The organism is Bifidobacterium sp. JNUCC 75 (assembly GCF_054819865.1).
On sequence record NZ_JBTHIF010000001.1, the window covers coordinates 1,612,346 to 1,727,688 of the forward strand.

The following is a 115,343-nucleotide window of genomic DNA, read 5'->3' on the forward strand; positions in this document are numbered from 1 at the left end:
GCAGGCGGTGGCAGCGGCCCGAGCCGGTTATGTGACCACCATCGGCATCGCAGCATCCCGTCCCTCCACCGCCTTCGGCTATATCCACCAAGGCCCCTCCCTGGCCGATCGCATTCCCGGGGCTCCGGATGCCCACCTGGTCAGCGAATTCGTAGAGAAGCCGGATGCCTCTACGGCCCAGGCCTACCTGTCAACAGGGGAGTACCGATGGAATGCCGGCATGTTCGTCATGCAAGCGCAGGTGCTCCTGGACTGCCTGCGTCGTTACAAGCCGGAGCTCCACGCCGCAGTTATGGCCATTGCCCGGGTCTGGGACCAGGGCGAGCAGGCGCGCAAACAGGCTATGGAGGAGCACTGGCCGGGCATCGAGAAGATCGCCTTCGACTATGCCGTAGCCGAGCCATTATCGGCGGCCGGCGGCGTGGCTGTTGTTCCAGGGGGCTTCGATTGGGACGACATTGGCGACTTCAATTCAGTGGCGGGTCTGCTTCCGTCGTCCAACAGGCGCAACATCAAGATTCTGGGTGATGCCGACCGGGTCATGTACTTGGATTCAGCCGGAGACATGGTCGTGCCCGGCTCCGAACGCACGGTCGCTCTTCTGGGCGTGGATGACATGATCGTCGTCGACACTCCCGACGCTCTCCTGGTGGCCCCTCGGGCCCGCAGCCAGGAGGTCAAGGACATGGTGGCTAAGCTGGCCCAGTACGGCTGTGACGACATACTCTGAGAGCGATCCGGTCCAGCTCAGAAGGTTGGCCGATTTTGTTGTCTTCTGTCTGCTTTTGTGAGTAGTTTGGGATACAGAACCGGGTGCTCGGCAGACCGGGCATCACCTCATGAAAGGACCCGAACAACCATGGCCATCAATCCTCCAGTGGACGCTACCAGCACCAAGGCCTGGGCGGCCTTGCACCAGCACTTCGACGACATGCAGCGCCAGGGGATCGATCTGCGCGCATGGTTCGCCAAGGACCCGCAGCGCACCGAAAAGCTCAGCTTCGAGCTGGGCGATCTCTATATCGATCTGTCCAAGAACCTGATTCAGCCCGAGACCCTTTCCCTGCTGGCCCAGCTGGGCCGCGAGGTCGGCCTTGAGGAGCGGATCGAGGCCATGTTCAACGGCGAGCACATCAACAACACCGAGGACAGGGCCGTTCTGCACACAGCCCTGCGCCGTCCCGAGGAGGACCGTGGCCGACTGATCGTGGACGGGCAGGATGTGGTGGGCGATGTCCGCGACACCCTCAATCGCATCTATGCCTTTGCCGACCAGGTCCGCTCGGGCAGCTGGACTGGTCTGACCGGCAAGCGGATCACCACCGTGGTCAACATCGGCATCGGCGGCTCCGATCTGGGCCCGGTCATGGCCTACGAGGCTCTGAAGCCCTATGCCGATGCCGGCATCAGCGCCCGCTACATCTCCAACATCGATCCCAACGACCTGGCCGAGAAGACATGCGATCTGGATCCGGAAACCACGCTCTTCATCATCGTCTCCAAGACTTTCACCACCCTGGAGACCCTGACCAACGCCCGCCAGGCCCGCACCTGGCTCCTGAAGAGCCTTGGGGAACGTGGCCTGCTGTCCAAGGACGGCCAGGACCTCTCGGCCGAGGCCATCCGTCGGCACTTCATCGCCGTCTCGACGGCCCTGGACAAGGTGCGCGACTTCGGCATCGATCCGGACAACGTCTTCGGCTTCTGGAACTGGGTCGGCGGCCGGTACTCGGTGGATTCCGCAGTGGGCACCTCCCTGGCCATCACCATCGGCCCCGAGCGCTTCGAGGAGTTCCTCAAGGGGTTCAACACCGTTGACCGCTACTTCCGCGCCACCCCTCTGGATAGGAACGTAGTGGCCCTGATGGGTCTGCTCAACGTATGGTATGTCAACTTCTTCGGAGCACACTCGCACGCCGTTCTGCCCTATGACCAGTATCTGCACCGCTTCCCGGCCTATCTGCAGCAGCTGACCATGGAATCCAACGGCAAGTCCGTGCGCTGGGACGGCACACCGGTGACCAGCCTGACCGGAGAGATCTTCTGGGGGGAGCCCGGCACCAACGGCCAGCATGCCTTCTACCAGCTGATTCACCAGGGCACCCGTCTGATTCCTGCCGATTTCATCGCCTTCGCCAACACCCCCAACCCGGCCAAGGACGGCGACCAGGACGTGCACGAGCTCTTCCTGGCCAACTTCCTGGCCCAGACCAAGGCATTGGCCTTCGGCAAGACTGCTGATGAGGTCCGCGCCGAGGGCACTCCCGAGGCCATCGTCCCGGCCAGGGTCTTCACCGGCAACAGGCCCACCACCTCCATTTTCGGCGATGCGCTGACCCCGGCAGCCCTGGGCGAGCTGATTGCCCTCTACGAGCACATCACACTGACCGAGGGCACCGTCTGGGGCATTGATTCCTTCGACCAGTGGGGAGTTGAGCTGGGCAAGAAGCTGGCCCGCGAGATCACTCCGGCCATCTCCCGGGACGACCAGGCGCTGGCCGAGCAGGATCAGTCCACCAGGTCTCTGATCGCCTTCTACAGGGCCCATCGCCGCTGATACCCGGCCGGGCCCTTGCAGGTCCGGCTCGTGGTATATTATTGGACAGTTGTTTGCCGGAAGGGCAGCTGCCGCATGGGCTCCCTTCCTTTCAGGTCCAGCCGGATGTTCCGGCGGATCGGCACCCCCGACGGCAGACCGTCGGGTTCCGTTCAGGATCGCTTCCTTGTGGATTGCGGTCCATGACATGGGTCGACGTGCGGCGGCCATGGAGGAACAGCATGAACGCGATTCAGGAATTTGACGCCAGCCATATGAAGCCTGCGGAGCAGATCCCCGACTTCCGTCCCGGCGATACCGTCGAGGTCAACGTCAACATCACCGAGGGCAACAACTCCCGTATCCAGGCTTTCACGGGCGTGGTGATCGCCCGTCAGGGCTCCGGTGTGCGCGAGACCATTCTGGTGCGCAAGGTCAGCTTCGGCGTGGGCGTCGAGCGTCGCTTCCCTCTGCACTCCCCGCAGATTGACTCCATCAAGGTGCTGCGCCACGGCCGTGTCCGCCGTGCCAAGCTTTACTACCTGCGTGGGCTGCACGGCAAGGCCGCCCGTATTGTCGAGCGGCGCGACAACAAGGCTGAGTCCGACAAGTAGGATTTTGCCGGGGCGATTCAGCCCAGACCTTGGCCGTAAACACCCGGGATGCAGTTCTCCCGGGTTTTTTCATGCTTGGGTGTGTACGCTATGAGGCATGCGGGACCTATTCTGTTAGTTAGTGTGTGGTTTTCTGCGGATGACAAGGAGTGAATATGGCCTTTCGGGATGAGGAAACGACCCCGTCAGGACTCTGGTACCCGGACGGTAGGCAGGCCACATCAGCCCCGGTGCCACCCCGTCATGCCCACGGCCACCCTGGTGGACGCGGCTCTGCCAGGGGCAGCCACCCACGTCTTGGCGAGCGTGGCTTTCTGCCCGAGTTCTTGTTCGAGCTGGTTGTCCTGCTGGTAGTGGTCTCCATCCTGCGCATATTTTTGATCTGCAACTACATCATCCCTTCCGGCTCCATGGAGAACACCTTGGGCATCGGGGACAGAATCCTGACCACTCATCGGCTGACCAGATCCATGGTGGCCCCCCGCCGTGGGGATGTGGTGGTTTTTACTGACCCTGCTGACTGGCTCGGTGATGAATCCTCGCCCAGCTTCCGTGGCAATCACCTGGTCAAACGCCTGATTGGCATGCCCGGCGACACGGTGGCCTGCAAGGGTCATGGCGCCCCGGTCACCGTCAACGGCGTAGCCCTGGACGAGAGCTCCTACCTGCGCCCGGGAGTAGAGCCAAGTTCCTTCCCCTTCAAAATCAAGGTCGACCCTGGGCATGTCTTCGTCATGGGCGACAATCGCTCCAACTCCGCAGATTCCCGCCTGCACAAGGACGACGGCCACAATGGCCTGGTTCCCATAGACAACATCAAAGGCACTGCATTGCTGACCTATTACCCGGTGGGCAGCTGGAAGTTGCTGAATAACCAGCACAAGGTTTTTGACGCTGTGCCTGACCCGACGCAGGACTGAACCGGTTGTGAGGCGGATTCTGCCAACCCTGGCCACCGAGGCTGCCTTGGCTGACCAGGGAGCTGAGTATGTGCTGGGCCTGGACGAGGTCGGCCGGGGAGCCTTGGCGGGTCCGGCCATGGTCGGCGTGGTGGCGGTCAGGTCCGCTGACCTGCCCTATTTGAAGGTCCCTGACGGGGTGGCGGATTCCAAGATGCTGACCCCTGCGCGTCGGCTGGCCATGTACCGTGATCTGGAGGACTGGGCTGCCGGCTGGGCGGTGGGGGCCTGCTCCAACCATGAGATCGACCAGTGGGGCATCGTTCACGCCCTAGGCATCGCCGCCCTGCGTGCGCTGGCCGAATTGGAGCATGGGATGGACCTGGGGCCTGACTGCCGCCTGGCTGCCATCCTTGACGGCCCCCATGACTACATCACCCCGGCCGCCGACAGCTTTGACGCCCCCGACATCCCGGTTCTGCCCAAGGTGTCCACCCAGGTCAAGGGGGACGCCCACTGTGCCAGTGTGGCCTGCGCAGCGGTCATAGCCAAGGTCACCCGTGACCAGCTCATGGTTCGGCTGGCCGCCTCCGATCCCGCCTTGGCACCCTACCAGTGGGAGCACAACAAGGGCTATGGGTCGCCAGCACACCTGGAGGCCATTCGGCGTCTGGGGCCCAGCCGTCTGCATCGGGTCAGCTGGCATTTGCCTTCATCCGGTCCCGGCAGGGGCTAATATCGGAACGGTCGAAACGGCTATCGGAAGAAGGTCACATGCCCGCAGGCAGCGGCGGCAGGTCACGGTCCAAGCGCCCCTCCATGTTCGAGGTTGCCCGGCTGGCCGGTGTCTCCCACCAGACTGTGTCCAGGGTCATCAACAATTCCAAGGACGTCTCGCCGGCAACCAGGGTCAAGGTGCAGCAGGCCATCAGAAAGCTGGGCTACCGACCCAGCAACTCTGCGCGGGCACTGGCATCCAGCCGCAGCCGAACCATCGGACTGGTGGCTGGCGGTGTCAGTCTCTTTGGACCTGTCTCATCGATCACAGCCATTGAGACCGTGGCCCGTTCCCATGGCCTGTTCATGTCGGTCATGATGGTGGACGAGTCAACCTGCACGCTTGCCGGATTCCAGGAGCTCTGCGGCACCTTCCTGGAGCAGAATGTGGATGCCTTCATCTTTCTGACGCCCACCGACACCATGTTCCAGGCTGCCTGCCAGGTAGAGGTCAGCCAGCCCCGGGTCATCGTCACCTCCACGCACGGCATCACCAGCGTCGAAGAAGCCCTGAGCCACCGGCGGGGCGACGGCCGGATAGCTCTGACCGGAATCGACCAGTGGGGCGCTGTGCAGCGTCTGGCCCGGCTGCTGGTCTCCCGGGGCCATCGGCGAGTGCTGTATATGGCCGGCCCCTCTCAGTGGCGGGATGCCGCCACTCGGCTGGCCTCCTGGAAGGTGGCCTGCGCCCGCTGCCGCATACGAACGGCCGTGGTCCACGCCCGCAGCTGGGAGGCAGGGGAGTCCTACACGCTGATGAACCATCTGATCGATCAGCGTGGCATGAGCGGCAACTCCATGCCCTCAGCCGTGGTTACCGCCAACGACAACCAGGCCGTGGGCGTGGCCCGGTCCCTGCAGGAGCATGGCATTCGTATTCCCAGTGACATCAGTCTGGTGGGCTTTGACGACGTTCCCACGGTAGACAACATGTTTCCGCCGCTGGCCACGGTCCGCCCCCGCTTTGAGGATCTGGGGGTGGCCACCATGCGGCAGGTCCTGGCCCTGCTTCACCAGGGGCAGCCGGTGGACTTCCCGGTCACCCATCATGGGGTGGGGCTGATCCAGGCGGATGTGATTCAGCGTCGGTCCCTGGGCTACGCCGTCAAGCGCCTCTGACTACTGTCGGCCCGCATCCGGCGGGCTTGCCTGATGCTCTGGTCTCAGATACAATGGTAACCAGACTATGTGAGCGTTAACATATCAGGCAAAGGAGCGGACATGGTTCTTGGCGAACAAGGCGTCATCGTTAGCGAATTACAGGAGGGCGCGACCAGTCTGGGCATCGAATTCGGCTCCACCCGCATCAAGGCTGTGCTGATCGACCATGACTACCGGACGCTGGCCACAGGGGACGTCGAGTGGGAGAACCGGCTGGAGGACGGCCTCTGGACCTACTCCATGGACCAGATCCATCAGGGTCTGCAGGCGGCCTATGCGGCCATGGCCGAGGATGTCCGCCGCCAGTACGGGGTGACGATGACCAAGATAGGCGCCATGGGAATTTCGGCCATGATGCACGGCTACCTGGCCTTCGACAAGGATGGTCGGCTGCTGGTGCCCTTCCGCACCTGGCGCAACACCAACACCCGCCAGGCCCACGAGGAGCTTTCGCAGGCCTTCAAGATCAACATCCCTGAGCGCTGGTCCATTGCCCACCTTTACCAGGCCATTTTGAACGGCGAAGAGCATGTGCCCAAGGTGGCCTATATCACCACCTTGGCCGGCTACATGCACTGGAGGCTCTCCGGCCGCAAGGTCATCGGCATCGGCGATGCCTCGGGCATGTTTCCCATCGACTCTTCCCGCAAGGAGTTCGACCAGGGCCTGCTGGACATCTTCTCCCGACTGCCCCAGGTCCAGGCCCAGCCCTGGGACATCCACGACCTGCTGCCTGAGCCATTGACCGCCGGCAGCGATGCGGGCGCGTTGACCGCAGAAGGGGCCGCCCTACTTGATCCCAGTGGTCAGCTGCAGCCCGGCGTACCCATGGCCCCGCCCGAGGGCGACGCGGGAACCGGCATGGTGGCGACCAACGCGGTTCGTCCCCGCACCGGCAACGTGTCTGCGGGCACATCCATCTTCGCCATGGTGGTCCTGGAACATCCCCTGCGTGATTTCCATCCAGAGGTGGATCCGGTCACCACACCAGCTGGGGATCCAGCCGGCATGAGCCATGCCAACAACTTCACCTCGGACCTGAACGCCTGGGTGGGGCTGTTCGGGGAATTCGCCAAGGCCGCCGGTCTGGATCTCAAGGGGGATGCGCTCTACGCCACCCTGTTCAACCAGGCCCTTCTGGGAGACAAGGATGCCGGCGGGCTGATCAACTACTGCTTCTATTCCGGGGAGTTCCTGGCTGGCCTGGAGGAGGGACGGCCCGTCTTTGCCCGCGGCCCCGAGGGACGGATGACCCTGGCCAACTTCATGCGCGCCCAGCTCTTCTCGGCCTTCTCGCCGGTCACCATCGGCATGGATGTGATGACCCGCCAGGAGCATGTCCAGGTGGACACCATGGTCGGGCACGGCGGCATCTTCGCCACCCCCAAGGTGGCCCAGCGGATCCTGGCCGCCGCCTTCAACGCCCCCATCAAGGTCATGTCCACCGCTGTGGAGGGGGGCGCCTGGGGCATGGCCGTTCTGGCCGACTACCTGGGTCATGCCGACCAGACCCTGGCCGACTACCTGGATGCCAATGTCTTTGCAGGAGTCCAGTCCACAACAGAGCAGCCGGACCCGGCTGATGTGAAGGGCTTCAGAGCCTTCTTCGACCGCTTCACCAAGGGCCTGCCCATCGAGCAGGCGGCCGTGAAGACCATCCCCCTGCAGGGATGAGGCCGGGAGCTGAAAACGTCAAGCGGCCGGATCAGCGTGATCGGGCCGGGAAAAGGAGTTGCTGATGGTGTCCTTGGCTGATTATTCGCCCGAGGTGCGCGACGAGGTGAAACTGGTGCGCGAGCAGGTGGCCACCCTGCATGCGCAGCTGACCAGGTGGAATCTGGTGGTCTGGACGGCGGGCAACGTCTCGCAGCGGCTGCGCTCTGCCGATTTGATGGTCATCAAACCCTCGGGGGTGCGCTATGAGCACCTGACCCCGGGCTCCATGGTGGTCACCGATCTGGATGGCAATGTGGTTGATGGCGCTGAGGCCCCCTCCTCGGACACGCTATCCCACGCTTATATCTACCGACATATGCCCGAGGTCTATGGCGTGGTCCACACCCATTCCACCTATGCCACCGCCTGGGCGGCCACCGGCAGGGACATTCCCTGCGTGCTGACCATGATGGGTGACGAGTTCGGCGGTCCCGTGCCGGTCGGTCCCTTTGAGCTGATCGGCTCCGAGGCCATCGGCAAGGGCGTGGTCGACACCCTCAAGGATCATCCGGGCTGCCCGGCTGTGCTCATGCGCAACCATGGGCCCTTCACCGTGGGAGCCGATGCCGAGGCTGCTGTCAAGGCGGCGGCCATGACCGAAGAGGTGGCCCACACGGTCTGGGCGGCTGAGCAGATCGGCACGCCCAAGCCCATCGATCCGGCCGACATAGCCAAGCTCAACGACCGGTACCAGCACGTCTACGGCCAGCACTGAGCCGGAAAACACAAGCAAAGGAGCAAGTATGAGCATGAAAAATCCCTTCGAGGGCAAGGAGCTTTGGTTCGCCGTTGGTTCGCAGGACCTCTATGGTGAGGAGACCCTGCGTCAAGTGGGCGTCCAGGCGGCGGACATCGCCAAGTCCCTCAACGACTCTGGGCGGATCCCGGTCAAGCTGGTTCTGAAGCCCACTCTGAAGGACTCGGATTCCATCCTGAACTTCATGGTCGATGCCTCGTCGAACCCGGCCTGCATCGGCGTGGTGGCCTGGATGCACACCTTCAGCCCGGCCAAGATGTGGATCAGAGGTCTGGAGAAGCTGCGCAAGCCGCTCCTGCAGCTGAACACCCAGCATCATGTGGAGATCCCCTGGGACACCATTGATATGGACTTCATGAATCTGAACCAATCGGCCCACGGCGACCGTGAGTTCGGCTACATTCTGACCAGGCTGGGAATCCCGCGCAAGATTGTGGTCGGCCACTACACCGATCCCGAGGTTGCCGACAAGATCGGCGTCTGGGCTCGCGCCTGCGCCGGCTGGGACGCCGCCAACAACATGAAGGTCTGCCGCTGGGGCGACAACATGCGTGACGTCGCCGTCACTGAGGGCGACAAGACCGAGGCCGAGCGGGTCTTCGGCGTCTCCGTCAACACCTGGCCGGTCAACGAGCTGGTGGACCATGTCAACGCCGTCACCGACGACCAGGTCAAGGATCTGATCGAGGACTACAAGCGCAGCTATGATGTGGCTCCCGAACTCCTGGACTCCCGGTACGACTCCCTGGTGGTGGCCGCCCGCGAAGAGCTCGGCATGCGTGCCATGATGGAAGAGGTGGGTGCCACCGCTGCCGTGGACAACTTCCAGGATCTGGGAGGCCTGCGTCAGCTTCCCGGCGTGGGGGCCCAGCGGCTGATGGCCGACGGGTACGGATTCTCGGCAGAGGGCGACTGGAAGACCTCGGTTCTGATCCGGATCGGCAACGTCATGGGCTACGGGCTCAAGGGTGGCTGCTCGCTCATGGAGGACTACTCATACAACTTCGTGCCCGGCCATGAGGAGATCATGGGCGCCCACATGCTGGAGGTCTCGCCCACGCTGTTGACCGAGGGACGGCCCCGCCTGGAGATCCATCCCCTGTCTATCGGCGACAGGGAGGATCCCGTGCGCCTGGTCTTCACGGCTACGCCTTGCACCGATGCTGTGGTCGTCTCCCTGGCGGATGTGCGCGAACGCTTCCGCCTGGTCATGAATGTGGTGGATGTGGTCGAGCCCGGCGGGTCCCTGGCCAAGCTGCCTGTGGCACGTGCGCTCTGGAAGCCCCGGCCCTCGCTCAAGGTCTCGGCTGAGTGCTGGCTGCGTGCCGGCGCAGCCCACCATACCTGCATGACCACCACCGTGGGCCGTGAGGCCTGGGAGGACTTCGCGCGCATGGCTGGTGTGGAACTCGCCATCATCGACGAGAACACTGAACCTCGGCGTTTCGAGGCCGACCTGCGTGCAGCCGAGCTCTACCATCGGTTGGATAACCGGCACTGAGCGCCTGTTCCAGGAAGATAGCAAGGCCCCGCCACTGCACATGTGGCGGGGCCTTTACATATTCGGCTTGTCGGTTTGCGTTGTCACAATTTTGTCGGTACAGTGATGATTAGGCAATGGGAACAGTGGCATGTCCCAAAGTTGACATAAAGCCCACCCCCCTGAGTCGGGGAAGTGATCGGTTGGGGAGGCGAAGATGTGCCTGGCCATCCTGTGCCTATTAATACAGAAGGGAAAGCGTGCATGCACATGCAACGAGATAATGAAGGGATAAGGCTCCCTAAGCTTTTAGGCTTGGCGGTCGCCGGAGCGACGCTCCTGGCGGGCATGGTCGTTCTGCCAGCCACCCAAGCTTCAGCTGCTGACGACCAATATGGATTCAGCACAGATGATAACTTCAGACCTGGCGTTTTGGATGACAGCGTCCAGCCAACTCTGACAGTTACCAAGTACTTCTCACTGGTTGATGGGTACGCTTCAACTGGATCTGCTAATGATGCCAATAATTTTAAGGACGACAAAGATCTAGTCCCGGCTAAGGGTATTAGGTTCCGCGTCTATGAGGTTGTGCCAAAAGGCGAAAATAAGCAGATGGGCGATATAGTTGCCTCTGACGAGGAGTCTTGGACGCAAAAACCTGACACCCCGTTATACGTCGCAGATACAGACGGACAAGGTGTCATCAACCAGTGGTACAAGGGGGATAATACCGGAGTTCCTACGACGACCAAGTTGCAGTTCCCCAAAGGTGCTGGCCACTACTTCGTTATGAAGGAAGACCAGGCGGGTTCACCTGCTTTCACTGAAGGCCCGAATAAGCTCGACATGACTAAGTATACTGTTTCAACAAACGCTTTCTTTAGCTTGCCCTACGCAACCACTGGAAGTGATGCTAACAGCACTACTGGATACATCTATAACCTCCACCTCTTCCCCAAGAACAGGCACAACACGGCTTTCGCCAAGACAGTTCAAGGAGTCACAGACTCGACGACTGGTAAGGCGAAGTCCACTCGTTATGCGAAAGCAGGAGATAAGATCTCGTACAAGCTGTCGCAGACGATTTACAATGAGCCTAATAAAGACAATCGGGGCACGCCGGATGGAAAGCTCGATACGCACGAGTTGAAGGGCGCGAATGGCGATCTTCGTATCGTCGATCGTATGTCCAGCTCATTGAGCGCCAATAACGATTTCACTGTGAAGGTGAATTACAAAAATAATACTAAGAATAATACGCCTGGTTCAATAGACTTGACAAAGGATACGGATTATACTCTCTCCACTCCTACCGCGAATCCAGAAAGAATCCTGAAGACCGAAGATTCCCCGAATATGTTCCCGGACAATCCAGATAACGTCAGCTACTACCAGTTTGACTTCTTTGGCGGGTCTGCAACGAGCGGTATCATTCCTCAGCTGCAGAAAGTTCCGGCAACGGTTATGCAGCTTGATATCACCTACACTGCCACCGTTACTGGCAAGGGTGATTCGACCGGTACTGATGGTGTAGCAAACGATGCGTCTTCTGACTTTACAGAGAACACAACTTCAGACGGCAAAGCTACTGACCCGATTCATGAGCACACGAACGTCGTCAATGCGGTTCTTGTTTTTGGTTCAATTAAGAGCGAAAAGGACGGTTATGCCGCCCTTCCGGATACTCAGTATCGCCTGGTGGACGCCACTGATCAGGACAAGTACCTGGCAACTGATGGACAGTTCTATAGCGCGGGAGCTGATTTGCCAACAGGTGTCACGCTTTTTGAGGCTACGGCTAATAAGAAAGGTCTGGTAGTCTTTGCCGGTCTGCCTATCTTTGGTTCTGATACAACTACGCAGAACAAGGCTGCTACCGACACCGTCAAGGAAGGCATCAATTGGCGGGTAGTTGAGACTAAGACTCCTAAAGATTGGCGCAGTCCTGGTTTCCCGTTCAAGCAGGTTTCTTATGATAATCACAAAAATGAGACAGTAGACGATATTGTACAGAAGTATGGTCCTCACGCCACGATTGAACCTGACTATTCTCAGTTGAGCTTTGGAAACTTTGATGCACCAGCTTCAAAGGTCACTCAGAAGATTCAGTTCAACAATTCTGACATTCAAAAGTACCTGATGCATTATGCAACGGATTCTTCTGATTCGCCTCTGGCACTGCCTCTGACTGGTGGTCGCGGCATCCTGCTTCTGCTGGTTGTTGGCGCCCTGCTCATGGGTGGGGCTCTGTACGCTCGTAGTCGGCGCAACAACGCCGCCCGGGCCTGATGATGCGGTCACATTAGAAGTTATGTGAGGTGACCTGATGGCGGACGGTTCCTCCGAGAATCGTCCGCCATTTTCATACGGACCGTCGGATTCTAGATGGTTCGTACATGTCGGGGCCGTTGGTCAGGTTTTTTAGGCCAGCGGATCTGACGCAACCACGTCGTCGAAAGGCGGCCTTGGAAGGGAAGGTTTATGAAGGGAATTGCCTTGCCGAAATGCCTCACCCGCCGGGTCCTGCCCTGTCTGATTGTGGTCTTGGCCTGTTTAGGTCTGACTGCTTTCGATATGACGCCGGCGGCAGAGGCGGCGACGGTCAACCCGACACTGACGGTGCAACTCAAGAGAGGACATTCGGGTCAAGGCGGTCAGAACGACATCCTGCCGAGTGCTCCTGTATCGGCTGGAGCAGGGTATGTCTTTCGCGCCCTTAGGCTGGATGCCAGTACTCTGAAAAGCCGGGTGCAGGCACTTGACCATAACCCTGGGGCTGATAAGGCTCAAGCGGCTATCAGTAGCGAGGTGGCAGCCAACCCAGATGCTTTCAAGGATAAGAAACAACCAGCCGAATACTACGGTGTTTCTGATCAAGACGGCACCATCACCAACGCATCAGAAGCAAAATCTCAGGGAGTCTGGCTCACTGGAGCCCATCTTGATCTAGAAGCGTCCACACTGACAGGAGGAAGCCCAGCTGTTTTTGACGGGGACTACTTCAATGCCTCATATTGGCTGGTTACTTTAGTAGCGCCACCAAAGAGCGAAAAAGTGAAGGTAGATCCTGTAGTTGTGCAGTTGCCGCTCTACCGGGAGCAAGGTGAAGTCCATCCGCTTTACGAGGTAACCATTAGTCCTAAGCTCGTTGACGTGCCTCAGAATGCGTTTCCGAATGGAGATCAAAGTGGGAATGGAGCCAAGACTGTTCCTGTCGTAAGATCAGGTCCACGAAAGCTGGCCGCTACTGGCGTATCTATGGTAGCGCCTGGTATTCTGCTCCTGGTTTTGGCCGCGATGGGCCTTTACTTGGCAGTCGTCGCGCGCTCCTGGAACAAGGATCAGCGCTAGGTATTCTCACAGACATGTCGGTTTGATGTCATCACAGGATATCAGCGGCATCTGTGAGGGTGTATAAAAGACCGGCAGCATCATACAGGTGCCGCCGGTCTTTGTATGTCAAAAGCTATATATAGCTATTAACCGGAATATGCGAAATGCAGCATGAGGAAGGCTGTAGATGGATCATAATATTGACTCGGTTACTATGAGCCCAGCTCATGCCCCCGGCAACAGTGATGTTGCTTATGTGTCCATTCCTGCTGATCAAGCGGATATGCCGCCTACCTTTGCTCCTAGTTCTGAACTGCCGCCTTCCTATCCGCCCTTGAAAGCTCCCAAGGATCGCGGTGCTTCAGACCCGAATGGTTCAGATGCAATAGCAGATCCGGTGCTCGTTTCGGGCCAAGCTAAATCATTGGCCCCGATAATCGTCGTTTCAGGAAATAATCGCAAAGCAGTAGATGAGCAAGTCAATGCTGGGCAGATTGCCGTAACAGCATCCAAACAGGCCAAGAAGGATCGAAGGACAGCCAAGTCCGGCCGAGGATTCGGGCTCCTGGAGACTTTGGCCTTTCTGATTGGTCTGGGAATCTTCCTCTACCCGCTGTTGGCCGCCTATGTGAACTACTCCGAGGATGCCACTGCGGTGGATAACTACGATCAGATCGTGGATGCCCTCTCGCCAGCACAGCGCAGAGCCATGTGGCGCGATGCCAAGAAGTATGACGAGGAGTTGGGCAAGCCCACGCTGAGGGACCCCTTCAAGTACAAGGAAGTCAAGGAGCCACTGGGTCGTTACTACAAAACCCTCAATGTAGACGGCAAGGGCATGATGGCCTATGTGGAGATTCCCAAGATCAACGTCAAGCTGCCTGTGCGGCACGGCACCAGCGACCAGGTGCTTAAGGACGGCACAGGGCACATTGCTACAACCCATGTGCCTACCGACAACCGAACCATCCACTCCGTCATCACCGGGCACACGGGCGAAGTCGGCTACATGCTTTTCGATAACCTGACCCAGTTGCGCAAGGGAGACGTCTTCCAGATACGAGTGCTCAAACGGCATTTGAGCTATAAGGTAGACCAGATAAAAGTCATTTCGCCTACCGATGTCAGCGCACTGCAGCCAGTCCAGAATTCCAACTATGTGACCCTTCTGACCTGCTACCCCTATGGCGTCAACTCGCATCGTCTGATTGTGCGAGGGCACTATATCGGCGATGACGTGCCTCCTACCCAACCTGAGGGTGCGCCCATTTACATGGTCTGGGTGTTCCTGGCTCTGTTTGCAGCCTGCCTGGTGGGCTGGTACCTGCTCTCACGCAGCCGGCGCAACTGCCGTCACGACCTGGAGCAGATGGAACATCTGGAATCTCGGGCGGCAGGACCTGGGACCATGGGCGAGCCGCTGGCCACAATCATGGTCAGCCATGAGCAGGAGACCCGATCCGAAGCCACCCGCCGTCGCCGGTTGATTAAAACACGGCGAATCTGCAGCGTTCTCATGTGGTTGCTGGCTGTGCTCGGCCTCTTCTTCGCCTGGGGTTCGGTCGGGATGATGATGAGAATCGGCTTCCTGCCCGTATTCGACCTTGGCTACCACTGGTTCGATACCCATCTGATCTACTTCTTCGGTATCACCAAATTCTAGGCCTGTGCATGTGCGGACAGGTTTGACCACAGGGTCTGTTCTGTTGTAACCGGGCTTTTGCCCGGCTCTAGAATGGATCGAGCATGGCCCGGTAGACTGCTGGGCCGCGTCTGGGAAGGTTTGGACCATGACAGCAGTTCCTGACATCTTATTGTCTGACGGCAATCGCATTCCGCAGGTAGGCCTGGGCGTGCTCAGAATCGACGATGATCAAACCGCTGGAGTAGTGCAATCTGCCTTGGAACTGGGGTATCGTCACATCGATACGGCAGCGGGCTACCGCAACGAAGGAGGCGTGGGCCGTGGCCTCAAGGCCTTCGGTTGCCAGAGTGGTCCTGAGCGTGCCAACCTGTGGCTGACCACCAAGTTGCGTGACTCCGAACAGGGCTATGACAGCGCTCTGCAGGCCTTCGACCGCCAGCTGGCCCTGCTGGGCACTGACTATGTCGATATGTACATGATCCACTGGCCAACACCGTTCGATTGGCGGGCTGATCAGGTTTGGCGCGCTTTCCATCGGTTGCGCGATGAAGGGCGGGTGCGGACCCTGGGGGTCTGCAACTTCCTCCCAGAGCATCTGGAACGGTTGCATCGAGAGACCGGGGAGTACCCAGCGGTGGATCAGATTGAGCTGCACCCCAGCTGGCAGCAGCGCACAGTGACGGCCTTCTGCAAGGAGCACGGCATCGCCGTCCAGGCCTACTCGCCATTGGCGCGCGGCGCAGACCTGACAGCAGGAGGCGGAAGGCTGGAGAAAATCGCACAGGCCCACGGGGTCACGCCGGCTCAGGTGGTACTGCGCTGGCATATCGAAAACAGGACCATCATCATTCCCAAGTCTGTCCACCGGGAAAGACAGGCGGAGAACCTGGATCTGTTCGGCTTCAGCCTGACCTCGGAAGAGCACGCCGCCATCGATGCCATGGACTCCCCGGTGCGTGCAGGACACGACCCGATGACCTACGCCTACGCCTGACCGCTATTATGGATGATTCATGCATGCAGTCTAGATAGGAGGTATCGGCGGTAGATGACCGGTCCGAGACGCAGAAGATATCGGTATCGAGGCCGCAGCCGGTATGGTTCGGCATGGAGGAATCCCGCCCCGGCCCGCTTCCGTCGCGAATCGCTCACGGAACGGGTGCTGATCCTTCTGATAGTGGCTGTGGTCCTGGGCATCACCATCGGCCTGATATTGCCAAGGGTCAATGGCGGGGTCGGACGGCTGACCGGCCGATATACGGCAACCGGCGATGCGGCCCAGACCCTGCAGGGCCTGATAGTGGACGATCACGCCCGCCCAGGCCGCCAGTATCGGCGTGAGGCCTTCGGCTTCAAGGAGACCGATGAGGACGGCAACGGCTGCAATGTGCGCGAGGATGTGCTGACCCGCGACCTGACTGACCTGCGTACCACTACTCCCGGCGGGTGCAAGGTGGCCAGCGGTCGTCTACAGGATCCCTATACCGGGCGGACCATCGAATTTGTCAGAGGCCCGAAGACCAGTTCGGCCGTGCAGATTGACCACGTGGTCGCCCTGGAGAATGCCTGGCGGTCAGGAGCCAGCAAGTGGGACACGGCCCGTCGCTACCGTTTTGGCAACGATCCCTACAATCTGCTTGCCGTGGACGGCCCGGCCAACCAGGCCAAGGGGAGTGCCTCGGCCGACTACTGGTTGCCCGAGAACAAGGGGTACCAGTGCTCCTATGTGGCCCGTCAGATAGCGGTCAAGGACAAGTATTCACTGAGCGTCACCAGCTCGGAAAAGCAGGCCATGCTGGCCGTTCTGCATACCTGCCCAGGCCAGCCTCTCCCGCCGGACCGCTGAGCGCTGGCCTGTGGAAGGCTGACTGACAACTGGCATTTTCAATTGACGCCTCGTATCATTGCCAGCCTGCCTATCTTGCAGCTTGCGATGAATCCACCCAGATCCAGCAGGTGCCGGAGGAAGATTCTCCGGTGATCAGTCCTGGGTTTTGGAGTCGGCGGTGGAGGCAGTGACGGCGGGAGCGTCGGTGTGAATGATGTGCATGTGGCGCAGGAGCATGCGGGTCATCTGACGGCCGGAGCCGGCACCGTTTCCACGTACGCCGAAGTAGACCAGCAGGACCATGCCCAGGCAGATCAGTGCTGAAATGCGCAGGGCCCACTGCACGCCGAAGATGTTGGCTGCGATCTGGGTGGAGTGGCCGCCGCCCAGAGCGTTGTGGCGCAGGGTGGTGATGGTCTCCATGAGGATGACCAGGATGGGGGCTCCGACAGCGCCGGCGATCTGGCGGGCCGTGTTGGTGACGGCCGAACCCGCAGAAACATCCTTGGGAGCCAGGTTGTTCAGGGACCAGGTGGTCAAGGGCATCAGGGTGAAGCCCATGCCGATCTGACGGATGAACTGGCAGATGGAGACCAGGCCGATCCAGGTATTGGCGCTGATCATGCTCATGGCGATGGTGCCCAGCAGCAGGACCGAGCAACCGGTCATAGCCACGGGTCGTGCACCCCAACGGTCCAGCAGCCGGCCGCCGAAGAACTGGGCGATAGCGGTGCCGATGGCCCCTGGAAGCATGACCAGACCGCTCATGGTGGCTGAAAAGCCGCGATCCGTCTGGATATACATGGGCAGGATGACGGTGACCGAGCTGAAGGCGAAGAAGGACATGGATGCGATGATGGTGCCCACGGTGAAGTTCTTGATCCGCAGCACATGCAGATCCAGCAGGGGCTTGTCGTGGTGGAGCTGGCGAAGCACGAACCAGATGATCCCGATCAGGCCGACCAGCATGAAGGGCCAGGTCATGAGGGAAGTGATGGGGAAGTTCTCGATGTTGGTGAAGCCGAACATAAGGCCACCGAATCCGAAGATGGACAGGGCCACCGAGAAGAAGTCCGCCTTGACGCTGGTATCGCGCTGGCCGAAGTTGCGCAGGCCGAAGATGGACAGGAGCAGAGCCACAGCTCCGCAGATGCTCAGCGTCAGGAAGATGGAACGCCAGCCGTTGGCGTCGGTCTGCCAGCCGCCCAAGGTGGGGCCGATGGCCGGGGCCACGCTCATGGCCAGGCCCACGGTGCCCATGGCCATGCCACGCTTGGCCAGCGGGTAGATGGAGAAGACAGTGATCTGCAGAACGGGCCACATGGTTCCCGTGCCTATGGCCTCAAGAATGCGGCCCAGCAGGACCAGGGCGAAGGTCTGCGACTGCCAGCTCAACAGCGACCCCAGGGTGAAGACGGCCATGGAGGTGATGACGATCTGCCTGGTGGATAAGCGTTTGGTCAGAAAACCGGTCAACGGCACCATGACTCCCATGACCAGCTGGAACACCGAGGTCAGCCACTGGCCGGTGGTCAGGGTGATGTGGAACTCGTCCACAATGGTGGGCAGGGCCGAAGCCAGCTGCAGCTGGGTGAAGTTGCCCAGGAAGGTGATGACGGTCAGGATGGCCAGCGAAAGGAAGGCCTCATGGGTGAGCCTCCCGTTGACGAAGGCTCCGTCCTTGCTGAGGGTCCGCCCTTGCTTGGCGAGCTCCTGCTTCCTCATGCACCACCACTTCCTTTGGGTTAGTCCTCACTGCGCATACCGCTCCCCGCGGTGCCGTCCTAGAAAGCAAATCAGGGCATACCGATACCGGTGACACTAAGAAAAGAACAAGAGAGCTAAGCGTCTGACAATGACCTTATAATATACCCGGCTGTGGATTGTGATTGGGTTTTTCCACACGGCTGACGCGGATGTGGCGACCTTGTCCGGCGGTCAGCGTTTCCAGTATGCTGTGTGAGGCGAGCTTCGGTAATGTGAATGCGGAAGGGTCCAACACGGGCTGATGAGGACGGACGTTCGAAATGCAACGGCGGTCAAGGTAGGTAGCATGCACGCACATGATCATGGTCGTGGCAGATTCCCGGCCCTCCTCATGTCCTTGGCAATGATGATTTCCCTAGCGGCCTGCGGCGACAATGTCCCCGTCGATGGCGGTGAAACAGGCAACAATGCAGATCAGGCCCTCTTCCAGGGCGAGTTTGCCGGATCTGGCGCATCCTCCCAGCAGAGCGCTGACGAGGCCTGGATAGCCGGCTTCCGCAAGCAGCATCCGGGGGCGCGCATTTCTTACGATCCGGCCGGTTCCGGTGCTGGGGTCAACGCCTTCCTGTCGGGTTCGACCATCTGGGCCGGCACCGATGCGCCGCTGACCAGCAATCAGCTTGAGCGCTCGCGTAAGGTCTGCGGTTCCGGTACGGCCTTTGACCTGCCCGTTTACGCCACCCCGATTGCTGTGGCCTACAATCTGCCTGATTTGTGGCCCAAGGGTTCAGATGGCCATCTGCGGATGGACCCGGCTCTGATTGCCATGATCTTCTCCGGAAAGGTCACCAACTGGCGTGATCCGCGCATCGCAGCGCTCAATCCGGAGGCCAATTTGCCCGACTTGGACATCACCGTGATTCATCGTTCGGACAAGTCGGGCACCACGAAAAGCTTCCTGTCCTACCTGCACGACACGGCCGGGTCCGCCTGGCCTTATCCAGCGGGCGAGAATTGGCCCAACGACCTGGGGCAGGGCGCCAAGGGCACTGCCGGAGTGGTCATGACTATGAACCAGGCACAGGGTACCTTTGGCTATGCTGACGCGGCCCAGACCACCGGTTTAGGCACCGTGGCCGTCCAGGTGGGGAAGACCTGGCAGCCGCCTACAGCCAAGACCGTGGCCAACCTGCTGGATGCGGCCCAGCGGGATCCTCAGGCCAGTCAGCCTGGCAGGGTGGTCCTGACCGTGAACCACCGCACCACCCAGGAGCACACCTATCCGATCGTCCTGGTCTCCTACGACGTGGTATGCACCGCCTATCGAGATGATCGGGACGGATCCAAGGCCCGGTTCGCCAAGGCCTGGCTGACCTATCTACTGAGCGAGCAGGGTCAGCGCATGGCCGCGGCCAATGCGGGCAGCGCCGAGCTGGGGCAGGGGCTGCGCGCCCAGGCCATGGCCTCGGTAGAGACCATCGGGGGGAAGTCATGAGCGACAAGCCGGACGAGACCGCAACCCTGAACAAGGCCAAGCGGGTGGATCGGATCTTCAAGGCCTGCGCTACAGGGGCGGGCGTCCTGATCCTACTGGCCCTGGCTGCGGTCACCCTCTTTCTGATTCTGCGCGCTTTTCCGGCCTTCACCGGAGACCCTGATTCCCGCAACCAGGCCATACTCTCCCTGAGCGGTGGACGGGCGAGCAGCTTCCTGGGCTATGTGGGCCCGCTGGTTTTCGGCACCATTCTGATTGCCGGCCTGGCCTTGCTCTTGGCTTTCCCTGTCTCCCTGGGCATTGCTCTCTTCATCGGCTACTACGCCCCCAACCGCCTGTCCACGCTGCTCAGCACGGTGATCGACCTGCTGGCCGCTGTCCCCTCGGTGATTTACGGGCTCTGGGGGGCTCTGGTCCTGGTTCCCAATATCACTGGTTTCTGGCGTTGGCTGTCTGCCCATTTGGGATGGATTCCGATCTTTTCCGGACCAGTTGCAGCCCCGGCCCGGTCCGTGGCCACGGTGGCCCTGGTGTTGGCGGTCATGATCCTGCCCATCATCACCTCGGTCACCCGTGACATCCTGATCCAGGCCCCTCGACTGCAGCAGGAGGCCGCCTTGGCCCTGGGCGCCACCAAGTGGGAGATGATCCGGCTTGCGGTCCTGCCCTTCGGCCGTTCGGGCATCATTTCAGCATCCATGCTAGGGCTGGGCCGCGCCCTGGGCGAGACCATGGCGGTGCTGATGATCCTCTCGCCAGGCTTCAGCTACTCTCTGCGGCTGCTGCAGGCTTCGAAAAGCCAGACCATCGCCGCCAATATCGCCGCTCAGTTCCCCGAGGCGGACTCCCAAGGCGTGGCCCTCCTGGTGGCCACCGGTCTGGTCCTCTTCATCATCACCTTCATCGTCAACTATCTTGCGCGCAGGATCACAGCAAAGGCGGGTGCATGATGGCAAGCCGAACTGATCGCGGGCCGGTCATTGATTTTGACCGCTTCAGACCAACCAGGTCCTCCATCCGGGCGCGCAAGCGCAAGGACCGGCTGATGACCGTCCTGATCGGGCTCTCCTTCCTGGTCGCCCTGATCCCGCTGGTTTCGGTGCTCTGGGTCAGCCTGTCCAGGGGGGTGCGACGGCTGACGCCTGACTTCCTCACCCACAACATGAGCGGGGTGGTAGGGGGCAACCCCACGCCGACCGGAGGCTATGGCGGCATCCTGCATGCGGTAATCGGCACCCTGGAGATCACCTTCGGATCCATGGTCATCTCCATTCCGGTGGGTGTCATGTGCGCGGTTTATCTGGTCGAATACGCCCATGGAGGTCGCCTGGCCAAGGCCATCGGTCTCATGGTGGATGTGATGAGCGGAATTCCTTCCATCGTGGCTGGTCTCTTCGCCTTCTCCATGTTCGCCCTTGTAGTTGGGCCAGGCACCGTAAACGGGCTGGCCGGTTCGGTGGCCCTCTCCCTGCTCATGCTGCCCACGGTGGTCAAGACCTCCGAGGATATGCTGGCTGTGGTGCCCAACGACCTACGAGAGGCGGCCTATGCCCTGGGGGTGACCAAGCAGCGGACCATCACCAGCATTGTTCTGCGCACAGCCCTGCCTGGCATCGTTTCGGGGACCATCCTGGCTGTGGCACGGGTCATCGGGGAGACGGCGCCTCTGCTGATAGCCTCGGGTTTCATCGCCACTACCAACCCCAACCTCTTCTCCGGGAGGATGACCACCCTGCCGGTCTTCGTCTACAACGAGTATTCCCAGGGACTGGCCGTCTGCGGGCCGGGCGCTGACCCGGGATGCCTGACCGACATCCACATGCAGCGGGCCTGGGCTGCGGCCCTGGTTCTGATTCTTATCGTCCTGCTGCTCAACCTGCTGGGGCGGCTGGTCTCTCGCATCTTTGCTGTTGGGCGGACCCGTTGAGCGCCGCCATGAGAGAAACGGAGGCCGGAACATGGGCCAACGCATAGACATCAACCATCTGAACGTCTACTACGGCGATTTCCTGGCCGTCCAGGACGTGAACATGCGCATCCAGGCCAACAAGGTCACCGCCTTCATCGGTCCCTCCGGCTGCGGCAAGTCCACGGTCCTGCGCACCCTGGACCGCATGCACGAGATCACCCCGGGGGCGCATGTGAGCGGGCAGGTGCTGCTGGAAGGTCGCGACCTCTATGGGCCGGATGTGGATCCGGTCGAGGTGCGGAGGGACGTGGGCATGGTCTTTCAGAGGGCCAATCCCTTCCCGACCATGTCCATCCGGGAGAACGTCCTGGCCGGCATACGGCTCAACAAGAAGCACATCGCCAAATCCGACGCGGACGATCTGGTGGAGTGGGCCCTGCGCGGTGCCAATCTTTGGAACGAGGTCAAGGATCGTCTGGACAAGCCGGGCATCGGGCTTTCAGGCGGTCAGCAGCAGAGGCTCTGCATTGCCCGTGCCGTGGCCGTGCACCCCCAGGTCCTGCTCATGGACGAACCCTGCTCGGCCCTGGATCCCATCTCCACCCTGGCTGTGGAGGATCTGATCAACGAGCTCAAAAGGGACTACACCATCGTCATCGTCACCCATAACATGCAGCAGGCTGCCAGGGTCTCGGACTATACAGCCTTCTTCAACCTCAAAGCCGTGGGTCAGCCCGGCCACCTGGTGGAGATGGATGACACCACCACCATCTTCTCCAATCCGCACGAGCAGGACACCGAGCGCTACATCTCCGGCCGCTTCGGCTGAGACAGAACCGGTCCGCGCGCCCGCCCGTCAGGTATCATGGTCCCGGCATCCACGGAAGGAGCGAGGGCATGGGAGTATTGCTGGAACCGGCCACCCTCTTGGGCATCATCCTGGTGGGTTACCTGTTCAAGCGTTTTGGCCTCTTTCGTCCGCTGGACTACCGGGTGCTGCAGACCATTGTGTTCGATCTGGTCCTGCCCGGGGCCATCATCTACTCCTTCGCCACCAACCCCCACAATCCCAGCCTGCTTCTGGTCTCGGCCTTTGCCTTCGTTGCCTCGCTGATTCCGCCCCTGGCCATCTTTCTGACCAGCAGGCATCGTCATACGGCCCAGCGGGCTTTTCTTATGCTCAACGGGTCGGGTTTCAACATCGGATGCTTCTGCTTCCCCATGCTTCAGTCGCTGCTTGGCACGGCGGCCCTGGTGCCCGCCGCCATGTTCGACATCGGCAACTCGGTCATGGTCTCTGCAGGGACCAACGTCATGACCCAGGGGCTTCTGCATATTCGACCGGGCCAGTCCCTGGATCCCGATGCAGGGGAGCCGGTCAAGCTGGATGACCCTGATGCCCGCAAACTTCATCGCAAGGCCGCAGCCATCTCTATAGCCAAGGGCTTTCTGAGCTCGCCCTCCTTCGACACCTACATGGTCATGGTGGTCTTCATGCTGACCGGGATCTCGCTGCCAGACTGGTCAGCCCAGATCACCCGTCCATTCTCGGCGGCCAACGCATTCTGCTCCATGCTTATGGTGGGCATGCTCATGGACTTGCCCGGCGGACGGGATGATGTCAAGTCCGTATTGCAGATTCTGGCCTGGCGACTGCCCTTCGGCATCCTGTTCGCGACGGCCGCATGGTATCTGCTGCCCTTCGAACCGTTGATCCGTCAGGCAGTGGCTTTGTGCTGCCTGGCTCCGACAGCGGTTTTCGCCACCATGTTCACTGACAAGGTTCTTGGCAACGCCCGACTGGCAGGATTCACCCTGGCTCTGACTGCGGTGATCGGTGCGGTGCTCATGGTCTTGGCGCATCTGCTGATGGGCGCCCTCTGAGGATTCAGTCCTTCTTGTTGGTTTTCTTATCGTTCTCGCCCTGGTCGCGGCGCTCCTGCTCCTGACGCAGGGTGCGGCCCTCGCGGGTGCGCTGCTTGTTGACCGTGGCTGCTGCGATCCGTTCGGCAGCGCGCTCATCCTGTCCACGATCGACTTCGCTGTCGTGCACATGCTGATACTGCTTCTGATCGTCCTGGTCCCAATGATTGTTCCTGGCCATATACCCCTCCTCAAAAGCGGCGTGCCCATCAAGTATCCCCATGTGGAACGGCTTCAGGGCCATGCCTGTATGCCGATTATAGGTGGGCGGAAAGTTCAGCGGCGGTATTGGAGCTCAATAGAGGGAACTTGTAACAGAAAAAGCCGAGTGCTCGTGATATTCTTCTCTTGTCTCATCGCCAAATAAGACAATAAGGAATCGAATATGCATAAGCTATTTCGGCTTTCGGATAATAATACCACAGTCTCTACGGAAGTGGTAGCAGGCATCACCACCTTCTTCGCCATGGCCTATATCATCGTGGTGAATCCCTCGGTGCTCTCCACGGCAGGCATGCCCTGGGGTGCCGTCTTTCTCGCCACCCTGATCGCTGCCATCATCGGCACCTTGATCATGGGTCTGGTGGCCAATGTGCCCTACGGTGTGGCGCCAGGTGTCGGGCTGGACGCCTTCTTCACCTTCACCGTGGTCAAGGGGCTGGGCTTCACCTGGCAGCAGACCATGTGCATGGTCTTCCTGTGCGGCCTGATCAACATCCTGGTCACGGCCACCAAGCTGCGCAAGATGATCATCCAGGCCATTCCGCCCCTGCTACAGCACGCCATCGGCGGCGGCATCGGCGTCTTCATCGCCTATGTGGGTCTGCTCAATGTGGGCATCATCAAGTTCACACCCGACAAGACCTCGGCAGCAGGTGCCAACCCTGGACTGACCACCTTCAACACACCAGGAGTCATCCTCTTCGTCATTGGCTTGTTGCTGACCGTCTTCCTCCTGATCTTCAAGTTCAAGGGTCATTTGGGCTTCATCAACAAAGGTGCCTTTGTCATCGCCATCATCGCGGTCACGCTGCTGGGCATTCCCATGGGGGTCACCAACATGGCCAAGTCGGTCGATCTGGGCCAGGCCTGGTCACAGCTGCCGCAGACCTTCCTGGCCATTTTCAGTCCGGAGGGCTTCCCTGCTCTCTTCTCTGACCCGGCCAAGTTGCCAGTGGTTCTGGTGACCATCTTCGCCTTCTCCCTGTCGGACACCTTCGACACCATCGGTACCTTTGTGGGCACCGGCCGGCGCTCAGGCATCTTCTCCGCCGAAGACGAGCAGGCTCTGGAAACCGGTCGTGGTTTCAGCTCCAAGATGGACAAGGCCCTGTTCGCCGATGCCACCGCAACCTCCATCGGCGCCCTCTTCGGCACCTCCAACACCACTACCTATGTGGAGTCTGCAGCGGGCATTGCAGCTGGTGGCCGAACCGGACTGACCTCGGTGGTCATCGCCGCCTGCTTTGCGCTCAGTGCCGTCTTCGCCCCCTTGATTTCGGCTGTGCCATCGGCGGCCACCGCACCCGTCCTGGTCATTGTGGGTTGCATGATGATGAGCTCCTTCGCTGAGATCGAGTGGGGCGAGCTGTCTGAGGCCATTCCGGCCTTCTTCACGGCCATCTTCATGGGCTTCGCCTACTCCATCTCCTATGGCGTGGCTGCCGGTTTCATCACCTACTGCCTGACCATGGTCTGCAAGCGCAAGGGCAAGGAGGTCCACCCCATCATCTGGGCGGTCTCGGCCCTCTTCATCCTGGACTTCGTTCTCCAGGCCGTGCTCTAGAACAGAAATTCAGCCTATCGTATCTGTCCCGATTGTGTAGGTTGTGATCTTAGCGATCTGCAGACTGGGAAGGCTGATAGGGAAAGCTAGACATGAGACCGCAGTGAAGCTCCGCCACGTGTGTAGTGGCGGAGCTTCACTTGTTCATGCTCTGATGAGAAGTGATTTTCCAAGAAGGTGTCCCTGAATCTGCTTCTGTGGGTCAGCTCTCGTTTCGATCGACCATCTTTGCTTAGTGTTTCAACGTGCTGTCGACTGGCCATCAGACCGGTGGCTGCATGTGGCGATTCCGACATGAAAGATCAAGCGACGATGCTTAAGTGAATTATGAGTGCAATAGTCTCGTCGCTGGGTTCTAGAGCCTATCATGCTTCCATGAGATGTCTACAGTCGTGAGGTCCATGAAGTCGTTGTCTTGCTAGTAGAGAGACAGCTGGTTCCAATGGGTCATCGGGCATCGTGGAAAGATGAAATGCTTCGTTTAATTGGGGAGAGACACTGGGTCAGGGGAGCAAACCGTCGATGTACCATACGCTGATCCTTGGTCCTTGTCGACCATCCTCTTGGTCTTAGATTCAGTAAATCTGGAGAAGATGATCAAAACGGCCTGATTATTTTGGATCATTATTGGTTCGTGTAAAAAATCCCCGGCAGACTGGTGGAAGTCTGCCGGGGATTCTTGGTTTAGGCCGTGTGAAAATGGATCAGTACCAGTTGGATGCCTGGGATTGAGCCCAAGCACCACAGGGAGTCCCATAACGGCCCTGGATATAGCCCAGGCCCCAAACAATCTGGGTATGAGCATCAGTCTGCCAGTTGGGACCGGCCGAGGCCATCTTGCTGCCGGGCAATGCCTGAGGAATGCCATAAGCGCCTGATGGGTTGGATGCGTTGGTTCGCCAGCCGGACTCCTTATTCCACAGCTGCACCAGGCAGGTGAACTGGTCTTCTCCCCAGCCGCGGGAGGTGACCAGACCGTGGGCGATGCTTTGGGCTTCGCCCACAGGGACTGTAGTGGTGGTCGAGCCGGCCTGCGCAGGTGTGCCGCCGCCGGTGCCCACCAGGACCACCTTGTCGACGGGGACCGTCTTGACGAAGGAGGCGAAGATGTTGCTGGTCAGATGCTTGCTGCCGGCTGCGGTGACCAGGCTGGTGGTCTCCATGACGCCGTTCTGTCCCTCTGTCTTGACCTTGGTGGTCCCCGCAGGTAGGGAGTCGGTCTTCTCTTCAATGGTGTTGAAGGGAATGGGCGACTCGTCCGTTTTGACCTGGGCGCCGGCCCGGTCGATGCGGATGACTGTCTTCTCATTGACGGGAGTGGTCAGAGATGGATTGATCTGGTCTCCAGGCTGCAGAGTGATGTCCCCGGCCTCCAGCACGGATTTGACATCGGTGAAGCCAGTGCCCAGGACCACCTTGTTCTTCCCGTTGATCTGCACACTCACATAGGAGGTGTTCGCGTTAGCGCCGCCCGCACCGTTGCGGATGGCCTGCCTGGTGCTGCTGCGGGACACCGTGTTTACATCTTGAGTGGCTGAATAGGATGTCACGCCTGACTTGGCCGAGTTTTCAGTGGATGTGTAGAAGTCGCGCGAGACGAAGCCTGCGCCAACGACCATGCCGAGAACAGTGACACCGGCAGCCAACCGCAGCCACTGACGCTTGGTCAGAGCCTTGACCGCACTCATCCGTCCTCTACGGTGGTTCGCCATTACTCTCCTCTGTTGGACCGACAGATCCTCAGTGATCAGTCGACTTAACGCTTCCTATCGACCTCATGCTTCCGGTAAGACCGAAAGGGTCACTGGACAAACACATCACTACTTTAGTGCAAATCGGCCGTGGAGCCAACTCGACCGACTCAGGCCTGTGCCGGGGTTGACAGATCGGCCTTGCGTGCCTGGTCGATCAGGTCGTCCAGATCCGAAGACCTGAGCGCACCGGCCTGCTTGAAGATAATCTGGCCCTGCTTGGTGATCATCAGCGTGGGCACCGCTTGGATGTCGGCAGCTGCAGCCAGATCCTGGTTCTGGTCGATGTCCACCTTACCGAAGACGATGTCGGAGTTGGCCTGCGAAGCCTTCTCGAAGATGGGGCCGAAGGCCTTGCAGGGTCCGCACCAGGTGGCCCAGAAGTCAATCAGCACCAGGTCGTTGTCCTTGATGGTTTGTTCGAAGTTTTCCGAAGTAATAGTCGTGGTGGCCATGATAACGCTCCTTGAAGTCGTTTGACTGTCGCGCGGGAAGCTCCCGTGCTTAGCAACCGCTTTCAATCATCAGCATTCCATCAAGGCTGGAGAAAGCGCACGAATATGCTCTGGGTGGAGATGTCCGCCGGGGTCCCGCGGGCGGTCAAGCCTGGTGCGGATAATGGAGCCATGCCAGTGCTGAACGACGAGATTCCCGATGATGACGACTTCGATGCCGATCGCGACCGTGGCGCCTTCTCACACATCACCCCAGAGGACTTCAACCGGGGTTTTTCGGGCTCGAATCCCCCCGGATGGCTGGATCGTGACGCCATCGACCGTGCTCGGCGCTGCCTGCCCATGCCCTATGTGGAGGTAGTTCCGGTTCGCGTGGATGACATGAGTGCAGTCACCCAGGTGGGTACGCTTCTGCGCGTGGATGATCAGGGCAACATCGAGCGCACCCTGATTACCGGACGGATCCTCTATCACGAGACCATCAGGGAGGCTCTGGCCAGAAACATTGCCAAGGATCTGGGCCAGTTGGCCCTCCCCATGCTGCCTGCCAGCCCCCAGCCCTTCACCGTGGCTGAGTTTTTCCCCACGCCAGGGGTTTCGGAGTACTACGATCCGCGCCAGCATGCCATCGCGCTGTGCTATCTGGTGCCGGTGGCCGGGGACTGCAAGCCCCAGGACGAGACCCTGGATGTGGAGTGGATCGATCCCAAAGGGGACATGCTGGAGTCCTTCATGAGCCAGATGCCCGGCGGGCATGGCAAGGTGCTGATGAGCGCCCTGACCTGGGCCGGTGCACTGTGAATCGCGAATCCTTGGAGGCGGGCATGACCATTGCCAATACCGTATATCGTCATGGGAAGGGGCTGCCGCTGGTCCTGGTCCATGCTTTCCCTGTGGACCACCGCATGTGGGATCGGTGCGCGGCCTCGCTGATTGCGCAGGCAGATCGTGCGGGTATGACCCCCTTCCCTGTCTATGCGCCAGATATGCCAGGAGCAGGCGATTGCCCTCTGCCTGGGCCGGCTTCCTGTGGTCCGGAAGATTCTGATGGCGCCCTTCCTGGTGCATTGGATGCCATGGCTCAAGCCTTTGTGGACATGATTGCCGCCACGGGAGCGCAGAAGGCCATCTGGGTCGGACTTTCCATGGGAGGCTACCTGGTCGAGGCCGTAGCTAGGCTTTATCCGCGGATGGTGGCCGGGCTGGCCTTATGTGACACCACCATGATGGCTGACCGTCCGGCCTCCCGTGCCAACCGGCTGTGGATCGCCCGAACCTGTGAGGTGGAGGGGACGCTTGATCCGGTCATGCATTTCGCCAGGCCCCAGGAAGGCGATTCCACGGTCAAGTGTTCGCCCGCCTTCGTGCAGACCATGACCGAATGGATACAGTCCCAGGATCCCTGGGGCATCGCCTGGCGGGAGCGGATGGCTGCAGGCCGTCCGGATCAGAGCGATCTGGCCGGCCGCATCAGAGTGCCCGTGGCCCTGGTCAGCGGCCGCTGCGATCCCTCCAGCCCCCCAAGGTCCATGGAGCCGTTGGCTCAGACCATGCGTCAGGCTGGAACCGATGTCACTTTCACTGCCATCGAAGACTGCGGCCACTTCAGCGCCGTCGAGCATCCGGATCAGGTGGCCGCCGCCCTGCTGGACCTGGTTCGTCGCGCGGGGAGGCAGTCATGAGCGATTCCGGGACGGTCTTCTCCCCGCTGGCACTTACTGGACCCCTGTCCTTCCTGCCCTTGGCTCAGGGGGATGTGGATTATGACACGGCGTCTCGGCAGCAGCCCGGGCTGCTTGACCACCTGCTGGACCAGGACGGCACTGGGGTCATCCTGGTGCGGGGCGATAGGGTGGCTGTGCCCAGGGGCAAGGGGGTTCTGGCCGGCCGAACTGGGGCCAGCATCCGTCTGGCCACCCTGCCCGCTGCATATTTGCGAGGTCCTTTGGCGGGCTCGACGGACCGGTTCGAGCTGCCCTGCTACTACCTGGGGAAGGCCGGCCAGCAGGCCTGGCTGGCCCTGGATCTGAATCTTGTCTGTGCACATCGGGCTGTCCAGGCCCCTCTTCGTGATCTGGCTCAGGCTGCGGATCAGCGCTTTGACTGGCTTGCCCTGCGTGAGTATGCCCCACATGGCCGTCCGCGCCAGGTGGGCCTGGCAACCTGTGCGGTCGCTCTGTCCATATGGCATGAACGCCAGGCCTTCTGCCCTCAATGTGGTGCACCGGTCCATCCTTGCCAGGCCGGATGGGCTCAGATTTGCCAAGGGAATGCATCAGGGGACAAACACACGCTCTTTCCCCGCATTGAGCCTGCAGTGATCATGGCCGTTGTGGACGGTCGCGATCGGCTTCTGCTCCAGCACAACCGGAAGTGGGCTCCTGGCTTTCGCTCGGTCACTGCAGGATTCGTCGAGGCTGGGGAGAATCTGGAGCATGCAGTCCGACGGGAGACCATGGAAGAGGTGGGCCTGAACCTGGGCGAGATGCGGTATCTGGGCTCCCAGCCCTGGCCCTTCCCCTCATCGCTGATGGTGGCTTTCAGAGCCAGATCCCTGAATACGAATATCCGAGTGGACGGTGAGGAGACCGATGAGGCCAACTGGTTCACACGGGAGGAATTCGGGGCTGCTCTGGCCTCGGGCCGGTTGCGCATACCCCAGGCGGCCAGTGTGGCCAGGTACATGATTGAGCAGTGGTACGGCAGCGAGCTCTGATTCATTGGGGTAGTGTTGCACCACCGGACCTGGTCTTGCCGTAAGATATTTCAAGGACTGTAAGCAGCGAAAGGTGTGTTATGGCTATGGAGGAGCAAGAAGAGTCCCGTATCTCTGATGTCGACCAGGCTGAAACAGTGACCATGCCGCCGACGATGGGCAACGGGCCTGATCCTGTGGACCTCTTTGCCGACGAGGAAGCAGAGCGGGCCTTCGGCGCAGGTGTCAGCCATAAGGCTCCTTCGAGCGGTCATCGGGGACGAACCATCCTGGCTCTGTTGCTTTTGGCTGTGCTGATTCTGGTGGGTTGCTGGTTTGGCGTCCGTGCCTTCTTCCGCGATCGGGTGGCCCCTGGCGTCACCCTGGGAGGGCAGGTCATGATGGGCCGGACCAAGGACCAGGTCAAGCAGATCGTCGATCGACAGGTACGTGACTCCCAGGTGGAGATCAAGGGTGAAGGCACATCCGCCCAGGCAGGGCTGAAGGACCTGGGCGTAAGCGTGGATTCGGATGCCACGGTCACCAAGGTCATGAATGCCAAGGGCTCCGCAGGCCTCTCCCGGCTGAACCCTTTCCACAGCGAGGCTGTGCCGCTGGTGGCCGAGCGGGATCAGCTGACCATGGACAAGTATCTGACTGAACATTTCATCCCCCGCCAGGACCGCTCCGCTCCCTCAACCATCGTTTTCGATCAAGGTGCGCACGCCTTCCGGGCCCAGGAGGGTCGTAGAGGTAAGGCGCCTGAGTTGGGCCGCGTGCAGGATGCCGTCTCCTCCTTGATAGACAAGCCCGGCAGGCGTCTGGCCGTAGGGATGGTCTACAAGGACGTGGCCATGCCCATCAGTCTGGACACTGCCAATAAGGTGGCCTCTCAAGCCAACCAACGACTGGCCAAGGATCTGGTCATCAAGGGTGCCGATAATGACCTTATGACGGTCCCGGCTGCCACCGTGGCCACCTGGGTCAAGCCAGTTACCGATCTGGACAAGGGGACCATGGAGCTGGGCTTCGATCGGCAGGCCATCAACCAGTATCTGGACCAGGAGCTGGCCCGGCAACTGAACAGGGATATGGTCACCGCCGTCAATGTCAAGAACACCAAGGGCGATGTGGTGGCCGAGACCACCAAGGGAGTGGACGGTGTACGGGTCAAGGACGTGTCCGCCACTGCAGACTTGGTTGTCAAGGCATTGGAACAGGGCGATACAAACCCGGTACAGGCGAGCGCCGAGATCACACCCCACAAGGAGCAGACCCGTGTGGCCCGCTACGACGTGCCGGACGGCGACATGTGGATTCAGGTCAACCTCAGTGACCAGACCGCCACCGCCTACCACGGCACCACCCAGGTCAAGACCTTCCCCATATGCTCAGGCAAACCCGCTGACGGGAGATGGTCCGACACCGGCACCTTCTTCATTTATCTGCGCTATCCGGTTCAGACCATGCGCGGGGATGGCTACGTCTTGCCCAATATCACATGGGTCTCCTACTACAACGGCGATGAGGGCTTCCACACGGCCAATTGGAACTCTACCGGCATCGCCAAGGGCGACCCTGCCCTATACGGATCCCACGGCTGCATCAACATGTATGAGCAGGACGCCAAGTGGGTCTTTGACAACGCTCCGATCGGGACCATGGTCAAGGTGGTGGGACAGGCTCCGTCGGGTTCGGCCCGCTAGGAGCACTTGCTGCGGCAGACGGCCGAGTAGGCTGGAACCATGAGTGATGAACACAGTGATGGGACTTCCCGTTTGGATGTGCCCGAACACCTGCGGTATTCCCAGGATCATGTCTGGATCGACCCCAGCCAATCCCCGGCGCCCATGGGCGTGACCGAGTATGCGGCGGACCAGCTGGGAGACCTGGTTTTTCTGGACTTGCCCGAAACCGGCACACACGTCGATGCCGGCGATGAGGTCATTGAGTTGGAGTCCTCCAAGGCTGTTGAGCCGGTGGTCTGTCCAGTGGCGGGTACTATCGCCTACGTCAACAGGGCGGCCTCGGACGATCCGGAGGTCATCAACTCCGACCCCTATGGGGAAGGCTGGATAGCCAAGATCGACCTGGAGGACGATGAGCCCGACTTGATGAGCGCCGAGGAGTACGGTCAGCTGCTGAAGAGCCTGAACTGACGGTTTAGCTATGACCAGGCGATCCGGCCGCAATGGAGGGCCCTTGCGGGTCCGATCGGTCAGCACCACCTTCGATTCAGCCGCGCCCGGGGAGGACATCGAGAGCAGACCAGCTCCGGTGCGTCTGTTGCGTCGCCTGATTACTGGAGCCTTCGACCTCTGGGTGGGGTTGTCCATCAATATGACCGGGCGCCTGGGCTGGTCGGCCGACGTCCAACCCTATGTGGGCTACGGTACCGAGTCATACTCCCGGCTGATATGCCGTACCATTCTGACCGACGGCCGCAGACGCGCAGATCCCGCCATTCGAGGTATCCGCGGCCTGCTGACCGTACCCGCGCCCAGGACCAGGGTCAGGCTGGCCATTGACAGCACGGCCATCGGAAGGGTCCAGGTGGGCGATTCCTCGGTCTACGATGCCGTGGATCCAAGCCGCAGCCTGAGTGCGGATGCCGTCTTCTCCGACCGATCGGGCTACCTGGATCTGGTGGCCGAGCATCGGCTGACCCCGGGTGTGCACCGGGTCTCCTACCAGGTGCGGGGCCGCCGGCCCGTCGACGCGCCTTTATACATCGTGCCCGGTCAGACTCCTGTCGGCGTCATATCCGACGTGGACGACACCATCATGATCAGCCAGGTGCCCAATCATTGGAAGGCTGCCTGGAACCTGCTCCTGTCAGACCCGCACCGCCGGTCCTCGGTGCCGGGCATGGCCGTGCTTTACAACCGCATCCGCGATCTGGACCCCCGGATGCCTTTCTTCTACCTGTCGGCCTCGCCCTGGAATGTGGAGGGATCCATACGCGCTTTCATCCGCGACCACGGCTTTCCGGCTGGCCCCTTGCTGCTGCGGGATCTGGATCCCAGGCCCAAGACCTTCGTACCCTCCATCGTGCAGCACAAGATGGAGTTCATCCGCCAGCTCATGGCCGACTTTCCCAAGATGCGCTTCGTGCTCATGGGCGACGACGGGCAGAGCGACCCCTCCACTTTCGCCCAGGTGGTACGGCAATATCCGGGCCGCGTCCTGGCCATTGGCATCCGTCAGCTGAGTCCTCAGGAGACCGGGCTGGGAACCTTGATCAAACGCACTGCCACCCAGCCGATGCCAGTGACGGAGGTGCCGGTCTTTTACGGGACCACAGGCGCCAATTTGATGCGAACCCTGCTGCCCTATCTGCGTCGTTGTGCCCGAATATAATCGCCCCATGAGTTTTTCGGCCGTCAATCCCGTTCCTCCACGTGCACAACGCCGTCCCTCTGATCGATGCTTCCATGGGGATCACTTCGAAGATCCTTACGAGTGGATGCGCAACCGTGAGGATCCGGCCACCAAGGCTTACGTGCGTGATCAGAACCGATACTGCCAGGAACGGCTTGCCGGTCAGGAGGGTTTGCGGGCCACCCTGCTCAAGGAGTTCACCGACCGGGTACAGCAGACCGACATGTCGGTGCCCACCCGGATGCACGGCTACTGGTACTTTTCCCGCACGCTCAAGGGCCAGGAGTATGGGGTGCAGTGCCGCCTGCCGGTGCGCGACCATGATGATTGGGATCCTCCTGCTGTCCAGGCTGATGCAGCGCCCGGGTCCATGCCGGGCGAGGAGGTCATCTTCGATGCCAATGCCGAGGCCAAGGGGCATGACTTTTTCTCCTTGGGGTGCCTGGACCTGAGCGCCGACGGCCGGTGGATGCTCTATGGACTGGACACCAAAGGCAATGAGCGCTACGACCTGTGCATCCGGGATTTGGCCGAGAACCGAGACCTGCCTGATCGGATTGACCAGGTCTCCTCGGGGGCAGTGCTGACCCCCGACGGCCGCTGGGTCTTCTACACCGGCCTGGACAAGGCCTGGCGTCCGGACACGGTCTGGAGGCATAAGGTGGGCACCTCGGCCGATCAGGATGTCATGGTCTACCAGGAGGACGATGAGCGCTTCTGGGTGGGGCTGGGCCTGAGCTACGACGAATCCGCCATGCTGATTGCCACCGGGTCCAAGACCACCAGTGAGGTGCTCATGCTGGACCTGAAGGATCCGCAGGGTGAGTTTGTGCCCTTGATCCCCCGCAAGGAGGGGGTCGAGTACGACATCAGCCTGGCCCGGTTCGAAAATGCCGGTCCGGCGGGGGAGGACCTGCCGGTGGCTGTGGTTTACCACAACGTGGACAACCCCAACTTCGAGGTGGATCTGATCGATCTGCGCAGCCACCGTCCGCCCTTCCGTCTGGGAGAAGGGGTGCGGCTGGCACAGGGCAGCCCCTATGGCTGCGAGCGCTCCGGAGACCTGGCCTCCCTGCCGCCCGAGAAACCCTATCGGGACCCGGGCAATCCGGCCATCCTCCAGGGCGCTCGCGGGCTGGGCATCGAGGGGTTGGGCATCCACCGCAGCTTCGTGGTCCTGACCTACCGGGCCGACAGCCTGCCCCACATGGCCGTCATCGCCAAGGATCAGGCGTTGGAGGATTTGCGGGCGGGTCGGCCCTGGCGCTTCCGTGAGGTCCTGCCCGACCGGGCCAAGAACGGCATTGACCGTCTCTACAGCATCGGCCCCACGGACAACCCCTCCTACCAGGCTCCCGGGCTGCGCTACATCCGGGGCAGCTATGGAACCCCAGCCGAGTTGCGGGAGTTGGATCCAGTCCGGAGTGTGGATCGGCTGCTCAAGCGGGCTCGGGTTCTAGGCGACTTTAAACCCGAGCGCTACGCCGAGCGTCGAATTCTGGTCCGCGTCAGGGATGGGGCCCTAGTGCCGGTCTCGCTGGTCTGGCGGCGGGGCATGCATCCGGCGCTGGACGCCAGCGGGAGGACCGGGCCCGATGACACGGTCATCCAGGCTCCCGACCATCTCGAGCGCCGTCCTTGGCCGGACCAGGATCCGGACAGGTCTGCCCCCATGTTCATCACCGGGTATGGGGCTTACGAAATCAGCCAGGACCCGGGCTTTTCCACCGGTCGGCTCAGCCTGCTGGACCGGGGAGTGCTCTACGCCGTCCCACATGTGCGCGGCGGCGGGGAGATGGGCCGCGCCTGGTACGAGCAGGGCCGCCGACTACACAAGGTCAATACCTTCCTGGACTTCATCGACGTCACTGCCGCTCTGCAGGCTCAGGGTTGGGCGGATCCCCGTCATACCGTGGCCAACGGCGGGTCGGCCGGCGGGCTGTTGATGGGGGCCGTGGCCAATATGGCCCCTCAGCTCTATGCCGGCATCGAGGCGGATGTGCCTTTTGTGGATGCGCTGACCAGCATCCTGGATCCGAACCTGCCGCTGACCGTGACCGAATGGGACGAGTGGGGAGACCCCCTGCATGATCAGCAGGTCTACCGGTATATGCGTTCCTACTCGCCTTACGAGAACGTTCCTGATGCTGATAGTAGACGCCGGCTCTTCGGCGGCGACCACTTTCCCGCCATCCTGGTGACCACATCCATGAACGACACTCGCGTGCTCTACGTGGAGCCGCTCAAGTGGGTGGCCAGGCTGCAGGAACAGCAGGTGGGGGCCGATGCCCTGATCAGAATAGAGGTCCAGGCAGGCCACGGGGGCATTAGCGGACGTTACCGGCAATGGGAGGAGCTGGCCTTCGAGAATGCCTGGTGCCTGTCCATCATGGTCCCCGAAAGCCGCTGATCCTGGTCTGTCCGGGATTCGGTCGGGGTCATGAAAGGGCCTTGGCTGGCTCGTTATGCTCGGGGTATGACAAATAGCAAGCAGAAAACATATCACATTGCGGTCATTGCCGGTGACGGCATCGGCAAGGAGATCGTACCCCAGGCACAAGCCGTCCTGGAAAAGGTGACCCGGGGCAAGGCTGATATCCGTTATGAGGATTTCGACCTGGGCGCTGAGCGTTACCTGCGTGATGGAGCCGTTCTGCCCGACGAGGATCTGGACAGGCTCAAGCAGCAGGATGCCATCCTCTTGGGGGCCATCGGCGACCCGCGGATCAAGGCCGGCATCCTGGAGCGTGGACTGCTGCTTAAAATGCGTTTCGAACTGGATCAATACGTCAATCTGAGGCCTTCCAAGCTCTACAAGGGCGTGGTGTCGCCCCTGGCCAATCCGGGAGACATCGATTTCGTAGTCGTGCGCGAGGGCACCGAGGGGCTTTACGCCGGGGCCGGCGGTTCCATTCGCCGGGGCACCCCCCAGGAGGTGGCCACCGAGGTCTCCATCAATACGGCTTACGGAGCGGAACGGGTCATCCGCTATGCCTTCCAACTGGCCATGAAGCGTCGCCGCCGCCTGACCCTGGTCCACAAGAAGAATGTGCTGACCAACGCAGGAGACATGTGGCAGCGGCTGGTGGATCAAGTGGGCCAGGAGTATCCCGACGTGGAGCGTGAGTACCTGCACATCGACGCCTCCACCATATTCATGGTGACCGAGCCCAGCCGCTTTGACGTGATCGTGACCGACAACCTCTTCGGAGACATCCTCACCGACGAGGCGGGAGCTGTGGTGGGGGGTGTGGGTTACTCGGCCTCCGGCTGCATCAACGCCTCAGGCACCTACCCATCAATGTTCGAGCCCATCCATGGGTCCGCCCCTGACATCGCCGGTAAGGGGATTGCCAACCCCACGGCGGCCATTCTCTCGGCGGGTATGCTCCTGGATCATCTGGGCTTTGAGAGCGAGGCGGCCAGCATTGAGCGTGCTGTGGAGGACGATATCGAGCGGTCCGGCTCCACCCAGCGGAGTACGGAGCAGATTGGCAAGGATATTCTGGCCCGGCTGTAATCGGGCCGGATGGCGGCTAGACTGGAGGGCATGACTATGGATGATGCCCCTCAGCCGGGCGACCGGCAGTCCAACGATACGCCGACAGGAAATCCTGGTTTCGGCACCTCCCCATCCCCGCAGGTACCGCCTGAGCATCGGGATCCTGTCGGCGGGGATACCCCTGCCGGTGCAGCGCAGCCGGACCATTCTGGCCCAGGTGCAGCTGACGGTCAGCGGCAGACTGCGGGCTATCCAGCTGGCCATGACGTTGGCGGCGGGAACCAGAATCCGTATCAGGCCGGTCAATATCCCACTAGCCAGTATCCTCATGGCGGGTATCCGACAGGGCAGAGGTACGATGCCGGATACCCGTTTGCCCCTCAGAATGGCGGCCAAAATCCTGGGGCCTATCAGACGGGGCCCAACCGGCCTAATCAGTATCCGACCGCCGGTTATCCAACAGGTCAGCAATATCCTGCTGGGCAGTATTCAGATGGCCGTTATCCTGACGGACAGTATCCTGGCGCTCAGAATCCACAAAGGCCCTATCAGCCGGGACCGGGCTATCCCGGCCAGTATCCGGCTGGTCAATACCCCCAGGGCGGGTATCCGGGCAATCAATACCCGATGGGCCAGTATCCCGGCAATCAGTATCCCGGCGGGCAGTATCCTCCCCAGACTTCCATGCCCTGGCCCTACCCGGTCATGCCCCAGGGCGGGTATCCGGGGGCAATGCCCAACGGCAGGGGAGCTTACCCGATATCGCCCACCCCGCACAGCAAGCTGGCAGCCGGGTTACTCAGCATCTTTCTGGGATGCTTCGGCGTGGGCAACTTCTACCTGGGCAGGACCGGCCGGGGTGTGGCTCAGCTCATGCTCACCCTGATCGGCTTCCCCTTCTTCTTCATCGGGCCGACCATCGCCATGATTTGGGGGCTTATCGAAGGCATCCTGATTCTGACATCCTCGGCCGGCTCCTTCTGGCATCGTGACGCTCGCGGATGGGAGCTGAAGGATTGAATCCGGCCTGTCTGCGCGGCGTCGGCAAGCAGATGGGCGGCAAACTGGCGGCCGTAACCCTGACCCTGGGCCAGGGATCCGACTCGCGTCCGGTCATTTCATCATGCAGGATTGACGGCGACTTCTTCGCTGAACCAGCCCCGTCAGCCTCTCAGGAATCCGGAGGGGTTCATGGGCCGGTATCCCGGCTGGAATCCGCAATCTGTGACCTCCCGTTGCCTTTGGACCCTGGTCTGGCTCTGGAAAGGCTGGACAGGGTCATGGCAGAAGGGGAAGGTCAACGGGTAGTCGGTGTGTCTCCATGGAGCCTGGTGACCGCTCTGGAGCGCGCTCTGCCTGATGGGTTGGTTATCCAAAGACAGGGGAAGTCCGACCAGCTGCCGTCCGTCTCGGACCAGACCGCTTCCAGGCGGTCTCAGCCGGACGAGGCCGAATGCCGCCGCCGTTGGTCTGGCCTAAAACTGGACCTGATCAGGGACAGTCCACGTCAGCCGGTCATGCAGATGGCCATGGATCAGGCTCTTAATGATGCCGTGGCTCAGGGCCAGCTGCCACCCACCCTGCGCATCTGGAACTGGTCGGCACCGGCGGTGATCCTGGGGCGCTTCCAGTCCCTGAGCAGAGAGGTCCACGTCGAGCGGGCGCGCAGTCTGGGCTTTACCCTGGTCCGCCGCTGCACCGGCGGTGGCACCATGGTCATTCAGCCCGACCGGGCCATTACCTATTCCCTCTATCTGCCCTTGGACTTCGTCAAAGGAACCGACCTGATCGACTCCTATCGGATCTGCGACTATTGGCTGGTCCGTGGCCTGCGCATGCAAGGGATTCAGGCCGGATGGCAGGGCATGAATGACATCGCCTCCCCGCGGGGCAAGATGGGGGGCGCCGCTCAGAGAAGGCTGCCAGCAGGCTCCTACGGACCGGGCGGGTTGCTCCACCACACCACGCTTTCTTATTCGGTGGACGCCGATCTGATGGCCCAGGTGCTCAACGTGGACCCGGAGAAGTTCCATGACAAGGCTGTAACCTCGGTCAGAAGCCGGGTGGATCCCATCGACAGGCAGACCAGCCTGTCCCGTCAATCCCTGATCGATATTCTTCTGGATACCCTGCCCTCCCTGGTGGAGGATCTGCGCATCTCTAAGCCTGCGCCCAAGGTCGAGCAGCGGGCCCGCACTTTGGCCCGGCAGCGCTACGGCCGTGAGGAGTGGACCGCCCAGATCGCCTGACCAGGCAAGGGGGTTGATGTGTGTGGGTATAATCGTGCTCAGTCGCGTCGAACCCGGCGTGAGGTCATCAACCATACGCGAGTCGGTGCAGACCCGCCAGACATGGCAAAAAGGAGTGCGGAGTATGGCGGTTCACAAGCCCAATGAGATTCCCGATGACGGGAACGCCCTCAGGCAGACCGCCCTATTCAAACAAGTGCCCAGGCTGGACGCCGACCAGCTTTTGGGTACCATGCACGAGTCCACATACGCCAAGGGGTCCACGGTCTTTCGACAGGGTGACACCGACCACCGCATGTATCTGCTGGAGGAGGGCCGGGTCAAGCTGGTCCGCCAGTCGCCCGACCGTCGCATCCAGCTGCTCAGCATCCACGGGCGCGGGGAGATCCTGGGCGAAATTCCCGTCTTTGACCCTTCCGGCGGGCCGCGTACGGCCTCAGCCGTGGTCATGGTCAACAAGACCAAGGTGGCAGCACTGGACCACGATACCCTCTTCGACTGGCTCAACCAGCATCCCAAGGTGGCTGTGGACATGCTTCAGGTGCTGGCCCACCGTCTGCGGACCGACAACGAGCGCATTTCCGACCTGGTCTTTCTGGACGTGCCGGCCCGCCTGGCCAAGACCCTGCTGGATCTGGCCACACGCTTTGGTGAGCCCTTCGAGCAGGGGCTGATGGTCCCCTACGATCTGACTCAGGAGGAGCTGGCCCAGCTGGTCGGCGCCTCACGGGAGACCGTCAATAAGGCCCTGATGGACTTCTCCAACCGGGGATGGATCTCTCGCAAGGGCCGTACCATCATCATCTTCCAGCCTGGACCGCTGATTCGACGCTCGCGCATGTAAACGCCACTGTTCGGTAGAGCCGACGGCCTAGGATGGAGACCATGCCCGAACAAAAGAAATCCATGTCGGTCAGGCGCTTCTTCACGCTGCTGCTGGCTTACCTCATCTTCTGCATCGCAGGTGGCGTGGTCGTCTCTGGTTTCCTGTCTCCCGCTGTCTTCGGCATCAACGCCGCCTCCAGGAATCTGATGCCTGCACTGAAGACGGACAACATCGACTTCAACGTGAACGATCTGCCTCAGCAGTCTCGCCTCTACGCCTCCGACGGGCATACGGTCATCGCCACCTTCTATGCGCAAAACAGGATTGTGGTGCCCATCAAGGACGTTTCCGGCTACATGCAGAAGGCTGTGGTAGCTCGCGAGGACCGTCGTTTCTTCGAGCATGCCGGCGTGGACACCCAGGGCGTGCTCAGGGCCTTCATCCAGACCTACATCAAGCAGGGCGACACCCAGGGCGGCTCCTCCCTGACCCAGCAGTACGTCAAGAACGTGCTCATGAGCCAGGCTGCGGAGAACAACGACCCCATCGCCGAGTACCATGCCCAGGAGGAGACCATAGCCCGCAAGATGCGGGAGATGCTGATTGCGGTGCAGATGGAGAAGAAGTACTCCAAGGCCGAGATTCTTCAAGGGTATTTGAACATCGCTCAGTTCGGCACCAACGTCTACGGGGTTGAGTCGGCGGCCAGGCGCTACTTCAGCAAATCGGCCAAGGACCTGGATCCGGGCGAGGCCGCGACCATCGCCGCCGTGACCAAGAATCCCGCCCGCTTCGATCCCACCGTCAACGTCAAGGCATCTCAGGAGCAGCGGGACATCGTCCTGGATCTGATGCGCCAGGAGAACTACATCACCCAGCGCCAGTATGACGAGTACAAGGCCAAGCCGCTGGATCAGATGCTGCATGTGCAGTCCGCGGACGCCGGCTGCCAGGCGGCTGGGGACGCGGCTTTCTTCTGCGACTACGTGACCAAGCAAATCCTCAACTCCAAGGAGTTTGGCAAGAGCCAGGAGGAGCGCAACAAGCTCCTCAAGGAGGGCGGTCTGGACATCTACACCACAATGGACGTCAACGCCAACGCTGCAGCCATGAAGGCGGCCCGGGACACTATCCCCGTGGATGATCCGACCGGCTTTGAGGTCACGATGGCGGCCATTCGCCCGGGCACCGGCGAGGTCCTGGGCTTCGGCATCAACCGCATTTACGATGCCACCCAGAACTCCGGCGGCGGCACCCGCACGGCCATCAACTATGCAGTGGACCAGCAGGACGGCGGCGGCTGGGGTTTCCCCGTGGGCTCCTCCTGGAAGCCCATCAACATGGTGGCCTGGATGAAGGCCGGCAAGTCCATCAACCAGCCCCTGCGCACATCCACCAGCTACCCAGAGACCACATTCGCCTGCACTGAGGCTGACGGCACCCCTTACGGGTTCGGCACCGGCAGCTGGCATGTGGAAAATGCAAGCGGCGGCACCACCTCGCCGGAGACCCCCCTGCAGGCCCTAATCCGCTCGCACAACACCACCCAGGCCTCCATGGCCCAGCAGATCGGCCTGTGCAGCATAGCGGATACAGCCAAGGACATGGGCTACCACAATTCGCCCAAGGACCAGATGGATATCCACTCAGCCAACAGCTTCCAGCCGCCTATGGTGATCGGAGCGGTCCAGGCTTCCCCCCTGACCATGGCCAATGTCTTCGCCACCATTGCCGCCAAGGGCGTGGCCTGCAGCCCCATCGCCATGACCAAGGTGGTCGACAAGAACAATCGGTCCATCAAGGTGCCCAAGGCCAATTGTCATCAGGCCATCGACCCGGGCATCGCCGAGACCACCGCTTATGCCATCAACCAGGGTGTGGTCCAGCCCGGAGGCGTGGCGTCCGTGGCCCAGCTGGACGGGGGCCGCAAGACCTTTGCCAAGACGGGCACCCATGAGGACAAGTACATGCTGACCGGCGGATTCGTACCCCAGGTGGCTGCCTTCGTCACTGTGGGCAATGCGGAGGGCCAGGTCTCCTTCAACAACAAGACCATCAACGGACGGTTCTTCCACATCTGGGACGGCGTATCCATCGCCGCCCCGGCCTGGAAGGACTTCATGAACACCTACCTGGCCGCAGCCAATATTCAGCCGGACAACTCCTATGGCAATCCCGATCCCCGCTTCACCGGCGGGGTCCAGCAGTCTCAGCCATCCCAGCAGCTCCAGCAACGGTCCACGGGCAGACAGTGACAGACCTGTCGTCACGGCCAAGGGGAACAACAAGGGAACCAGAGGAGCCAGTCCGGAGCGATCACAGACGGTGGATTCGCCAGAGGACCAGGGCCTGTGCCTACAATAGTGACCATTAGGGATTCGTCAACGGGCGGACCACGAGGGGTGCGGCCGCCCGCCGGGAGAGGCAGGAACTGATGGTCCAGGAATATTCGGAGCTGGATGACAAGGCCCCTCGGGCCGACGGCCGGGTCAAGGAAGATCAGGCAATGCCAGGACCAGTGAGCGGCTCTGGCAGGCTGGATGTGTCCAAACCGATCCGGCCCTTTGAGTCGGGTGTCGCCGACGGCAGGAAGAAGTCTGGCAAGGCGATCAAATCCTTCAAGAAGGGCAAGAAGGATAAGAGAGACAAAAAGGCTGGGAAATCAAAGTCAGGCAGAAGGCGGGAGAGGGCCCTGCCCGCGCTCTTCCAGCCCATGGAACTGCGAGATCAGCATATCCGCAACAGGATCTGGATGCCGCCCATGGACACCTATTCGGTCCTGCGACACGACGGAGTTCCTACCAACTTCCATTATCAGCACTATGTGTCTCGGGCCCTTGGTGGCTTCGGAGTCGTCATCGGGGAGGCCACGGCCGTAGATCCCCAGGGGCGGATCTCGCCCTGCGATGTAGGGCTGTGGAACGACGAGCAGACCAGGGCCTGGCAGGGCATCGTCCGGGATGTCAAGGCCGCTGGAGCGGTTCCTGTCGTCCAGCTCAACCACTCGGGGCGCAAGGGCTCCTCCGGGTGCTCTTCCATGGGCTATATCAATGCCACCGTGCCCGTGGCCGAGGGCGGCTGGCAACCTGTGGGTCCCAGCACCATCGCCTTTGGGAAGATGGCGGTCCCTGTTCAGCTCTCGCGGGCTCAGATAGCCTCCATTGTGGCTGATTTTCGCTCTGCTGCGGTAAGAGCCGTTCAGGCTGGCTTCCTGGGAGTGGAGCTGCATGCCGCCCACGGCTACCTGCTCTCCCAATTCCTCGACCCCCTGATCAACCGACGCAACGATGAATACGGGGGCGACCTGTCCGGCAGGATGCGCCTGCTGATCCAGGTGACCGATGCCGTGCGCGAGGTCATTCCCTCGGGTATGCCCCTGCTGGTGCGCATGTCCGCCACTGACTGGGCCACTGGCGGATGGGGCCTGGACGAGACCATCCGTACTGCCAAGGTGCTCAAGCTACACGGGGTGGATCTGATTGACGTTTCCACCGGGGGTCTGGTGCCAGGCGTGGAGATTCCGGCCGCCCCCAACTACCAGGTGCCTTTCTCCTATCAGGTGCGCAGCCAAGTGCTGATTCCCACCACGGCGGTGGGGCTGATCACCAAGCCCAAGCAAGCCGACCGGATTGTACGCAAGGGCTTGGCTGATGCGGTCGAGATTGGTCGAGCCAGCCTGCGTGACCCCTACTGGCCGCTCAGGGCCGCCTATAAACTGGGACTGTCCGCTCAGCAGACCCCTTACCCTGAGCCTTACCGGCGCGGGGCCTACGGCATCGCACGCTGAGAGCAGCCATGGACGCTGTTCGCGGCGGAGCAGGGACCATTGTGGTCATGCCCACCTATCAGGAGGCTGACAACATCGGGGTGACCCTTCCTCAGCTGCTGGCCTGCTGTCCTGAGGTTGATGTCCTGGTCGTAGACGACAACTCGCCGGACGGCACCGGCGGCATGGCCGAGGATATGGCCAGTCGCAATCCTCGCGTGCATGTCATCCATCGGAATGCCCGTCGTGGGTTGGGTCCAGCTTACGTACAGGGGTTCCGCTGGTCGCTGGAGCACAGCTATGACCTGATCTGCGAGATGGACATGGACGGCTCCCATCGGCCCCAGGATCTGGCCAGGATGCTGGCGGTGGCCCGAGGCCATGCACATCCGGGCCTGGTCATCGGCTCGCGCCGGGTGCGCGGAGGCCGCACTCAACATTGGCCCTGGTATCGGGATCTGATCTCGCGTGTGGGATCCTGGTATGCACGCATCGCCCTGGGGTCCTCCGTACGGGACATGACTGCCGGCCTGAGGGTCTATCGAGCGGACGTGCTGAGGCGGATCGATCTGGGAAGGGTTCGATCCAGCGGCTACGTCTTCCAGGTGGATATGCTGCGTCGAGTCCAGGCCATGGGCGTTAGCGTTGTCGAAGTGCCTATAGTCTTCGTGGAGCGGGTTCGCGGCAGCTCGAAGATGGATACGGGGATTGTTCTGGAGGCCATGGCCCAGGTAACCCTGTGGGGACTTGAGCGGTTGACCCGTCGAAACTGACATTGGGTTACATTCGTGTTCGCTTTCTTAAGCGACCCTGCAGGCATTTTTTGGAGATTTGAAGGATCAATTACGCCTTGATGAATAGATTCCTGCAAGAGCTTTGGCTGGCTTCAGGTGTATGGAAGAATGGTACCAGCGTCGAAGAAATGTCGTTTTTTCGCCCCTGCTTGGTAATGGCGACCGCAGTCCGATTACCAGCTTGCCAATTTGGGCGAATGTGTGCGATAATGTTCGAATGATATCGTCACAACGCCAACACCTGATATTGAACCGGTTGCGTACTCGTGGCGCAGTCCGTATTACCGCCCTCTCCAAGGAGCTGGGCGTCTCAGCCATGACCATTCGCCGGGACATTGCCGACCTGGCAGACAAGGGCCTGCTCAAAAGGGTCCACGGAGGGGCCGTCACCACCAGCTCGCTTCTGGCTGAGCCGCTCTTCTCGGTCAAGTCACAGATGGACATGGGTCTCAAGGACACCATCGCCCGTCGTGCCATCGACTATGTCTCACCGGGCGACGTCATCGCCATCGGGGGCGGGACCACGGCCTATGTCTTCGCCCAGCACCTCCTGGAAAGCCGCCAGTGCGCTGGGGTGACCCTGCTGACCAATTCCATTCCCGTGGCCGAGCTGGTCCAGGCCATGGAGAGCAAGGACGTGGAGGTCATCGTCACCGGCGGCGTCATCACCCGGTCCAACTCTCTGGTAGGCCCCATTGCGGACAAGGTCATCGCCTCCTTGCGGGTCAACACGGTCTTTTTGGGCACCCACTCGGTCTCCATTCCTCGTGGCTTCCTTATGCCCAATTCTCTGGAGGCGGCTACGGATATGGCCTTGATGGACATCGCCGACCGGACCATCATCCTGACCGACCACACCAAGTGGAGCTGCACATCCCTGTCCCTGTTCGCCTCCTTCGACCAGGTGGACACCGTCATCACCGACGACCAGCTGGACCAGGAGTCGGCCGAGGCCACGCGGTCCCTGGTCAAGCGGCTGGTTCTGGTGCCGGTCAACCCCGAGGAGGGACAGGCTCAAGACGGGTCCTCCGACGGGTCCGGGCCTGAAGCCGGGGAAGCGGACCATGCCGGATGAGCGGGCAGCCACCCAGGGATGCGTCGGTTGCCATATCGGGTTGCCTTGGATTGTCAATCATCACGGACGATGAAGGAGCAGCATGAAGTCAGAGCAGTATGTCCCCCAGCGGTATGTTCCCGGCGACTATGCCAGGGAGCACATCCGCATCACCCCCACCAGGCTGGCCGACGGGCGTCGGTTTTTCTACTTGGATGATGATCCTGAGTATGTCTCCGGCAGCAAGACGAGACGCCTGGATGACCCTCGTCCCCTGACAGACCGGTTCGCTCCCCATCAGGATCAGGAGGGCAGGATGGTGCCCTTCCAACCGCCGCAGATGCGCCGGGATCCTCTGACCGGAGACTGGATCCCTATGGCTACAGCCCGTATGAACCGGCCCATCACCGCCGGTCCCCAGGCCACCGCCAAGGGCAACCCCCTGGCCGCCAGAAAGCCTGGAGACCCCTACCAGGATGGGGAGATTCCCGATGTGGACTACAACGTGGCGATCTTCGAGAACCGCTTCCCCTCCATGATGCAGGTGCCCAATACGCAGGCGGCCGACCAGTCCTCCCTGGTGGACGGCAACCCCCTATGGCCGGTGCGCGAGGCAAACGGACGCTGCGAGGTGGTCTGCTTTGATCCCGACGAGCACGCGCTGCCTGCCGATCTGCCGGTCTCCCGTCTGCGGACGGTGGTGGAGGCCTGGGCCTTCCGGACTGCAGAGATTTCAGCCATGGAGGGCATCGAACAGATTTTCCCCTTCGAGAACCATGGGCAGGAGATCGGTGTCTCCCTTGCCCACCCCCATGGACAGATCTACTGCTATCCCTTCATCGCCCCCCGGCTGGAGCAGGAGTTGAGGCAGTGCGCCGACTACCGTGAACGCACCGGCGGCAACCTCCTGGCAGACATCCTCAAGGCTGAGCTGGATTCCGGTCGACGTGTCGTCTTCCGCAACGCCACCTGGGTGGCCTATGTACCCGCCGCTGCCCGCTGGCCCCTGGAAGTCCACATGGCCCCTGTGCGCGACGGGATCCTGAGCCTGGATCAGCTGAACGACCAGGAGCGCTGGGATCTGGCCGTCATGTATTCCACGCTGCTCAAGCGGGGCAACGCCTTCTTTGACAAGGGCGACGGCAAGGGGATGGACCTGCCCTACATCGCCGCCTGGCATCAGGCCCCGCTGCACGATTCGCGGCGGGAGGACTACCGGCTCAACCTGCAGTTCTTCTCCTTCCGTCGTGCCGTGGACAAAATCAAGTATCTTGCCGGGTCTGAGTCGGGCATGGCCGCCTGGGTTTCAGACACCACCCCCGAGCGGATTGCCGACCGTTTCCGCCAGCTGGGGCCCTTGGATCTGGAGAAGGGAGAGAATCAATGACGACCACAGTCGAATTCATACAGCCCTGGACCCAGGGTGCTGACGGCCAAGGAGCCACCAAGGCCCGGGAGCTCTTCCAAAAGGTCTATGGCTTGGATCCCCAGGGCGTCTGGAGCGCCCCCGGGCGGGTTAATCTCATTGGCGAGCACACGGATTACAACGCCGGTCTCTGCCTGCCCATCGCCCTGCCCAATCGTACCTATGTGGCCGCAAGCCCCAGGACGGACAGCCGGATCCGTCTGGTCTCCAGCATGGATCCGGAGAATCCGGTCCAGGCTGACTTGGATGGTCTTCAGGCCCGGGGAGTGAGCGGCTGGGCAGCCTATCCGGTCGGCGTGGCCTGGGCCCTGCAGCGGGATGGCTTTCCTCAGGTTCGAGGGTTCGACCTGGCCCTGGCCTCCTGCGTGCCAGTCGGGTCCGGGTTGAGCTCTTCCGCGGCCATGACCTGTGCCGTGGCCCTGGCCCTGGATGACCTGTTCGGCTTGGGGCTGGGCGGTGACGAGGCTGGCCGGGTCAAGCTGATTCAGGCCGCCATCACGGCTGAGAACGATATGGCCGGAGCATCCACCGGCGGCATGGATCAGAGCGCCGCCATGCGGTGTCGATCCGGCTGCGCCCTGCGGCTGGACTGTCGGCCGGAGCTGGATGCCATGAGCAACGTGCGCCAGGTTCCCTTCGATCTGCAGTCTGCGGGCCTGGAGCTGTTGGTCGTCGACACCAGGGCCCAGCACCAGCTCAACGATGGCCAATACGATCAGCGGCGGGCCACCTGTGAGCAGGCTGCGCATCTACTGGGAGTGGCCAACCTGCGCCAGGTGGCAGACCAGGTCAATGGGGCCGCAGATCCCCCGTCCGCCCTGGCTGCCCTGCTGGAGCAGCTGCCCGATGAGATCATGCGTCGGCGGGTCCGTCATGTCATCAGCGAGATAGGGCGGGTGGACCGCTTCGTCGAGGCCTTCGGCAGGGGCGATTACGTCTTGGCCGGCCGCCTGTTCAACGCATCCCATGACTCCTTGAGGGACGACTACGAGGTCACCTGCCCGGAGTTGGATGAGGCTGTGGATGCGGCACGTCAGGGCGGGGCCTACGGAGCTCGCATGACCGGCGGCGGGTTCGGGGGATCCATCATCGCCCTTGCTGACGCCGGCAAGGGTTCCGATCTTGCGTGTGACATTGCGGAACGATTCGCCTCCAAGGGATTCAAAGCCCCCAGAGCCCTGATTGCCCTGCCCTCCTCGGCGGCCGCGCGCGAATCCTGAATCCAGACTGTAGACCTCTACGACCCTGCTTCTCCCGGCGCTCCTCTAAGCTGGGGGAGCGGGGTCCCGGTTTTCAGGGGTCTAGTCAAGGGCGAGGTGGATGAGGAGGACGGCCATGGACAAGGCGATCATCACGGTGGTGGGCAAGGATGCCATTGGCATCATCGGCAAGGTCTGCACAGACCTCTCCCAGCAGGGTGTCAATGTGCTGGACATTTCGCAGACCATTCTGGACGGCTTCTTCACCATGATGATGATTGTGGACTGCACCGCCTGCAGGGATGATTTCGATGCACTGAGCCAGCGGATGGAATCTTTGGGCGAGGACATCGGGGTCTCCATACGCTGCCAGCGCGAGGAGATCTTTACCAGGATGCACCGGGTCTGAGGAGGCAGCCATGATCACACGTGACGAGGTCCTGGAGACCAACGACATGATTGACCGGGAGCGCCTGGACGTGCGCACCATCACTATGGGCATCAGCCTGTTGGACTGCGCCAGCCAGGATGTGGACATGCTCTGTCGGAACATTCATCGCAGGATCGTCTCCCTGGCTGGCGACCTGGTGTCCACTGGGGACTCCATCGCCCGCGAATACGGCATTCCCATCGTCAACAAGCGCATCACCGTCACCCCCATCTCTCTGGTGGCCGCCGGAGCCTGCCACACCGTGGAGGATTATGTAACCGTGGCCAAGGCCCTGGATCGCTCGGCCCAGGAGGTCGGGGTCAACTTGATTGGTGGTTACTCGGCCCTGGTCGGCAAGGGCATGACCCCGGCCGAGCGGCTCTTGATCAAGTCCCTGCCCAGGGCGCTGAGCCAGACGGAACGGGTCTGCGCCAGCGTCAACGTGGGCTCCACCAGGACGGGCATCGATATGGATGCCGTAGCCCTTATGGGCCGGGTCGTCAAGGCCACCGCCGAGAGCACCGCCGACTCGGACAGCTCGGGCTGCACCAAGCTGGTGGTCTTCTGCAACGCCCCGGACGACAACCCCTTCATGGCCGGCGGTTTCCACGGGGTCAGCCAGGGGTCGGCCGTCATCAACGTGGGGGTTTCCGGGCCCGGCGTGGTCAAGACCGCCCTGGAATCAGCCAAGGGAGCGGACTTCGGACAGCTCTGCGAGACCATCAAGCGCACGGCTTTCAAGATCACCCGGGTGGGGCAGCTGGTGGCCCAGGAGGCCAGCCGTCGCCTGGACGTGCCTTTCGGGATCATCGATCTGTCCCTGGCGCCCACCCCTGAGGTGGGGGACTCGGTGGGCGAAGTCCTGCAGACCATGGGCCTGGAGCAGGTGGGCGCCCCAGGTACCACTGCGGCCCTGGCCATCCTCAACGATCAGGTCAAGAAGGGCGGCATCATGGCTTCCAGTTCGGTGGGCGGGCTGTCCGGGGCCTTCATTCCCGTGTCCGAGGATGCCGCCATGATCCAGGCTGCGCAAGAGGGGAGCCTGACCCTGGAGAAGCTTGAGGCCATGACCTGCGTCTGCTCGGTGGGGCTGGACATGATCCCCATCCCCGGGGACACCTCTGCGGAGTCCATTGCCGGCCTTATCGCCGACGAGGCGGCCATCGGCATGATCAACCAGAAGACCACCGCAGTCAGGGTCATTCCTGTCATCGGCAAGAAGGTGGGTGAGTGGGCCGAGTTCGGCGGGCTCATGGGCGGCGGCCCGGTCGTGCCCGTCAATACCCGCTCCTGCGCAGACTTCGTCAATCGGGGCGGACACATCCCGGCGCCCATCCACAGTTTCAAGAACTGAGCGTGCACGCATGATTCAGCGGTCGCCGGGTTCGGGTCCGAACAGGAGGATGTCGTCGGGCCGGTAGTTGACCTCGATGTAGAGCTTGCCGGCCTGGTCGACGCCGGCTTGGTTGCACAGGCGGCCCAAGACTTAGCTGATGAGTTTCGCCATAAGTGTTTCAACCAGCCCAGATCCCTGTCCGACGTGGCATCCTCCAGAGCCCGGTCAGAGGTCTGAAAGTGGCTTTGTCCACCTCGGCCGTGCTGGCCATCGCCGATTTTAGCGAAGGAGACAGCACGGCCGAGGTTTTCCTATGCACGAAGGGGCTCACGGAGCCGTGAACCATGGAACCGCAGATGGGATTTATTCAGTGTCCCAGTTTTCCCAGAGGCGTCCGTCGAAGTCCAGACGGCCCAGCTTGTTCGATGCCCAGTTCCCTTTGGACTTGAGGATTGTGACCCCTCCCACGGTGTAATCCTTTATCAGGAGGCCTTCATGGTCCCTTACCTGGTTTCCTATGGTGACTGGCCTGCCTGATGGGTCTGTGAAGGCTGTGAAGTTGTTCATATGACCTTCAGGGCTCATCTTATTCCATGATTCCACATGCAGCCCGTCGATTGTGACCCGCTTCATCCCTTCCAGAGCGTAAATCCGGATGACGCAGTTGACCATGCCTTCCACGTTCGTGTTGACGAAACTGACATCCGTCATTTCCTGCGTGGTGTCAGCCGTAGCTGTCGAATCCACGTCAATGATGGAAGGAGAAGAGTTGAAAATACAATGGTTCTTGGTCCACCGCCACCACATCCTGTTGTGGATGACATCGGTATTGCTCACCTGGATTCTGCTTATCGTCCGGGGTCCCCACCCCCACTGGAAGACCGGTCCGTTCTCCACCTTCCAGATGACATTGTTGTCGACGCTGACATCGGAGTGATAGAGCTTGATAACATCATCATTGGAATGGAGGAAGGAGTTGCGCAGACTGCTGCCCTTATAGAGTTCGAGCCCGTCCGTTTGCCAATACCAACCGCCGACCTGCTGGTAGTTGTTCACCTCCATCTGGAAATCCCCGTCTTCATTGCCATACATGACGAAACTGTGGTATGGGGGTGTCGCCACGGTGATTCCCCGCATGAGCAGGGTCTGTTTGGGGCCGGATTGGGGCGATTGGAACTGAAGCATCTTCACGCAGCTGCTCCAACAGTTCCCCTTGCCTGCAGCAAGGTGCTTGTAACCATCCGTGGTGTCGGCCTCGTAGACGTATTGCTCACCGGACAGTACCCCGTAACCGGTGATTCTGAAGTCAGTATCACCGGTTGACAGGAATTTGAAAGCCCCTTTGACATAGGCTCCGGGGGCCAGGTATATCCATCGGACGTTTGCAAGTTCGCTGCGGTATTGGCCGCCCATGTAATAAGTGCCCGGCGCGAAGTAAAGGGTGTCCACATGATCGGGCAGGCTCTCAAGCTCCTCTCTGGTCAGTTTGCCTGGCTTGGGTAAGTAGACGTTCTCGGCTTCCTTGTCCGGAACCAGGCCGTCTTCCCTGCTTGTGTCCATCTTGGGTTGGGCGAAGACCATCATGGCGTTGCGGGGTTCGGTCTCCACGCGGCTGGCCCCGCCGGCCGGGCTCATGGTCAGGTGGCCGGATCCTGCCGTGTTGTCGTTGTAGACGGTCACCTGCTGGGGCTGGAATTCCACCGAGAACCGGTAACCGGTCCGGGCGTAAGGAACAGTGATCCGTACCGTATGATCGTCCACCAGCTTTTTGTCGAAGCCCAAGCCTGTTGGTCGGATGGTCACCTGGTCGGCAGAATTGATGGTCTGGCCAGTGTCCAGACTTACCTCGATCAAGGCATCGGCTGCATACTCGAAGGTTGACCAGGACATGCTCATGTCGTTGTTGGCGGCGAACTCGGCACCGTCTTCCTCTGTGTAGCCGATTTTGGAGTTGCCTGATCGAGGCAGGCTGAGGTAAGTGAAGGAATCGAACTTATTTGCGGGGGTTTTTGCCGGGGCCACCTTCATGGAGTAGAAGGGGGACTGGCGGACGGCCTGGTCCTTGACGGGGGCGTCCGCCTGCTTTTCGGCATTATCCTGCCACCAGGTGTGGAGGGTTTCCGTATCAGCCGTCTTGGCACCTCGCGAAAAGGGGAGGCGAATGGAACCTGCGGCCGGCCCACTCGGAATCAAGGCCGCTCCTACAATGGCCAGGGCGGCCACTATAGCACCTATCGTCACTGCCAAGAGGATCCATCTATGTCCAGGTCTGTCCTCGTGATCCATCTTCTTATCCTCTTTTCCGTTCTCGGGTTCTTTCTCCATTCTGTTTATTTGTTTATTTGTTGTTGTTGAGGTTGACTCCGATGGTGTCCATGTTCTTTTGGAAGGAGTTGTAGACGTCCTGTTGGATCTTGATGTTCTCGTCCAGTTTGTTCTTCTTCAGGTTGGCCACGTAGGCGTCCCATTCGTCCTCCACGCCGCCCTTGGTGACCCATTGGGCGAACTTGCTCATGGCCCCCTGGGTGATCCCGGTGTTGTTGGCGTTCATCGTGTTGGTCTGCTCCTCCGTCATGGGCATGTTGGAGTAGAGGATGTCCTTGTTGAAGTCCACGTCCGCATAGTCCCCGTCGTAGACGGCGTCCACGCCCTTGACCTCGGTGTGGAAGGCGGGCAGGTCCAGTTTCATCTCGTCGCTGATCCAGCCAGGGGCGCCGTCAGCCAGGGACTGGAAGAACTGCCAATCGGAGAGCTGGTGGTCTGCGGGAGGGTCGAGGATCTTGTAGTCGTTGACGGCGTTCTTCTTGACTGCCGTGCCGAAGGCGCCGTAGCGGGCCTGGATGGAGATGTCGGGCGAGTAGAAGGCGTCGACCAGTTTCAGGGCCGCCTCCTTGTTCTTGACCTTGCCGGAGACCACGATGCGGTCGGCCTGGTAGGCCAGGTCGTCCCCGTTGTAGGACCACACCGGCTTCTCCGCCTGGTCGGCCCTGGCCTTCAGGGAGGGCAGGGTGATGTACTGGTCGGCCAGCTGGGGGCCGAAGATATCGGAAGGGGTCCACATCCAAGTGAACCCGACCTTGGCCGTGGTTCCCTCGCCCTTGCAGGTGCCGGTGTACTTGGACCAGTCATGGGTGAAGGCCTCGGCCGAGATGACCCCGTCGGCCCAGAGCCTATGGAGGTAGGAGATGAGCTCCTTGTAACGGACGTCGGTCAGGTAGTTTTTCACCGTGCCGCCCTGCACATACATGCCCAGGCTCCCGTTGGGGACAACGATCCCCAGGCTGGCCAGGAGGACGTTGGGCTGGAAGAGGCCGAACCCGCCGGTCCCCGGCGAATTGAACTCCATGGGAATCTCGTCGGCCTTCCCGTTGCCGTTGGGGTCGCCGGTCTTGAACGCCTTGAGGACGGTCTCGAGCTCATCCCAGGTGGTCGGCACCTTCAACCCCAGCTTGTCAAGCCACTGCTTGTTGATGAACATGTGGTTGCTGGTGCGTGCGGTGGTCGGCCGATCCACGGTTGGGGCGCCCAGAATCTTGCCCGAGGCCGTCGTCGAGATCACCCGCGCATAGGGCTCCGTCTTGAAGGTCTTGGACAGGTTGGGCATCTTCCCCAGCTCGGGCTTGAGATCAAGGAAGAGACTGCCATACTCGCCCATGTCCCCCGATCCGAAACCGCTGATGGTCACGTCGGCCACCTCGCCCGCGGCCAGGGAGGCCTTCTTCTGCTGGTCCCACGAGGAACCAGCCACGTCCTGCCAGTCGATCTTGCACCCGCAGGCCTTCTCCAGATCCTTGGTCCACCCCATCTTCGACATCTTCTCGGCCCGCGCGTCCTTGACGACCTGCACCGTGACGATCGGCCTGCCGTCTTCGGCGGTGGAAGCCCCGCCGCTCCCACAGCCCGCCAAGGCCATGACCGAAACACAAGCCAGGGCCGTCACCTTCAACATAACCCCATGACGCCTCATCGCTCTCATCCTCCTATTGAATGCCAGGACCCCATAGTCCCGGCTCACCAGCTGTAATCAGCAAAGCAATCTCACAGTAACAAAAAGGAAATTAGAGCGCAAATATTCAGTGTCTATTCAAATCTCTTGCAGCATCAGTTGGGATGGGGCTGACCCTGCCAGTGGATTCACGGACAACCAGCTCCGGTTCGAACATGAGCACATCCCGCCGTCTGGAAAGCTTGCGGTTGTCCATCATAGCCAGGACCCCGTTGACCATGGACTGGCAGATTTTGTCGACCGGCTGGTGGACCGAAGTCAGGGAGGGGGATATGTCACTCATGAAGGGGGAGTCGTCGTAACCGGCGACAGAGACATCGCCGGGGACGGACAGATTCATGCTCCGTGCGGCCCGTATGGCACCCAGGGCCAACTGATCACTTGCACAGGCGATGGCAGTGACGCCCTGTTCCAGAAGGGTCCGGGCAGCCATCCTGCCGGAGTCCACCCCATAGGTGGTCCAGGCTGTAGGGGCCTGGTCGGGGCTGAAACCTTTCTCCTTGAACAATCGTTGGGCCGCCTGGTGCTTGAGGATGGAGGGGTAGTGGTTCCTGTCGCCGAGTAGGAGTCCGATCCGATTGTGCCCCAGATCGATCAGGTGATGAAGGACCATAGTGATGGCCGCCTCATCGTCGGTCCCGACGAAGAGGCCGTCCATGTTACGCGGGGTGCTGTTGAGGAATGCGCAAGGGATATTCCGGTCGGTAAGACTTCGGTAAATGGACAGGTTGGTGTCTTTGGTGTCATAGCTTCCAGCCAGGAAGATCGCAGCGCTCAAGGGTTGACCTTGCAACATGGTCAAAAAGCCGGCCTCCGATGTTCCTGACGGCGTGTAAACGCAGACGATGGGCAGAAGTTGGTGTTGGGCCAGGAGGGTGACCAGGGTGGTGATGAACTTGGGAAAAATCGGGTTGGACAAATCTGGCGCGATAATGGCAACCAGGCGGGTGCCGCTGCGCTGCAGGCGCTCCTTGGACATTCCCATGGAGGATAGGGTGTTCAGAACGGTGTTCCTTGTGTCGTCCGATACCCCCGGTTTGTTATTGATGACACGAGAGATTGTGGCCTGGCTCACTCCGGCCTTCTCGGCTATGTCGGCAAGTCGTGTATTCATTGTCTTCCCCGCGAAACGATAGTTTTGTTATTTCCAATCATTACATAAATGGTAGATAGTTATTCAGACTAAGACGAATAATAGATGCAAATTTGCGCAACGAATACACATCTGTTACTGTGAGATTGCTTTGCTGATTACAGCTGGTGAGCCGGGACTATGGGGTCCTGGCATTCAATAGGAGGATGAGAGCGATGAGGCGTCATGGGGTTATGTTGAAGGTGACGGCCCTGGCTTGTGTTTCGGTCATGGCCTTGGCGGGCTGTGGGAGCGGCGGGGCTTCCACCGCCGAAGACGGCAGGCCGATCGTCACGGTGCAGGTCGTCAAGGACGCGCGGGCCGAGAAGATGTCGAAGATGGGGTGGACCAAGGATCTGGAGAAGGCCTGCGGGTGCAAGATCGACTGGCAGGACGTGGCTGGTTCCTCGTGGGACCAGCAGAAGAAGGCCTCCCTGGCCGCGGGCGAGGTGGCCGACGTGACCATCAGCGGTTTCGGATCGGGGGACATGGGCGAGTATGGCAGTCTCTTCCTTGATCTCAAGCCCGAGCTGGGGAAGATGCCCAACCTGTCCAAGACCTTCAAGACGGAGCCCTATGCGCGGGTGATCTCGACGACGGCCTCGGGCAAGATTCTGGGCGCCCCAACCGTGGATCGGCCGACCACCGCACGCACCAGCAACCACATGTTCATCAACAAGCAGTGGCTTGACAAGCTGGGGTTGAAGGTGCCGACCACCTGGGATGAGCTCGAGACCGTCCTCAAGGCGTTCAAGACCGGCGACCCCAACGGCAACGGGAAGGCCGACGAGATTCCCATGGAGTTCAATTCGCCGGGGACCGGCGGGTTCGGCCTCTTCCAGCCCAACGTCCTCCTGGCCAGCCTGGGGATCGTTGTCCCCAACGGGAGCCTGGGCATGTATGTGCAGGGCGGCACGGTGAAAAACTACCTGACCGACGTCCGTTACAAGGAGCTCATCTCCTACCTCCATAGGCTCTGGGCCGACGGGGTCATCTCGGCCGAGGCCTTCACCCATGACTGGTCCAAGTACACCGGCACCTGCAAGGGCGAGGGAACCACGGCCAAGGTCGGGTTCACTTGGATGTGGACCCCTTCCGATATCTTCGGCCCCCAGCTGGCCGACCAGTACATCACCCTGCCCTCCCTGAAGGCCAGGGCCGACCAGGCGGAGAAGCCGGTGTGGTCCTACAACGGGGACGACCTGGCCTACCAGGCCGACCGCATCGTGGTCTCCGGCAAGGTCAAGAACAAGGAGGCGGCCCTGAAACTGGTCGACGCCTTCTACTCGCCCGACATCTCCATCCAGGCCCGCTACGGCGCCTTCGGCACGGCAGTCAAGAAGAACGCCGTCAACGACTACAAGATCCTCGACCCTCCCGCAGACCACCAGCTCTCCGATTGGCAGTTCTTCCAGTCCCTGGCTGACGGCGCCCCTGGCTGGATCAGCGACGAGATGAAACTGGACCTGCCCGCCTTCCACACCGAGGTCAAGGGCGTGGACGCCGTCTACGACGGGGACTATGCGGACGTGGACTTCAACAAGGACATCCTCTACTCCAACATGCCCATGACGGAGGAGCAGACCAACACGATGAACGCCAACAACACCGGGATCACCCAGGGGGCCATGAGCAAGTTCGCCCAATGGGTCACCAAGGGCGGCGTGGAGGACGAATGGGACGCCTACGTGGCCAACCTGAAGAAGAACAAACTGGACGAGAACATCAAGATCCAACAGGACGTCTACAACTCCTTCCAAAAGAACATGGACACCATCGGAGTCAACCTCAACAACAACAAATAAACAAATAAACAGAATATTCCGAGCAAACACCTTCCAGAGAAGAAACGAAGCGTAAGACCATGACATCCAGACAGCGTCCAAAGGTGCCTGACGACATCCAGACCAATGGGGCCACCCCCAACCCTTGGTGGGCCAATGCGGTGGTGTATCAGATTTACCCCCGCTCCTTCCAAGACACCAATGGGGATGGGTATGGTGACATCCCTGGTATTGCCAGGCACCTGGACTATCTGGCCGAGCTTGGGGTGGATGCGATTTGGTTGAGTCCGGTCTACCAGTCGCCTCAGGATGACAACGGATATGACATCTCGGACTACCGACGGATCGATCCCATGTTCGGCAGTTTGGAAGACATGGATGAACTGATTGCTCAGGCCCACAATAAGGGGATCAGGGTGATCATGGACCTGGTGGTTAACCACACCTCGGATGAGCACGCGTGGTTCCAAGCCTCCCGCAACCGTGATCCGGCCTACGCAGATTGGTACTGGTGGCGACCGGCTCGCCCCGGCCACGAACCGGGTACGCCAGGTGCCGAGCCCAACAAGTGGGGTGGGAGTTTCGGGGGTTCCGCCTGGCAGTATGACCCTGTGCGGGGGGAATATTACCTGCACATCTTCTCACGTAAGCAGCCAGACCTCAACTGGGAGAATCCGGCCGTTCGCAAGGCGGTATACCAGATGATGAACTGGTGGATGGATCGCGGGATAGACGGCTTCCGCATGGATGTAATCACGTTGATTTCCAAGCTGGTGGATGCCCAAGGCCACCTGCCCGGGGAATGCGGAGGTTCAATCCCTGATAACCCTCCGGGGGAGGAAGGCTATTCCAGTCCATGGCCCTTCTGCATGGACGGTCCCCGCTTGGACGAGTTTCTCAAGGAGATGCGTCAGGCTGTCTTCAATGGCCGTCAGGGCTACCTGACTGTGGGGGAGGGCCAGGGGATCACAGCAGCCCGCAGTGGACAGATAACTGACCCCGCCAGCGGCGAATTGGATATGCTCTTTCTCTTCGACCATATGGAGGTTGACCAGGCAGGTGCCAAGTGGAACCAGACCCCCCTTCACCTGTGCGACCTGAAGAAGGCCATGTTCCGCCAGCAGGAGTCTGTCAGCAAGAAGGGGTGGGCGAGCCTCTATTTCAACAACCATGATCAGCCCCGCATCGTCTCCCGGTGGGGAGATACCTCCACCGACGAACTAAGGGTTCGATCGGCCAAGGCTCTGGCCCTGCTACTTCACATGCATCGAGGGACTCCCTATATCTACCAGGGCGAGGAATTGGGCATGACCAATGCCGGATTCACTCGTCTGGACCAGTATCGGGACTTGGAATCCATCAATGCCTTCCATCAGAGGGTCGAAGAAGCCCACGTCCAGGATGCGGATTCGATGATGAGCTCCCTGGCCAAGGCAGGGCGGGATAATGCCAGGACCCCTATGCAATGGGATGGAGGCCGCTATGCCGGTTTCATGACTCCTGAGGCTGCTGTCGAGCCTTGGATCGCCGTCAACCCCAACAAATCACGGATCAATGCCGCTAGTGAGGTCGATGATCCTGATTCGGTCTTTTCCTTTTACAAGAGGTTGATTGACCTTCGCCACCGGAACCCTGTCATCTCGGCCGGTTCCTTCCAGCCGGTCGATGTTGAGGACGAGTACGTATATGCCTTCGTCAGAGTTCTGGGCGATCGCCGTCTACTGACCGTAGTCAATGTCTCCTCTCAACAAGCCACCTTGCCGGCACAGACGACTGGCCTTCTGAACGGAAATCTGAACGCTTCGCGTCTGGTCATATCGAACCTGGATGGAGCCGATCTCATGGTGGAACTGGCCCGAGGAATTCTGCCGCCTTGGGCGGCCTTCGCCATCGGTTTGTGAACGTCCGCTCCGGCTTTGCCGGGCGGACGGAATGAAAACAGTAACAAGGGTGCGGCAGTGCACCACGGAGGATCAGAGAATGGAGAGGAATGCCATGAGTGTCAACCAAAAGGGGGGTGGCGTGACTGGTCAGGCGGAGGAGGTTGCCCGGGCCGGTGTAACCCCTGAGAAGATAAAAGGCCAGAGTCTGGCAGAAAGCAAAGGCAAAGTCGACGTGATCGACAACCTGGAGGCACGCAGGCATGCCCCCCTTCCCATGCGGGTCGCCGACCATTTCCGGCGCTACTGGGAGATTTGGGTGTTCGTGCTGCCCTCCATATGTTTCGTGGCCCTTTTTTCATACGTACCTATGTATGGAATCCAGCTGGCCTTCCGCGAGTATGACATCACCAAAGGATTGACCGGTGGTAAGTGGGTAGGTTTCAAATACTTTCGACAGTTCTTCAACGACCCCATGTTTGTCGAAATCATCACCAATACCGTCCGCATCAGCCTGTGGACCTTGGTCATGGGTTTCATCGCACCAATCATCCTGGCCCTTTTGATCAACCAAATCGGCAGTTCAAAAATCAAGGGTTTCGTGCAGACGGTCACCTATATGCCCCACTTCATCTCGACCGTTGTCATGGTTGCCATGATCCAGATTTTTCTTTCTCCTGGCACCGGCCTTCTGGGTCGCTTCTTTGGCCGCACCAGCCTCATGGGGGTGCCGGGGGCGTTCACTCCCATCTACTGGATCAGTGAGGTCTGGCAGCACACTGGGTGGAACTGCATCATCTACTTGGCCGCATTGAGCTCAGTGGACCTTAGCCTGTATGAGGCCGCCAAAATCGACGGCGCCGGTCGTCTCCAGCTGATCCGCTACGTGGACATCCCAACTATCATGCCCACGGTTGGCGTCCTCCTCATCCTTCAGATGGGATCGGTCCTGGGCGTTGGTTTCGAGAAGGTCTGGCTGATGCAGAACACGTTGAATGTGACTGCTTCCGAAGTCATATCGACCTATACCTACCGAATAGGCATTCTGGACAACCAGTTCTCCTATTCGACAGCTATCGGCCTCTTCAATTCGGTGGTCAACTTCGTCTTCCTGGTGGCGGCCAACGCCTTCGCCAAGAGGGTCAGCGACACGAGCATCTTCTGAATAAGGGAGGAAGAGACATGTCATCTACACGGCAAAACGTAGACGGTTCCGCCGCCCTCATGGCGACTAAGAGGGGAAGATCTGACGTTCCCTTCAACAAACACAGGGGTCAGAGCAAGACCGCAGGGGATTGGGTGGTCGACATCATCATCGCTTTGATTCTGATCGTTATTGTGTGTGTGGTAATCTACCCGCTTTGGTTCATTATCATTGCTTCTTTTTCTGATCCAACGGCGGTGGCCCAAGGCAAGGTCAACATCCTCCCACAGGGGTTCAGCTTGGGTGGCTACGCCAAGATTCTGGCCGATGACCGGATCTGGATCGGTTACAAGAACACCATCATATACACCTTCCTAGGTACGGCGGTCAACCTGATTGTGACCATACCGGCGGCCTTCGGACTCTCCCGCAGAGAGTTCAGACCTAGGAGGATCATCATGTTCCTCTTCGCGTTCACCATGTTCTTCAGTGGGGGCTTGATCCCCTCCTACCTCCTGATGAAACAACTGGGTCTGTTGAACAGCATGTGGATTTTCATCCTGCCGGGAGCATTTGGGGTTTATAACATGATCATCGCACGATCCTTCTTCGAAAGTTCCATACCTGAGGAGTTGCGTGATTCGGCCCGCGTGGATGGGGTTTCCTACTTCGGCTTCTTCTTTAAAATCGTTCTGCCCCTGAGCTCGGCCATCATTGCGGTGATAGGCCTCTATTGCTTCGTGGGCCACTGGAATGACTACTTCACTGGCTTGATTTACATCCGTAACCAAGAGAAACAACCCTTGCAGAACATCCTTCAGATGATTCTTCTGGCCAACCAGGTGACCCCAGGCTCGGGTAGCAGCATGTCTGCGGTCCAATCGCAGAACTTCGCCGACCAGATCAAGTTCGGAATCATCATCGTATCTACCTTGCCCCTCCTCGTTATCTATCCCTTCCTGCAGAAGTATTTCAACAAGGGTGTAATGATCGGGGCCATAAAGGGCTGAGTATGACCCCTCCCACCAGCCAACCACGGAAAGATCCGATTCAAGCACGAAAGCCGACAGAAAGCCATGAAGATAATCAACCCCCGCAGTCAGATGCCTACCCAGGCCCGTCCTCTCATGGGGCCTGAGACCGTCATTCAGGGAGACCGGTTCAGAATCGCTTTCCTTACTGATTCCATGGTCAGACTGGAGTGGTCAGATTGCGGCGTTTTTGAGGATCACTGCACTCAGATGGCCCTTGACCGGGCCTTTGAAGACCCAGCAGCCCTCCACCTGGACAAACGGTGTGAGGGGGATCGGCTGGTAGTCGAGACACCATACATAATCCTGGCCTACGACGGAGGGCCCTTCAGCCGTGAGGGATTGCAAATCAAAGTCAAGGGAATGGACGGCTACTGCAGTACCTGGCACTATGGGGACGACCAACATGCCAATCTGGGCGGGACAGCCCGGACCCTGGATGGGGCGGACGGCTCCACCAAGCTGGATATCGGCGTCAACTCAACGGACGGATGGGCCCTCATCGATGACTCGTCCTCCAACTTGATTATGGCCCCGGACGACCCTGATCTTCCCGAAACGCTCAAGGGGGCTGATCGGGTGCTCATCCTGCCTCGAAAGCACCAAGAAAGCGATCTTTACTTTTTCGGTTATGGTCACCGCTATCGCGAGGCTGTTCGTGACTTCTACCGCTTGACCGGCCCCACGCCGCTGCTGCCCCGTTTTGCTTTCGGCAACTGGTGGAGCCGCTACCATCGGTATACAGCAGACGAGTACCTGGCCTTGATGGACAGATTCGAACAGGAGGGTCTGCCCTTCACCACCGCCGTCGTCGATATGGATTGGCACCTGACCCGGGTGGATTCCAAATATGGCACGGGCTGGACCGGATACACATGGAACAGGGACCTCTTCCCGGACCCGGCCGCCTTCTTGGAGGGGCTGCACAGCAGGGGGATGAAGGTCACCCTCAACGTCCATCCCCGAGACGGAATCCGTCCCTTCGAAGAGCCCTATCGCCAGGTATGCGCTGACATGGACAGGGATCCGACCGGGAATAAAGCCGTGGAATTCGACTTGACCGACCCCAAGTTCGTCGAGGCCTATTTCCATATGCATCATGACTTGGAGGAGCAGGGGGTGGACTTCTGGTGGATCGATTGGCAACAGGGAAGCGTCTCCAAACTAGCCGGCCTTGATCCTCTCTGGCTACTGAACTTCCTCCACTATGCCGACAGCGGGCGGTCGGGGCGCTGGCCTATGACTTTCTCCCGTTATGCCGGTCCGGGTTCCCACCGCTACCCTATAGGGTTCTCGGGGGATACGGTGGTGAGCTGGGACTCTCTGCGTTTCCAACCCTATTTCACGGCTACAGCCTCCAATATCGGCTATGGGTGGTGGTCGCATGACATCGGCGGCCACATGCTCGGTTACCGGGATGAGGAACTGGAGGCCCGTTGGTATCAGTTGGGCACGTTCAGCCCGATCAACCGTCTGCACTCCTCGTCCTCGCTTTTCAACGGGAAGGAGCCCTGGAACTTCCACCAACCGGCAAGGGGAGTCATGGAGGATTTCCTTAGGCTGCGCCAGGCACTCCAGCCTTACCTATATACGATGAACTGGCGCAACGCCGCATTGGGCAAAGAACTGATAGAGCCCATGTATTGGGGGGATCCGGAGACTGCGGAGGCCTATCAGGTCCCGAACGAGTACCGCTTCGGGACCAGCCTGATTGTGGCGCCGGTCACCGACCCCATGGACCGTGACCTGATGAGGGCTCCTGCCGAGGTCTGGCTCCCGGAAGGCCAGTGGTTCGACTTCTTCACAGGTCGTCTTTATTTGGTGAATGGAGCCGATGGTGTACGCTTCAGGGCTTGGCGTCCCCTGGAATCCATGCCCGTCTTCGCTCCGGCAGGGGCCCTTGTTCCCCTCCTGGCGGACAATCGGTCCAATCGGACGCAGAACCCCGATTCCTTGCGGCTATTGGTCTTTCCTGGCGCTGATGGATCATTCACCATGCGTGAGGATGACGGACATTACCTTCAGGGAGGGGATTTGAGCGCCATGAAAACCGCCGATACCACAATCAGTCTGGATTGGGACAAGCCCTGCCTGCGCATTTGTGCCGTACGTGGCGAATCCGGCCTGGTGCCCGCCAGCAGGCGATGGCAGGTGGTCCTCCGCGGCGTGCTGCCGGCACGTGTCCAGGTGGACGGGGTCGACTGTCGTGCCGACTACGATCCGGATACCTTGAGTTTGGTTGTTACCCTGCCCGAGCGTCCCGTTGGGCAGGATCAGGTTCTGACCTTTCCTGAAGGTTTGGATCTGGCGGATAACCCTGTCCGAAAGGACGTTTTCGACATCTGTCAGTCTGCCCAAATCGCAAACTCCCTGAAAGACAGGGTTTATGACCTTGTCTGTTCAAGCGGGGTAGGGGCCCTGAGATCCTTGGAAACCTTGGAGTATACCAGGTCGAACGGAGACAGACAGGTCCTGTCGGGTGAATTCCTGTCGGCTCTTCAAGAGGTACTTCTGAGGGCTGTCTGCTGAGATTCCGGTTGCCCTTCATGCAGTACCTGACTAGCCGAGCGGATGCGCGGTATCCGTCGCGGAATGTCCTCAAGACGGGACCCCCACATCGAAGGAGCCTCATGGACAAGGCAATCATCACCATTGTGATCAGGGACAGGGTGGGCATCATCGCCGCTGTCTCCACATTATCTATTAGGCCACAAAGTGAACGTGTTGAAAGTGAATGTGTTGGATGTAGCTCAAACCATTATCGATGGTTTCTTCAGCATGATGTAGATCGTGGGCTGCTCGGATTTCGACATCCCTTCGACGACTTGTTGGACGGGTTGGAGACCTTGGGTGAGGTCATAGGGGGGTGAATTCGGCGTTCTGATGGACTGTGGTCCGGTCATCTGGATGATTAGGAAATCCTGCGCAGACTTCGTCAATTAGGACGGGCACATCCCGGCGCCCATCCACAGTTTCAAGAACTGAGCGCGCTCGCATGGTTCAGCGGCCGCCTTGGAATCCCAGTTGCCGCCAGGCCTCGTAGATGGCGATGGAGGCGCAGTTGGTCAGGTTCAGGCTGCGCAGGCTGGGCCGCATGGGCAGCCTGACCTGTTCGGCTACGTGAGGGCCAGCCATGATGTCCATGGGGTCGGGGATGTCGCCGGGCTCGGGTCCGAACAGGAGGATGTCGTCGGGCCGGTAGCTGATCTCGGTGTAGAGCTTGTCGGCGTGGGCGGTGAAGGCGATGATCCGGCTGTGGGGCATGGAGCGGACCAGGTCGTCGAAGTCCGGGTGGAGGACCACGTGGGCCATGTCATGGTAGTCCAGGCCGGCCCGGCGCAACTTGGTGTCTTTGAGGTTGAAGCCCAGGGGTTCTATCAGGTGCAGGATGGTGCCGGTCACGGCGCACAGGCGGATGGCGGAGCCGGTGTTGCCGGGGATCCGCGGCGAGTAGTAGCACAGGTGGGGGGTGGAGGTCTTCACCCGGCTGGCCTGATCGGCTTTCATCATGGCGTCCACTACGGAGATGGGGTTGCCGTGGGCGTCGGTGACCAGCTCATCCGGACCATAATTCGATTTGCGGTATCCGTACTCGTACATGCTGTCGACGGCCTTCGACGGGTCGTCGGACCGCTCCTGCTCCTGCCTGTTCATGAGGCCAACCTACCGTCGCCAAACGACAGGTAAGGCAGCGCCGGTCGGCACCGTCGGGCAGAATACGGCGGTTGAATGAGGCGGAACCGGATGGCGAAGGGCGGTGTGACCATGGAGGGTGCGGATACGGTCTTGGCGGAGATTGAGCCAATCCGCTTGCGGCTGTTCGATTGGTGGAGCCGGTACGCCCGCGATCTGCCTTGGCGCTTTGGGCGAACTACGCCCTGGGGGGTACTGGTCTCCGAGGTCATGAGCCAGCAGACCCAGATGAGCCGGGTGGTGCCCTACTGGACGGCCTGGATGAAGGTATGGCCGGATGCGGCATCCCTGGCTGTCGCTCCCAAGGCCGAGGTCATTACGGCCTGGGGCCGACTGGGCTACCCGCGCCGAGCCCTGCGCCTGCAGGAATGCGCACAGCAGGTGGCCGGCCAGTATGCAGACCGGCTGCCCCGGGATTACGACCAGCTGGTGGCCCTGCCCGGCATCGGCGACTATACGGCCAGCGCTGTCATGAGCTTTGCCTACGGCGAGAGGATCGCCGTCATCGACACCAATATCCGCAGGGTGCTCTCCAGGGTCTTTCTGGGGCGTGAATCCACTGGAGGCGCTGCCAGCCGAGAGGAACGCCAGCTGGCCGGGCAGGTCCTGCCCGAGGATGAAGGGCCGGAGAGTGTTAGCGCCGATGCCGGAGGGCCGGAGGATGTCGGTGCCGAGGACAGCGGTGCCCAGAAAGATAGTGACCGTCTGGGACTGGCTGATCCGAAGGTCAGGTCGGCTGCCTGGCGTGAGCCGCCATCGGCCCGATGGAACCAGGCTGTCATGGAGCTGGGCGCCACAGTCTGCATCGCTCGCAAGCCGGCCTGCGACATCTGCCCTCTGGCCGGTTACTGCCGCTTTCTCAAGGCTGGACTACCTGGTTTGGGCGCAGGCAGGACAAGGCCCCGTCAGCGCTTCGCCGGTACCGACCGGCAGGTCCGCGGTGCCATCCTCCAGGCACTGCGGCAGGCTTCCGGCGCACCCGTCTCCAGACAGGATCTGAAACAGCTGTGCGACGACGAAATCCGACTTGATCGGTGCATCGCATCCCTGGACGAGGACGGCCTTCTTGAGATTGGCCAGGACGGCCGCCTAAGCTTGCCGCAGTGAAGGCCGTCCTAACGATTAGACTGGAGAAGTATGGCCAAGCGACGCATGAGCGAAAAGAAACGGCGGATGTACCGTCGCCGGAGGATTGCGGCCGCCCTGCTGGCGATGCTCTTCCTGCTGGTCTGTGCTGGCCTGGTCTGGGGCGTGGGGGCAGGAATCAGAGCCATGCGCGGAGGCGATGGGGGCCAGGGTGCCTCGACCAGCGCCCAGCAGTCCGCAAAGACCAAATCCAAAGACAAGGACAAACAGGGCAAAGATCAGAAGAAGGATGCTGGCAAGAAGCATTCCTCAGGAGCTCCTGACTGCAACAAGGGGGATCTGGCGCTGGAGCTGGCTGCGCCCGATCCCAGCACTGAAGTCGGCGGTTCCATCGACTTCACGGCGACCATTCGTCACAAGGGGACAGGCTCATGCTTGGTTGACGGCTCCGACGGCGGCCGTGTGCTGGTCATCACCAGCGGTCAGGATACCGTTTGGCGCTCCGATGCCTGCCCGGTGGGGGCTCGTACCCTGCTTATGGCCACTGGCGACAAGGATGTGCAAACCATCACCTGGCATGCCGACAGGAGCCAGGAGAGCTGCCAGCCCGACGAGAAGCTGCCCCTGGTCGACGCCGGTTCCTACAAGGCCAAGTTGGTGCTCAAGGCCGATTCCAACGTGGTCTCCCAGCCGGTGCCGGTCATGGTCCAATAGCAGCTTTTTCAAGACGACACGCCGATTGCGTCCATGGTTCTTGTCTGCTATAGTCTTGTCTTTGCATGAGGTATGTCATATAGCGGGCATGCATCATCGAGGAGGTGCCCGCGAATAGGCATATGGCGGCCATTCGGCATCTCCCTGGGGTAACAGGAATGATCGAGTACGGCGAGCGATAAGGAACGTCCATTTTGGCTGCCAATAAAGCTGTAAGTAGTACCACCGCCACGCAGGCACGCGCTGACGAACATGACATCAAACTGCACAAGGCCACCGATCGTGTCAATTTCGGATCCATCCGCGAACCCATCGAGGTACCTTACCTCCTGGGCGTGCAGACCGATAGCTTCGACTGGCTGGTCGGCAACGACCGCTGGAAGAAGCGGGTCGAAGAGGATCGGGTCAACGGGACACATACCGTGGCTCCCGTCTCCGGCCTGGATGAGGTCTTCCAGGAGATCTCTCCCATCGAGAACTTCGCACAGACCATGAGTCTGACCTTCTCGGATCCCTACTTCGAGGAGCCTCGGCACACGGTCCAGGAGTGCAAGGAGAAGGACTACACCTACTCCGCCCCCCTGTATGTGAACGCCGAATTCGAGAACGGGGACACCGGCGAGATCAAGTCGCAGACCGTCTTCATGGGCGACTTCCCGCTGCAGACCCCCCACGGCACCTTCATCATCGGAGGTTCGGAGCGTGTCATCGTCTCCCAGCTGGTGCGCTCTCCCGGCGTCTACTTCGATCGCACCCAGGACCGCAACTCCGACAAGGAGGTCTTCGGGGCCAAGATCATCCCCAGCCGTGGCGCCTGGCTGGAGTTCGAAATCGACAAGCGCGATGTGCTGGGCGTGCGCGTGGACCGCAAGCGCAAGCAGTCCGCCATCGTCTTCCTCATGGCCATCGGCATGACCAAGCCGCAGATTCGCAAGGCCTTCAAGGGCTACCCGCTGGTGCTGGACGCCTTGGAGAAGGAGACCATCGAGACCCAGGACGAGGCCCTGACCGACCTGTACAGGAAGATCCGGCCTGCGGACACCGCCTCGCCCGAGGCAGGCCGCAACCTGCTGGATTCCTTCTACTTCAACACCAAGCGCTATGACCTGGCCCGGGTCGGCCGCTACAAGATCAACCGCAAGCTGGGTCTCGAGGCCGACTTCAACGACCGCAGCCTGCATCCCGAGGACATCATCGCCACTCTGAAGTACCTGGTCACCCTGCATGCAGGCGGGCAGACCTTCCCCGGCCGCCGCGACGGCAAGGACATCGAGCTGCGGGTGGACGTGGACGACATCGACCACTTCGGCAACCGCCGCATCCGCCAGGTGGGCGAGCTGATCCAGAACCAGCTGCGCACCGGCCTGAGCCGTATGGAGCGCGTGGTCCGCGAGAGGATGACAACCCAGGATGCCGAGGCCATCACCCCGCAGTCCCTGATCAACATCCGTCCGGTCAACGCCACCATCAAGGAGTTCTTCGGAACCTCCCAGCTGAGCCAGTTCATGGATCAGAACAACCCGCTTGCCGGCGTGACCAACAAGCGTCGTCTCTCGGCCCTGGGTCCCGGCGGTCTGTCCCGCGACCGCGCCTCCATGGAGGTGCGCGATGTGCACCCCTCCCACTACGGACGCATGTGCCCCATCGAGTCCCCTGAAGGCCCCAACATCGGCCTGATCGGCTCCCTGGCAACCTTCGCCCGGGTCAACCCCTTCGGTTTCATCGAGACACCCTACCGCAAGGTCATTGATGGCCAGGTGACCGACGACGTGGTCTACATGACCGCTGACCAGGAGTCCGAGCACACCATCGCCCAGGCCAACCAGGAGATCGACGAGACCGGACACTTCGTCGAGGACGAGGCCCTGGTGCGTGACGCTGAGGCCGAGGCCAAGGATGTGCCCGTCTCCCAGGTGGATCTGATGGATGTCTCCCCCCGGCAGATGGTTTCGGTGGGCGCTTCACTGATTCCGTTCCTGGAGCATGACGAAGGCCACCGAGCGCTGATGGGCACCAACATGCAGCGTCAGGCCGTCCCCCTGGTCAAGTCCGAGCGTCCCCTGGTGGGCACCGGCTCCGAGTGGCGTTCCGCCATCGACTCAGGCGATGTCATCCTGGCCGAGAAGCCGGGCGTGGTCACCTACGTATCCGCCGACATCATCCGCGTCATGAATGACGACGGCACCCAGTCCTCCTACAAGCTGGCCAAGTTCCAGCGGTCCAACCAGACCACCTGCTACAACCAGGTCCCCCTGATCAAGGACGGGGAGCGGGTCGAGGCCGGCACGGTCCTGGCTGACGGCCCCGCCACCGAGAAGGGCGAGATGGCCCTGGGCAAGAACGTCCTGGTGGCCTTCATGCCTTGGAACGGCTACAACTACGAGGACGCCGTCATCATCTCCCAGCGGCTGGTACAGGACGACACCCTGAGCTCCATCCACATCGAGGAGTACGAGACCGACGCCCGCGAGACCAAGCTGGGCGCCGAGGAGATCACCCGTGACCTGCCCAACGTGGGCGAGGATGCGGTGGCCAACCTGGACGAGCGCGGCATCATCCGCATCGGTGCCGAGGTCGAGGCCGGGGACATCCTGGTCGGCAAGGTCACCCCCAAGGGCGAGACCGAGCTGACCCCCGAGGAACGGCTCCTGCGGGCCATCTTCGGTGAGAAGAGCCGCGAGGTGCGCGACACCAGCCTGCGGGTGCCCCACGGCGAGACCGGCACTGTTATCGAGGTCAAGGAGGTCACCCGCGAGGATGCCGAGGAGGACGGCGACGAGCTGCCCAACGGCGTCAACCGGATGATCCGGGTCTACATCGCCCAGCACCGCAAGATCACCCAGGGCGACAAGCTCTCCGGCCGTCACGGCAACAAGGGCGTCATCTCGAGGATCCTGCCCGAGGAGGATATGCCCTTCATGGCCGATGGCACCCCCATCGACATCATGCTCAACCCGCTGGGCGTGCCCTCCCGTATGAACCTGGGCCAGGTCCTGGAGCTCCACCTGGGATGGATCGCCCACTCCGGCTGGGACATCAGCCTGGATCCCGACCTGGAGGCGGAGTGGAAGAAGCACATCCCGGCAGGTGCCGAGAAGGCCGAACCCGGCACTGCTGTGGCCACCCCGGTCTTCGACGGCGTGCGTGAGGATGCCCTGAACGGTCTGCTCAAGACCACCCTGCCCAATCGTGACGGCGAGCGCCTGGTGGGCGACGACGGCAAGGCCGTGCTCTACGACGGCCGCACCGGCGAGCCCTTCACCAAGCCCATCTCCGTGGGCTACATGTACATGCTCAAGCTCCACCACCTGGTGGATGACAAGATCCACGCCCGGTCCACCGGCCCCTACTCGATGATCACCCAGCAGCCCCTGGGCGGCAAGGCCCAGTTCGGCGGCCAGCGCTTCGGCGAGATGGAGGTCTGGGCCCTGGAGGCCTACGGCGCCGCCTACACCCTGCACGAGATGATGACCACCAAGTCCGACGACGTGGATGGTCGCGTCCGGGCCTACGGAGCCATTGTGCGCGGGGAGAACCTGCCGGCGGCCGGTATCCCCGAATCCTTCAAGGTGCTGCTCAAGGAGATGCAGTCGCTCTCCTTGAACGTGGAGGTGCTCAACGCGGAAGGCAACGTGATCGAGATGAAGGACGAGGACGACGACCCCAGCGCCGCCTCCGACGACCTGGGCTTCAACATCGGCGCCCGTCCGGACGCCGCCGCCAAGGCCGACCAGTCCGCTCCCGAACCGGAGTACCGCTGAACCACCAATCACAGGGATGCCCGCCTGAAGGGCATCCCGCCAAGAGGCAAACTTCAGAGCAGTTACAAGATCAAAGACAGGACACAGAGTGCTGGACGTCAATGCATTTGACAAACTGAGAATCGGACTGGCCACGGCCGACGACATCCGCGGCTGGAGCTATGGCGAGGTCAAGAAGCCAGAAACGATCAATTACCGTACCTTGAAGCCCGAGAAGGACGGCCTGTTCGGCGAGCAGATCTTTGGACCCACCCGCGACTGGGAGTGCGCCTGCGGCAAGTACAAGCGCGTGCGCTTCAAGGGGATCGTCTGCGAGCGCTGCGGCGTGGAGGTCACCCGTTCCCGCGTCCGCCGCGAGCGTATGGGCCATATCGAGCTGGCCGCCCCCGTCACCCACATCTGGTTCTTCAAGGGCGTGCCCTCCCGGCTGGGATACCTGCTGGACATCGCGCCCAAGGACCTGGAGAAGGTCATCTACTTCGCGGCCTACATGGTCACCAAGGTGGATGAGGAGCAGCGTCACAAGGACCTGCCCGACCTGCAGGACGAGTTCGACAATGAAATCTCCCAGCTGGAGAAGAAGCGCGACCTTGAGATCGACAAGCGCGCCAAGAAGCTGGAGGAGGACCTGGCTGAGCTGGAGAAGACCGACGAGGTCAAAAGTTCAATGAAGGCCCGTCTGCGCAACGGAGCCGAGCGGGACATGACCGCCATCCGCAAGCGCTATGACGACCAGATTCAGCGGATCACCGCCGTCTTCGACCGCTTCAAGACCCTGAAGCCCGGCGATATGGAGGGCGACGTTGATCTGTGGCGGGAGATGCAGGACCGCTACGGTGACTACTTCGAGGGCTGCATGGGCGCCGAGGCCATCAAGAAGCGTCTGCAGGACTTCGATCTGGAGGGTGCCGCCAAGGAGCTCCGTCACGAGATCGACACTGGCTCCGGCCAGCGCAAGGCCCGTGCCCTCAAGCGGCTCAAGGTGGTCTCCGCCTTCCTGAACACCGGCAACAAGCCCGAGGCCATGGTTTTGGATGTCGTCCCGGTCATCCCGCCCGACCTGCGCCCCATGGTGCAGCTGGACGGCGGCCGCTTCGCCACCTCCGACCTGAACGACCTCTACCGGCGCGTCATCAACCGCAACAACAGGCTCAAGCGCCTGATCGAGCTGGGCGCCCCCGAGATCATGCTCAACAATGAGAAGCGCATGCTCCAGGAGGCAGTGGACTCCCTCTTCGACAACGGCCGCCGTGGCCGTCCCGTCACCGGAGCCTCCAACCGCCCCCTGAAGTCCCTAGCAGACATGCTCAAGGGCAAGCAGGGCCGCTTCCGCCAGAACCTGCTGGGCAAGCGTGTGGACTACTCCGGCCGTTCCGTGATTGTGGTCGGGCCCTCCCTGCGCATGCACCAGTGCGGCCTGCCCAAGCCCATGGCCCTGGAGCTCTTCAAGCCCTTCGTCATCAAGCGGCTGGTGGACCTCAACTACGCGCAGAACATGAAGAGCGCCAAGCGTCTGGTGGACCGCGGCGACCCCGAGGTCTGGGGCGTGCTGGAGGAGGTCATCTCCGAGCACCCCGTCCTGCTCAACCGTGCACCTACGCTGCACCGTCTGGGCATCCAGGCCTTCGAGCCCATCCTGGTCGAAGGCAAGGCCATCCACCTGCCCCCGCTGGCCTGCGCGGCCTTCAACGCCGACTTCGACGGCGACCAGATGGCAGTCCACCTGCCCCTGTCGGCGGAGGCCCAGGCTGAGGCCCGTTCGCTCATGCTGGCCTCCGACAACATCCTCAAGCCCGCTGACGGCCATACGGTCACCATGCCCTCCCAGGATATGATTCTGGGTCTGTATTACCTGACCACCGTGGTTGACGGCGCCAAGGGCCAGGGCCGGATCTTCTCCAGCCTGGCCGAGGCCCGGATGGCCCTGGACCTGGGCGAGATCGACATGCAGGCCAAGATCCTGCTGCGGGTGCCCGCCGACTTCGTCATGCCCAAGGACTGGAAGCCCGGCGACCTCAAGGTCATCGACCCCGAGCCCGGCAGCCCTGACGTGGTCAAGGAGGAGGTCTTCAAGGACGGCTCCAGGCTCTTCGCCACCAACTACGGGCGGGTCCTGTTCAACCGGACGTTGCCTGTGGACTACCCCTTCATCAACGAGCAGGTGCCCAAGGGCAAGCTGTCCGGCATCGTGGACGACATCGCCACTCGGTACTCGACCGCACAGGTTGCGGCGACCCTTGATGCCCTGAAGGATCTGGGCTTCACCCGGGCCCAGTGGTCCGGCGTGACCATGGCCTTCTCTGACATCGTGGTGCCGCCCGAGCGCGGCGAGATCGTCAACGAGTACCAGGGGCAGGCCGCCAAGGTCAACTCCCAGTACGACATGGGTCTGCTGACTGACGAGGAGCGCCGTCAGGAGCTGATCAACCTGTGGACCGAGTGCACCGACAAGGTGGCTGATGCCATGCAGGAGCACTTCACTCCGGACAACAACGTGAACATCATGGTCCAGTCCGGGGCGCGAGGCAACTGGATGCAGATCCGCCAGATCGCCGGTATGCGAGGCCTGGTGGCCAACCCCAAGGGCGAGATCATTCCTCGACCGGTCAAGTCCAACTACCACGACGGCTTGTCAGTGCTGGAGTACTTCATCTCCCAGCACGGCGCCCGCAAGGGTCTGGCCGACACCGCACTGCGTACCGCCGAGTCGGGCTACCTGACCCGTCGTCTGGTCGACGTCTCCCAGGACGTGATCGTGCGCGAGGAGGACTGCGGCACCATGCGCGGTCTGACCATGAAGGTGGCCGAGCGCGACGAGCAGGGCAAGCTGGTCCTGGTCAAGGCCGCCGACGGCGGACCCTACTCCAGGCTCCTGGCCGCTGACGTCATTGACCCCAAGGACGGCAAGACCGTGCTCTACAAGCGCGGCGACGCCCTGTCCATGGACGTCCTACGCGACATGGTCGCCCACGGTGTGGAGGAGGTCAAGGCCCGCTCGGTCCTGACCTGCGAGTCCACCCGCGGGGTGTGCGCCAAGTGCTACGGCTGGTCCCTGGCCACCAACAAGCTGGTGGATGTGGGCGAGGCCGTGGGTATTGTGGCTGCCCAGTCCATCGGCGAGCCCGGCACCCAGCTGACGCTGCGTTCCTTCCACTCCGGCGGTGTGGCTTCGGCCTCCGACATCACCCAGGGTCTTCCCCGTGTCACCGAGCTCTTCGAGGCCCGTACCCCCAAGGGCGAGGCTCCCATCGCGGAGTTCCCCGGAACCGTCAAGGTGGAGGACACCGACCGCGGCCGTCAGGTGACCCTGACCCCGGACGACACCTCTGTGGAGGCACTGACCTACCCGGTCACCCGCCGTGCGCCCATGATGGTCAAGGACGGACAGCATGTCGAGGCTGGCACCCAGCTGATCGAGGGCTCCGTGGATCCCAAGAAGATCCTGCGCATCCTCGGCCCGCGCGCCGCCCAGGTGAACATCGTCAACGAGGTGCACACGGTCTACCGCTCCCAGGGCGTGGACATCCACGACAAGCACATCGAGGTCATCGTCCACCAGATGCTCCGCCGCGTGACGGTCATCGATTCGGGGGACACCGACCTGCTGCCCGGCGAGCTGGTCGACCAGGCCAAGTTCAAGGCCGCCAACATGAAGGCCGTCAAGGCCGGAGGCAAGCCGGCCGCGGGACGCCCCGAACTCATGGGCATCACCAAGGCCTCCCTGGCCACTGACTCCTGGCTGTCGGCCGCCTCCTTCCAGGAGACGACCCGCGTGCTTACCGAGGCCGCCCTGAACCAGAAGGTCGACGACCTGAAGGGCCTCAAGGAGAACGTGATCATCGGCAAGCTGATCCCGGCCGGCACCGGCCTGGCCAGGTACCGCAACGCCACCGTGGAGCCCGACAAGGCCATCCGCGACACCATCTACCCCAACTTCGGCCTGGGTGGCGGCGACGTGGACCTGAGCGACGCCGACCTGAACGATGTGGACTTCTCCAACATCGACTTCGGGGACCTGAAGCTGGGCGACGACTTCAACCCTGACGACTTCCTCAACGACCAGGGCGGCCAGAGCCATCTGGACACCCCCAACGTGCAGGATCCGTCAGCTGAGTCCGGCGATCAGACGGCTGCCACAGGCACGGGATCCTCGGACGCCGCCGATGGCAGTGACTCGGATCAGAAGCCATCCCAGCAGCCTGGTTCGGCCACCTTCTCCTCTTCGGAGGATCAGCACTCCAACCAGTGAGTGCCTGCACGGCCAGTAGCCGCAGATCCGCTTGGGCCGGATGATCCGGCCTCGCGGATTCGGCTGCAGGATATGCGATAAAGGATGAGGGCCCGCGCGATCATAGCGATCGCACGGGCCCTTATTTTGCTTTTCTTGCGGTCAAGATTGCAGGCAGACAGTGACGACGATGGCTGTAGATGACGGCTATTTGGCGACTAAATCTCAGCAGGAAGGAAATGTCATGGTGGGTCCCAGTCATGTAGGCAGGTCGGCGTAGCCGGGTTTTGATGCCTAGTAGGAGCAGGATCGGGAGGGCGGGTAGCCAGACCGGTATGGTCCAGAGTGTCGTTTTGGTTATCAGGGGTCCGTGCTGCTTCCAGAAGGAGGGTGGAGACTGCGGGGTTGCTTCCTGCCCGCCGACGCTGGTTCTGCCTTGGGTGGTGTGGTCGTCGTGGGGAGGGTCGGCCAGCGGGGGTGGTGGCTGGCGGACCAGGGTGCGTGGGTCGGGTGGTGTGGGGTCCAGGGATTTGTCCGGGGTCTTGGTCTCTGGTGGTGTGGGGTAGAAGGGGATCCATCCGAGTCCTTTCAGATTGACCTCCACCCAGGCCTGTGCATCACGTCCCGTCAAGTCGATTCGAGTGCTCCCGTCCGCTGACGCCGGACGGCAGGCTGGACCCGTCCGCCTCCTCTGTGGTCACAGAGGAGGTCGAGGCCTTGAAGCGTCAGGTCTATAATCAAGATAAAGGCGGTATCGGGTGGAAGACGTCGGTGTCTGAGAGCCTTGGTTATTTGAAGCCTTTCTCGCCGTTAGCCGGTTCTTTGGGTTCCGTGCTTGCGCAGGTGTAGGGCGAAGGGTGAGTGGTGGTGATGTCTGTGTCGACCGGTGGGCGCGTTGGTGCCGGCGGGGTGTCGGATGGCGTTGATGATCGGGTTGATGCGTTTGTCCTGTCGTCGATCATGTCGCGTGTGGTGGGGAGCATCCCGCATGCGCGGCCTGGTGCCCGTGAGTTCTCTCTGGGCGGGGTCCTGTGGAAGACGGTGCTGTACGGAATGACCTATTTAGCCGGGTTCGCCTGCGGCTGGTTCCTCCTGTTTGACCAGGACCAGGATTGGATCCGCATGCGGATAGGTCAAGCTGTTTTGCTTGCTGTGCTTTCTGGATTTGCTGTTCTGATCCTGTTGGGGCGGTATGAGGATGGGAAGGGGCGCCCGGGGCCCTGGTTTGTGATGTTGTCGCTTCCGTGCGCTCCAGGGTTCGGCATCATATTGGGTTCTGGCGCCCGCTATTCCGGTGGCGTGATCCGGTGGATTCTGGTGTCGGTGGCTGTGTTGGTGGCTGTTGGGGTGTTGGTATTTCCGGTGGTGATGCGGCTGGTGCGCAACGGGTTCGTGTGGTGGGCGGCGATGGTGGTGTTGTGTGTGGTGCCGTCCTGGATGCTGGGCAAGGTGACGGGGTCGGCTGGCGCGTCCTTGTTCTGGTGCTGCGTGGTGGGCATCGTCGGCGCCTTGTGGTTCGTGCTGGACATGTGGGCGATCGAGAAATGCGCGAGCACGCATCGTGATGCGGCTTTCGAGTGGTTGGCGGCCTGGGCACTGGTGTTCGATCTGATCCTGCTGATCGCTTCCCTCCTGGGAACCTCCAATGATGACGACGATGCCGGCCGGTGACGCCGGACGGTGGGTTGCGCCATGGGTGTGCTTGCGTTGATGTCGATATTGGATGTTCCGTCCCGACAATCCGTCGGGATGGGTTTATGAAGAAAGTGAAGGTGAGGATTATGGCCAGTGCCTTGTTATCGAAGAGGCCGCCTCGTGTGGATGTGATGAAGGGGTACGAGCCCATGTACGATGCGACCATGCAGGAGTGCATGCAACGGCCCTTTTACCTGTATGCGAGAGGGAAGGGACGTTCCTGCCGCAAGGAGATATGGGTTTTTGCCGCGTTCGTCTGGGTCTTGGACACCTTCCTGACCCGCTTGTTCTCTTCGGGTCTCTTGGCCGTCATACCGGGGCTGTTCTCCCTGGCGGTGCTGGTGCCTATGTATGCCCTGACGGTGCGGCGTCTGCATGATCTGGCCCTGTCGGGGTGGTTGGCGCTCGTCCCTTATGTGCTGGAGGTGGTGGGCGTGGGTCTGATTGTCGGTCCGATGGTGTCGGATACCTTGGAAGGACTGGATCCGTCCGCCCCTTCGCCCCTGGGGGTCATCATCCTCCTTCTGGCTGTAGTAGTCCGGCTGGCCATCATGTGCGTTCCCTCGCGTCATCGTCATCCAGTTGTCGATAACGGAAGCCTCAGTGTGAGTCGGACTGGTACGGCACAGTATCCAGGGAACCCGAACGGACAGTGACCCCTCTGCTGTAACAGGAAAGGGTGAACCTCGACGATGCGGGATGGAAAGAGACCTGCATGAACGGCACTGATACAAGACCGGAATCGACGTTCTGGTGGGCCAAGTGGCGGATTCGAGGCTTTGAGCAGGAGAGTGGTGTGTGATGGCTGATGGTGTTTCTGGTTCCTTGCGGCTTCCTGTCGGGAGGTCCTGGCTGCAGAGTGCGTCTTCGGTCATGTCGCGGGTGGCGGGATGCGCGCGTCATGCGGCTGTGGGGGAGCGTGCCTTTTCTCGTGCCGGCGTGGTGCGCAAGCTGGCGGTGTACGGGGCGGCTTTCCTGGCGGGGTTTGTACCGGGCTGGGCCTTCCTGTATGGGGATGAGCAGTGGATGCGCGACCGTTTTATACAGTTCTGCTTGGCGGGTCTGTTCTCGGTTTTTGCGATGTGGTGGTTTTTAAGCCGGTTCGAGAGCCGTGGGGGGCGTCCGGGGTTCTGGTGCCTGGCTTTGACGATGCCGACGATGCCCTGCTGGGGGGTGATGTTCGGCGCGATGACCGGCGAGCGTCCGGGGGTGATGCGCTGGGTGTTCGTGTCGGTGGCTGTGCTGGTGGTGGCCGGGGTGACCTGGCTGCGGTTCGTGTCGGATCGGGTGCGTGGCCGTGTGGCGGCCTGGGCTGCTTCGGCTGCGTCGTGCGTGCTGCCGTCGTGGATGCTGTGCCTGCTGTCCGGGGGTTCCCCCCTGTCGTGCCTGCCCTGGTGCGTGGCCGTGGGCGCAACCGGAGCCTTGTGGTTTCTGCAGGACCTGTGGGCAATCGACTATTGCGCGGGCGACGACCGTGACGCCTCCTTCGAGTGGCTGGCGGCTTGGGCGCTGATCTTCGACCTGATGACCCTGGTGGCCGCCCTGGCACGCGGCAGCACCGCCGTGCAGGATCAATGAGGGCGTTACTGGTAAGACGTACCTGTCGCGCATCTGGTCTGCTTGGCCGCAGTCGGGTTGGATGTCGGCTGTTTCGTTTGCTACTGCATGGCGGCAAGTGGAGTCCTGTAGTATTAAAAATCGTCCAGGTCTTTACTGGGCTTCAGGCCTTACGTAAACGATATCTACAGCCGTAATGCAATCCACGCTGGTTGCCGACAATGAAGTTGGTTGCGGCGGAATCTGTTCTGGCTGGCCGCTCGAGTTGCATGGAAGGAAGGGGACCATGGCTGTTGCCTTGTTTGAAAATAGACCGCCTCGTGTGGCAGAGATGAAGGGTTTCGAACCCATGTATGACGCTACATTTCGAGAATGTCTGCAGCGGCCGTTCTACCTGTTTGCCCGGGGGCGGGGGAGATCGTGCCGCAAGGAGATATGGGTGTTCTTCATCGTTCTATCAATTGTAGAGCAGGGCCTGAGTAAGGTATGCGGCGGGGGAACCTGGGCTCTCATCCCCCTGGTCTTTGACCTGATCATGGTGGTGCCAGAGTATGCTCTGGAGGTGCGGCGTCTGCATGATTTATTGCTGCCGGGATGGCTGACTTTGATTCCGTACGGTCTTATGGCTATAGCCACGATTGGTCTGGTGAAATCTCGAATGTTGACCATAGGTGGCGGTCCTTTGCTCTTGGCTGTCATCCCGCTGCTCGTGGCGATAGTGATTCAGCTGGTCATCATGTGCACGCCTTCCCGTCATCGCCGTCTGTCCTTTGACAACGGGGCAATTGACAACGGAGTAATCGACAACGGAGTAATAGGGGCGGGAGTGAACCAGTCGGGTACGATCCGACCTTGACTGACTAGCCTGCACGGGTGGATTTATATAAGGAGACTGGGATGACTGATACTGCTGCGGATGTGGGAGGACAGGGAACCGCTGGGATGAGTGTGGATGAGCAATTATTGCAAGGCCTTCCAATTCCTATTACCCGCATAATACGACTGCTCGCTCAGCGGGGGATACCCTCGTACGTCAATGCCAGCGGCGGTCCTGTACTGGTGCCGCTGGTCGATTGCGGCATTACCTTTGTAATGAGCAAAAGTCTGGATTCCATTGGTTTCACAAGTCTGTGGAGCCGGGGATTCAGCTCCGCCAGGTATCGGGATGCGGTGAATGTCTGTACTGAATGGAACCGATCAGTTGGATATCTCAAGGCCTATGCCACCGAACCTTCCTTAGAGCAGAACCAGGCCGTCAGGATAGCGGGAGTCGGGCAGATTATGTGCGACGAGCGGGATGAGGTACTGGGACAACGTCTCGATGATTCCATCTATCTGATACAGAATCTTTATGCTTGGGTAAATGATCAGTGCCCGGATCCCATACGCATACCGAATGCGCCATACGGAAGAGGGGCATGAACAAATGGAACAGCCGATGAAATCCGTGGTTGACGGGAAGAGAATACAGCAGTGGCTGGATGCCCAAGGATACCGTGTCGAATATCATGAGCAGGCCTGGATCGGTTTATGGGGGAATATCGCGCTCGATTTTAGTGTCCGTGGCGAGCATGATAAGTATCTGGTGGTTCATGGGACTGAGCAGGGCAGTCATCCGAATGGCCAGCATGATTTGCTTGAGGATGTCTGCAATGCCTGGAACCGGTACTATGAGGGGCCGGGTGCCTATTTGCAGAGTTCCGAAAAAGGCCTGGTCTTCCACACCTTGTTCGTGGTGAATTGCCAGGGCGGGATGGATGATGACCAGTTCGATCGCCTGCTGAAGTATGCCATGGCGGGTTCGGACGGTTTCCTTCGCTTTGCCCAAGAGCAGCTGTCGAAGATAAGGATTGCCTAGGACGAAGTGCAGGGTCAGGCGTGACTGTGCTTCCGGAGCATGCACGCTGGTGGTAAACCCCAACTGGTGCGAAATGCCCGGCATGGCCGCTGACCGGTATGCCGGGGTCTTGCAGGCCATAGGGGATGCAGTGCTGGTGCGCGCAGAGGAGCGCGCGGTTCTACAGAGGTGCTCTGGCAACAGGATTATCTGTACTTTGCCGGTGATGACACGGTTCCACGAATGATACAGATCCCCGCTTTTCAGACTCAGCAAGGTCGATAAGGCGCTTTTGGACATCCGGAGTGGTCTCGGTCGGTTGAGGCGTTCGCGCAAACAAGCTACCATGCCATGCTGGTATCGATCCTCTCAGCGGGCAGGTCCCGGACCCTGCCGGGCTGATGGCGCCAGCGCTGCGTCTTCTGGTTCCGGAACCCGATGGCAACGACTCAGCCCAGCAGCCACCGCAGCAGTCCGGCGATGCCACCTCCTCCTCGAAGAATCAGCATTCCAATCAGTGAGCGTCTGAGCGTCTGAATAGCTGAGCAACTGGTAGTCGTGGATTCGGCTGCAGGATATGTGATAAAGGATGAGGGCCTTTACGATCCCGGCGACCGTAAAGGCCCTTGTTTTGTTTTCCTCTGCGGTCCAGGTTATCGGAGGACAGTGGCAAACAACGACTGTCCGGCGACCGTGTCTACACCTGTTGTCCATGGGCGCAGTTGGTTGGCCATAACTTTGCGTGTAAGCCCTGCATCAGTGGGTTGGTAGGGTCTTGATTCTTGAAGCTCGATCGTAGAACACGCTCTCTTCCATGCGATATCACTGTCTTGGCAGGAGGGAGATGTCATGGCGGGTCCAGTCATGTAGGGCGGGTCAGCGCATGTGTCTGGGGGAAAGCAGGGTGCGCCAGCGTCGGGTTCGTGGCAAGGACGCCAGGATGGCGGATTGAAGCTTGTCCACCAGCTGCCAGCAGTCTTCGGCTTCCTGTTCATCGGAGGGGTGCCGATCGAAAGAGGCCTGATCGGCCATGCTGCGCAGTCGATCCAGATCCCCGCGCAGTCCGGCCGACGAGGACCCTGGGGGGTCGGTCAGAAGGGTCTGGGCAATCAGAGCCGCTTGCTCGCTACGGGTGCCGTCCAGGGACAGGCCGGTCTGCCTGCCCAGGTTGCCGATCTGTCGCCAGCCGGCACGGATGCGTTTCTTCGGGTCGCCCGTCGACCGTGCCCGTCTGCGTAGCCGGGTTTTGATGCCTAGTAGGAGCAGGATCGGGAGGGCGGGTAGCCAGACCGGCATGGTCCAGAGCGTCGTTTTGGCTATCAGGGGTCCGTACTGCTTCCAGAAGGAGGGTGGAGACTGCGGGGATGCTTCCTGTCCGCCGACGGTGGTCCTGCCTTGGGTGGTGTGGTCGTCGTGGGGAGGGTCGGCCAGCGGGGGTGGTGGCTGGCGGACCAGGGTGCGTGGGTCGGGTGGTGTGGGGTCCAGGGATTTGTCCGGGGTCTTGGTCTCTGGTGGTGTGGGGTGGAAGGGGATCCATCCGAGTCCTTTCAGATTGACCTCCACCCAGGCCTGGGCATCACGTCCCGTCAAGTCAATTCGGGTGCTCCCGTCCGCCTGGGTCCTGGTCCGTGCTCGGCTGATGGAACCGTCATGGTTCTTGGGCAGAAATCCCAAGACCACCCGGGATGGCAGACCCATCTGCCTGGCCAGGAGTGCCATTGCTGAGGCATATTGCTCGCTGTCGCCCACCATGGCCTGGCCCTGCAGGAGCTGGTTGATTCGATAATCGCCATGGCCGGAGGGCGAGGGATAGTCGCCGGCCAGACCATGGGAGAACCATCCCTCCTTGTGCAGCCGTTCCTCGATGGCCAGTGCCCTGGCACCGCCGCGCACCTGCATGGAGGTCATGGAGGCAGCCGCTTTGGGCAGGCTTTCAGGGGCATCCGACAGGGGAGGCACCTGCGCATCTCCCGGATCGCTGTCGGCTATGCGACGGGTTGCGGGTCGGTTTTGGGCCACGCCGTGCACCGTATAGCTGGCTCCTGCCTGCAGGGTCTGATCGGTCAGCGCAGTGTCCGTAGCCTTGTTGAAGTAGAAGTCTTTCCGTTGCAGGTCCTGGTCCGGATCGATGCCGTCGACCTGTCCGGCAGAGGGTAGCCAGGCGTGGTCGAATCCTTCTCGAATTAGAAAGGTTGCGGTAAAGGGCTGTCCAGTTTGTTCGCCGTCCTTGGTCTTCTCCTGCTGCCTTTCTGTGCGGATCTGGGTGCCGATGCGCCGGTAGTCGGCGGCTCCTGCGCCTGAGGAGTCGGACAGATTCCAGACCTTGCCGTCATAGCGGTCCATGACTGCCATCCGGACCGGCGTGCCGGCGGGCAGGTTGCGTACCGTGACCAGGGTATCGTCGCGGTGTCGCTTGATATAGGCACGGTAGTCGCTCAAGGGGCTGGTGAACTGGTAGGGGTCCATGGGCGGCTGATAATGGTCGCGGGTGACCTGCCGGGTCGGAGCAGGCAAGATTCCAGCGGAGAAAATCATTCCGGCTGCTAGGGCCAGGGTCAGGAGAGTGGATGCGAGTCCTTGTAGACGCAGCAGACCCAGTCCACTTGCGCTCCAAATCAGCAGAAGCAACCAGAGGATGCCGCCCGTCAATGCCGGATAGAGGCCTCTGCTGGTGCCTAGGGCTGCTGACACAATCATGGTGGCCAGGATGGGCAGAGTGGCTGCCAGGACGGCCGCTGGGTGTGCCGGCCGTCCCAGATTGCGGCCCAGGCCATGGCGGGCCAGCAGCACCGCCAGATAGCAGGTCCAGAGCATCAGCGTCCACAGGGCCATCAATCCGCCGGCTTCCTGGCCAAGGGGCGGGTCGATGGCTGCCAGGGTCTTGAAAGCACCGAAGGTAGCGGACCACCCTTGTGTCAGGGTTGCCCAGGTGGGCAGGACGTGGGCCAGTGTTGTGCCGTTCAGAGCGAAGATGGGGCCCAGTAGGAACTGGCCCGCAATCAGCAGCAGAGGTTGGAGGAGGGCTGTGGCAATACTGCGGTGGGGGAGCATGGCGATCAGTAGTCCGGTCAGACAAGCTGCGGCTCCCACTGTCAGCCAGAAGGACAGGCTGCCGTAGACCGGCAACAGCTGCAGCCCGGCCAGCAGATCGAGCGGAGCCAGTGCGGCGACCAGAATGATAGGGGAGCGGCGCCAGGTGGGGTCGACTGTGGATCGCAGACCAGCACGATCGATCAGACGAATCGGCTCCCTCTGGGCTTGGTCCATCCATGATGCAGATGATGTGCTCATGGCTGGTTCTCCAAGAGGATGGGGAGGTCCCGAATACTACCCAAAACGGCGTTGACCAGGCCCGGTTGTGCCTGCAGGCTTGGTTGAGCATCCAGGTCAGCAGCCAGCAGCATGACCGGGGAGGCGCTCTGAGTTGATTCATCCATCAGCGCTGAGGGCTGGCGGTCGCCTAGCGAACCGGTTACCAGAATGGTCAGACTGATCTGTTTGGAAGCATCAGTCTGGTCAAGTAAGTCATAGCCGCCTTGGCGGGGGTGGATGGCACTGCAGGCGTCCAGAAAGCTACGGGGGTCCTCTGTGGGCAGGGTGGTTCCATGGGCATCGGAATCTTCAGGTTCCGGGGCCAGCGCTTGCAACCGACGGCCATCAAGCAGGCATTGGCAGCCCAAGGAGGCATAGATTTCAACTGCCAGCTCGAACTCATCCGCGTTCCGGTAGGAGGCAGCCTGGCCGTCCAGGATCAGTTCGGTCCTGGTACGCAGGGTGGGCTCATACTGGCGGACCATCAGGGTGCCGGCACGGGCAGTGGACAGCCAGTGGACCCGCTTCATGTCATCGCCCGGAGCATAGGGGCGCAGGGCATGGAATTCCAGGTCGTCGTCGACAATGCCGGGACCAGGATCGCCCTCCAGGTCGCGTTCCAGTCCGGCTTCAAGGGGTGGCAAGGCAACCGTGCGGGGATGGATATAGAGTTTTCGGGCGCCTGCCAGGATTCGACGACGGCGGATGAGTCCCAGCGGATCCCCGGCCTCCATGGTCACCGGGCCCAGGTCAATCACGCCACGGGACCTGGCTTCCAGCTTCAAGCGAATCTGGTGATTCTGGCCGGGAGCCAGGGCAGGCAAAGGCGCCATGACGGCTGCCTGGCCTAGAGTCAGACCGATTCGGCCGCGGCGGGTGGAGCGGTTGCCCGGGTTGGTCAGAACCAGGACCAGCTCGGCCTGGCCACCCACCTCCAGATGTCCTTGGTTCAGACTCGTTTCAGCGCTGCAGGACAGATTGCCCAGGCTCATCAGTAGCCCCAGCAGCAGCATGCCTACGCCCAGCAGAACACCCGCAAGCAGTTCACGCCAGCCAGTCGGGACGAAGGCCAGAGCACAAACGAGCGCGGCCAAGGCCATAGCCCAGCCCAGGGCAGTGACCGACTGCCAAAGGTCAGCGGTCTGGGCTCGTATGCCTTGTCTGGATTCGGCTGAGGATGCCGGTCTTGCATCCGGGGCAGGTCGTCGGGCGAAGGCGGTCATGGCTCACTGCTCTCCTGTGGGGACGGGGACCTTGGCCAGGGCTTCGGCCAGCGCCTGGTGTTCATCCATGTCCGACAGCTTGCTCTGGGCCGTCAGGATCAGTCGGTGGGCCAGGATGGGATCGACCAGTTGTTTGACATCGTCAGGGATCACGTAGTCGCGGCCCTCGGCACAGGCCCGGATTCTGGCGCAACGGACCAGGGCCAATCCGCCTCTGATGGATGAGCCGACCCGGATGGCGGGACTGTGCCGTGTGGCTTCGATGATGTGGATGACATACTCCATGATGGACGGATCACAGAAGACCTTGGAGGCACAGGCGGCCATGGCCCCCACCTGGGCGGCATCGACCACCGGTTCGACCAGGCCGGCCCGGTCGCGGATGTCGGCCTCTTCAAGGATGCGCATGCTGGCATCGTGCCCCGGTGCCCCTAGAGAGGTGCGGATTAGAAAGCGATCCATCTGCGCCTCGGGCAGGGCATAGGTGCCCAGCTGCTCGATGGGATTCTGGGTGGCTATAACCATGAATGGCAGGGGGAGACGGTAGGTGCGGCCATCTACAGTTACCCGGCCCTCCTCCATGACCTCCAGCAGGGCCGACTGGGTTTTGGGGGATGCTCTGTTGATTTCATCGGCCAGAACCAGGGATGCGAAGACTGGACCGGGCCGGAAGGAGAATCGTCCTTGGGACTGGTCATAGAAGGTCACGCCCAGCAGATCGGAGGGTAGCAGGTCGGGGGTGAACTGGATCCGCTTGCAGTCCACGGCGATGGAGGCAGCCAGAGCGCGTGACAGCTGGGTTTTGCCGGTGCCCGGATTGTCTTCCAGGAGCACATGGCCCCCTGCAATCAGGGCGGTAACACACAGGGTGATGGTTTCCTCCTTGCCCAGCACCGCCTGGCCGACGTTGTCGACGATTGAGCGGAAGAGGCTGGCGAAGGTAGATACATCCACGGCGGCCCGGCTGCTGCTTCCGGCCTGTTTTGATCGTCTCTGCTGCTTGGTCTCTGCTGCCTGATCCCCTGATTCGACGGCAGAGTACTGGTCCTGCCCGGTCTTTTCCTCATCCCCAGGTTCGTTAGTCCCGACTTCGTAAGTGGGGTCCGAGGTCCGCTCCAGCCGGGGGTGACGGGACTGATTGGTGAGGTTGACGATGTCAGGCGCAGTATCTGATGAGGACCGGGCGAACCGGTCATGGACCATCTGGCGGCCGCGGACGGTCACGTCTTCCACCATGGTGCTGTCCGATGGGACGGATTCCGCCCCGGACTCCTGGTTCGTTCCTTGCTTGGCAGCCACGGGGATGCGGCCGGGCAGGGTCTGGTCATCACTCGCCGCCGAAGCGGATTCTTTCTGGCTCAGACCTGCCATGAGGGCCTGGCGCTGTCGCTTCAGTACATCCAATCGGTCGGCAGGGGTCTGGCGGCCTTCGCTGTTCGTCTTATGCGCGGACTTGGGGTTGTTCCTTCTGGTCGCGTCATCCGGGATGGTGCCGTCCTGCTGGAGGGGTTCCTGCGCGTTTCGTTCATCCATGGTCGTTCATCCTTTTCTGCTGAGAGGACCCCTGACGAGCGAGAGTCTTATCGCGCGGTTTGTCGGCCTCTTTGGGCAGGGTCAAATTCTTGGTGGCGGCGGGCGAATGGCCTTCGGAACCTACCCCTTGGATGCGAGCGACCGCCCAGAAGTTCAGGGTGGTGCCCGGCTTGGCAGATTGCGCGGGCAGGGTGATGACTTCACTCACTTCCGGCTGATTGCAGGGCAGGGTCCAGGAGGCCTTGTCAGGGTCAAGGCCATCGATGCCCACCTGGATGTCTGCGCAAGGTCGACCGTGTTCGACCCCGGGGGCCAGGACCAGCTTGGCTCGACTGTTTCTCAGATACTCAATGGCTAGAAACGCGGGAGGGTCCGGATGCGACCAGGTAGAGCCCGAGGCTGAGACCTCGGGCCCTGAGCCGGTCATATCAATTGGGGTCACGCTCACTGTGCAGATGCCTCCTGCTTCGTCATGGCCTACGTCGAAGACCGCCTTGGTGGAGGTGGGCGCGCGCCATCGTGGCGAACCGCAGCCGGAACCTTCGCCGTGGACCATATATCCCTGGATGGGCGAGCCGTGATTCTCCGGCGGGCGCCAGGTGACGGTCAAGGTTTCCTTGCTGCCGCCATCCACGGTCAGTGCCTGCACGCCTCCGGGAAGCGCGTCAGGTCTGGCTGCGGCCGGCGAGGAGGCGGGGGACCATCCTACCTGGTTGTGGGCTTGGACGGTGAAGGAATAGTCATGACCGTTGGCCAGCCCGTCGATTCGGCAGGTGGCAGCAGTGCCGCAGGAGTGTTGCCCCGAGCCTGCCGATGAGGTGTAGGAGACCCGGTACTCGTCCACCGGGCTGCCGTTGGCTGCGCCTGGCTCCCAGGCCAGGAGAACTGTTCCGTCGCCTGCTTGAGCGGCGCCCGACAGCATTCTGGGGGCCTGCGGGCGGTCGATGATGCCCACGGTGATGGTGGCGCTGACCCGGCGTCCCGGATCCTGGCTGCCATCCTCTACCGTGGCCATAATGGTGTTGGTAGAGGCGCCGATGTCGCGATCGGCTTTGATGGTGATCTTTCCGTCGCCCAGGTTGGTGGCTGTCAGACGTGAGGTGTCATCGCTGACCAGACCGACCAGGCGCAGCGGAGTGTCGGGGAAGGGGTTGAGGGCACCGTCGAACAGGTTCAGCTCCAGGCTCTGTCCAGCCTTGAGCCCCACCTGGCGCGAGGGGACCGAAGCCAGAGGTCGGGTGGTGGCGATGATGCGGAAGGCCAGGACCGTATGCACATCGCCGGATCGACTGGTGATGGCCACCGGCAGGCTGGCCTTGGTGCCCGGTGTTGCGGTCTTGTCGGCGGCCACTTTCAGCTGGCCCCGAGGACTCAGCTTGGCATGAATCGGCCCCTGAGGGTCCCCAGAGGAGAAGGTGCTGTCGGCCGGATCGCTTCCCTGGGGCCAGCGGGTCATGGCGGGCAGGGAGATGGCCTGCGCCGGTTCCCCAGCCACCAGATCGATGACCGGTGCAGTAAGGATCGGCGGTGATGCTTTGCCGCCTACCACGGTGATGGGCAGGGTGAGCACCGACTCGTTGACGATGGCCCGGCCGCTTGGATCCCCGTCACGGACGGCAAAGGTCAGTGAGGCAGGACCGGCATAATCCTTGGCTGCGGTGAACCTCAGGGTGTGTTCGTCCACATAGGGATCGGATCCGTCGGACTTGGTGGCCGAGACAGACTGCCGCGAGGCGATCTGCGCGGTCTTGCCTGCACCCACTCTGACCTGGTCGGCGATGTCGATGGTGATGCTCTGCCCAGTCTGCACTTTGAGGGCTGGAGCCCGGGGTCTTAGCACCGGTGGGAACACCCCATAGGCGGGGACCTTCACAAAGGCCATAGAAGTGATCTTGTACCGGGTGTTTGTCACGGTGTAGGGCACGGCTCTGGCCTGGTCGGTCAGGTCGATGACCAACGTGGTAGAGCCGGCTTCGCCTACGATCCTGGCATGGGCACGGGCGCTGGGATGTATCCCAAGGTGCAGGTCATCGAGGGTGCCGGATGGATTGCTGATGGAGTCGGCCAGATTAACTTCCACGCTGCGCTTGTCCACCGTGTCCTCCGGAGCCACCTGGTAATCCTGCGCTATGGGCGGCTGTATAGGGGCTTGGGGATCCGAGACCACGGTCAGGGTGGCCTGGTCACTCAGTCCTGCTCGGTTGTGTGTCCGGTAGACCAGATAGGAGGTGCCTGGCTGCGAAGGGGCAGTCAGCTGGATCATGCCGTCCTCTACGCTGGCCCGGTCCAAGCCCTGGAGCTCCAGGTGGGGGTCCAGGCTCAGGGGATCGTCATCCCCGGCGATGTCGTTGAGCAGGACCGGCACATCGGCAACGGTTCCAGGCCGTAGCCTGACCCTGTCGTCCCGGGCGAAGACCCCGGCCACTGACGAGTCGGTGAAGACGCCGATGCGGACGCGCGCCTGGGCGCGCTGCCCAACCCAGTCTTCCACAGCGTAGGTGAACTCGTCGGTGCCGTGCGAATCAGGATAGGCCTCGTAAATCAGGTAGTCGGCTCCGGCTTTGACAATCCTGCCCAGCTTTGGCGCCTGGTTGCCCAAGCCTGACAAGGTGTCACAGTCTCCATCGGGGTCGATACCGGTCAGCGGGACGGGAATGCGTACCTTGGTCCCGGCAGCCACCTGGGCCCGTAGATCCTTGGGGGTGGGTGCGGGCTTGCTGGCGGGGTCGGGGGCATGGACCCTGAAGGTAATGGTGCCAGAGGCCGTATTGCCCAGATCGTCCCTGACCGTATAGGTTGCCGGGAAGTCCCCGGTGCGCTCGCTGGCCTGATACCTGACCGTATCCCCGGACACGAAGGCCAGGCCCGTAAAAGTCTGCTGATCCGTAGTCAGCTGCTGGTCCAAGGTGACGCTGGTCCCGTCAGCATGGGCGACCTTGTCCATGACTGAAACCGTGACCAGGCCCGATGAACGGACCCCAACCGTCAGATTCGGAGCCTTGGGTGCCGAGGCTGCCCTGCTCAAGGAAGGGGGCTGAAGGACGATGGTCCCCTTGGCGCTGCCTTCGGCGTTGGTGACCGTATAGGCAATACTCAGCGGACGTGTGGGGATTTTCCTGGCGGATAGGTAGACCCGTCGGTGGTCCACGATGCCGACCTTGATGCCGGAGTTCGGATCCACGCGTACATCCGTCAGGGCCAGCACGCCGCCCATGGGATCCAGATCATTGTCCAGCGGATCAACGATTGCGGTCTGGTCGGCCTCCAGCAGGGCCACGTCGTTGACGGGTACCGGCGGTGCGGATCGGCCATGATCGTGTTCCACCTCCAGCCTGACCAGACCTTGGGTCTCCTGGTCACCCTGGGTCACCCGGTAGGGCACATAATAGGTGCCCGGGTTAGCTGCGGTGGCGTTGAAGGAAAAGCTCTCAGCGTTGACCTCCACCCGGATTCCATCGGGCTTGTCGACCTGGACCAGGCGGAGGGGCTGAACGGCATTGGCATGTACACTCCTGCTGAGGTCAACGGTGACCTCTCGGCCGGGAGTGGCCTGGCGAATGACCGGATCGACCAGTGGGGCCAGGGTGTTGGCGGGCCTGACGGTGAAGTATATGAGTCCCTGACCGCTCATGACTCCGTCCGAGACAGTGACTTTGACCGCCACTCGTCCGGAGGTGGCCGACCCAGCACTCATGGTCAGCTGTCCGTCAGCCCTGGTGGACAAGGATATCCGATCGGAGTTGACCGATTCGGCGCCGACCAAGGTCAGCGGGTCCCCGTCTGGATCTTCGAAGCCGACCAGGGCGTTGACGGTGGTCGTGGCGCCCCGCTCCACCTCGTACTCAGGCGGGGTATCGTTCTGGACCGGCGCCTGGTTGCCTCGGTCCATCTTGGCCGGGGCGATGTTGAGGTCGATGCCAGCCGAGGAGACCTGGCCGCGTCCGTCGGTGATCGAGTAATTGATTCGGGTCCGGCCGGCAGGTGCGTCGCTGGCATCCACCTGCAGGTAGCGGCCGTTCATGACCGGAGTCAGACGCAGATTCCCCTGCGAGCTGCGGGCATCCTCGATTCGCAGAACCGAGCAGTCAGTCTGGCGATCGTTGCGCAAGGGATCCAGCAGAGTCCTGGATCCGGCCCGAATGCCCAGACTGTCGTCCTCGGCCTGGATGGGTTGGGATCCTGATCGACAGGTGGCTGCGAATCGCTGGCGGTTGTCGGCCGAGTCCTGACGCTGATCGTTGCTGTCCGTGTGTTTGACCTCCATGGTCTGCCACTGTGGCCGGATCACCTTGGTAGATGATTTGGGATTCCAGACATCGCCAGTCAGCACGTCGTTGAGGATGACCCTCCGGTGGTTGGCCCGGAAGACCAGGTCCGAGGTGGGGCTGATGGCCTCCAGGGTGCTGGGACTCGGCAGCGGTTGGACCTTGGGCGCGGCTGACCCTGTTGCGCATAGTCGCAGGAAATTACGCCCTGAAGAGGCCCAGGCCGTCCAAAGGCATCCACCCGAGGAGACCGGCTGGGCTGGTTGGCCGCTGCCGCCGGTACGTACGGTCTCGATCTGATTGCGTGGGTGATCCAGTTGAACCAGGTGGACGCTTTCCTGATCGGTCAGGCCTACCCAAGGTCCCTGGCGGTCCATATCCACTGGAGTGGACTGAAGCTGCAGGTCTCCCCGGTGCGGTATCCGGGTGGTTCCCTGGGGCCAGTAAAGCCGATTGCCCGCCAGAAGGACGGGTCTTCCGCCAATGACGCTGAATGCAGTGGCCCGGACGGGAGCGTGGTCCGTCAGGGAGTCCAGTTCACGGTGGGCCCGGGAGTCCGGTCCGTCGATCCTTAGCACAACCCCGTCCGAGGGCCGGTAGGCGTAAACAGCTCCGGAGGCATCCACGGTGACGGCGGCCCCAGAGCCCAGGGTCAGCACAGGGTCTCGGCGCTGCGGATCCAAATCCCCAGGCGAAGTGGCCTGACCCACCCAGACCTTGCCGGTCCGAGCCTGGAAGAGGACCAGTGTGGGCCCGTTGATCATCCGCTGGACCTTGGCATCCGACCGGGTAGTGTCCCCCAGGGTGGCGGTGGAGGCCGCTATGGGAGCCATGCCTCCCTCATGGCCTAGGATGACCGCGTATCCGCTCTGGGCTAGGTCGAAGTGGTCGGTGCCCGTCGACAGGGCCACGTCTGCTTCTCCTATGTCGGGCTTGAACCTGGCGACCTTGCGCTCGTTCTGGGAGGTGATCCAGATGCTGCCGTCGTCCACCTGAACGGCACGGCGGTCCACCCCATGCATGAACAAGGCGCCCAGGATGAGCAGGACCAGCGCCGTCAGTGTGACGGCCAGGATGGCGGCAGGGCTCTTGGCGCGGACGGCCAGAGCATGCCGCAGATGCAGCCCGGCCCGGCGCATCCGCAGGAATCGTCCCTGCAAGTCCATAATCCCCTGGGTTCCTTTCCTGTCCTGCCGCATAGGCCAGGATGCCTGACCTATGTTTTTGCCCTTTAACTTGTCCCGGACCGCCGTCATTGCTTTCTCTGACGACTGATTTTAACCGGTTTGCAGGGTCTTGGCGCTCTGTGAAAGTCGGGGTGGTCAAGTGTGCAAATTCATCCACAGCGGGTTCACTGAACAGCGCAGATGATGGTCGGTTCCTGGGACATGCTCCGATCGGCTCGAACCAGGGCGACGCTGATGCAGGTCTGGCTTCCCTGTGGGTTGTCGATGCGGGCGGTCGGCTGTCGGGTTTGCACGCTGCGTCCACGCTCTCCGGTGCCATCCTGGTTCAGGGGATGCCAAACATAGCTGTCTGCCGGTTTGGGGTCGGGATTGGTCCAAGTGAACACGGCCGTTGTGCCCTGATAGCGGCCCTGACCCTGGGTGGGCGAGGGGACCGGTCCCTCCTGCAGATTCTGGGGGTCGCTCAAATCCGTCGGGTCCGGGGACTGTACCTGTGGGGATTGTGTCTGGGAGGAACCTGTAGTTTGCTGTGAATCTCGTCTGAAACCGTTCGGCAGGCCGACAACCAGGGCGCAGGCCAGGACTAAAGCTAGGACGGCAGCGAGAATCAGTGTCATCAGGATTACACGGCGGCGGCCGCCGAAAAACCGCTTGGCCTGGCTGCCTTCATGGTTAGCGGACGCCTCCCTGCCTGGGCGCAGACGCGGTTGGGAACCAGCCTCTGCCTCGGTCCAAGAGTGGCCGGAGTCCCCGGTTTCTCTTCGGCCTGCAATGGCTCCGGTCTGGGCGTGCGAGCGTGTATCCGTCGTGGGGTAGGGGTCGATTCCCTCGCCGATGAAGGGTGTCGCATGGCCGTAGAGCTGCTGCTGGACCTCCTGAAGGGCGCGACCGAATTCCAGTGCTGAGTAGTAGCGATCGTCCCGGTCATGGGCCATGGCCTTCTCCAGGACGGTGGCCAGCATCGGGGAGGCCTCGCCCATATGCAGAACCGGGGTTTCCGCTGTAAGGATCAGCTGCGTCAGGTGATTCTCATCCCGGGCCCGGTAGGCGTACTCGTAGGGGGAGCGGCCGGCCAGCATGCCGAAGAGCGAGGCACCCAGGGAGTAGATGTCGCTGGCCTCGGATCCTCCCGAGCGGCTTGCCAGAACCTCTGGGGCCGCCCAAGGTACGGAAAGTCCGCCGGCCCGTTCGCTTCCATAGATGCCTGAGGAGATGCCGAAGTCGGCCAGGACGGGCAGGCCCTGGTCGGTGATCAGGAAGTTGCTGGGTTTGACGTCCCGGTGCAGGATTCCCCGTTCATGAGCGCAGTAGAGGGCCGAGGCCATGCGCACTCCCAGGTCCAGCACGCCTTCCTGATCCATGCCCCCCTTGAGCATGATGGTCTTGCAGCTGCCGCCCGGAGCGTATTCGAGCACCAGGCAATCCCGTCCGTCATCGCTGATCAAGGCCTGGTGGATGCTCAGTATGCAGGGGTGGGTGGAGAGCTTGGCCAGGGCCTTGGCCTCCCGCAGAAAGAGCAGATGGGTCTGCTGGTCCACGCTGCCTTGGAGGGCTACCTTGACTGCCACAGGTCGGTTGAGCCCCTCCTGCTCATACAGGTAGACGGCAGCGGTGCCTCCAAGATCCAGGGGGCGAAGGGGCCGCAATCCGGGCAGCGCCGGAGCCTGGTCCATGGCTGGAACCGCACCCGGGCGCTGGGTCTGGGAACCATTCTGCTGCAAGGGCCATCACCTCCTAGGACTGCTATCCACGATAACAGCACGCCGTTCCTGATCAGGCTTCCTTTGAGCCTCCTGCAGGCGGTCCCGGACCAGCGGGTTCCAGGGCCTGCAGATGGACCATGCCGGACCCTATTCTTGTAGCTATGAGCAAGCAGCCACCGGTGGATCCGCAAGAAGCCATGGAACCGGTCCGCGCCCTTATCGGCGATCGGCTCCAGAACGAAGAGGATCGGTCCACCCGGGCCCTGGTGGTGGCTGGTCCTCCCCGCAGCGGCAAGACCAGGTTGGCTACTCGTGCCCTCCTGACAGGCATGGAACGCTTCGGCGACGGCGCCAGCATGGCTGTATCAGGTCGTACCGCGGCCGACCAGGTCAGCCGCCAGGTCATTCTGGAGCGGGGCAGGTCCGACCGCACCCGACCTGTGGGCACACTGCAGGCCCTGGCTTTTCGTCTGCTGACGAGGTCTCGGCTGGCCCGAGGGGGTCACGATCCACTCTTGCCCAGACTGCTCAACGGCGCTGAAGAGGATGCCCTGCTCAGGCAGGTCATGACCGTCCATCTGGAGCATGTCCAGGCCGGTGACGACTGCGCGGTCTGCCGACTTCTGGAGCGCTACTTTCGCAACGGGGCGGGCTGGTCCTCCGTCCTGGTCGGCGACGGACAGGGACGAGTCGTAGGGGTCGCCGACAGGTTCATCGCCCAGCTGCGGGACATGTTCGCCCGCATGACGGAATTGGGCCTTGACAAAGGGGACCGGGACCAGCTTCTGGATTCTCTGGCCATCCAGCCCATGGACCCTGATCGCCGCGACCGGCTGGGCCTGCAGTGGCGGCTGGCCTTCGCCCTGGAAGATGAATACCGCCAGAGCATTGCCGAGAGCTATCCGGACGAGTTCCGTCTGGACCCCTCCATGCTTATGGTCGAAGCCTCTCGCAGCCTGGATGGGCTGGCTGATGACGATCTGCCTGACCTGCTGGTCGTGGACGACTGGCAGGACATCACCCTGGCCGGGATGGGCCTGCTGCAGGGATTGAGTCAGGCCGGCTGCCGACTTCTTCTGGTGGGCAATCCCGACCAGTCGGTCCAGTCCTTCCGCGGCTCCTATCCGGAATTTCTGGCCACTCGCCTGACCGCCCTGTCCAAGCCCATGCCAGGCGCCGCTGCCCCCCTTCTGGCTCAGGACTTCGCCTGCCTGGATGCCGCCGAAGTGACCCTGAAACCCCGAAGGATGGTGGTTCCTGAAGCGGCCGCAGAACATACCGAAAGCGTCCAAGGTTCCGATTCGGCAGCTCCAGGTTCCTACGCCGATCTGGTGGCTGCCAGGGTCAGCCTGGGCATCGCTGGGGTTGAGGAGAGCGACACCCCCCTGCCTGACAGACCGGGCAAGCTGCCCGCCTGGCCCGGCGCCGGACCGGTGGCACCCCTGACTGCCGACAACAGTCTTATCAGTGACGGCAGCGTGCAGACCAGGCTCTTCCATACCCCCGACCAGGAGGACGACGATCTGGTCTGGCAGATTAAGCATGAGTTCCTGGCCAACAAGCGTGACTGGAATGACATGGCCGTCATCGCTCACGACAACACAACCCTGCGCACCCTGGGCCGCAAGCTGCGCGTCCAAGGTGTGCCGGTGCGCTTCTCCTCAGTGACCCGTCCGCTCAGCCAGGAGCCTGCCATCCAGGGTCTCTTTGCCCTGGTCGAGCTGGCCCAGTCGGTACTGGCCCCTGACACCATCGGCAGCGCCCCGGACGATCCTGCTCAGGTGGCCGCCTGGATCCGTTCGCGCCTGCGCACCCTGATGGCCGGACCGCTCTTCCGTGTTCCTGCTACTGCCGCTCGTGCAGAGCGTCCCGTCAGGATGGAGCGCCTGGAGTCCATCATGGAGACCATGGCCGCCCTGGCCCCCTTGTCCGGTCAGCAGGGGAGCGGGGCGGACTCATCGGGCTCCTTGGACGACCTGCCTCTCCTGGGACAGGCCTGGCGGAATTGGGTCGAGGACCTGGCCCAGCGGCGTGCTGAGCGGGACCGTTCATCCGGTATCAGCGTCGACGATTCCCTGCTGACCAGGCATGATTCCTCCCAGGAAAGGGGCGGGTCAGATCTCTTTTCGACTGCTTCGGCCCGCGACCAGCCAGTGGATCTGGGCGACCGGGATGCCCAACGGCCAGCCATTTTGTCTGTTCAGGCCCTGGAGACCCTGCTGGTTCTGGATCCGGATGGCCGATCCTCGGGAATCATCCTGGAGGCCATGACCGCCATCGCCGGAGGTCGCCGGGAGGATCCTGACGTTCAAGTTCTGGACAAGGCCCTGCAGGTTCTGCGACTGACCGCCAACCGCATCAGCGCCCTGGAGGACCGTCAGCCCCAATATGTGCTCTGGGAGGCCTGGCGGAGCCTGGACCTGGCCGATGACTGGCAGCGGAGGGCCCTGATGGCCACCCAGGAGGGGGAGGAGGCCAACGACCGTCTGGACGCGCTCATGCGGCTCTTCCAGTACGCTGCTGGCTCCCGTCGTTTCCCTACGGTCGAGGCCTTCATGGACCAGGTGCGTACCATGCAAATCGAGGCCGACTCCTTGGCGCGGATCGGGCCCATTGAGCATGCCGTCACTCTGACCACGCCCGCCGGCGCTGCCGCCTTGGCCACTGACTGGCCCTTGGTCTGGCTGCCCGCCGTTCAGGACGGGGTCTGGCCCAACCTGATTCCCCGCGACACCATGTTCGGGGCCGAAGAGCTGGCCGACCTGGTTCTGCATGACCGCATCGGCGACCCCTTGGCAGACACGCTCAGCCACGATCCGGCCTTGCGCTCCATCCTCTACGCCGAGAAGAAGGGTTTTCTGGAGGCGCTGACCCGGGCCCGGACCCAGGTGTGCATCAGCGCGGTCTGGAACGATGACCTGGTTCCATCGGACTTCCTTTACGGCTATCTGCCCGAACGCTATCCACGCACCGCCGATATGAGCCAGGCGGAGTTCAGCATGGTCGGCGCTGGCTCAGGCGGCAGTGAGCGCTACGGAGGGCTGGAGGTGTCTCCCAGGGGCCTGACTGCGGCCGCCCGGTCCATCCTGGCTGTCCAGGCGTTGCTTCCGCAGGACCAGGTCGACCGTGACCGAGTGGACGATGCCGTGCAGACCCTGCGGTTGCTGGCCGACCAGGGCCAGGATTCGGCCGATCCCAGGCATTGGCCCTTCCTCTATGACCAGTCGGCATTGAATCAGCATGTTCCAGACGGACAGTCCACGGTTGGGCCGGCTTCAGACCGGCATGCCCCAGACGAGCAATCTACGGTTGGACAAGCTCTGGATGAGCATGTCCCGGATAGAGGGATTTCGGTTGAGCAGGCCGCTGAGTCAAGGGCCGTGACAGCAGCCTCAGGTGTTGCATCGGTTGTTGAATGGGATCCTGCTTCCCGGTCCTCGTCTGCTTCTTTCAATCAAGCTACACAGGCGGGCCGAACCCACGACCGTGACAACCGCCGTGACCATCGCCATAAGCACCAGTCCGGCCGCCAGGTGGTTCTCCTTTCGCCCTCGGCGGTCGATGCCATCTGGAACTGCCCCCTGGAGTGGGCTTTGGGAGACCAGTTCTCCGGCCCATCCCCTTCCAGGGTGCCCACCGAGTTCGGTTCCCTGATCCACAAGGTGGCCAGCGAGGGCACAGCCCATGGTCTGGATCGTCCCGGCCAGGGTGATTCGGACGCTCGCCAGCAGCAGGTGCGGGATGCGCTTCTGGATATCTACCAGGAGCTGGCTCCTCGGGAACAGCGCCTGCGGGACCCCGACGAACTCTATGATCAACGCGGCCGCAGCAGCCGGGTGGAGTCCATCCTGGACAACCTGGCCTCTTATTTCGTTCGCTCCTCGGATTCCGAATACGGCCTGGGAGGCAAGAGCCCGGTTCCGGTCGGCGACCTGCTGGGTGTACAGAGCGAGCGTTCCTTCGATGTCAGCCTGTCCGTGGAGGATTTGGTTCCTCTTTGGAAGGCCACCTTCCCTGAAAGTCCTCTGGATGCCGACGGGCTCTTTGCCTTGATGTCCGGCCTGGTCGACGGCTTCCCCGCAGCCCTGGATGCCAGGACGATGGTCAGACTGACCGGCCGCATCGACCGTCTGGAGGTCAGGTCCCTGCCCGAGGGCATCCGTCTGCGGCTGGTGGACTACAAGACCGGTAGGGTCCCCTATACCCAGGGGCAGCTCTTCAACGACCTGCAGTTGGTTTGCTATCAACTGGGACTGGCCTTCCCGCCCACGCCCGGCAGCAGTCCGGAGGTGGGTGCGGCCTGGAGCCTGCCGCAGGCCCCCGACCTGGAGAGGACCGAGGGGATGAGGCTGAGCCAGTCCCTGCTCCTGCAGCTGCAGTCCCCACCCAAGGATGCCCAAACGGGGCTGCGCAGGGAGGAGATGGCCTACCAGCCGCCACTGTTCGAGCGGGACAGGCTGGCCACTATCGCTCAGCCCAGAACCGGCATGCCCTCCCCACTCAAGTCCAAGGCCGAGCCCGCGGACCTGCCTGATCAGGTTCCGCCCGGGGTGGATGCGGACCTGTGGGCCATGGTCCGAGCAGCCCGGGTCTCCTCCCAGGCCGTATGGGGGCTGACCATGATAGCCAGGGTCTTCTTTGCTGCCGGGGTCAAGCTGATGGCAGGCCGGGATGACGCGGTCTTCGACCCTGCCCGTTGCCATCGGGCCAGCAATGGCCAGGAATGTCAGGCATGGCAACTGGTGGCGCCCAATCTACTGGAGGATCAGGAATGAAGCAGACTGCCGAACAGTCCGCCATCGTCGATGCGGATGTCAACGAGGATCTTCTGGTGGTGGCAGGCGCTGGCTCGGGCAAGACCATGACCATGACCAGCCGAATCATCGCCCTGATCCGTCGGGGAGTGCCCTCAGAGCAGATTCTGGGGTTGACCTTCACCCGCAAGGCCGCCTCCGAGCTCCAGTCCAGGGTCGGGGCGGCGGTCATCCGACGCGACCAAGGCAGAGGTGCCTCGGCCGTGGACCCCGAGCGCAACTTCCTCAAGCCGACTGTGTCTACCTATGACGCCTTCTTCCAGTCTATCGTGCGCCAGTACGGCCTGCTGGTGGGCATGGACCAGGACACTCGTCCCCTGAGTTCGGCCGGGGCCTACCAGCTGGCCTCTCAGGTGGTCGCCGACCATCTGGATCTGATCTTTCCTGCCGGTTCATCGGCGCAGGATGGCGACTCCGACGACCTGGGCTCGGCGACCTTCTCGACCACCGTCAACCGGGTCCTGGGGCTGACCGGGGCGGTGACCACCTCAATGATCAGCAGCGACTGCCCGGATTTCGACCAGGCTGTGGAGCGGATCCGCGCCTGGGACCGTGCTTTTGTGGATCGTGCAGACCAGTTGATCGGCGACCAGCCTGTGCCGGATGACGAGCCCAGAGTCAGCCAGACGCCGCCCAAGCGAACCAAAAAGGAGACCGACGAGCACTATCAGGGCAAAATCAAGGACTTCCAAGATAAGCGGCAGAGCATTCGCCTCTATCGGGTAAATGCCATGCGACGGGCGGTTCTGACACGCGAGAAGCTGCTGACCCTGGTCCAGGATTACCAGAGGGCCAAGCGCCAGGCCAACATGGCCGAGTTCGGCGACTTCACCCTGGCCGCCTTTCAGTTGGTCAACCGTTTCCCCTCCATCAGTGCCCAGCTGCGACGCCGCTACAGTCACGTTTTTCTGGACGAATACCAGGACACCTCCACCACCCAGGCCCTGCTTCTGGCGGCCATCTTCCATCCGCAGCGCCTTAAGGAGGATCAGGGGAGGAAGGATCAGGCACCCGGCAGGTCGGCTGTGACTGCCGTGGGCGACCCCTTCCAGTCCATCTATGCTTGGCGCGGAGCCAGTCCTGGGGCCTTCCGCACCTTCCAGGCCCAGTTCGGCATGTTGGCCGACCGACCCGCCTCCGGCAGCGGTCCCCTCTCTGGTGTGACCGCCTTTGGGCGCTCGCAGGACCAGGATCCGCTGACCCTGTCGCGTACCTTCCGCAACTCCAGCTGGGTACTCAAGGCCGCCAACCAGCTGACCGTCCCCCTGCGCCATCGGGGCCAGGAGAGCCGGTCGGAAGCGGAACTGCGCGAGGTGGACGTGGCCAGGCTCCGTCCCCGTGAGGACGCCGACCAAGGCACCGTGGGCCTCTTGGGCTACAGTACCGGCGGCCAGGAGATCGATGGCGTGGTCAGGTTCGTCCTCAGAGCACGCGATCTCTATGGCAATCAGGGTGATACGCCGCACGTGGCCGTTCTCTTCCGCTCCAAGGCTGCCCTGCCCAGGTACCGCGAGGCCATGGAGGCTGCAGGGCTGAGCTGCCAGGTCGTCGGCTACTCCTCCCTCTTTGACCGGCCCGAGGTCATGGACCTTAGAGCCCTGCTCTCTCTAGTCTGCGACCACACCGACAGCGATTCCCTGATGCGTCTGCTGGCCTCGGCCCGGTTCGGCATGGACGCGGCCGACCTGAGCGCTCTGGCTTCTCTGGCCGCCAAGGTCAACGAGGACAGCCAGTACCGGGCTCTTGTCCGGGCCGGTCTGGTCGAGTCCGACCCCGATCCGCGCCGCCGTCGCGAGGATTTGCATCGTTACCGTGACCAGGTCCCCAATGATGTCTTCCTGGTGGATCTGCTTCTGCGCGACGACCTGCCAGACCTCTTGAAGAGCTCAGGGCTCTCCGCCAAGGGGCAGGTCCAGGCCGCTGAGGCTGCCCGGGTCATATGCCAGGTCCAGGCCGAGTCCTCGGCCCCCCTGCGCCAGGTAGTCATCGCTGCCATCCGTGCCCTGGATCTGGACGTGGACCTGGTGCTGGCCCGTACCCTGGCCAATCCAGAACGTCCTCTGGAGCCAAGCCAGGCCAAGGCGGGCATTCAAGCCCTGCTGGATCAGGTGGATGTCTACCTGTCCGAGCTGCCCCAGGGCCTAGGGCCCAGCCTGCGTGGGTTCGTCTCTTGGTTGTCCTCACTGGATCAGAGTCCCGAAATGCCCACTGACGGGGATGCACGACAGGCCGACGTGGCCCTGATGACCGTCCATCAGGCCAAGGGTCTGGAGTGGGATGCCGTGGCGGTGGTCGGGCTCAAGCGCGGAGCCTTCCCCAGCAGCCAGGGCGACCGGCTCACGGTCAAGCCCGCCTTGGACCAGCCGGTGGTCCAATCCCCGGACGGCCCGGTCTACCAGTACAACTGCACGGCCCGTACCTGGCTGGTCGATCCCCAGTCTGTGCCGGTGCCGGTGCGGGCTGATGCCATGATCCTGCCCCGTTTTCCACACGACGCCCCCCTGGGAGCTGACCCTGAGGATCTGCTGGGTCGGATGGACCTGACGGGCTTGGAGGAGGAGGCCATGGGCCTGTCTCGTGAGAGCGGGCTGGACGATCAGGCCCGCCCGGTGCGTGCCGATGCCATTGCCCCCTCTCAGCGAGAACAATATGGCCGACGGCTGCTGGATGACGAGCGGCGGCTGATCTACGTGGCGGCGACCAGGGCCCGGCATGACCTGCTGCTGACCTTCAGCCAGGATTCCCAGGCGGAGTCTGCGGCCCTGAACACGCCGGCACCGGACCCGGACAAGGCTTCCAACTTCTGGACCGAACTGGTGGAGCTCTTCCAGGAAGAGCCCGATGCGGTCAAGCTGGAGCACGCAGAGGATGCACATGAGGGCGAGCCAACGCCGCCCTTGGGGCTCTTTGTCGGTGAGAACGCCCAGTCCTACCGCCAGGCTGTCGTCGACCGTGCCCTGGAAGAGGTGGGCCAGGTCGCCGCCCGAGACGGTGAGCGTGAGCAGGCGCTTTGGCCTCCTGTTCTGAGTGCGCGGACCCGTGAAGCCTTGGATCGCTCGGCCGCCTGGGTGCGCGCCGGGGAACCAGACGACCACAAAATCCCTGATGAGGGCGATGACGGGCTCTACGCCAATGCGGTCCGCGTCCTGCAGGTCAGCACGGGTCGCCTAGGGGTGGCTGACGACCAGTTGCTCACGGATCTGGATCTGCTGCGGCGCACCGGCCGCCGGATCCTGGGACATGGGGCTAGCAGCGTCACCGCCATCCAGGCCAGCTCGGCAGGGGGCGATCCCAAGATGGAGAGGGATTACTGGCAGGGGCTGGTCAGACCCATACCTCAGGTGGCCTCCCCGCAGGCCGAGGCGGGCACCCGCTTCCATGATTGGGCCAGGCGTTTCATCCTGCCCGAGATTTCCGCCCCTCAAGGACTGGTGGACCTGCCTGATCAGGCGGAAGCACCGAACCTGCTCGATGGTCCGCTGGGCCCCGGGGCCATGGCTGAGCGAGCCCGGATGCTGGCCGGGCTTGACCAGGAGCGGGAGTCCCTGGATCCCAAGGCCGATCTCGTACAGGCCCGTCTGCTGACCTGGGAGCGGAGGTTAGCTGAGTCTGACTGGGCCCAGCGCACTCCTGTCTGGGTGGAACGGCCCATCGTGGCGGTGCTGGCTGGCTCTATCGTCAAGGGCAAGCTGGATGCGGTCTTCGCTGGTGGTCTGGACCCTGAGCGCAAGGATATGCACTACACCATCGTGGACTGGAAGACCGGAGTCCGACCGCATGGAGAGGAGTCGACCAACCGCCGTCTGGTCCAGCTGGACTTCTACCGGCTGCTCCTGTCACGCTTGGAAGGTATCGGCCTGTCGACCATCGACGCCTGCCTTTATTATGTAAGCGAAGACCAGCCCCAGGACCGACTCATCAGGGCCCGTGCCAGGACCGAAGAAGAAATTCTCGCAACCCTGGCCGAGGGCATACCCGAGCAGTCGGACGAGGACTGAGTCTGCGGCAGACCCCGCCAGACAAGGGCGATGGGTGCCGCGCATCAGCAATCATGAACAGCAGGCGATCGGCAGACGGCCAAAGACCCTCGTGGGGCCGGGCACGCCCGAATGGAGCAATGAGACAGATGACAACGTCCAGTAATCACGACCAGGCCTCCTGGCGGAGGGGGAGCGTGGCAATAAGACCCATGGTCTGGGCGGACATGCCCGACCTGGTGGGGACCTTTGATGCCACCTGGAAGGTGCAGGAGGATCCCGAGGGAACTGTGTCCCGGCTGAGCGCCGCGCATTTCATCCTGCATTATCTAGTAGATGCCACCAGGGCTCGGATAGCTGTCGATGGGCAGGACTTTCTGGGTGTAACTCTGTTGGCCGAGGGACGTGGCGAACCTTGCTTCCCTCAGGCTGAAGAGGAGCTGGAGCGAGTGGACCAGCAGCTGTCTGCCACGCCGCTGGGCGCTCGGACCCTGGACCGGGCCCGCCAGTGGCAGCTGACCGAGGTCAAGCTGGAGGAGCAGTGCGGTCTGGCCGTCCCGCCCCAGGCTGAACTGAGGCTCTTCCTGGTCTCCAGCCGTGCTCGGGGACGCGGCGTGGGTGGCGCCCTATGGCGGGACACCTTGGTGCATCTGGACCAGGCGGGCATCGAGCGCTTCTACCTGCATACGGACTCCTCCTGCGACGTGGGCTTCTACGATCATCAGGGCATGGAGCGGCTGGCCGAGCTCAAGGGGCGGGACCATGCGGCCTTCGCCGGGCGCGACCCCTCGGACGATCCGCAGTTCTTTGAGGGTATTGACGACATCTTCATCTACGGAGGCCGTGTGAGCGACCAGCTGGGCAAGGATGGTGATCATGGCGGCCGCTAAATCACCCTTCCTGCGCCTGTTCACCTACCCGGGCGCCGCCGGTTTCTGCCTGTCGGCCGTTCTGGCCCGTCTGCCCCTGGGCATGATGGGTCTGGGCATCGTGCTGGCCTTGAACCACATCTATGACAACTGGACTTCGGCCGGGCTGATGAGTGCCGTCTACACGCTCTGCGCGGCCCTGGTTACCCCCTTCTACGCCCGTCTGTTCGATAGGTTCGGTCAGCGTCGGGTCGGGGTGACCGCCCTGATCGTGCAGGCTCTGGCCATTCTGGGTTTCGCCGTGGGTGCCATGCGCCGGGTTCCCCTGGGAGTGCTCTTTGTGCTGGCGGCTCTGATGGGCTTGACCCAGTTCGCCTTCGGAGCCCTGGTGCGCACCCGCTGGGCCTGGGTGTTGCGCGACGACAAGACCAATTTGCTCAACACCGCCTACGCCCTGGAGTCGGGGCTGGACGAGTGCGTCTTCATCCTGGGACCCATCCTCTCCGCCTACCTGGCCACCTCGGTCAGCCCGGTCTCCCAGCTCTACCTGCCTGCCCTGGCCCTGCTGGCCGGCGGACTGACCTTCTTCGCCATGCGTTCCACCGAGCCTCCGGCCGTCGTTCGCATGGAGGCGGTCAACCAGTCGGCAGCGGATCATTCTCCGGTGGATGCCCATGGGGACGTCCTGCCAAGCGATGCTGAAGGCCACCAGGGCTCTCGCTCGGCTCTGGTCTACCCGGGCATCCTCCTGCTGGTGGTGATCTTCGTCGTCTTCAACATGAGCTTTTCCGCGGTGGACGTCTCGGTGACCGCCCTGACCAAGTCCATGGGCCGCGAGGGGGCGGTGGGCCTGCAGCTGGCCCTGTTCGCCCTGGGCTCCCTGTGCGGGGCGCTGATCTTCGGCTCGGTCAGGCTCAAGGGATCCCGCTGGCGCTATCTGACGACCTTCCTGGTGCTGCTGACCCTGGGCTATGTGGTCTTCCGCCTGGTCATGGACAACCTGGTCCTGCTGGGTCTGGCCGAGGTGCTGACTGGCTTGTGTGTTTCGCCCATCTTTGCTACCGGCAACTTGATTGTGCGCGAGAACGTGGATGCTCGGGCCCTCACCGAGGGGCTCTCCTGGCTGTCCACCGGCGGATCCATCGGCACCTCTCTGGGATCCACCCTGGCCGGAGTCGCCCTGGATCAGTTCGGACCCCACGGCGGCATGACCATTCCGGCGGTGGTCACTTGCTGCGCTGTCCCCCTGGCACTGCTGGGCTGGGCCAGGAGCCGCGGGAGGGGTATGGTCGTGGAAAAGACCGAAAATGCTGAGTGAAATGAACAGTGAAGAAGGAGGCAGCCGATGATCCGCGTATCGGTGCTGGGTGCAGGCGGACGCATGGGAACCGAGGTGATGCGTGCTCTGAATGACGCGCAGGATATGCAGACGGCCCTGCTGCTGGGCCCGGATGACGATCCGGCGGCGATCAATCCGAGCAACACGGATGTGGCGGTCGACTTCACCAGCCCCGATGCAGTCCTGGGCAACACCCTGACCTTGATAGGGCAGGGGGTCCACTCCGTCATCGGCACCACCGGCTGGACCAAGGAGCGTCTGGACCAGGTCAAGCAGGCCTTGGACGAGCATCCCGGGCTCAGCGTCTTCATCGCTCCCAACTTCGCCATCTCTGCAGTGCTGGCCGACCGGTTCGCAGCCATGGCGGCCCGCTACTTCGAGTCGGCCGAGGTGATCGAGATGCACCATCCCGATAAGGTCGACGCCCCCTCCGGCACTGCCCTGGGGACCGCTTCCGCCATTGCCGAAGCCCGTCGCCAGGCTGGTATGGGTCCCATGCCCGACGCAACCCAGCAGCCTGATGCATCTAGGGGTCGGGTGGTTGACGGTGTCCACGTCCATGCCGTCCGGCTGCGGGGACTCAACGCGCATGAAGAGGTGCTCATGGGCAACCCCGGCGAGCAGCTGACCATTCGCGCAGACAGCTTCGAGCGTGTCTCCTTCATGCCCGGAGTCCTCCTGGCCGTGCGCCGTGCTGGAAGCATTCCAGGACTGACCGTGGGCCTGGACCACTACCTGTTCTGATATCCGCAAGAGCGTCCCCATCTGCAAGTAGCGTGAAGATATGACCGAGACCGTTACCCATCTGCTTCCTCCTGCACCCTTCGGACGGGTGATCCCCGCCATGATCACGCCTATGAATAAGGACGGATCCGTGGATTATGAGGCTGCCGCCAATCTGGCCCGCACCTTGGTGGCCGATGGGGCCGACGGCATCCTGGTTAACGGCACTACAGGCGAGTCTCCCGTCACCCACATGGAGGAGAAGGTCAACCTGGTCAGGGCCGTCAAGGATGCCGTCGATGTGCCCGTCATCTCCGGAGCGGGATCCAACGACACGGCGCACACGGTACGCATGGTAGAGATGACCCAGGAGGCCGGGGCTGATGCCTTGCTGGTGGTCATGCCCTACTATTCACGCCCCTCCCAGGATGGGGTGGTGGCCCACTTCCGCTCGGTATGCCAGTCGGCTCAGCGACCGATCATTCTTTACGATGTGCCCGGACGGACCGGATTGCACGTCGAGCTGGACACCTACCGGCGCCTGGGCGAGTTGGATGCGATCACCGCCGTCAAGGATGCCACGGGCGACTTGGCCTCCATGCCCCGCAAACGCCAGGAGACCGGCCTGACCTGGTACTCAGGCGATGACGGACTCTACCTGCCCTTCCTGGCCTTGGGCGCGGTCGGCGTCATCTCGGTCATTGCCCATGTGGCATCCGGGCCCATGAAGCGTCTGGCTGACGACTTCGATGCTGGCGATTTGGATGGCGCAAGGGATCTGGCCGTGCGTCTGGATCCGCTGGTCCAGGCTCTGAACGGCCAGGGGCAGCAGGCCGTCATGGCCAAGGCCGCTCTGAAAGCGGCCGGCAGACTGGACCAGACGGCCATGAGGCTGCCCAATCTGGGTCCCGATGAGGACCAGGTGGCTCTTGCCTGCAAGGGCATGAAGGCTGCCGGGCTGATCTGAATCAGTCCTGAAAGCGACGTCGCCCCTGTATAGGCAGGGGCACAGATGATAGAAACACAAGTGACTATGGCAAGAAAACAAGAAGAATCAAACACGACCGGCAAGAGCAGAAGTCGTCGGTCCTCCTCCAAGAATGGCAAGCAGGGGTCAAGCAGGTCCCGGGGCGAATCCCGCAACCGTCGCAACGGCGCCATCGCCCGCGGCAAGGGCACCCAGACCGAGCAGCATCTGGTAGCGCCCCCCAAGTATCGCAAGGGCTCCATGCGCATCGTTCCCTTGGGAGGCCTGGGCGAAATCGGCCGCAACATGAATGTGATCGAGTACAACGGCCACATCCTGCTGATCGACTGCGGCGTGCTCTTCCCCGAAGAGGAGCAGCCGGGTGTGGACCTGATTCTGCCTGACTTCAGCTACATCAAGGACAAGCTGGATCAGGTGGACGCCCTGGTGCTGACCCACGGGCATGAGGACCATATCGGCGGCGTTCCCTACTTGCTCAAGCTGCGTCCGGACATCCCCCTGATCGGATCCAGGCTGACTCTGGGATTCGTCGACGCCAAGTGTGAGGAGCACCATCTCAAGCCCACCAAGGTTGAAGTCAAGGGCCGCGACAAGCTCAAGGTTGGCCCCTTCAACCTGGAGTTCGTGGCGGTCACCCACTCCATTCCCGATGCCTTGGCCGTCTCCGTGCGCACCCCGGCAGGCCACATCATCGACACCGGCGACATGAAGATCGACCCGCTGCCTCTGGATCACCGTCTGACCGATCTGCGCGAGTTCGCCAAGCTTGGCGAGTCCGGCGTGGACCTGCTCATGGTCGATTCCACCAACGCCGAGGTCCCCGGCTTCGTCAAGCCCGAGATCTCCATTGCCCCCGCCCTGGACAAGGCCTTCGCCGAGGCCCAGCGCAAGATCATCGTGGCCTCTTTCTCCAGCCACGTCCACCGGGTGCAGCAGGTGGTCGATGCCGCTCACAAGTTCGGCCGAAAGGTGGTCTTCGCCGGCCGGTCCATGGTCCGCAACATGTCCATTGCCTCCGACCTGGGCTACCTGCACCTGCCCGAGGACACCGTGGTCGACCTCAAGGACGCCCACAGCATCCCCGATGAGAAGATCGTCTACATGTGCACCGGATCCCAGGGCGAGCCCATGGCGGCTCTGGGCCGCATCGCCGACGGGACCCACCGCGACATCACCATCAACGAGTTCGACACGGTCATCCTGGCCAGCTCGCTGATCCCCGGCAACGAGCACGAGGTCTACAAGGTCATCAACAAGCTGGTGCGTCTGGGTGCCAAGGTGGTCAACCGCGACAACGCGGCCATCCACGTCTCCGGCCACTCAGACGAGGGCGAGCTGCTGCACTTCTACAACATCGTGCAGCCCAAATGCGCCATGCCCATCCACGGCGAGAACCGGCACCTGGTGGCCAACGGCCTGATCGCCGTCAAGACCGGCGTGGATCCGCAGAACGTGGTCCTGGCCGAGGATGGCGATGTGGTGGACCTCTACCATGGCCAGGCCGCCGTGGTCGGGTCCGTGCCCTGCGGTTACGTCTATGTGGACGGCGACTCCGTTGGTCAGCTGACCGACGACGAGCTTGAGCAGCGCCGGATTCTGGGCACCGAGGGCTTCGTCTCCGCCTTCGCCGTGGTCGACACCGAGACCAGCAAGGTCGTCTCCGGCCCCAAGCTCTACCTGAACGCCGTGGCCGAGGACGAGAGCGAGTTCAAGTCCATCAACGCCCAGATAGTCGATCAGCTTGAGGATGCCATGTCCAAGGGAACTACCGGCACCTACCAGCTTCAGCAGATGATGCGCCGCACCCTGGGTGGTTGGATCTCACGCAAGCTGCACCGTCGGCCCATGATCGTGCCCGTGGTGGCCGATATCGCCACCGACGTGCAGTCACAGAACTGACCATCGCTTCCTGCAACTGATACCGAAGGCTCCGGCCGTCCATCTGGGCGACCGGAGCCTTCGGTGTTATCAGTAGACAGCAGCGCTTACATGCTCACGATGACCTTGACGTGGTTTCCGTGTCCTCACGCAGCTGGTGGAAGCCCTTGTCCACGATGTCCTTGACCTTGATCCGGTCGGTGATGAAGGTGGACAAGTCGAAGTTCCGGTCATGGATGAGCTTGATGGCATCGGCATGATCGTCGGCGATGGTCTCTACGGTACCCGAGATCTCATGGCCGAAGACCACCGGTAGGGTCTCTCACGTCAGCGGATGGGGATGGTCGGGCGAATTCCCGCTCCCGTTGACCGTTCCGCCATAGTAAAGATGAACATTGGAACCGCAGATGCCGGTGAAGGCGGGATGAATCTTGATGGTTCCCGGCTTGCGCTCAGGCTCGGGCACGTCCTCTAGACGTACAACTTCCTTGCCGTAGTACATCATTGCTTTCAGATCGCATATCCTCTCTGATATGCGTGTAAGACCCTGCACGAACGAAGTTGAATACCCAACATGATATCCCTGCGGGCGGGTGACGCTCTCTCGTTGGAGACTGCCCAATTCCCACGTTACCGCGGGTATTCGGCCAAAGTGATGGGAGTTTCGGCCAGGACCTCGCCGCCCTGGTCGAAGTCGAAGTCGCCCAGCCAATGTCCGAACCTGCTGGGTCCCTTGCCGCACCAAACCACACAGGCGCTGCGGTCAGCCTGTCCGCTCAGCAGACGGTTTGCAGTTCCGGTTACCCTGTCGTTGCCCAGACGGTAGTCCAGGAACTTGCCGTCCCCGTAGTGGCGGGTTACCCGCTGACGCTGCTCCTGGCCCAGCACCCGCCAGGGGTCGGCCGCGCAGAAGACCCTGGCGGGCAGGTCCTGCTCCGCTGCCTGAATCAGGGCCAGGCCTCCACCCAGGCTATGTCCGGTAAAAAGCACCCCGCGGTCGGTTCCCGCCTTGTGCCGGGCCAGGTCAAGCGCTTGCCTGGCCAGGATGCCTGCCTGCTGTGTCTGTCCCGGCTCCCCATTCAGCGGTGGCAGGAAGCAGGTCAGCGCGGCATGGATGTCGTGGCGGGGGTCGTCGCGCAGGTTGGTGCCTGCATAGACCACGACCAAATGGGCATAGTCCGGACCGTTCTCCATGTTCTGGGCGGCAATCATCCCCTCGAAGCCGTTTTCGGGGCAGTAGCGTGAGCGCAGCACCCAGTAGCTGCCCAGGGTCGGATCCTCGAACCAGTGCAGGCCCGGCCGGGTCTTGACGTCCCCTCGACCGATCCCGTAGGAGTACTGGCAGAGCATGTTGAGCTGCTGTGTGGTAAACCCGGTCCGGACTTGCATGACGCTCCCTTTCTGCCATACTCGTGAGGCATGGACCATGAACAACCGCCTTAAGGCCCGACTATTCCCGTCCGGACTGCGCCGTCAGAAAAGAGGGAAACCGTCCCGCTGGCCCGTCGACTGGTGTCCGCATTAGACTTGACATGCCATATCCATACAGGACCTATGCCGATGCCGGTGGGGGCACCGACATCCATGCGCGAAAGGAAATTCATGCCCGGAGCCAATCTGACTCGTGTGGAAGCCGAAGAGCGAGCCGTCGTCGTATCCAATGTCAGCTATAAAGTCAATCTGGACCTGACCAAGGGGCCTGCCACCTTCCCCTCTACCGCCCTGATCGACTTTGATGCCCGGCCGGGGGAGTCCACCTTTGTGGATTTGATTGCCGACCAGGTCAGCCTGATCGAGCTGAACGGCCGGCGTCTTGACCCGGCCCTGGCCTTCCGAGACAACCGGATTGAGCTTAACGACCTGAGCGAGCACAACCAGCTGCGGGTGGAGGCCCTCTGCCGGTATTCGCGCACAGGCGAGGGTCTGCATCGCAGCGTGGATCCCTCGGATGGCAACGTCTACCTCTACTCCCAGTTCGAGGTGCCCGACGCCCGCCGAGTTTACGCAGTCTTCGACCAGCCGGACATCAAGGCCGTCTTCGACTTCACCGTGGATGCCCCCGCATCCTGGACGGTTCTGTCCAACATGCCTCCCGCCTCCCATCAGGCCCTGGACAGCCGCATCGCCGAGGGAACCCTGGAGAACGGCCGTACCGAGGGCGTGACCCGTTGGGTCTTCCAGACCACCCCGGTCATGAGCTCCTACCTGACCGCTTTCGCCGCCGGACCCTACGCCCGTTGGACCAGCGAGTACCATAACGAGGACGGCCGGACCATCCCCATGGGCCTGTACTGCCGCCAGGCGCTGAAGGACTCCCTGGACGGGGATGCCGAATACCTCTTCGACGTGACCAAGAAGGGCTTCGCCTTCTACGCCAAAACCTGGGACCTGCCCTTCCCCTGGGCTAAGTACGACCAGATCTTCGTGCCCGAATACAACGCGGGCGCCATGGAGAACATCGGACTGGTTACCTTCCGTGACTCCTACGTCTTCGAGTCCAAGGCCACCGGGGCCCAGATCAACCGCCGTGTGGAGACCGTCCTGCACGAGCTGGCCCACATGTGGTTCGGCGACCTGGTGACCATGAAGTGGTGGAACGATCTGTGGCTGAACGAGTCCTTCGCCGAGTTCATGTCGACCCTGGCCACCGCCGAGGCCACTGAGTGGACCGACGACTGGGCCACCTTCTGCTCCGGCGAGAAGAGCTGGGCCCTGACCGAGGACCAGCTGCCCACCACCCACCCCGTGGTGGCCCCCATCCGCGACCTGCATGACACCGAGGTCAACTTCGATGGCATCACCTACGCCAAGGGCGGTTCCGTGCTGAAGCAGCTGGTCGCCTACGTGGGCCGTGATCGCTTCTTCCAGGGCATCCACAACTATCTGACGGCCCATGCCCACGGCAACGCCACCCTGAAGGATCTGCTGACCGAGCTGGAGAAGACCAGCGGCCGCGATTTGGGCAACTGGTCCCGTCTTTGGCTTGAGGAGGCCGGCATCACCACCCTGACCAGCCAGGTGCAGACCGACGAGCAGGGGACCATCACCGCCATGCGGATCGACCAGACCGCCCCCGAGGAGCATCCGGTCCTGCGTCCTCACCGCCTGGCTGTGGGCTTCTATGACGAGGACCAGTCCGGCAAGGTGGTGCGTACAGACCGGTTCGAGCTGGATCTGGACGGCCAGGGAGCCGAAGTGCCCCAGGTCGTCGGCAAGAAGCGTCCGGCCCTGATTCTGATCAACGACGACGACCTGACCTACGCCAAGCTGCGTCTGGATCAGGATTCTCTGGAGTATGCCACGCAGAACCTGTACCGGATCGGGGACCGTCTGGCCCGGGCCGTGGTCTGGCTCAGCCTTTGGGACATGACCAGGGATGCGCAGTTCCCTGCTGAGCGCTTCATCAGCCTGAGCTTGAAGGCACTGGCCACCGAGCACCAGTCCACCACCTTCCGCTACGCCCTGTCTCAGATCTCCACGGCCGCCCACCACTTCACCGCCTCCCGTCGCCGTCTGCCCATGCTGCAGCTGGTGGCCAGCACGCTCTGGGATCTGGCCATGAAGGCCCAACCCGGTTCGGACGAGCAGTTCCAGCTGGTCCGCGCCTACCTGGGCTACGGAGACGACGCCGACTTCGAGGACCACGCCCGGGGTCTGCTGAGTGGCGACCTGAAGCTGGAGGGGCTGACCATCGACAACAACACCCGCTGGCTGATCATCCACGCCCTATCCGCCCACGACCTGCTGGCTGACGGCGAGATTGAGCGGGAGTTGGCCGCGAAAGACACCACGGAGAACCGCGAGTTCGCCATGGGAGCCCGGGCTGCACGTCCGACTTCCGAGGCCAAGGCCTGGGCCTGGGATCAGGCTCTGCACAATGAGGATCTGACCAATTCGCAGATCGAGGCCTTGGCCGACGGCTTCTCCGGTTCAGGGGACCAGGAGCTCTTCGCGCCCTACGTGGACCGCTTCTTCGCAGCCGTGGACGAGGTCTGGACCCAGAAGACCTTCCACATTGCGGAGACCCTGCTCAACCCCCTGTCGGCGGGCGGACTCTACCCGACCAAGGCCGACCCGGCCGCCCTGGTCAAGGCGGGCGATGCCTGGCTGGCCGACCATGCTGAGGCCCCCAAGGCCCTGCGTGGGATGATCATCCAGAACACGGAGTCCTCCAGACGCATACTCAAGGTCCGCGAATACAACGAGCATCTGCACTGAGTATTCTGCCCGCCCCGGCCCAAGTAGCGACGGGTCAGGGGCGGGGTCATAATGAATCTGTTGCCTGCATTCAGGATGGTACGTTCGGAGGAGAGCAAATGCCCAGATTATTCGGTACCGATGGTGTACGCGGTTTAGCCAATAGAGACCTGACTGCACAGCTGGCCCTTGATCTGGGCGATGCAGCGGTCCGGGTCCTGGGCCGTGGCGCGGATCGGTCCGCGGGCCGCCGACGGGCCCTGATCGGCCGCGACACCCGGGTCTCCGGGGACTTCCTGGCCTCGGCCCTGGCTGCCGGCATGTCATCGGGCGGTTTCGACGTGATCGACGTGGGCATCATTCCTACTCCGGGCATCGCCTATCTGACCAGTGTGCTGAACGTGGAGATGGGGGCGGTCATCTCCGCCTCCCACAACCCCATGCCGGACAACGGCATCAAGTTCTTCGCCCGGGGCGGGTTCAAGCTCCAGGATTCCAAGGAGGACGACATCGAATCGGTCCTTGGCCAGGACTGGGAGCGCCCGGTGGGAGAGGGCGTGGGCCGCGTCTCCCATGACACGGTGACCGCCACCAACATGTACATCGACCATTTGGTGGAGGCCGTGGCCCCTGTCGCCCCTGACAAGACCCAAACCAAGCCATTGGACGGTCTGCGGATCGTGGCCGACTGCGCCAACGGAGCCACCTCGGTGGTAGCCCCCGAGGCACTGCGCCGGGCTGGTGCGGACGTGGTGGTCATCAATGCCTCGCCCGACGGATACAACATCAACAAACACGCCGGTTCCACCCACCCCGAGCAGCTGCAGGCCATGGTCAAGGCCTCGGACGCGGTCATGGGCGTGGCCTTCGACGGGGATGCCGACCGCTGTCTGGCCGTGGACGAAGAGGGAACCATGGTCAACGGCGATCAGATCATGGGCATTCTGGCCCGCGCCAAGCAGCGTGAGGGCAAGTTGGCCAACGACACCCTGGTGGTCACCGTCATGAGCAACCTGGGACTCAAGTTGGCCCTGAAGCAGATGGGCATCGTCACCGTCCAGACGGCTGTGGGCGACCGCTACGTCCTTGAGGAGATGCTGCGCGGAGGCTATACCCTGGGCGGCGAGCAGTCCGGGCACGTCATCAACCGCGAGTTCGCCACCACGGGCGACGGAACCCTGACTGCCTTGACCCTGGCCAAGGAGGTCGTGCGCTCGGGCAAGAGCCTCAAGGAGCTGGCTGCCGACTTCCCACAGCTGCCCCAGCAGCTGATCAACGTCTCCGGTGTGGACAAGAACGCGGCCCGCACCAATGCCAAGGTCCAGGATGCTGTCGAGGCGGAGGAGCGGATGCTGGGCAGCACCGGCCGGGTCCTGCTGCGGCCCTCGGGCACCGAGCCTCTGGTCAGGGTCATGGTCGAGGCGGCCACCCAGGAGCAGGCCGACCAGGTCTGCCAGCGGCTGGCCTCAGTCGTGGCCGACGAGCTGGCCATCTGAACCGACGACCCAGGAAAGGCGGAATCATCCATGTTCGGCAGAAAGGCGGCCTTCGACGCCGATCTCAATCACCGGGTGGAATCCATGCTGGCCGAGGCCGGCAAAGAAGAGCTCCTGCCTATTGTGCAGATGGGCGAGCCCGTACTTCGTCAGCAGGCCCAGCCCTACAAGGGTCAGCTGGCGGCCAAGACTCTGAACAGGCTGCTCAAGGCTATGCGGGCCACCATGCTTGAGGCACCGGGCGTGGGGTTGGCGGCACCTCAGGTGGGCCTGGGCCTGGCCATCGCCGTCATAGAGGATCATGTCCGCGACGACGAGGATGATCCGCGTCAGATCGACGAACTGCCCTTCAGGGTCATCATCAACCCCTCCTATGAACCTATCGGGCAGGAGACCGCGGCCTTCTACGAGGGGTGCCTGTCCCTGGAAGGATTCCAGGCGGTTCGGCGGCGCTGGCTGGACATCACGGCCAGTTGGGAGGACCGTTCCGGGCGCAAGCACCGCCAGCGCATGCACGGCTGGCCGGCCCGCATCTTCCAGCATGAGACCGATCATCTGTCGGGCGAGGTCTACATCGACAAGGCCGAGATTCGCAGCCTGTCCTCCGACGAGAACCTGAGCGAGTACTGGGCCTACGACCCGGTCCCCACCGAGGCGGCAGAGGAGCTGGGCTTCACCATCTGAATCCTGCGAACCCTCTAAATTCTCTTGACCCTCTGGTCCAGGGCCATAGCCTCTGTCAGCTCCGGACCGTCCCCTTTCAGGGGCGCCACCGGGTGCATGGTCAATGCTTCGGAGGCATGGCGGCCAAACTCCACAGCCTTGGGCAGGATCGCCGTGCCTTCTGTGCCTGGGTCCAGCCAGGAGTTCAGGTTCTCATCAGTGATCAGCAGGGGCATCCGGTCGTGCACGCGGGCGGCCTCCGGCGTGGCTTGTGTCGTCAGGATGGTGGCCGTCAGCAGCCAGGGTTGGCCAGGCCTGGCACGCCACCAGGAGTAGAGTCCGCCGATGTTCAGGGTGTGGCCGTCGGGGGCCTGGAAGTAGTAAGGCTGATGGTCAGGTGTCCACTCGTAGTAGCCGCTTGCCGGAATGATGGCCCTCTGACTCTTGGCCGAGTCCGCGTAGGTCCGCTTGGTCAGGGCGCTTTCCACCCGGGCGTTGTGGGTGGGGTAGGCCATCTGATCGCTTTCGGACCAGGAGGGGACCAGGTTCCAGCGGGCCGGATGCAGGTGCCGCTGCCCATGTCGGTCTTGGGCCACCAGGGCTATGACCGACCCGGGGCTGATGTTCCAAGAGGGCTCGGGCAGTCCCGGAGCCTGCCGGGCACCGTAGTGTTGGGCCAGACTTGAGTAGTCCAGATCAGCCGCGAATCGTCCACACATGAAGCCCATTCTATGGATGCTTGGAGTCCCCGTCGAGGAAACGCCGGAGGCCTTTTTCCGGGCAAGTCTAAATGCTGATTGACCCCTCTTTCCTGCTAGCATGAAGGTGGTCTGCGGCAGCGGTGCATACATTGAGGATGGCCGTGGCCACAGCGGAATATTCAACGTTGTTTTTGCCCTGCCTGGCATGAGGCCGGCGGCGGCATGGTGATTAGGAGATGGTTTATGCCTCAGAAGATCAAGGCGTCGATTGCCTATGGCATCGGCAAGGGGTTTGCCCAGCCCGAGGAGATCATCATTGATGACCCCATTGGCGCGGAGGTCCTGGTGGACGTGCAGGCCTCGGGTCTGTGCCATTCGGATCTGCATCTGGTCGAGGATGACGACAAGTTCTTCCCCTTCCCGGCTGTGATCGGCCATGAGATCTCGGGCATCGTCGAGGCCGTGGGCCCCGAGGTGTCCGGCATCAAGGTGGGCGA

Annotated in this window: 83 protein-coding genes and 1 pseudogene (2 of these 84 running past the window's edge); 66 read left to right on the forward strand and 18 right to left on the reverse strand. The window is 61.8% G+C overall.

Going from position 1 to position 115,343, the window contains the following annotated elements; all coding sequences use genetic code 11:
* The 14 genes from ACVWNW_RS06540 to ACVWNW_RS06605 form a co-directional block, all read left to right on the forward strand.
* Positions 1 to 730: the 3' portion of a mannose-1-phosphate guanylyltransferase gene (locus ACVWNW_RS06540; protein ID WP_454481797.1), read on the forward strand. It extends 395 nt beyond the left edge of the window; the window shows 730 of its 1,125 coding nt (coding positions 396-1,125); its start codon lies off the left edge, out of view; its stop codon occupies positions 728 to 730.
* 129 nt (positions 731 to 859) lie between these two features.
* Positions 860 to 2,557, forward strand: coding sequence for a glucose-6-phosphate isomerase (gene pgi, locus ACVWNW_RS06545; protein ID WP_454481799.1), 1,698 nt, complete (start codon positions 860 to 862; stop codon positions 2,555 to 2,557).
* Between the two features lie 221 nt (positions 2,558 to 2,778).
* Positions 2,779 to 3,150, forward strand: coding sequence for a 50S ribosomal protein L19 (rplS, locus tag ACVWNW_RS06550; RefSeq protein ID WP_046322486.1), 372 nt, complete (start codon positions 2,779 to 2,781; stop codon positions 3,148 to 3,150).
* 155 nt (positions 3,151 to 3,305) lie between these two features.
* Entirely contained in the window at positions 3,306 to 4,070 is a 765-nt protein-coding gene (gene lepB, locus ACVWNW_RS06555; RefSeq protein ID WP_052733252.1) for a signal peptidase I, read from the forward strand.
* A 7-nt stretch (positions 4,071 to 4,077) separates the two neighbouring features.
* Positions 4,078 to 4,785, forward strand: a complete 708-nt coding sequence (locus ACVWNW_RS06560) for a ribonuclease HII (RefSeq protein ID WP_454481802.1) — start codon at positions 4,078 to 4,080, stop codon at positions 4,783 to 4,785.
* A gap of 38 nt (positions 4,786 to 4,823) precedes the next feature.
* Positions 4,824 to 5,945 (forward strand): LacI family DNA-binding transcriptional regulator, encoded by a 1,122-nt coding sequence (locus ACVWNW_RS06565; protein WP_454481804.1) that lies wholly within the window; start codon positions 4,824 to 4,826, stop codon positions 5,943 to 5,945.
* A gap of 102 nt (positions 5,946 to 6,047) precedes the next feature.
* On the forward strand, positions 6,048 to 7,661 hold the full coding sequence (locus ACVWNW_RS06570; RefSeq protein WP_454481806.1) for a xylulokinase: 1,614 nt from the start codon (positions 6,048 to 6,050) through the stop codon (positions 7,659 to 7,661).
* Between the two features lie 64 nt (positions 7,662 to 7,725).
* Entirely contained in the window at positions 7,726 to 8,418 is a 693-nt protein-coding gene (locus ACVWNW_RS06575) for an L-ribulose-5-phosphate 4-epimerase (RefSeq protein WP_045923976.1), read from the forward strand.
* 28 nt (positions 8,419 to 8,446) lie between these two features.
* Complete coding sequence (gene araA / locus ACVWNW_RS06580) at positions 8,447 to 9,961, forward strand: L-arabinose isomerase (protein ID WP_198230008.1); 1,515 nt, start codon at positions 8,447 to 8,449, stop codon at positions 9,959 to 9,961.
* A gap of 243 nt (positions 9,962 to 10,204) precedes the next feature.
* Positions 10,205 to 12,229 carry a pilin N-terminal domain-containing protein gene (locus tag ACVWNW_RS06585; RefSeq protein ID WP_198230009.1) on the forward strand — a complete coding sequence of 675 codons (2,025 nt, stop codon included), beginning with the start codon at positions 10,205 to 10,207 and terminating at the stop codon, positions 12,227 to 12,229.
* Between the two features lie 192 nt (positions 12,230 to 12,421).
* Entirely contained in the window at positions 12,422 to 13,291 is an 870-nt protein-coding gene (locus tag ACVWNW_RS06590; RefSeq protein WP_110424889.1) for a hypothetical protein, read from the forward strand.
* A gap of 169 nt (positions 13,292 to 13,460) precedes the next feature.
* On the forward strand, positions 13,461 to 14,936 hold the full coding sequence (locus ACVWNW_RS06595; protein ID WP_198230010.1) for a class C sortase: 1,476 nt from the start codon (positions 13,461 to 13,463) through the stop codon (positions 14,934 to 14,936).
* A gap of 127 nt (positions 14,937 to 15,063) precedes the next feature.
* Entirely contained in the window at positions 15,064 to 15,912 is an 849-nt protein-coding gene (locus tag ACVWNW_RS06600) for an aldo/keto reductase (protein ID WP_313840620.1), read from the forward strand.
* Between the two features lie 54 nt (positions 15,913 to 15,966).
* Positions 15,967 to 16,764, forward strand: coding sequence for an HNH endonuclease family protein (locus tag ACVWNW_RS06605; RefSeq protein ID WP_313840621.1), 798 nt, complete (start codon positions 15,967 to 15,969; stop codon positions 16,762 to 16,764).
* A gap of 135 nt (positions 16,765 to 16,899) precedes the next feature.
* Here ACVWNW_RS06605 and ACVWNW_RS06610 read toward each other — a convergent pair whose 3' ends face one another.
* Positions 16,900 to 18,471: an MDR family MFS transporter gene (locus tag ACVWNW_RS06610; RefSeq protein WP_454481811.1), complete on the reverse strand. Its 1,572-nt coding sequence runs from the start codon at positions 18,469 to 18,471 to the stop codon at positions 16,900 to 16,902.
* Positions 18,472 to 18,799: 328 nt separating this feature from the next.
* On the opposite strand from ACVWNW_RS06610, the gene ACVWNW_RS06615 reads away from it, so the two are divergent.
* The 5 genes from ACVWNW_RS06615 (at position 18,800) to ACVWNW_RS06635 (ending at position 23,741) form a co-directional block, all read left to right on the forward strand.
* The gene (locus ACVWNW_RS06615; RefSeq protein WP_454481813.1) at positions 18,800 to 19,948 is read left to right on the forward strand and encodes a phosphate ABC transporter substrate-binding protein PstS; all 1,149 of its coding nucleotides are present in this window, start codon (positions 18,800 to 18,802) and stop codon (positions 19,946 to 19,948) included.
* Positions 19,945 to 20,898 (forward strand): phosphate ABC transporter permease subunit PstC, encoded by a 954-nt coding sequence (pstC, locus tag ACVWNW_RS06620; RefSeq protein WP_454481815.1) that lies wholly within the window; start codon positions 19,945 to 19,947, stop codon positions 20,896 to 20,898. The genes ACVWNW_RS06615 and pstC overlap by 4 nt, the downstream gene beginning before the upstream one ends.
* On the forward strand, positions 20,895 to 21,875 hold the full coding sequence (gene pstA, locus ACVWNW_RS06625; RefSeq protein ID WP_046322509.1) for a phosphate ABC transporter permease PstA: 981 nt from the start codon (positions 20,895 to 20,897) through the stop codon (positions 21,873 to 21,875). The genes pstC and pstA overlap by 4 nt, the downstream gene beginning before the upstream one ends.
* 31 nt (positions 21,876 to 21,906) lie before the next feature.
* Positions 21,907 to 22,686 carry a phosphate ABC transporter ATP-binding protein PstB gene (gene pstB, locus ACVWNW_RS06630; RefSeq protein ID WP_015021411.1) on the forward strand — a complete coding sequence of 260 codons (780 nt, stop codon included), beginning with the start codon at positions 21,907 to 21,909 and terminating at the stop codon, positions 22,684 to 22,686.
* A gap of 68 nt (positions 22,687 to 22,754) precedes the next feature.
* Positions 22,755 to 23,741 (forward strand): AEC family transporter, encoded by a 987-nt coding sequence (locus ACVWNW_RS06635; protein WP_198207378.1) that lies wholly within the window; start codon positions 22,755 to 22,757, stop codon positions 23,739 to 23,741.
* Positions 23,742 to 23,745: 4 nt separating this feature from the next.
* Here ACVWNW_RS06635 and ACVWNW_RS06640 read toward each other — a convergent pair whose 3' ends face one another.
* On the reverse strand, positions 23,746 to 23,961 hold the full coding sequence (locus tag ACVWNW_RS06640; protein ID WP_110424898.1) for a hypothetical protein: 216 nt from the start codon (positions 23,959 to 23,961) through the stop codon (positions 23,746 to 23,748).
* A gap of 204 nt (positions 23,962 to 24,165) precedes the next feature.
* Between ACVWNW_RS06640 and ACVWNW_RS06645 the strand changes: the two genes are divergently transcribed.
* Positions 24,166 to 25,566 (forward strand): NCS2 family permease, encoded by a 1,401-nt coding sequence (locus ACVWNW_RS06645; protein ID WP_198207376.1) that lies wholly within the window; start codon positions 24,166 to 24,168, stop codon positions 25,564 to 25,566.
* A 704-nt stretch (positions 25,567 to 26,270) separates the two neighbouring features.
* Here ACVWNW_RS06645 and ACVWNW_RS06650 read toward each other — a convergent pair.
* Positions 26,271 to 27,278 (reverse strand): aggregation-promoting factor C-terminal-like domain-containing protein, encoded by a 1,008-nt coding sequence (locus ACVWNW_RS06650; RefSeq protein WP_454481819.1) that lies wholly within the window; start codon positions 27,276 to 27,278, stop codon positions 26,271 to 26,273.
* Between the two features lie 149 nt (positions 27,279 to 27,427).
* Positions 27,428 to 27,772: a thioredoxin gene (trxA, locus tag ACVWNW_RS06655; RefSeq protein ID WP_110412466.1), complete on the reverse strand. Its 345-nt coding sequence runs from the start codon at positions 27,770 to 27,772 to the stop codon at positions 27,428 to 27,430.
* Positions 27,773 to 27,943: 171 nt separating this feature from the next.
* Between trxA and ACVWNW_RS06660 the strand changes: the two genes are divergently transcribed.
* The 19 genes from ACVWNW_RS06660 to ACVWNW_RS06750 all read left to right on the forward strand — a co-directional run bounded on the left by ACVWNW_RS06660 (position 27,944) and on the right by ACVWNW_RS06750 (position 50,448).
* On the forward strand, positions 27,944 to 28,573 hold the full coding sequence (locus ACVWNW_RS06660) for an NUDIX hydrolase family protein (protein ID WP_033511568.1): 630 nt from the start codon (positions 27,944 to 27,946) through the stop codon (positions 28,571 to 28,573).
* Positions 28,574 to 28,596: 23 nt separating this feature from the next.
* Positions 28,597 to 29,454: an alpha/beta fold hydrolase gene (locus tag ACVWNW_RS06665; protein ID WP_454481822.1), complete on the forward strand. Its 858-nt coding sequence runs from the start codon at positions 28,597 to 28,599 to the stop codon at positions 29,452 to 29,454.
* Positions 29,451 to 30,488: an NAD(+) diphosphatase gene (nudC, locus tag ACVWNW_RS06670; RefSeq protein WP_454481824.1), complete on the forward strand. Its 1,038-nt coding sequence runs from the start codon at positions 29,451 to 29,453 to the stop codon at positions 30,486 to 30,488. Before ACVWNW_RS06665 ends, nudC begins: the two co-directional genes overlap by 4 nt.
* 80 nt (positions 30,489 to 30,568) lie before the next feature.
* The gene (locus ACVWNW_RS06675; protein WP_454481826.1) at positions 30,569 to 32,173 is read left to right on the forward strand and encodes a L,D-transpeptidase; all 1,605 of its coding nucleotides are present in this window, start codon (positions 30,569 to 30,571) and stop codon (positions 32,171 to 32,173) included.
* 39 nt (positions 32,174 to 32,212) lie between these two features.
* Complete coding sequence (gene gcvH, locus ACVWNW_RS06680) at positions 32,213 to 32,626, forward strand: glycine cleavage system protein GcvH (RefSeq protein ID WP_045935082.1); 414 nt, start codon at positions 32,213 to 32,215, stop codon at positions 32,624 to 32,626.
* Between the two features lie 10 nt (positions 32,627 to 32,636).
* Entirely contained in the window at positions 32,637 to 33,827 is a 1,191-nt protein-coding gene (locus tag ACVWNW_RS06685; RefSeq protein ID WP_144178019.1) for an App1 family protein, read from the forward strand.
* A gap of 7 nt (positions 33,828 to 33,834) precedes the next feature.
* A complete protein-coding gene (locus tag ACVWNW_RS06690; RefSeq protein ID WP_454481829.1) occupies positions 33,835 to 36,258 on the forward strand; it encodes a S9 family peptidase in 2,424 nt (807 codons plus the stop codon).
* 66 nt (positions 36,259 to 36,324) lie between these two features.
* Positions 36,325 to 37,368, forward strand: coding sequence for a 3-isopropylmalate dehydrogenase (locus ACVWNW_RS06695; RefSeq protein ID WP_046322529.1), 1,044 nt, complete (start codon positions 36,325 to 36,327; stop codon positions 37,366 to 37,368).
* Positions 37,369 to 37,377: 9 nt separating this feature from the next.
* A complete protein-coding gene (locus tag ACVWNW_RS06700) occupies positions 37,378 to 38,370 on the forward strand; it encodes a TM2 domain-containing protein (protein WP_461196345.1) in 993 nt (330 codons plus the stop codon).
* The gene (locus ACVWNW_RS06705) at positions 38,352 to 39,599 is read left to right on the forward strand and encodes a lipoate--protein ligase family protein (RefSeq protein ID WP_454481833.1); all 1,248 of its coding nucleotides are present in this window, start codon (positions 38,352 to 38,354) and stop codon (positions 39,597 to 39,599) included. The genes ACVWNW_RS06700 and ACVWNW_RS06705 overlap by 19 nt, the downstream gene beginning before the upstream one ends.
* A gap of 124 nt (positions 39,600 to 39,723) precedes the next feature.
* Positions 39,724 to 40,443, forward strand: a complete 720-nt coding sequence (locus tag ACVWNW_RS06710; protein ID WP_046322531.1) for a Crp/Fnr family transcriptional regulator — start codon at positions 39,724 to 39,726, stop codon at positions 40,441 to 40,443.
* A 41-nt stretch (positions 40,444 to 40,484) separates the two neighbouring features.
* Positions 40,485 to 42,680 (forward strand): transglycosylase domain-containing protein, encoded by a 2,196-nt coding sequence (locus tag ACVWNW_RS06715; RefSeq protein WP_144178014.1) that lies wholly within the window; start codon positions 40,485 to 40,487, stop codon positions 42,678 to 42,680.
* 179 nt (positions 42,681 to 42,859) lie between these two features.
* Positions 42,860 to 44,212 carry an NADH:flavin oxidoreductase/NADH oxidase gene (locus ACVWNW_RS06720; RefSeq protein WP_454481836.1) on the forward strand — a complete coding sequence of 451 codons (1,353 nt, stop codon included), beginning with the start codon at positions 42,860 to 42,862 and terminating at the stop codon, positions 44,210 to 44,212.
* A gap of 8 nt (positions 44,213 to 44,220) precedes the next feature.
* Entirely contained in the window at positions 44,221 to 44,964 is a 744-nt protein-coding gene (locus ACVWNW_RS06725; RefSeq protein ID WP_454481838.1) for a polyprenol monophosphomannose synthase, read from the forward strand.
* Positions 44,965 to 45,184: 220 nt separating this feature from the next.
* On the forward strand, positions 45,185 to 46,060 hold the full coding sequence (locus tag ACVWNW_RS06730) for a DeoR/GlpR family DNA-binding transcription regulator (RefSeq protein ID WP_183122163.1): 876 nt from the start codon (positions 45,185 to 45,187) through the stop codon (positions 46,058 to 46,060).
* Positions 46,061 to 46,142: 82 nt separating this feature from the next.
* Positions 46,143 to 47,426 (forward strand): galactose-1-phosphate uridylyltransferase, encoded by a 1,284-nt coding sequence (galT, locus tag ACVWNW_RS06735; RefSeq protein ID WP_454481840.1) that lies wholly within the window; start codon positions 46,143 to 46,145, stop codon positions 47,424 to 47,426.
* Positions 47,423 to 48,685, forward strand: a complete 1,263-nt coding sequence (gene galK / locus ACVWNW_RS06740) for a galactokinase (protein ID WP_454481842.1) — start codon at positions 47,423 to 47,425, stop codon at positions 48,683 to 48,685. The genes galT and galK overlap by 4 nt, the downstream gene beginning before the upstream one ends.
* A 115-nt stretch (positions 48,686 to 48,800) precedes the next feature.
* Positions 48,801 to 49,073 (forward strand): ACT domain-containing protein, encoded by a 273-nt coding sequence (locus ACVWNW_RS06745; protein ID WP_015021435.1) that lies wholly within the window; start codon positions 48,801 to 48,803, stop codon positions 49,071 to 49,073.
* 10 nt (positions 49,074 to 49,083) lie between these two features.
* The gene (locus ACVWNW_RS06750; protein WP_198230027.1) at positions 49,084 to 50,448 is read left to right on the forward strand and encodes a PFL family protein; all 1,365 of its coding nucleotides are present in this window, start codon (positions 49,084 to 49,086) and stop codon (positions 50,446 to 50,448) included.
* A 345-nt stretch (positions 50,449 to 50,793) separates the two neighbouring features.
* Here ACVWNW_RS06750 and ACVWNW_RS06755 read toward each other — a convergent pair whose 3' ends face one another.
* The 3 genes from ACVWNW_RS06755 to ACVWNW_RS06765 all read right to left on the reverse strand — a co-directional run bounded on the left by ACVWNW_RS06755 (position 50,794) and on the right by ACVWNW_RS06765 (position 55,550).
* Positions 50,794 to 52,671 carry a family 49 glycosyl hydrolase gene (locus ACVWNW_RS06755; RefSeq protein ID WP_454483420.1) on the reverse strand — a complete coding sequence of 626 codons (1,878 nt, stop codon included), beginning with the start codon at positions 52,669 to 52,671 and terminating at the stop codon, positions 50,794 to 50,796.
* 97 nt (positions 52,672 to 52,768) lie between these two features.
* On the reverse strand, positions 52,769 to 54,379 hold the full coding sequence (locus ACVWNW_RS06760; RefSeq protein WP_461196346.1) for a type 2 periplasmic-binding domain-containing protein: 1,611 nt from the start codon (positions 54,377 to 54,379) through the stop codon (positions 52,769 to 52,771).
* 124 nt (positions 54,380 to 54,503) lie between these two features.
* Positions 54,504 to 55,550 (reverse strand): LacI family DNA-binding transcriptional regulator, encoded by a 1,047-nt coding sequence (locus ACVWNW_RS06765; RefSeq protein ID WP_198230271.1) that lies wholly within the window; start codon positions 55,548 to 55,550, stop codon positions 54,504 to 54,506.
* 212 nt (positions 55,551 to 55,762) lie between these two features.
* On the opposite strand from ACVWNW_RS06765, the gene ACVWNW_RS06770 reads away from it, so the two are divergent.
* From ACVWNW_RS06770 to ACVWNW_RS06795, 6 genes and pseudogenes are all read left to right on the forward strand, one after another.
* A complete protein-coding gene (locus tag ACVWNW_RS06770; protein WP_461196346.1) occupies positions 55,763 to 57,373 on the forward strand; it encodes a type 2 periplasmic-binding domain-containing protein in 1,611 nt (536 codons plus the stop codon).
* Positions 57,374 to 57,432: 59 nt separating this feature from the next.
* A complete protein-coding gene (locus tag ACVWNW_RS06775) occupies positions 57,433 to 59,253 on the forward strand; it encodes a glycoside hydrolase family 13 protein (RefSeq protein ID WP_198229562.1) in 1,821 nt (606 codons plus the stop codon).
* A gap of 94 nt (positions 59,254 to 59,347) precedes the next feature.
* Entirely contained in the window at positions 59,348 to 60,397 is a 1,050-nt protein-coding gene (locus ACVWNW_RS06780; protein ID WP_232350499.1) for an ABC transporter permease, read from the forward strand.
* Positions 60,398 to 60,456: 59 nt separating this feature from the next.
* Positions 60,457 to 61,386 (forward strand): carbohydrate ABC transporter permease, encoded by a 930-nt coding sequence (locus ACVWNW_RS06785; RefSeq protein ID WP_198229596.1) that lies wholly within the window; start codon positions 60,457 to 60,459, stop codon positions 61,384 to 61,386.
* A 66-nt stretch (positions 61,387 to 61,452) separates the two neighbouring features.
* Positions 61,453 to 63,936, forward strand: coding sequence for a glycoside hydrolase family 31 protein (locus ACVWNW_RS06790; RefSeq protein ID WP_454481848.1), 2,484 nt, complete (start codon positions 61,453 to 61,455; stop codon positions 63,934 to 63,936).
* A gap of 101 nt (positions 63,937 to 64,037) precedes the next feature.
* Positions 64,038 to 64,277 (forward strand): annotated as a pseudogene (locus tag ACVWNW_RS06795) (ACT domain-containing protein).
* Positions 64,278 to 64,407: 130 nt separating this feature from the next.
* Here the strand turns inward: ACVWNW_RS06795 and ACVWNW_RS06800 are convergent.
* On the reverse strand, positions 64,408 to 65,061 hold the full coding sequence (locus tag ACVWNW_RS06800) for a tRNA (cytidine(34)-2'-O)-methyltransferase (RefSeq protein ID WP_454481850.1): 654 nt from the start codon (positions 65,059 to 65,061) through the stop codon (positions 64,408 to 64,410).
* Positions 65,062 to 65,151: 90 nt separating this feature from the next.
* On the opposite strand from ACVWNW_RS06800, the gene ACVWNW_RS06805 reads away from it, so the two are divergent.
* From ACVWNW_RS06805 to ACVWNW_RS06820, 4 genes are all read left to right on the forward strand, one after another.
* The gene (locus tag ACVWNW_RS06805) at positions 65,152 to 66,207 is read left to right on the forward strand and encodes an HhH-GPD family protein (protein ID WP_454481852.1); all 1,056 of its coding nucleotides are present in this window, start codon (positions 65,152 to 65,154) and stop codon (positions 66,205 to 66,207) included.
* A 30-nt stretch (positions 66,208 to 66,237) separates the two neighbouring features.
* Complete coding sequence (locus tag ACVWNW_RS06810) at positions 66,238 to 66,900, forward strand: hypothetical protein (protein ID WP_454481854.1); 663 nt, start codon at positions 66,238 to 66,240, stop codon at positions 66,898 to 66,900.
* Positions 66,901 to 67,094: 194 nt separating this feature from the next.
* Positions 67,095 to 70,661, forward strand: a complete 3,567-nt coding sequence (gene rpoB, locus ACVWNW_RS06815; RefSeq protein WP_454481856.1) for a DNA-directed RNA polymerase subunit beta — start codon at positions 67,095 to 67,097, stop codon at positions 70,659 to 70,661.
* 88 nt (positions 70,662 to 70,749) lie between these two features.
* A complete protein-coding gene (locus tag ACVWNW_RS06820; protein WP_454481858.1) occupies positions 70,750 to 74,910 on the forward strand; it encodes a DNA-directed RNA polymerase subunit beta' in 4,161 nt (1,386 codons plus the stop codon).
* Between the two features lie 121 nt (positions 74,911 to 75,031).
* Here the strand turns inward: ACVWNW_RS06820 and ACVWNW_RS06825 are convergent, their stop codons facing one another.
* The gene (locus tag ACVWNW_RS06825) at positions 75,032 to 75,520 is read right to left on the reverse strand and encodes a hypothetical protein (RefSeq protein ID WP_454481860.1); all 489 of its coding nucleotides are present in this window, start codon (positions 75,518 to 75,520) and stop codon (positions 75,032 to 75,034) included.
* A 239-nt stretch (positions 75,521 to 75,759) separates the two neighbouring features.
* Between ACVWNW_RS06825 and ACVWNW_RS06830 the strand changes: the two genes are divergently transcribed.
* The 6 genes from ACVWNW_RS06830 (at position 75,760) to ACVWNW_RS06855 (ending at position 79,999) form a co-directional block, all read left to right on the forward strand.
* Positions 75,760 to 76,560 (forward strand): hypothetical protein, encoded by an 801-nt coding sequence (locus ACVWNW_RS06830; protein ID WP_454481862.1) that lies wholly within the window; start codon positions 75,760 to 75,762, stop codon positions 76,558 to 76,560.
* An 86-nt stretch (positions 76,561 to 76,646) separates the two neighbouring features.
* Positions 76,647 to 77,240, forward strand: coding sequence for a DUF805 domain-containing protein (locus ACVWNW_RS06835; RefSeq protein WP_082097703.1), 594 nt, complete (start codon positions 76,647 to 76,649; stop codon positions 77,238 to 77,240).
* 145 nt (positions 77,241 to 77,385) lie between these two features.
* Positions 77,386 to 78,162 (forward strand): hypothetical protein, encoded by a 777-nt coding sequence (locus tag ACVWNW_RS06840; protein WP_454481864.1) that lies wholly within the window; start codon positions 77,386 to 77,388, stop codon positions 78,160 to 78,162.
* Between the two features lie 265 nt (positions 78,163 to 78,427).
* Positions 78,428 to 78,997, forward strand: a complete 570-nt coding sequence (locus ACVWNW_RS06845) for a DUF805 domain-containing protein (RefSeq protein ID WP_454481866.1) — start codon at positions 78,428 to 78,430, stop codon at positions 78,995 to 78,997.
* 41 nt (positions 78,998 to 79,038) lie between these two features.
* Positions 79,039 to 79,563: a hypothetical protein gene (locus tag ACVWNW_RS06850; protein ID WP_454481868.1), complete on the forward strand. Its 525-nt coding sequence runs from the start codon at positions 79,039 to 79,041 to the stop codon at positions 79,561 to 79,563.
* Entirely contained in the window at positions 79,538 to 79,999 is a 462-nt protein-coding gene (locus ACVWNW_RS06855) for a type III secretion system chaperone family protein (protein ID WP_454481870.1), read from the forward strand. The genes ACVWNW_RS06850 and ACVWNW_RS06855 overlap by 26 nt, the downstream gene beginning before the upstream one ends.
* A gap of 855 nt (positions 80,000 to 80,854) precedes the next feature.
* On the opposite strand, the gene ACVWNW_RS06860 is transcribed toward ACVWNW_RS06855, so the two are convergent.
* The 5 genes from ACVWNW_RS06860 to ACVWNW_RS06880 form a co-directional block, all read right to left on the reverse strand.
* Entirely contained in the window at positions 80,855 to 83,269 is a 2,415-nt protein-coding gene (locus ACVWNW_RS06860) for a transglutaminase-like domain-containing protein (RefSeq protein WP_454481872.1), read from the reverse strand.
* Positions 83,266 to 84,513: a DUF58 domain-containing protein gene (locus ACVWNW_RS06865; protein WP_454481874.1), complete on the reverse strand. Its 1,248-nt coding sequence runs from the start codon at positions 84,511 to 84,513 to the stop codon at positions 83,266 to 83,268. Before ACVWNW_RS06865 ends, ACVWNW_RS06860 begins: the two co-directional genes overlap by 4 nt.
* Before the next feature lie 3 nt (positions 84,514 to 84,516).
* Positions 84,517 to 86,046 carry an AAA family ATPase gene (locus ACVWNW_RS06870; protein WP_454481876.1) on the reverse strand — a complete coding sequence of 510 codons (1,530 nt, stop codon included), beginning with the start codon at positions 86,044 to 86,046 and terminating at the stop codon, positions 84,517 to 84,519.
* Positions 86,039 to 91,477, reverse strand: coding sequence for an Ig-like domain-containing protein (locus ACVWNW_RS06875; protein WP_454481878.1), 5,439 nt, complete (start codon positions 91,475 to 91,477; stop codon positions 86,039 to 86,041). The genes ACVWNW_RS06870 and ACVWNW_RS06875 overlap by 8 nt, the downstream gene beginning before the upstream one ends.
* Before the next feature lie 185 nt (positions 91,478 to 91,662).
* Positions 91,663 to 93,219 (reverse strand): serine/threonine-protein kinase, encoded by a 1,557-nt coding sequence (locus ACVWNW_RS06880; RefSeq protein WP_454481880.1) that lies wholly within the window; start codon positions 93,217 to 93,219, stop codon positions 91,663 to 91,665.
* Between the two features lie 119 nt (positions 93,220 to 93,338).
* On the opposite strand from ACVWNW_RS06880, the gene ACVWNW_RS06885 reads away from it, so the two are divergent.
* From ACVWNW_RS06885 to ACVWNW_RS06915, 7 genes are all read left to right on the forward strand, one after another.
* Positions 93,339 to 97,976 (forward strand): PD-(D/E)XK nuclease family protein, encoded by a 4,638-nt coding sequence (locus ACVWNW_RS06885; RefSeq protein WP_461196347.1) that lies wholly within the window; start codon positions 93,339 to 93,341, stop codon positions 97,974 to 97,976.
* Positions 97,973 to 102,013: a UvrD-helicase domain-containing protein gene (locus ACVWNW_RS06890; protein ID WP_454481884.1), complete on the forward strand. Its 4,041-nt coding sequence runs from the start codon at positions 97,973 to 97,975 to the stop codon at positions 102,011 to 102,013. The genes ACVWNW_RS06885 and ACVWNW_RS06890 overlap by 4 nt, the downstream gene beginning before the upstream one ends.
* A gap of 119 nt (positions 102,014 to 102,132) precedes the next feature.
* Positions 102,133 to 102,882, forward strand: a complete 750-nt coding sequence (locus ACVWNW_RS06895; RefSeq protein ID WP_461196348.1) for a GNAT family N-acetyltransferase — start codon at positions 102,133 to 102,135, stop codon at positions 102,880 to 102,882.
* Positions 102,869 to 104,179 (forward strand): MFS transporter, encoded by a 1,311-nt coding sequence (locus ACVWNW_RS06900; RefSeq protein ID WP_454481888.1) that lies wholly within the window; start codon positions 102,869 to 102,871, stop codon positions 104,177 to 104,179. The genes ACVWNW_RS06895 and ACVWNW_RS06900 overlap by 14 nt, the downstream gene beginning before the upstream one ends.
* 27 nt (positions 104,180 to 104,206) lie before the next feature.
* A complete protein-coding gene (dapB, locus tag ACVWNW_RS06905; protein WP_454481890.1) occupies positions 104,207 to 104,944 on the forward strand; it encodes a 4-hydroxy-tetrahydrodipicolinate reductase in 738 nt (245 codons plus the stop codon).
* A gap of 40 nt (positions 104,945 to 104,984) precedes the next feature.
* Entirely contained in the window at positions 104,985 to 105,890 is a 906-nt protein-coding gene (dapA, locus tag ACVWNW_RS06910; protein WP_454481892.1) for a 4-hydroxy-tetrahydrodipicolinate synthase, read from the forward strand.
* A 66-nt stretch (positions 105,891 to 105,956) separates the two neighbouring features.
* Complete coding sequence (locus tag ACVWNW_RS06915; RefSeq protein ID WP_454483422.1) at positions 105,957 to 107,810, forward strand: ribonuclease J; 1,854 nt, start codon at positions 105,957 to 105,959, stop codon at positions 107,808 to 107,810.
* 94 nt (positions 107,811 to 107,904) lie between these two features.
* Here ACVWNW_RS06915 and ACVWNW_RS06920 read toward each other — a convergent pair whose 3' ends face one another.
* The 3 genes from ACVWNW_RS06920 to ACVWNW_RS06930 form a co-directional block, all read right to left on the reverse strand.
* On the reverse strand, positions 107,905 to 108,099 hold the full coding sequence (locus tag ACVWNW_RS06920; protein WP_454481894.1) for a hypothetical protein: 195 nt from the start codon (positions 108,097 to 108,099) through the stop codon (positions 107,905 to 107,907).
* 12 nt (positions 108,100 to 108,111) lie between these two features.
* On the reverse strand, positions 108,112 to 108,291 hold the full coding sequence (locus ACVWNW_RS06925; RefSeq protein ID WP_454481896.1) for a hypothetical protein: 180 nt from the start codon (positions 108,289 to 108,291) through the stop codon (positions 108,112 to 108,114).
* Positions 108,292 to 108,419: 128 nt separating this feature from the next.
* Complete coding sequence (locus ACVWNW_RS06930) at positions 108,420 to 109,178, reverse strand: hypothetical protein (RefSeq protein WP_454481898.1); 759 nt, start codon at positions 109,176 to 109,178, stop codon at positions 108,420 to 108,422.
* A gap of 213 nt (positions 109,179 to 109,391) precedes the next feature.
* Between ACVWNW_RS06930 and pepN the strand changes: the two genes are divergently transcribed.
* From pepN to ACVWNW_RS06945, 3 genes are all read left to right on the forward strand, one after another.
* Complete coding sequence (gene pepN, locus ACVWNW_RS06935) at positions 109,392 to 112,007, forward strand: aminopeptidase N (RefSeq protein WP_454481900.1); 2,616 nt, start codon at positions 109,392 to 109,394, stop codon at positions 112,005 to 112,007.
* Between the two features lie 98 nt (positions 112,008 to 112,105).
* Positions 112,106 to 113,482: a phosphoglucosamine mutase gene (gene glmM, locus ACVWNW_RS06940; protein ID WP_110424962.1), complete on the forward strand. Its 1,377-nt coding sequence runs from the start codon at positions 112,106 to 112,108 to the stop codon at positions 113,480 to 113,482.
* A gap of 30 nt (positions 113,483 to 113,512) precedes the next feature.
* On the forward strand, positions 113,513 to 114,166 hold the full coding sequence (locus ACVWNW_RS06945; RefSeq protein ID WP_046322572.1) for a peptide deformylase: 654 nt from the start codon (positions 113,513 to 113,515) through the stop codon (positions 114,164 to 114,166).
* A 14-nt stretch (positions 114,167 to 114,180) separates the two neighbouring features.
* Here the strand turns inward: ACVWNW_RS06945 and ACVWNW_RS06950 are convergent, their stop codons facing one another.
* Positions 114,181 to 114,864: an SOS response-associated peptidase gene (locus ACVWNW_RS06950; protein WP_454481903.1), complete on the reverse strand. Its 684-nt coding sequence runs from the start codon at positions 114,862 to 114,864 to the stop codon at positions 114,181 to 114,183.
* 225 nt (positions 114,865 to 115,089) lie between these two features.
* On the opposite strand from ACVWNW_RS06950, the gene ACVWNW_RS06955 reads away from it, so the two are divergent.
* Positions 115,090 to 115,343, forward strand: the 5' end (the start) of a protein-coding gene (locus ACVWNW_RS06955) for a zinc-binding dehydrogenase (protein WP_052323105.1). The gene runs 865 nt beyond the window's last position; the window shows 254 of its 1,119 coding nt (coding positions 1-254); the start codon lies at positions 115,090 to 115,092; its stop codon lies off the right edge, out of view.

What these genes read in the sequence shown, in the direction of transcription:
- pstA (WP_046322509.1), top strand. Translation starts at nt 20,895, where the DNA reads ATGATGGCAAGCCGAACTGATCGCGGGCCGGTCATTGATTTTGACCGC.
- ACVWNW_RS06805 (WP_454481852.1), top strand. Translation starts at nt 65,152, where the DNA reads ATGGCGAAGGGCGGTGTGACCATGGAGGGTGCGGATACGGTCTTGGCG.
- rplS (WP_046322486.1), top strand. Translation starts at nt 2,779, where the DNA reads ATGAACGCGATTCAGGAATTTGACGCCAGCCATATGAAGCCTGCGGAG.
- ACVWNW_RS06690 (WP_454481829.1), top strand. Translation starts at nt 33,835, where the DNA reads ATGAGTTTTTCGGCCGTCAATCCCGTTCCTCCACGTGCACAACGCCGT.
- ACVWNW_RS06640 (WP_110424898.1), bottom strand. Translation starts at nt 23,961, where the DNA reads ATGGCCAGGAACAATCATTGGGACCAGGACGATCAGAAGCAGTATCAG.
- ACVWNW_RS06695 (WP_046322529.1), top strand. Translation starts at nt 36,325, where the DNA reads ATGACAAATAGCAAGCAGAAAACATATCACATTGCGGTCATTGCCGGT.
- ACVWNW_RS06700 (WP_461196345.1), top strand. Translation starts at nt 37,378, where the DNA reads ATGGCGGCTAGACTGGAGGGCATGACTATGGATGATGCCCCTCAGCCG.
- ACVWNW_RS06770 (WP_461196346.1), top strand. Translation starts at nt 55,763, where the DNA reads ATGTTGAAGGTGACGGCCCTGGCTTGTGTTTCGGTCATGGCCTTGGCG.
- ACVWNW_RS06835 (WP_082097703.1), top strand. Translation starts at nt 76,647, where the DNA reads ATGAAGAAAGTGAAGGTGAGGATTATGGCCAGTGCCTTGTTATCGAAG.
- pepN (WP_454481900.1), top strand. Translation starts at nt 109,392, where the DNA reads ATGCCCGGAGCCAATCTGACTCGTGTGGAAGCCGAAGAGCGAGCCGTC.
- pstC (WP_454481815.1), top strand. Translation starts at nt 19,945, where the DNA reads ATGAGCGACAAGCCGGACGAGACCGCAACCCTGAACAAGGCCAAGCGG.
- ACVWNW_RS06800 (WP_454481850.1), bottom strand. Translation starts at nt 65,061, where the DNA reads ATGAACAGGCAGGAGCAGGAGCGGTCCGACGACCCGTCGAAGGCCGTC.
- ACVWNW_RS06780 (WP_232350499.1), top strand. Translation starts at nt 59,348, where the DNA reads ATGAGTGTCAACCAAAAGGGGGGTGGCGTGACTGGTCAGGCGGAGGAG.
- ACVWNW_RS06570 (WP_454481806.1), top strand. Translation starts at nt 6,048, where the DNA reads ATGGTTCTTGGCGAACAAGGCGTCATCGTTAGCGAATTACAGGAGGGC.
- trxA (WP_110412466.1), bottom strand. Translation starts at nt 27,772, where the DNA reads ATGGCCACCACGACTATTACTTCGGAAAACTTCGAACAAACCATCAAG.
- ACVWNW_RS06585 (WP_198230009.1), top strand. Translation starts at nt 10,205, where the DNA reads ATGCACATGCAACGAGATAATGAAGGGATAAGGCTCCCTAAGCTTTTA.
- glmM (WP_110424962.1), top strand. Translation starts at nt 112,106, where the DNA reads ATGCCCAGATTATTCGGTACCGATGGTGTACGCGGTTTAGCCAATAGA.
- ACVWNW_RS06840 (WP_454481864.1), top strand. Translation starts at nt 77,386, where the DNA reads ATGGCTGATGGTGTTTCTGGTTCCTTGCGGCTTCCTGTCGGGAGGTCC.
- ACVWNW_RS06890 (WP_454481884.1), top strand. Translation starts at nt 97,973, where the DNA reads ATGAAGCAGACTGCCGAACAGTCCGCCATCGTCGATGCGGATGTCAAC.
- ACVWNW_RS06720 (WP_454481836.1), top strand. Translation starts at nt 42,860, where the DNA reads ATGGTCCAGGAATATTCGGAGCTGGATGACAAGGCCCCTCGGGCCGAC.
- galT (WP_454481840.1), top strand. Translation starts at nt 46,143, where the DNA reads ATGAAGTCAGAGCAGTATGTCCCCCAGCGGTATGTTCCCGGCGACTAT.
- ACVWNW_RS06870 (WP_454481876.1), bottom strand. Translation starts at nt 86,046, where the DNA reads ATGGATGAACGAAACGCGCAGGAACCCCTCCAGCAGGACGGCACCATC.
- pstB (WP_015021411.1), top strand. Translation starts at nt 21,907, where the DNA reads ATGGGCCAACGCATAGACATCAACCATCTGAACGTCTACTACGGCGAT.
- ACVWNW_RS06590 (WP_110424889.1), top strand. Translation starts at nt 12,422, where the DNA reads ATGAAGGGAATTGCCTTGCCGAAATGCCTCACCCGCCGGGTCCTGCCC.
- dapB (WP_454481890.1), top strand. Translation starts at nt 104,207, where the DNA reads ATGATCCGCGTATCGGTGCTGGGTGCAGGCGGACGCATGGGAACCGAG.
- ACVWNW_RS06715 (WP_144178014.1), top strand. Translation starts at nt 40,485, where the DNA reads ATGCCCGAACAAAAGAAATCCATGTCGGTCAGGCGCTTCTTCACGCTG.
- ACVWNW_RS06725 (WP_454481838.1), top strand. Translation starts at nt 44,221, where the DNA reads ATGGACGCTGTTCGCGGCGGAGCAGGGACCATTGTGGTCATGCCCACC.
- ACVWNW_RS06885 (WP_461196347.1), top strand. Translation starts at nt 93,339, where the DNA reads ATGCCGGACCCTATTCTTGTAGCTATGAGCAAGCAGCCACCGGTGGAT.
- ACVWNW_RS06790 (WP_454481848.1), top strand. Translation starts at nt 61,453, where the DNA reads ATGAAGATAATCAACCCCCGCAGTCAGATGCCTACCCAGGCCCGTCCT.
- ACVWNW_RS06950 (WP_454481903.1), bottom strand. Translation starts at nt 114,864, where the DNA reads ATGTGTGGACGATTCGCGGCTGATCTGGACTACTCAAGTCTGGCCCAA.
- ACVWNW_RS06665 (WP_454481822.1), top strand. Translation starts at nt 28,597, where the DNA reads ATGACCATTGCCAATACCGTATATCGTCATGGGAAGGGGCTGCCGCTG.
- ACVWNW_RS06860 (WP_454481872.1), bottom strand. Translation starts at nt 83,269, where the DNA reads ATGAGCACATCATCTGCATCATGGATGGACCAAGCCCAGAGGGAGCCG.
- ACVWNW_RS06635 (WP_198207378.1), top strand. Translation starts at nt 22,755, where the DNA reads ATGGGAGTATTGCTGGAACCGGCCACCCTCTTGGGCATCATCCTGGTG.
- ACVWNW_RS06745 (WP_015021435.1), top strand. Translation starts at nt 48,801, where the DNA reads ATGGACAAGGCGATCATCACGGTGGTGGGCAAGGATGCCATTGGCATC.
- lepB (WP_052733252.1), top strand. Translation starts at nt 3,306, where the DNA reads ATGGCCTTTCGGGATGAGGAAACGACCCCGTCAGGACTCTGGTACCCG.
- ACVWNW_RS06615 (WP_454481813.1), top strand. Translation starts at nt 18,800, where the DNA reads ATGCACGCACATGATCATGGTCGTGGCAGATTCCCGGCCCTCCTCATG.
- ACVWNW_RS06600 (WP_313840620.1), top strand. Translation starts at nt 15,064, where the DNA reads ATGACAGCAGTTCCTGACATCTTATTGTCTGACGGCAATCGCATTCCG.
- ACVWNW_RS06925 (WP_454481896.1), bottom strand. Translation starts at nt 108,291, where the DNA reads ATGTACTACGGCAAGGAAGTTGTACGTCTAGAGGACGTGCCCGAGCCT.
- ACVWNW_RS06595 (WP_198230010.1), top strand. Translation starts at nt 13,461, where the DNA reads ATGGATCATAATATTGACTCGGTTACTATGAGCCCAGCTCATGCCCCC.
- ACVWNW_RS06765 (WP_198230271.1), bottom strand. Translation starts at nt 55,550, where the DNA reads ATGAATACACGACTTGCCGACATAGCCGAGAAGGCCGGAGTGAGCCAG.
- ACVWNW_RS06900 (WP_454481888.1), top strand. Translation starts at nt 102,869, where the DNA reads ATGGCGGCCGCTAAATCACCCTTCCTGCGCCTGTTCACCTACCCGGGC.
- nudC (WP_454481824.1), top strand. Translation starts at nt 29,451, where the DNA reads ATGAGCGATTCCGGGACGGTCTTCTCCCCGCTGGCACTTACTGGACCC.
- ACVWNW_RS06750 (WP_198230027.1), top strand. Translation starts at nt 49,084, where the DNA reads ATGATCACACGTGACGAGGTCCTGGAGACCAACGACATGATTGACCGG.
- ACVWNW_RS06610 (WP_454481811.1), bottom strand. Translation starts at nt 18,471, where the DNA reads ATGAGGAAGCAGGAGCTCGCCAAGCAAGGGCGGACCCTCAGCAAGGAC.
- ACVWNW_RS06875 (WP_454481878.1), bottom strand. Translation starts at nt 91,477, where the DNA reads ATGGACTTGCAGGGACGATTCCTGCGGATGCGCCGGGCCGGGCTGCAT.
- ACVWNW_RS06895 (WP_461196348.1), top strand. Translation starts at nt 102,133, where the DNA reads ATGAGACAGATGACAACGTCCAGTAATCACGACCAGGCCTCCTGGCGG.
- ACVWNW_RS06930 (WP_454481898.1), bottom strand. Translation starts at nt 109,178, where the DNA reads ATGCAAGTCCGGACCGGGTTTACCACACAGCAGCTCAACATGCTCTGC.
- dapA (WP_454481892.1), top strand. Translation starts at nt 104,985, where the DNA reads ATGACCGAGACCGTTACCCATCTGCTTCCTCCTGCACCCTTCGGACGG.
- ACVWNW_RS06675 (WP_454481826.1), top strand. Translation starts at nt 30,569, where the DNA reads ATGGCTATGGAGGAGCAAGAAGAGTCCCGTATCTCTGATGTCGACCAG.
- araA (WP_198230008.1), top strand. Translation starts at nt 8,447, where the DNA reads ATGAGCATGAAAAATCCCTTCGAGGGCAAGGAGCTTTGGTTCGCCGTT.
- galK (WP_454481842.1), top strand. Translation starts at nt 47,423, where the DNA reads ATGACGACCACAGTCGAATTCATACAGCCCTGGACCCAGGGTGCTGAC.
- ACVWNW_RS06760 (WP_461196346.1), bottom strand. Translation starts at nt 54,379, where the DNA reads ATGTTGAAGGTGACGGCCCTGGCTTGTGTTTCGGTCATGGCCTTGGCG.
- pgi (WP_454481799.1), top strand. Translation starts at nt 860, where the DNA reads ATGGCCATCAATCCTCCAGTGGACGCTACCAGCACCAAGGCCTGGGCG.
- ACVWNW_RS06865 (WP_454481874.1), bottom strand. Translation starts at nt 84,513, where the DNA reads ATGACCGCCTTCGCCCGACGACCTGCCCCGGATGCAAGACCGGCATCC.
- ACVWNW_RS06645 (WP_198207376.1), top strand. Translation starts at nt 24,166, where the DNA reads ATGCATAAGCTATTTCGGCTTTCGGATAATAATACCACAGTCTCTACG.
- ACVWNW_RS06575 (WP_045923976.1), top strand. Translation starts at nt 7,726, where the DNA reads ATGGTGTCCTTGGCTGATTATTCGCCCGAGGTGCGCGACGAGGTGAAA.
- gcvH (WP_045935082.1), top strand. Translation starts at nt 32,213, where the DNA reads ATGAGTGATGAACACAGTGATGGGACTTCCCGTTTGGATGTGCCCGAA.
- ACVWNW_RS06945 (WP_046322572.1), top strand. Translation starts at nt 113,513, where the DNA reads ATGTTCGGCAGAAAGGCGGCCTTCGACGCCGATCTCAATCACCGGGTG.
- ACVWNW_RS06565 (WP_454481804.1), top strand. Translation starts at nt 4,824, where the DNA reads ATGCCCGCAGGCAGCGGCGGCAGGTCACGGTCCAAGCGCCCCTCCATG.
- ACVWNW_RS06705 (WP_454481833.1), top strand. Translation starts at nt 38,352, where the DNA reads ATGGGAGCTGAAGGATTGAATCCGGCCTGTCTGCGCGGCGTCGGCAAG.
- ACVWNW_RS06785 (WP_198229596.1), top strand. Translation starts at nt 60,457, where the DNA reads ATGGCGACTAAGAGGGGAAGATCTGACGTTCCCTTCAACAAACACAGG.
- ACVWNW_RS06685 (WP_144178019.1), top strand. Translation starts at nt 32,637, where the DNA reads ATGACCAGGCGATCCGGCCGCAATGGAGGGCCCTTGCGGGTCCGATCG.
- ACVWNW_RS06915 (WP_454483422.1), top strand. Translation starts at nt 105,957, where the DNA reads ATGGCAAGAAAACAAGAAGAATCAAACACGACCGGCAAGAGCAGAAGT.
- ACVWNW_RS06810 (WP_454481854.1), top strand. Translation starts at nt 66,238, where the DNA reads ATGGCCAAGCGACGCATGAGCGAAAAGAAACGGCGGATGTACCGTCGC.
- ACVWNW_RS06855 (WP_454481870.1), top strand. Translation starts at nt 79,538, where the DNA reads ATGCGCCATACGGAAGAGGGGCATGAACAAATGGAACAGCCGATGAAA.
- ACVWNW_RS06710 (WP_046322531.1), top strand. Translation starts at nt 39,724, where the DNA reads ATGGCGGTTCACAAGCCCAATGAGATTCCCGATGACGGGAACGCCCTC.
- ACVWNW_RS06775 (WP_198229562.1), top strand. Translation starts at nt 57,433, where the DNA reads ATGACATCCAGACAGCGTCCAAAGGTGCCTGACGACATCCAGACCAAT.
- ACVWNW_RS06660 (WP_033511568.1), top strand. Translation starts at nt 27,944, where the DNA reads ATGCCAGTGCTGAACGACGAGATTCCCGATGATGACGACTTCGATGCC.
- ACVWNW_RS06850 (WP_454481868.1), top strand. Translation starts at nt 79,039, where the DNA reads ATGACTGATACTGCTGCGGATGTGGGAGGACAGGGAACCGCTGGGATG.
- ACVWNW_RS06650 (WP_454481819.1), bottom strand. Translation starts at nt 27,278, where the DNA reads ATGGCGAACCACCGTAGAGGACGGATGAGTGCGGTCAAGGCTCTGACC.
- ACVWNW_RS06845 (WP_454481866.1), top strand. Translation starts at nt 78,428, where the DNA reads ATGGCTGTTGCCTTGTTTGAAAATAGACCGCCTCGTGTGGCAGAGATG.
- ACVWNW_RS06605 (WP_313840621.1), top strand. Translation starts at nt 15,967, where the DNA reads ATGACCGGTCCGAGACGCAGAAGATATCGGTATCGAGGCCGCAGCCGG.
- ACVWNW_RS06830 (WP_454481862.1), top strand. Translation starts at nt 75,760, where the DNA reads ATGTCTGTGTCGACCGGTGGGCGCGTTGGTGCCGGCGGGGTGTCGGAT.